General features: G+C 56.0%; 105 protein-coding genes and 2 pseudogenes (2 of these 107 running past the window's edge). 56 read left to right on the top strand and 51 right to left on the bottom strand.

Annotation, left to right across the window (positions count from 1 at the left end; translation table 11 throughout):
- Positions 1–538, top strand: partial view of a DNA adenine methylase gene (locus ACOTXR_RS03455; protein WP_059514137.1) — the 3' portion only. 233 nt of this gene lie to the left of the window's left edge; 538 of the gene's 771 nt are visible here — the last part of the coding sequence; its start codon lies off the left edge, out of view; it ends in the stop codon at positions 536–538.
- 50 nt (positions 539–588) lie between these two features.
- On the opposite strand, the gene ACOTXR_RS03450 is transcribed toward ACOTXR_RS03455, so the two are convergent.
- Both ACOTXR_RS03450 and ACOTXR_RS03445 read right to left on the bottom strand, forming a co-directional pair.
- Positions 589–1,116, bottom strand: a complete 528-nt coding sequence (locus tag ACOTXR_RS03450) for a hypothetical protein (protein WP_230201816.1) — start codon at positions 1,114–1,116, stop codon at positions 589–591.
- Positions 1,117–1,157: 41 nt separating this feature from the next.
- On the bottom strand, positions 1,158–1,568 hold the full coding sequence (locus ACOTXR_RS03445; RefSeq protein WP_021544473.1) for a helix-turn-helix domain-containing protein: 411 nt from the start codon (positions 1,566–1,568) through the stop codon (positions 1,158–1,160).
- An 88-nt stretch (positions 1,569–1,656) separates the two neighbouring features.
- Here ACOTXR_RS03445 and ACOTXR_RS03440 point away from each other — a divergent pair, with 88 nt between their 5' ends.
- The 15 genes from ACOTXR_RS03440 to ACOTXR_RS03370 all read left to right on the top strand — a co-directional run bounded on the left by ACOTXR_RS03440 (position 1,657) and on the right by ACOTXR_RS03370 (position 9,554).
- Positions 1,657–1,881 carry a hypothetical protein gene (locus ACOTXR_RS03440; protein WP_001041677.1) on the top strand — a complete coding sequence of 75 codons (225 nt, stop codon included), beginning with the start codon at positions 1,657–1,659 and terminating at the stop codon, positions 1,879–1,881.
- On the top strand, positions 1,878–2,183 hold the full coding sequence (locus ACOTXR_RS03435) for a helix-turn-helix domain-containing protein (protein WP_421766985.1): 306 nt from the start codon (positions 1,878–1,880) through the stop codon (positions 2,181–2,183). The genes ACOTXR_RS03440 and ACOTXR_RS03435 overlap by 4 nt, the downstream gene beginning before the upstream one ends.
- Before the next feature lie 9 nt (positions 2,184–2,192).
- Positions 2,193–3,101: a DUF3102 domain-containing protein gene (locus ACOTXR_RS03430; RefSeq protein WP_110915270.1), complete on the top strand. Its 909-nt coding sequence runs from the start codon at positions 2,193–2,195 to the stop codon at positions 3,099–3,101.
- 3 nt (positions 3,102–3,104) lie between these two features.
- Complete coding sequence (locus ACOTXR_RS03425; protein WP_421766984.1) at positions 3,105–4,874, top strand: integrase catalytic domain-containing protein; 1,770 nt, start codon at positions 3,105–3,107, stop codon at positions 4,872–4,874.
- Between the two features lie 10 nt (positions 4,875–4,884).
- On the top strand, positions 4,885–6,042 hold the full coding sequence (locus ACOTXR_RS03420) for an ExeA family protein (RefSeq protein ID WP_421766983.1): 1,158 nt from the start codon (positions 4,885–4,887) through the stop codon (positions 6,040–6,042).
- 2 nt (positions 6,043–6,044) lie between these two features.
- A complete protein-coding gene (locus ACOTXR_RS03415; protein ID WP_421766982.1) occupies positions 6,045–6,314 on the top strand; it encodes a hypothetical protein in 270 nt (89 codons plus the stop codon).
- Between the two features lie 17 nt (positions 6,315–6,331).
- Positions 6,332–6,943 carry a DUF3164 family protein gene (locus ACOTXR_RS03410; RefSeq protein ID WP_061494390.1) on the top strand — a complete coding sequence of 204 codons (612 nt, stop codon included), beginning with the start codon at positions 6,332–6,334 and terminating at the stop codon, positions 6,941–6,943.
- A gap of 78 nt (positions 6,944–7,021) precedes the next feature.
- Positions 7,022–7,210, top strand: coding sequence for a hypothetical protein (locus tag ACOTXR_RS03405; RefSeq protein WP_045621879.1), 189 nt, complete (start codon positions 7,022–7,024; stop codon positions 7,208–7,210).
- Positions 7,207–7,503: a hypothetical protein gene (locus ACOTXR_RS03400; RefSeq protein WP_032636367.1), complete on the top strand. Its 297-nt coding sequence runs from the start codon at positions 7,207–7,209 to the stop codon at positions 7,501–7,503. The genes ACOTXR_RS03405 and ACOTXR_RS03400 overlap by 4 nt, the downstream gene beginning before the upstream one ends.
- A complete protein-coding gene (locus tag ACOTXR_RS03395; protein ID WP_032636366.1) occupies positions 7,490–7,969 on the top strand; it encodes a hypothetical protein in 480 nt (159 codons plus the stop codon). Before ACOTXR_RS03400 ends, ACOTXR_RS03395 begins: the two co-directional genes overlap by 14 nt.
- Complete coding sequence (locus tag ACOTXR_RS03390; RefSeq protein WP_032636365.1) at positions 7,966–8,196, top strand: hypothetical protein; 231 nt, start codon at positions 7,966–7,968, stop codon at positions 8,194–8,196. Before ACOTXR_RS03395 ends, ACOTXR_RS03390 begins: the two co-directional genes overlap by 4 nt.
- Positions 8,186–8,401 (top strand): hypothetical protein, encoded by a 216-nt coding sequence (locus ACOTXR_RS03385; protein ID WP_057517839.1) that lies wholly within the window; start codon positions 8,186–8,188, stop codon positions 8,399–8,401. Before ACOTXR_RS03390 ends, ACOTXR_RS03385 begins: the two co-directional genes overlap by 11 nt.
- Positions 8,391–8,819 carry a gp16 family protein gene (locus tag ACOTXR_RS03380; protein ID WP_020803499.1) on the top strand — a complete coding sequence of 143 codons (429 nt, stop codon included), beginning with the start codon at positions 8,391–8,393 and terminating at the stop codon, positions 8,817–8,819. Before ACOTXR_RS03385 ends, ACOTXR_RS03380 begins: the two co-directional genes overlap by 11 nt.
- A complete protein-coding gene (locus tag ACOTXR_RS03375; protein ID WP_020803523.1) occupies positions 8,816–9,205 on the top strand; it encodes a Mor transcription activator family protein in 390 nt (129 codons plus the stop codon). The genes ACOTXR_RS03380 and ACOTXR_RS03375 overlap by 4 nt, the downstream gene beginning before the upstream one ends.
- Positions 9,206–9,224: 19 nt before the next feature.
- A complete protein-coding gene (locus tag ACOTXR_RS03370) occupies positions 9,225–9,554 on the top strand; it encodes a phage protein Gp27 family protein (protein WP_023304082.1) in 330 nt (109 codons plus the stop codon).
- 138 nt (positions 9,555–9,692) lie between these two features.
- Here ACOTXR_RS03370 and ACOTXR_RS03365 read toward each other — a convergent pair.
- Together ACOTXR_RS03365 and ACOTXR_RS03360 are read right to left on the bottom strand one after the other, a co-directional pair.
- Positions 9,693–9,971: pseudogene (locus tag ACOTXR_RS03365) on the bottom strand (glyoxalase); the annotation flags it as partial.
- An 82-nt stretch (positions 9,972–10,053) separates the two neighbouring features.
- Complete coding sequence (locus tag ACOTXR_RS03360; RefSeq protein WP_058689991.1) at positions 10,054–11,211, bottom strand: MFS transporter; 1,158 nt, start codon at positions 11,209–11,211, stop codon at positions 10,054–10,056.
- Between the two features lie 133 nt (positions 11,212–11,344).
- Between ACOTXR_RS03360 and ACOTXR_RS03355 the strand changes: the two genes are divergently transcribed.
- Both ACOTXR_RS03355 and ACOTXR_RS03350 read left to right on the top strand, forming a co-directional pair.
- Positions 11,345–11,848: a MarR family winged helix-turn-helix transcriptional regulator gene (locus ACOTXR_RS03355; protein WP_058689992.1), complete on the top strand. Its 504-nt coding sequence runs from the start codon at positions 11,345–11,347 to the stop codon at positions 11,846–11,848.
- A gap of 54 nt (positions 11,849–11,902) precedes the next feature.
- Positions 11,903–12,826, top strand: a complete 924-nt coding sequence (locus ACOTXR_RS03350) for a LysR substrate-binding domain-containing protein (protein ID WP_058689993.1) — start codon at positions 11,903–11,905, stop codon at positions 12,824–12,826.
- Between the two features lie 47 nt (positions 12,827–12,873).
- Here ACOTXR_RS03350 and ACOTXR_RS03345 read toward each other — a convergent pair whose 3' ends face one another.
- Positions 12,874–13,344 carry a hypothetical protein gene (locus ACOTXR_RS03345; RefSeq protein WP_014883726.1) on the bottom strand — a complete coding sequence of 157 codons (471 nt, stop codon included), beginning with the start codon at positions 13,342–13,344 and terminating at the stop codon, positions 12,874–12,876.
- Between the two features lie 267 nt (positions 13,345–13,611).
- Between ACOTXR_RS03345 and ACOTXR_RS03340 the strand changes: the two genes are divergently transcribed.
- Complete coding sequence (locus ACOTXR_RS03340; RefSeq protein ID WP_014883727.1) at positions 13,612–14,088, top strand: WbuC family cupin fold metalloprotein; 477 nt, start codon at positions 13,612–13,614, stop codon at positions 14,086–14,088.
- A 64-nt stretch (positions 14,089–14,152) separates the two neighbouring features.
- Here ACOTXR_RS03340 and ACOTXR_RS03335 read toward each other — a convergent pair whose 3' ends face one another.
- The 7 genes from ACOTXR_RS03335 to ACOTXR_RS03305 all read right to left on the bottom strand — a co-directional run bounded on the left by ACOTXR_RS03335 (position 14,153) and on the right by ACOTXR_RS03305 (position 22,205).
- Complete coding sequence (locus ACOTXR_RS03335; RefSeq protein ID WP_058689994.1) at positions 14,153–14,692, bottom strand: cysteine hydrolase family protein; 540 nt, start codon at positions 14,690–14,692, stop codon at positions 14,153–14,155.
- Positions 14,693–15,029: 337 nt separating this feature from the next.
- Positions 15,030–15,629 (bottom strand): NAD(P)H-dependent oxidoreductase, encoded by a 600-nt coding sequence (locus ACOTXR_RS03330; protein ID WP_058689995.1) that lies wholly within the window; start codon positions 15,627–15,629, stop codon positions 15,030–15,032.
- Positions 15,630–15,702: 73 nt separating this feature from the next.
- Entirely contained in the window at positions 15,703–16,296 is a 594-nt protein-coding gene (locus ACOTXR_RS03325) for a TetR/AcrR family transcriptional regulator (protein ID WP_032636662.1), read from the bottom strand.
- Between the two features lie 34 nt (positions 16,297–16,330).
- A complete protein-coding gene (locus ACOTXR_RS03320; RefSeq protein WP_421766981.1) occupies positions 16,331–19,420 on the bottom strand; it encodes an efflux RND transporter permease subunit in 3,090 nt (1,029 codons plus the stop codon).
- Positions 19,417–20,526 (bottom strand): efflux RND transporter periplasmic adaptor subunit, encoded by a 1,110-nt coding sequence (locus ACOTXR_RS03315; RefSeq protein ID WP_023337250.1) that lies wholly within the window; start codon positions 20,524–20,526, stop codon positions 19,417–19,419. Before ACOTXR_RS03315 ends, ACOTXR_RS03320 begins: the two co-directional genes overlap by 4 nt.
- Positions 20,527–20,601: 75 nt before the next feature.
- The gene (locus tag ACOTXR_RS03310; RefSeq protein WP_014883733.1) at positions 20,602–21,216 is read right to left on the bottom strand and encodes a TetR/AcrR family transcriptional regulator; all 615 of its coding nucleotides are present in this window, start codon (positions 21,214–21,216) and stop codon (positions 20,602–20,604) included.
- 194 nt (positions 21,217–21,410) lie between these two features.
- The gene (locus tag ACOTXR_RS03305; protein WP_045135147.1) at positions 21,411–22,205 is read right to left on the bottom strand and encodes an SDR family NAD(P)-dependent oxidoreductase; all 795 of its coding nucleotides are present in this window, start codon (positions 22,203–22,205) and stop codon (positions 21,411–21,413) included.
- Positions 22,206–22,301: 96 nt separating this feature from the next.
- Here ACOTXR_RS03305 and ACOTXR_RS03300 point away from each other — a divergent pair, with 96 nt between their 5' ends.
- Positions 22,302–22,670 (top strand): MerR family transcriptional regulator, encoded by a 369-nt coding sequence (locus ACOTXR_RS03300; protein ID WP_045135148.1) that lies wholly within the window; start codon positions 22,302–22,304, stop codon positions 22,668–22,670.
- Between the two features lie 22 nt (positions 22,671–22,692).
- Here the strand turns inward: ACOTXR_RS03300 and ACOTXR_RS03295 are convergent, their stop codons facing one another.
- A complete protein-coding gene (locus ACOTXR_RS03295; RefSeq protein WP_058689997.1) occupies positions 22,693–23,604 on the bottom strand; it encodes a LysR family transcriptional regulator in 912 nt (303 codons plus the stop codon).
- Between the two features lie 99 nt (positions 23,605–23,703).
- Here ACOTXR_RS03295 and ACOTXR_RS03290 point away from each other — a divergent pair, with 99 nt between their 5' ends.
- On the top strand, positions 23,704–24,807 hold the full coding sequence (locus ACOTXR_RS03290) for an alkene reductase (protein WP_014883737.1): 1,104 nt from the start codon (positions 23,704–23,706) through the stop codon (positions 24,805–24,807).
- 20 nt (positions 24,808–24,827) lie between these two features.
- Positions 24,828–25,367: an ester cyclase gene (locus ACOTXR_RS03285; RefSeq protein ID WP_200923914.1), complete on the top strand. Its 540-nt coding sequence runs from the start codon at positions 24,828–24,830 to the stop codon at positions 25,365–25,367.
- A 40-nt stretch (positions 25,368–25,407) separates the two neighbouring features.
- Here ACOTXR_RS03285 and ACOTXR_RS03280 read toward each other — a convergent pair whose 3' ends face one another.
- The gene (locus ACOTXR_RS03280) at positions 25,408–25,875 is read right to left on the bottom strand and encodes a DUF1348 family protein (protein WP_014883739.1); all 468 of its coding nucleotides are present in this window, start codon (positions 25,873–25,875) and stop codon (positions 25,408–25,410) included.
- Between the two features lie 104 nt (positions 25,876–25,979).
- On the opposite strand from ACOTXR_RS03280, the gene ACOTXR_RS03275 reads away from it, so the two are divergent.
- Positions 25,980–26,564 carry a TetR/AcrR family transcriptional regulator gene (locus ACOTXR_RS03275; RefSeq protein WP_014883740.1) on the top strand — a complete coding sequence of 195 codons (585 nt, stop codon included), beginning with the start codon at positions 25,980–25,982 and terminating at the stop codon, positions 26,562–26,564.
- Positions 26,565–26,666: 102 nt separating this feature from the next.
- On the opposite strand, the gene ACOTXR_RS03270 is transcribed toward ACOTXR_RS03275, so the two are convergent.
- Positions 26,667–27,437, bottom strand: coding sequence for a hypothetical protein (locus tag ACOTXR_RS03270; RefSeq protein ID WP_014883741.1), 771 nt, complete (start codon positions 27,435–27,437; stop codon positions 26,667–26,669).
- 1 nt (position 27,438) lies between these two features.
- The gene (locus tag ACOTXR_RS03265) at positions 27,439–27,636 is read right to left on the bottom strand and encodes a hypothetical protein (protein ID WP_200923526.1); all 198 of its coding nucleotides are present in this window, start codon (positions 27,634–27,636) and stop codon (positions 27,439–27,441) included.
- A 259-nt stretch (positions 27,637–27,895) separates the two neighbouring features.
- Here ACOTXR_RS03265 and ACOTXR_RS03260 point away from each other — a divergent pair, with 259 nt between their 5' ends.
- From ACOTXR_RS03260 to ACOTXR_RS03225, 8 genes are read left to right on the top strand one after another with little or no spacing between them, the layout of a single operon-like run.
- A complete protein-coding gene (locus ACOTXR_RS03260) occupies positions 27,896–28,330 on the top strand; it encodes a nuclear transport factor 2 family protein (protein ID WP_014883743.1) in 435 nt (144 codons plus the stop codon).
- Complete coding sequence (locus ACOTXR_RS03255) at positions 28,327–29,046, top strand: SDR family NAD(P)-dependent oxidoreductase (protein WP_058689998.1); 720 nt, start codon at positions 28,327–28,329, stop codon at positions 29,044–29,046. Before ACOTXR_RS03260 ends, ACOTXR_RS03255 begins: the two co-directional genes overlap by 4 nt.
- A complete protein-coding gene (locus ACOTXR_RS03250; protein WP_058689999.1) occupies positions 29,043–30,302 on the top strand; it encodes an NAD(P)/FAD-dependent oxidoreductase in 1,260 nt (419 codons plus the stop codon). The genes ACOTXR_RS03255 and ACOTXR_RS03250 overlap by 4 nt, the downstream gene beginning before the upstream one ends.
- A 1-nt stretch (position 30,303) precedes the next feature.
- Positions 30,304–31,026 carry a DUF1365 domain-containing protein gene (locus ACOTXR_RS03245; protein ID WP_058690000.1) on the top strand — a complete coding sequence of 241 codons (723 nt, stop codon included), beginning with the start codon at positions 30,304–30,306 and terminating at the stop codon, positions 31,024–31,026.
- Complete coding sequence (locus ACOTXR_RS03240; RefSeq protein ID WP_058690001.1) at positions 31,023–32,243, top strand: SAM-dependent methyltransferase; 1,221 nt, start codon at positions 31,023–31,025, stop codon at positions 32,241–32,243. The genes ACOTXR_RS03245 and ACOTXR_RS03240 overlap by 4 nt, the downstream gene beginning before the upstream one ends.
- Entirely contained in the window at positions 32,240–32,725 is a 486-nt protein-coding gene (locus ACOTXR_RS03235; RefSeq protein WP_014883748.1) for a DUF2878 domain-containing protein, read from the top strand. Before ACOTXR_RS03240 ends, ACOTXR_RS03235 begins: the two co-directional genes overlap by 4 nt.
- Positions 32,722–33,246 (top strand): hypothetical protein, encoded by a 525-nt coding sequence (locus tag ACOTXR_RS03230; RefSeq protein WP_058690002.1) that lies wholly within the window; start codon positions 32,722–32,724, stop codon positions 33,244–33,246. The genes ACOTXR_RS03235 and ACOTXR_RS03230 overlap by 4 nt, the downstream gene beginning before the upstream one ends.
- Complete coding sequence (locus ACOTXR_RS03225) at positions 33,243–33,770, top strand: DUF3833 domain-containing protein (protein ID WP_014883750.1); 528 nt, start codon at positions 33,243–33,245, stop codon at positions 33,768–33,770. The genes ACOTXR_RS03230 and ACOTXR_RS03225 overlap by 4 nt, the downstream gene beginning before the upstream one ends.
- Before the next feature lie 2 nt (positions 33,771–33,772).
- Here the strand turns inward: ACOTXR_RS03225 and ACOTXR_RS03220 are convergent, their stop codons facing one another.
- Both ACOTXR_RS03220 and ACOTXR_RS03215 read right to left on the bottom strand, forming a co-directional pair.
- Positions 33,773–34,231, bottom strand: a complete 459-nt coding sequence (locus ACOTXR_RS03220) for a DMT family transporter (protein WP_023330358.1) — start codon at positions 34,229–34,231, stop codon at positions 33,773–33,775.
- A 3-nt stretch (positions 34,232–34,234) separates the two neighbouring features.
- A complete protein-coding gene (locus tag ACOTXR_RS03215) occupies positions 34,235–34,669 on the bottom strand; it encodes a DMT family transporter (RefSeq protein WP_014883752.1) in 435 nt (144 codons plus the stop codon).
- Between the two features lie 95 nt (positions 34,670–34,764).
- Here ACOTXR_RS03215 and ACOTXR_RS03210 point away from each other — a divergent pair, with 95 nt between their 5' ends.
- Positions 34,765–35,697 carry a LysR family transcriptional regulator gene (locus tag ACOTXR_RS03210; protein WP_023330359.1) on the top strand — a complete coding sequence of 311 codons (933 nt, stop codon included), beginning with the start codon at positions 34,765–34,767 and terminating at the stop codon, positions 35,695–35,697.
- A gap of 4 nt (positions 35,698–35,701) precedes the next feature.
- Here the strand turns inward: ACOTXR_RS03210 and ACOTXR_RS03205 are convergent, their stop codons facing one another.
- Both ACOTXR_RS03205 and ACOTXR_RS03200 read right to left on the bottom strand, forming a co-directional pair.
- Positions 35,702–36,730 carry a methionine synthase gene (locus ACOTXR_RS03205; RefSeq protein WP_058690003.1) on the bottom strand — a complete coding sequence of 343 codons (1,029 nt, stop codon included), beginning with the start codon at positions 36,728–36,730 and terminating at the stop codon, positions 35,702–35,704.
- 23 nt (positions 36,731–36,753) lie between these two features.
- Positions 36,754–37,728, bottom strand: a complete 975-nt coding sequence (locus ACOTXR_RS03200; protein ID WP_058690004.1) for a DUF1852 domain-containing protein — start codon at positions 37,726–37,728, stop codon at positions 36,754–36,756.
- Positions 37,729–38,027: 299 nt separating this feature from the next.
- Between ACOTXR_RS03200 and ACOTXR_RS03195 the strand changes: the two genes are divergently transcribed.
- Positions 38,028–38,567: a DUF2058 domain-containing protein gene (locus ACOTXR_RS03195; RefSeq protein WP_023338302.1), complete on the top strand. Its 540-nt coding sequence runs from the start codon at positions 38,028–38,030 to the stop codon at positions 38,565–38,567.
- Between the two features lie 7 nt (positions 38,568–38,574).
- Here the strand turns inward: ACOTXR_RS03195 and ACOTXR_RS03190 are convergent, their stop codons facing one another.
- Positions 38,575–39,261, bottom strand: a complete 687-nt coding sequence (locus tag ACOTXR_RS03190; protein WP_058690005.1) for an RluA family pseudouridine synthase — start codon at positions 39,259–39,261, stop codon at positions 38,575–38,577.
- 89 nt (positions 39,262–39,350) lie between these two features.
- Entirely contained in the window at positions 39,351–39,956 is a 606-nt protein-coding gene (gene azoR, locus ACOTXR_RS03185; RefSeq protein WP_008502313.1) for an FMN-dependent NADH-azoreductase, read from the bottom strand.
- Between the two features lie 205 nt (positions 39,957–40,161).
- On the opposite strand from azoR, the gene hrpA reads away from it, so the two are divergent.
- Positions 40,162–44,064: an ATP-dependent RNA helicase HrpA gene (hrpA, locus tag ACOTXR_RS03180; RefSeq protein WP_023330363.1), complete on the top strand. Its 3,903-nt coding sequence runs from the start codon at positions 40,162–40,164 to the stop codon at positions 44,062–44,064.
- Between the two features lie 70 nt (positions 44,065–44,134).
- On the opposite strand, the gene ACOTXR_RS03175 is transcribed toward hrpA, so the two are convergent.
- From ACOTXR_RS03175 to ACOTXR_RS03160, 4 genes are all read right to left on the bottom strand, one after another.
- Positions 44,135–44,794: an O-methyltransferase gene (locus ACOTXR_RS03175; protein ID WP_058690006.1), complete on the bottom strand. Its 660-nt coding sequence runs from the start codon at positions 44,792–44,794 to the stop codon at positions 44,135–44,137.
- A gap of 102 nt (positions 44,795–44,896) precedes the next feature.
- Positions 44,897–46,276, bottom strand: coding sequence for an efflux transporter outer membrane subunit (locus ACOTXR_RS03170; protein WP_058690007.1), 1,380 nt, complete (start codon positions 46,274–46,276; stop codon positions 44,897–44,899).
- A complete protein-coding gene (locus ACOTXR_RS03165; RefSeq protein WP_058690008.1) occupies positions 46,273–47,355 on the bottom strand; it encodes an HlyD family secretion protein in 1,083 nt (360 codons plus the stop codon). The genes ACOTXR_RS03170 and ACOTXR_RS03165 overlap by 4 nt, the downstream gene beginning before the upstream one ends.
- 22 nt (positions 47,356–47,377) lie before the next feature.
- Positions 47,378–49,030, bottom strand: coding sequence for an MFS transporter (locus ACOTXR_RS03160; protein ID WP_047027374.1), 1,653 nt, complete (start codon positions 49,028–49,030; stop codon positions 47,378–47,380).
- A gap of 203 nt (positions 49,031–49,233) precedes the next feature.
- Here ACOTXR_RS03160 and ACOTXR_RS03155 point away from each other — a divergent pair, with 203 nt between their 5' ends.
- Positions 49,234–50,028, top strand: coding sequence for a YdcF family protein (locus ACOTXR_RS03155; RefSeq protein WP_058690009.1), 795 nt, complete (start codon positions 49,234–49,236; stop codon positions 50,026–50,028).
- 54 nt (positions 50,029–50,082) lie between these two features.
- Here ACOTXR_RS03155 and gap read toward each other — a convergent pair whose 3' ends face one another.
- Positions 50,083–51,084, bottom strand: a complete 1,002-nt coding sequence (gap, locus tag ACOTXR_RS03150) for a type I glyceraldehyde-3-phosphate dehydrogenase (protein WP_023330368.1) — start codon at positions 51,082–51,084, stop codon at positions 50,083–50,085.
- A 189-nt stretch (positions 51,085–51,273) separates the two neighbouring features.
- Here gap and cybB point away from each other — a divergent pair, with 189 nt between their 5' ends.
- Positions 51,274–51,804, top strand: coding sequence for a cytochrome b561 (cybB, locus tag ACOTXR_RS03145; protein ID WP_014883764.1), 531 nt, complete (start codon positions 51,274–51,276; stop codon positions 51,802–51,804).
- A gap of 90 nt (positions 51,805–51,894) precedes the next feature.
- Here the strand turns inward: cybB and ACOTXR_RS03140 are convergent, their stop codons facing one another.
- Both ACOTXR_RS03140 and ACOTXR_RS03135 read right to left on the bottom strand, forming a co-directional pair.
- A complete protein-coding gene (locus ACOTXR_RS03140) occupies positions 51,895–52,962 on the bottom strand; it encodes an oxidoreductase (protein ID WP_058690010.1) in 1,068 nt (355 codons plus the stop codon).
- A gap of 13 nt (positions 52,963–52,975) precedes the next feature.
- A complete protein-coding gene (locus tag ACOTXR_RS03135; protein ID WP_058690011.1) occupies positions 52,976–53,719 on the bottom strand; it encodes a DeoR/GlpR family DNA-binding transcription regulator in 744 nt (247 codons plus the stop codon).
- A 737-nt stretch (positions 53,720–54,456) separates the two neighbouring features.
- Between ACOTXR_RS03135 and ACOTXR_RS03130 the strand changes: the two are divergent.
- The 4 genes and pseudogenes from ACOTXR_RS03130 (at position 54,457) to ACOTXR_RS03115 (ending at position 77,345) form a co-directional block, all read left to right on the top strand.
- Positions 54,457–55,793, top strand: a pseudogene (locus ACOTXR_RS03130) (TolC family outer membrane protein).
- A gap of 121 nt (positions 55,794–55,914) precedes the next feature.
- Positions 55,915–73,920 (top strand): Ig-like domain-containing protein, encoded by an 18,006-nt coding sequence (locus tag ACOTXR_RS03125; RefSeq protein ID WP_421766980.1) that lies wholly within the window; start codon positions 55,915–55,917, stop codon positions 73,918–73,920.
- 72 nt (positions 73,921–73,992) lie between these two features.
- A complete protein-coding gene (locus ACOTXR_RS03120; RefSeq protein ID WP_014883769.1) occupies positions 73,993–76,173 on the top strand; it encodes a type I secretion system permease/ATPase in 2,181 nt (726 codons plus the stop codon).
- Positions 76,170–77,345, top strand: coding sequence for an HlyD family type I secretion periplasmic adaptor subunit (locus ACOTXR_RS03115; protein WP_058690014.1), 1,176 nt, complete (start codon positions 76,170–76,172; stop codon positions 77,343–77,345). The genes ACOTXR_RS03120 and ACOTXR_RS03115 overlap by 4 nt, the downstream gene beginning before the upstream one ends.
- A 35-nt stretch (positions 77,346–77,380) precedes the next feature.
- On the opposite strand, the gene ACOTXR_RS03110 is transcribed toward ACOTXR_RS03115, so the two are convergent.
- Positions 77,381–78,265 (bottom strand): hypothetical protein, encoded by an 885-nt coding sequence (locus tag ACOTXR_RS03110; protein ID WP_058690019.1) that lies wholly within the window; start codon positions 78,263–78,265, stop codon positions 77,381–77,383.
- Positions 78,266–78,552: 287 nt separating this feature from the next.
- On the opposite strand from ACOTXR_RS03110, the gene ACOTXR_RS03105 reads away from it, so the two are divergent.
- A complete protein-coding gene (locus tag ACOTXR_RS03105; RefSeq protein ID WP_058690015.1) occupies positions 78,553–80,016 on the top strand; it encodes an EAL domain-containing protein in 1,464 nt (487 codons plus the stop codon).
- Positions 80,017–80,040: 24 nt separating this feature from the next.
- On the opposite strand, the gene ACOTXR_RS03100 is transcribed toward ACOTXR_RS03105, so the two are convergent.
- Together ACOTXR_RS03100 and ACOTXR_RS03095 are read right to left on the bottom strand one after the other, a co-directional pair.
- Entirely contained in the window at positions 80,041–80,313 is a 273-nt protein-coding gene (locus tag ACOTXR_RS03100) for a DUF883 family protein (RefSeq protein ID WP_014883773.1), read from the bottom strand.
- 135 nt (positions 80,314–80,448) lie between these two features.
- Complete coding sequence (locus tag ACOTXR_RS03095) at positions 80,449–80,925, bottom strand: GNAT family N-acetyltransferase (protein ID WP_045268120.1); 477 nt, start codon at positions 80,923–80,925, stop codon at positions 80,449–80,451.
- A gap of 89 nt (positions 80,926–81,014) precedes the next feature.
- Between ACOTXR_RS03095 and ACOTXR_RS03090 the strand changes: the two genes are divergently transcribed.
- A complete protein-coding gene (locus ACOTXR_RS03090) occupies positions 81,015–81,971 on the top strand; it encodes a LysR family transcriptional regulator (protein ID WP_058690016.1) in 957 nt (318 codons plus the stop codon).
- 309 nt (positions 81,972–82,280) lie between these two features.
- Here the strand turns inward: ACOTXR_RS03090 and ACOTXR_RS03085 are convergent, their stop codons facing one another.
- The 5 genes from ACOTXR_RS03085 to ACOTXR_RS03065 are packed head-to-tail and all read right to left on the bottom strand — an operon-like array spanning position 82,281 to position 86,423.
- Complete coding sequence (locus ACOTXR_RS03085; protein WP_117581652.1) at positions 82,281–82,901, bottom strand: tetratricopeptide repeat protein; 621 nt, start codon at positions 82,899–82,901, stop codon at positions 82,281–82,283.
- Positions 82,898–83,704, bottom strand: a complete 807-nt coding sequence (locus tag ACOTXR_RS03080) for an SDR family oxidoreductase (protein WP_032636602.1) — start codon at positions 83,702–83,704, stop codon at positions 82,898–82,900. The genes ACOTXR_RS03085 and ACOTXR_RS03080 overlap by 4 nt, the downstream gene beginning before the upstream one ends.
- Complete coding sequence (locus tag ACOTXR_RS03075) at positions 83,691–84,356, bottom strand: TenA family transcriptional regulator (protein WP_058690017.1); 666 nt, start codon at positions 84,354–84,356, stop codon at positions 83,691–83,693. The genes ACOTXR_RS03080 and ACOTXR_RS03075 overlap by 14 nt, the downstream gene beginning before the upstream one ends.
- Positions 84,353–85,795, bottom strand: coding sequence for an AMP-binding protein (locus tag ACOTXR_RS03070; RefSeq protein ID WP_032636599.1), 1,443 nt, complete (start codon positions 85,793–85,795; stop codon positions 84,353–84,355). Before ACOTXR_RS03070 ends, ACOTXR_RS03075 begins: the two co-directional genes overlap by 4 nt.
- Positions 85,785–86,423 (bottom strand): thermostable hemolysin, encoded by a 639-nt coding sequence (locus ACOTXR_RS03065; protein WP_226856268.1) that lies wholly within the window; start codon positions 86,421–86,423, stop codon positions 85,785–85,787. Before ACOTXR_RS03065 ends, ACOTXR_RS03070 begins: the two co-directional genes overlap by 11 nt.
- A gap of 167 nt (positions 86,424–86,590) precedes the next feature.
- Between ACOTXR_RS03065 and ACOTXR_RS03060 the strand changes: the two genes are divergently transcribed.
- The 4 genes from ACOTXR_RS03060 (at position 86,591) to ACOTXR_RS03045 (ending at position 90,597) form a co-directional block, all read left to right on the top strand.
- Positions 86,591–87,133 carry a cytochrome b gene (locus ACOTXR_RS03060; RefSeq protein ID WP_222834845.1) on the top strand — a complete coding sequence of 181 codons (543 nt, stop codon included), beginning with the start codon at positions 86,591–86,593 and terminating at the stop codon, positions 87,131–87,133.
- Between the two features lie 187 nt (positions 87,134–87,320).
- On the top strand, positions 87,321–87,596 hold the full coding sequence (locus ACOTXR_RS03055; RefSeq protein ID WP_003857256.1) for a metal/formaldehyde-sensitive transcriptional repressor: 276 nt from the start codon (positions 87,321–87,323) through the stop codon (positions 87,594–87,596).
- 30 nt (positions 87,597–87,626) lie between these two features.
- Positions 87,627–88,745, top strand: coding sequence for an S-(hydroxymethyl)glutathione dehydrogenase/class III alcohol dehydrogenase (locus tag ACOTXR_RS03050; protein WP_058690691.1), 1,119 nt, complete (start codon positions 87,627–87,629; stop codon positions 88,743–88,745).
- Positions 88,746–88,905: 160 nt separating this feature from the next.
- The gene (locus ACOTXR_RS03045; protein ID WP_045134056.1) at positions 88,906–90,597 is read left to right on the top strand and encodes a methyl-accepting chemotaxis protein; all 1,692 of its coding nucleotides are present in this window, start codon (positions 88,906–88,908) and stop codon (positions 90,595–90,597) included.
- 123 nt (positions 90,598–90,720) lie between these two features.
- Here the strand turns inward: ACOTXR_RS03045 and ACOTXR_RS03040 are convergent, their stop codons facing one another.
- The 4 genes from ACOTXR_RS03040 to ACOTXR_RS03025 all read right to left on the bottom strand — a co-directional run bounded on the left by ACOTXR_RS03040 (position 90,721) and on the right by ACOTXR_RS03025 (position 95,797).
- The gene (locus ACOTXR_RS03040; RefSeq protein WP_078309641.1) at positions 90,721–93,102 is read right to left on the bottom strand and encodes a glucose/quinate/shikimate family membrane-bound PQQ-dependent dehydrogenase; all 2,382 of its coding nucleotides are present in this window, start codon (positions 93,100–93,102) and stop codon (positions 90,721–90,723) included.
- A gap of 250 nt (positions 93,103–93,352) precedes the next feature.
- The gene (locus tag ACOTXR_RS03035; protein ID WP_014883781.1) at positions 93,353–94,276 is read right to left on the bottom strand and encodes a LysR substrate-binding domain-containing protein; all 924 of its coding nucleotides are present in this window, start codon (positions 94,274–94,276) and stop codon (positions 93,353–93,355) included.
- Positions 94,277–94,458: 182 nt separating this feature from the next.
- Positions 94,459–95,343 (bottom strand): SDR family oxidoreductase, encoded by an 885-nt coding sequence (locus tag ACOTXR_RS03030; RefSeq protein ID WP_014883782.1) that lies wholly within the window; start codon positions 95,341–95,343, stop codon positions 94,459–94,461.
- A gap of 64 nt (positions 95,344–95,407) precedes the next feature.
- On the bottom strand, positions 95,408–95,797 hold the full coding sequence (locus tag ACOTXR_RS03025; protein ID WP_014883783.1) for a YdeI family stress tolerance OB fold protein: 390 nt from the start codon (positions 95,795–95,797) through the stop codon (positions 95,408–95,410).
- Between the two features lie 139 nt (positions 95,798–95,936).
- Between ACOTXR_RS03025 and ACOTXR_RS03020 the strand changes: the two genes are divergently transcribed.
- Genes ACOTXR_RS03020 through ACOTXR_RS03005 form a run of 4 tightly spaced genes read left to right on the top strand, consistent with a single transcriptional unit; the run spans position 95,937 to position 98,430 of the window.
- The gene (locus tag ACOTXR_RS03020; protein ID WP_014883784.1) at positions 95,937–96,440 is read left to right on the top strand and encodes a hypothetical protein; all 504 of its coding nucleotides are present in this window, start codon (positions 95,937–95,939) and stop codon (positions 96,438–96,440) included.
- A gap of 9 nt (positions 96,441–96,449) precedes the next feature.
- Positions 96,450–96,896, top strand: a complete 447-nt coding sequence (locus ACOTXR_RS03015; RefSeq protein WP_014883785.1) for a DUF421 domain-containing protein — start codon at positions 96,450–96,452, stop codon at positions 96,894–96,896.
- An 11-nt stretch (positions 96,897–96,907) separates the two neighbouring features.
- Complete coding sequence (locus tag ACOTXR_RS03010; protein ID WP_014883786.1) at positions 96,908–97,426, top strand: 2-oxo-tetronate isomerase; 519 nt, start codon at positions 96,908–96,910, stop codon at positions 97,424–97,426.
- Positions 97,427–97,443: 17 nt separating this feature from the next.
- Positions 97,444–98,430 carry an SDR family oxidoreductase gene (locus tag ACOTXR_RS03005; protein ID WP_058690693.1) on the top strand — a complete coding sequence of 329 codons (987 nt, stop codon included), beginning with the start codon at positions 97,444–97,446 and terminating at the stop codon, positions 98,428–98,430.
- Here ACOTXR_RS03005 and ACOTXR_RS03000 read toward each other — a convergent pair whose 3' ends face one another.
- From ACOTXR_RS03000 to ACOTXR_RS02965, 8 genes are all read right to left on the bottom strand, one after another.
- Positions 98,431–100,056: an alpha-amylase family protein gene (locus ACOTXR_RS03000; RefSeq protein WP_078309639.1), complete on the bottom strand. Its 1,626-nt coding sequence runs from the start codon at positions 100,054–100,056 to the stop codon at positions 98,431–98,433.
- A gap of 8 nt (positions 100,057–100,064) precedes the next feature.
- Positions 100,065–101,075 (bottom strand): cytochrome d ubiquinol oxidase subunit II, encoded by a 1,011-nt coding sequence (gene cydB, locus ACOTXR_RS02995; RefSeq protein WP_014883788.1) that lies wholly within the window; start codon positions 101,073–101,075, stop codon positions 100,065–100,067.
- The gene (locus ACOTXR_RS02990) at positions 101,075–102,478 is read right to left on the bottom strand and encodes a cytochrome ubiquinol oxidase subunit I (RefSeq protein ID WP_014883789.1); all 1,404 of its coding nucleotides are present in this window, start codon (positions 102,476–102,478) and stop codon (positions 101,075–101,077) included. The genes cydB and ACOTXR_RS02990 overlap by 1 nt, the downstream gene beginning before the upstream one ends.
- A gap of 68 nt (positions 102,479–102,546) precedes the next feature.
- Positions 102,547–103,419 (bottom strand): manganese catalase family protein, encoded by an 873-nt coding sequence (locus ACOTXR_RS02985; RefSeq protein ID WP_008502274.1) that lies wholly within the window; start codon positions 103,417–103,419, stop codon positions 102,547–102,549.
- Positions 103,420–103,434: 15 nt separating this feature from the next.
- Positions 103,435–103,941 (bottom strand): ferritin-like domain-containing protein, encoded by a 507-nt coding sequence (locus tag ACOTXR_RS02980; RefSeq protein ID WP_014883791.1) that lies wholly within the window; start codon positions 103,939–103,941, stop codon positions 103,435–103,437.
- Positions 103,942–103,966: 25 nt separating this feature from the next.
- Positions 103,967–104,170 carry a hypothetical protein gene (locus tag ACOTXR_RS02975; RefSeq protein WP_023335667.1) on the bottom strand — a complete coding sequence of 68 codons (204 nt, stop codon included), beginning with the start codon at positions 104,168–104,170 and terminating at the stop codon, positions 103,967–103,969.
- A 23-nt stretch (positions 104,171–104,193) separates the two neighbouring features.
- Positions 104,194–104,688, bottom strand: a complete 495-nt coding sequence (locus tag ACOTXR_RS02970) for a ferritin-like domain-containing protein (protein WP_421766979.1) — start codon at positions 104,686–104,688, stop codon at positions 104,194–104,196.
- Positions 104,689–104,787: 99 nt separating this feature from the next.
- A complete protein-coding gene (locus ACOTXR_RS02965; protein ID WP_014883792.1) occupies positions 104,788–104,973 on the bottom strand; it encodes a general stress protein in 186 nt (61 codons plus the stop codon).
- A 427-nt stretch (positions 104,974–105,400) separates the two neighbouring features.
- On the opposite strand from ACOTXR_RS02965, the gene hglS reads away from it, so the two are divergent.
- Together hglS and ACOTXR_RS02955 are read left to right on the top strand one after the other, a co-directional pair.
- Positions 105,401–106,744, top strand: coding sequence for a 2-oxoadipate dioxygenase/decarboxylase HglS (hglS, locus tag ACOTXR_RS02960; RefSeq protein WP_058690694.1), 1,344 nt, complete (start codon positions 105,401–105,403; stop codon positions 106,742–106,744).
- A 43-nt stretch (positions 106,745–106,787) separates the two neighbouring features.
- Entirely contained in the window at positions 106,788–108,293 is a 1,506-nt protein-coding gene (locus tag ACOTXR_RS02955; RefSeq protein ID WP_047344220.1) for a carboxylesterase/lipase family protein, read from the top strand.
- On the opposite strand, the gene ACOTXR_RS02950 is transcribed toward ACOTXR_RS02955, so the two are convergent.
- Positions 108,280–109,122 carry a LysR family transcriptional regulator gene (locus ACOTXR_RS02950; RefSeq protein ID WP_014883795.1) on the bottom strand — a complete coding sequence of 281 codons (843 nt, stop codon included), beginning with the start codon at positions 109,120–109,122 and terminating at the stop codon, positions 108,280–108,282. The two genes, ACOTXR_RS02955 and ACOTXR_RS02950, sit on opposite strands and share 14 nt — an antisense overlap.
- A gap of 114 nt (positions 109,123–109,236) precedes the next feature.
- Between ACOTXR_RS02950 and ACOTXR_RS02945 the strand changes: the two genes are divergently transcribed.
- From ACOTXR_RS02945 to rimL, 4 genes are all read left to right on the top strand, one after another.
- The gene (locus ACOTXR_RS02945) at positions 109,237–110,406 is read left to right on the top strand and encodes a pyridoxal phosphate-dependent aminotransferase (RefSeq protein ID WP_058690695.1); all 1,170 of its coding nucleotides are present in this window, start codon (positions 109,237–109,239) and stop codon (positions 110,404–110,406) included.
- A 10-nt stretch (positions 110,407–110,416) separates the two neighbouring features.
- On the top strand, positions 110,417–111,190 hold the full coding sequence (locus tag ACOTXR_RS02940; protein WP_023330389.1) for a transporter substrate-binding domain-containing protein: 774 nt from the start codon (positions 110,417–110,419) through the stop codon (positions 111,188–111,190).
- 242 nt (positions 111,191–111,432) lie between these two features.
- The gene (locus tag ACOTXR_RS02935; RefSeq protein WP_421766978.1) at positions 111,433–113,088 is read left to right on the top strand and encodes a glucan biosynthesis protein D; all 1,656 of its coding nucleotides are present in this window, start codon (positions 111,433–111,435) and stop codon (positions 113,086–113,088) included.
- Between the two features lie 105 nt (positions 113,089–113,193).
- On the top strand, positions 113,194–113,733 hold the full coding sequence (gene rimL, locus ACOTXR_RS02930; RefSeq protein WP_058690697.1) for a 50S ribosomal protein L7/L12-serine acetyltransferase: 540 nt from the start codon (positions 113,194–113,196) through the stop codon (positions 113,731–113,733).
- On the opposite strand, the gene ydcK is transcribed toward rimL, so the two are convergent.
- On the bottom strand, positions 113,728–114,473 hold the 3' portion of the coding sequence (ydcK, locus tag ACOTXR_RS02925) for a YdcK family protein (protein ID WP_047027945.1). It continues 235 nt past the right edge of the window; the window shows 746 of its 981 coding nt (coding positions 236–981); the start codon falls outside the window, past its right edge — the gene reads right to left on this strand; the stop codon is at positions 113,728–113,730. The two genes, rimL and ydcK, sit on opposite strands and share 6 nt — an antisense overlap.

Genomic DNA, 114,473 nt, shown 5'->3' with positions numbered 1-114,473 from the left:
GTTCAAATGGGCGCTGGTCAGCCGTCAGATTTACAAATGGTTGAAGGATACGCCGGAAGAAACGCTCACCGACATTCAGCGTGCGGCTAGGTTCTACTACCTGCAGAAACAAGCATTTGGAGGCAAGGTCGCGGATCACACATTCGGTACCTCTACAACCAGTGCGCCGCGCTTCAATTTGCTGCGTATTGAGGAAGAACTGTCGATGGCACACTTGCGCCTGTCGAGAACGCTGATAGAGCATCTGGACTGGCACCAGTGCATAGAACGATATGATCGCCCGCATACGCTATTCTACTGTGACCCACCGTACTGGGGAACGGAAGGCTACGGTGTGGAGTTCGGGCTGGAAAACTATGATCACATGGCAGATTTAGCGCGAAGGATCAAAGGGAAGATGATTATATCAGTGAACGATATCCCAGAAATGCGGCAGGCATTCAACGGTCTGAACATGCAGTCGGTTGATATCAGTTACAACCTTAAGGTAGCTGGCAAACCCAGCCCGAAGAAAGAGCTGGTAATTTGTAATTTTTGAAAGAGGTAGTTAAAGGTGGTGGTGGTGCATCTGCAGCACCACCTAAACATTTAATCCTGCCTTGGACAAGTCCAATAATCATTATCTGGCTCTGGTGAATAAGCTTTCAAACAGCCTGCACGCGGGGTCTTACCATCATCTGTCATAGGAACTTTTTCCTTATCAAGTTTCACGGTCAGGTCACCACCGGGAACATCCGTTTTATCGAAAAAAACAGCCTGACATGCTGATTTAGATATTTTCACTTCGTGGGCATTATTTGATATGAACAAATAACAATTATGACCAGAGGCTATGTAGTCACTTGGAATATTATTTTCGTCTTTAATATGAAACTGCACCGTTGTCACCGGGCGTTCGCTATCCTCGGATACTTCGATTTTTTCAAAACTGTCCGCGTACTTATCCAAGCCGGGGAGTTGTTGGCGAATAAAAGGTAATTCGCGATTTACAACCGGATTATCTGTTTCAACGCTAAAAACCGCGTGCTCCTTAGCTGTGGTTGACGTATCAGCAGGTTCGGTATTATCTCCACACCCAGATAAAACAAATATCAACGGTAAAAATAATTTGCGCATAGTCATGTCCTTATACCTCTAATGTTCTTAATAGGAACAGATTAACCCGTATTTTTTAATCTCTCGAACGCTGCGGACAGCTCCTTAAGCTGTTTTTCCATATCAATCATTCGCTGTTTTTCCTCAGCGCCTCGCAGCAACTCTTTTCGCACCTCTGGCTCCAGTTGGTTGAGCAGCTCCAATAACTTCAGATCAGACTGGTTGAAATGCTGCTCCTGATTAGCTGGCTGTGCTTTCTCTACCCCAACAGCTTCCCCTTTACCAGTAAGTAGCCAATCTATTGATATGTTCAAATGGGTGCTTAGCGCAACAAGAGCCTCTGCATTAGGTTCTCTTTCTCCACGCAGATAGTTTTGAAGTGAGCGATACGGAATTTTTGACAAGTCTGACAATGCCTTTATTGTCAAACCCTTAGCATCCATCGCTTCGCGCAATCTCTCTTTTATACTCATTTGAACATATCTCAATTTGACATACCCGTTTGGGTGCGTACAATAGACCCAATAGAGTACATCATAACCCAACAGGAACACGGTGCATATGAACAAACAACAAGTTCGGGCACGGCTGGTTGAAAGAGGCAGTAGCTTGCGCCAGTTCGCGCTTAACGCGGGCTATGAGCCACGAACAGTCACCCAGGCTGTCAGCCGCTGGGCAGGCAAAAGCGAACTTCCACGCGGTCGTTTGACTTATAGGATTTTACGAGACCTTTCGGTCGCAATAGGCAAAGAAGTTACCCCCGGCATCCTCAAGGAGGCGTCATGAGTAAACCAAATACATCAAGCTCAGGTACCCGTATTTTGCGTGTCCTTAAGGCTTTACGCGGTCACGCTCTGAACGGTGTTTCTAACGGTGAACTGGCATCGGCTCTGGGCGAGTCACCGGTGAATATCAATCGTGCGCTCAATACCCTTATCGAAGAAGGACTGGCCCTGAAACTGGATAACGGACGTTTTGCTCCTGGAGTCCAGCTCTTACAAATCGCCATGGCGCACAGTACCGAAATGGCGCGGGCACAGGATCGTATTAATGAAATCAACCAGCGCGTTATGGCTGGCAGTCGCTAAGGAGTTGAAATGGGACGCACAAAATCACAACCAGCTGAACTAATGGAAGACGCACCGCTGAGTGATGGCCTCAACGTTAGTCTTAATGCCATGACCGAACATCGCCTCGAAATCATGCAGCAGTTTGGTGATGGCCTGCCATATGAACGTGACCGCATCGTTCACGAGACACGCTTCTACATGGCTCAGAGTGCTGAAGCCATGCTGGAGGCTGGTAAGCGGCTGATTATCCTTAAAGAGAATGAGCCACATGGCGAGTTTGTTGAGATTGTCAGGGCGCATCTCGGCATTGAACCTCGCATTGCGCAAAAAATGGCGCAGGCCGCACTCAAATTTCTATCTCCAGAACTAGAGTCAAAAGCGAAAACGTTTTCGCTTTTAGGGCGCTCAAAGTTATACGAACTAATGCTGGAAGATGATGAAGAACTGGCTCAATTAGCAGATGGCGGCACAGTGGCAGGCCTGACGCTAGATGATGTTGATCGCATGTCGGTACGTGAGTTGCGCCAGTCTCTTCGCGAAGCCCGTGAAACCAACGCAGCACAACAGCGCGTGCTGGCCGACAAAAACGAAAAAATCGACTCGCTTTCCACAAAACTGGAGAAGAAATCCCGTATCCAGCCACCTAAGCCTGACGAAGAAGTGAAGAAGTTACGCGCGGAAGTGACGGCGTTAGCGGTTGAGGCGGAATCTGCCATCGCGGTTCGACTGTCCAGCGCCTTTGAGACCCTGTGCGCATACTGCGCTGAAAACATGATTGATACCCCCAGAGACTTTATGGCCGGTCTGGTCTGCCAGCTGGAAAGCACCGCGCGTAGCCTGCGCTCCACATTTGACCTGCCGGATGAGCCGACAGGTAACGCCGCCCCTTCATGGCTGACTGACCCGACGCCACAGATTAACGGGCAGGAGGCATAACCGATGAGTGCCGCCCTGACTGAACGACTGGTTTATGTTGCCCGTGCGGCACGTGACGCGGGGCATGGTAAGCGCGGTGCGATATACGACGCAGCCTGCGCTGAACTGGGCATGTCCCGCGCCACCCTGCTGCGCAAGCTGAAGGAGGTATCAGTGACTGACAAACGCAAAAAACGCGCCGATGCCGGGCGCAGCGCCCTGAGCCCCGACGAAGCCGCGCTGATATCCGCCACGCTACGCGAGGCCACCCGTAAGAACGGTAAGCGCCTGTATTCCATCGCGGATGCAGTGGAGACCCTGCGCTCAAACGGCTTTATCACTGCTGGCAGAATGGACGAGGCCACAGGCGAGTTTTTCCCGCTGTCCGAGGACACCATCAGCCGCGCCCTGCGGAACTATGGCCTGCACCCGGAACAGCTTGACGCACCGGCTCCGTCATCCGAGATGGCCAGCCTGCATCCCAATCACGTCTGGGAGATTGATGCCTCACTTTGTACGCTTTACTACCTGAGCAACGGGCATAAAGGGCTGCAGGTGATGGACAGCGCGAAGTTCTACAAGAACAAGCCTGCCAACATCGCCCGCATCGCCAGTGACCGCGTATGGAGTTATGAGATTACCGACCATACCAGCGGCTGGATTTACGTTGAGTACGTGATGGGCGCGGAGTCGGGTGAAAACCTTTGCTCTGTGCTTATCAACGCCATGCAGGAGCGCGGCGGCGCAGACGTACTGCACGGTGTGCCGAAAATACTCTATCTCGACCCCGGCTCGGCGAACACCGCTGGCATGACGAAAAACATGTGCCGCTCGCTTGGCATCGACCTGATAGCGCACAAGCCGCATAACGCACGCGCTACCGGGCAGGTGGAAAAGGCCCGTGACATTATCGAACGCAAGCTGGAGCCGGGTCTCAAGTTCCAGCCGGTTCACAGCCTGGAAGAACTGAACGCGCTGGCGGTGAAATGGCGCAGCCACTTTAACGCCACAGCAGTCCACAGCCGCCACGGTAAAACCCGCACGGATATCTGGCTGAAAATCACCGCAGAGCAGCTGAAGAAAGCGCCATCCGTTGAGGTATGCCGCGAACTGGCGGTGGCCGCGCCGGAAAGCCGCAAGGTCACATCAAAACTGCGTGTGCCGTTCCGGGGCACTGAGTTTGACGTATCAACGGTACCGGGCGTACTGGTTGGCGAAAAACTGATGATTACCCGTAACCCATGGCGCAGCGATGTGGCGCAGGTGGTACTGACCGGCGAGGACGGTCACGAGACGTTCTTCCTGGTTGAGGAGGTCAGAAAAAACGAGTTCGGCTTTGCCGAGAGCGCGGCGGTATTTGGCGAAAACTACAAAGCCCTGCCGGAGACCCCGGCGCAGACGGCAGCAAAAGAAATCGAAGAGCTGGTCACCGGCACGGATAACGCCGCCGATGCAGCTGCTGCACGCAAGGCGAAGGCGCTGCCGTTCGGCGGGCGACTTGACCCGTACAAACATATCGACGACACCACGCTTCCGGCCTATATGCCGAAGCGCGGTCAGGCTTCAGACGTGCGCGGGCCGCGTATTGAGCAGCGTCCGCTGACCCATGTGGAGGCCGCGAAAGCCCTGCGCGAGAAGTTCAGCGCTAACGGCCATACCTGGACGCCGGAACATTACCGCCAGTTAACGGCACAGTACCCGGACGGTGTACCTGAAACTGCGCTGGATGAAGTGATGGTCACCCTGACCACTCCTGCCCGTAGCAGCGTTATCAGCATCGTTAACGGTAACTGAGGAGGAAGGCATGCTGGTACTGAAGCAACAACTGAAAGAGGCCCGCATCCCGCAGGCGGTGGTGGCAAGAGCCGTCGCCGTCTCTGAGGCCACCCTGGCCCAGATTGTGAACCATAACGAATGGCCCCGAACCAGCCCGGAGGAGGTGCGCCAGCGTCTGGCGTCGTTTCTGGCAAGTAAGGGGATTGATACAGCGAAGAGTTTTGATGCTGCACAGGGCGCTGCCACGCCCCGTACAGCGGGTACTACCAACCTCAGTGAGGAAGAGAACATGTTACTTAAAAAGCAGGTGTTATTTCCAGCAACCAAAAAAGCGTTTGGCCTGTTCCGAGACCCGTTCGCCGATGAATCCATGCAGGGCGCGGACGATGTGTTCACCACGCCGGATATCCGCTACGTGCGTGAGGCGCTGTTCCAGACCGCCCGCCACGGTGGCTTTCTGGCGGTTATCGGTGAGTCCGGTGCGGGTAAATCCACGCTGCGCCGCGACCTGATTGAACGCGTCAACCGCGAGAATGCGCCGGTGATTGTTATTGAGCCATACATCATCGCCATGGAAGACAACGACGTAAAGGGCAAAACCCTGAAGGCGGCAGCTATCGCCGAGGCCATCATCAGCACCATCGCGCCACTGGAGAGCATCAAGCGCAGCCAGGATGCCCGCTTCCGCCAGTTGCACCGCGTCCTGAAGGACAGCAGCCAGGCGGGCTTCAGCCACGTTCTGGTGATTGAGGAAGCCCACAGTCTGCCCATTCCGACCCTGAAGCACCTCAAACGCTTCTTTGAGCTGGAATCGGGCTTCAAAAAACTGCTGTCCATCGTGCTGATTGGCCAGCCTGAGCTGGCGGACAAACTGTCCGAACGCAACATGGAAGTCCGTGAGGTCGTCCAGCGCTGCGAGGTGGTTGAACTACTGCCGCTGGACAACAGCCTGGAAGAGTTTCTGGCGTTCAAACTGCAACGCGCCGGTAAGCAGCTGGCCGACATCATGGACGCCAGCGCAGTGGAAGCCATCCGCGCCCGCCTGAGCAATCTGGGCAGTAACCGTAAAAGCATGGTCAGCCTGCTGTATCCGCTGGCCGTCAGTAACCTGGTGATAGCAGCCATGAATCTGGCCGCTGAAATCGGGGTTCCGCAGGTCAACGCCGACGTCGTCAAGGGGGTTTAATCATGAAATCCATCGCCGATATCAATCAACAGATGAGTAAGGTGCAGTCCGCCATTATGGCGCTCAACGCCATGAACACTACCGTGCAGAGCGTCATGATTGCGGGTAGTAAGCCGGTTATCCGTATCGCCCGCAACAGGCACTGTGCCCGCCTGCTGGAGCAGGGCAAAGCGAGTTATACCCATGTTGGCCATGACGGCTCAGGGCGCTTTCGTCAGGGCGTCTTTGAGTTGCATGGCTGCCGTATTACCTGGTCAGAGTCATTACATTAACCATAAGGTGAACAGAGATGAGCGAAGTAAATAAAGAAGACTACATGAAAGACCGCAAGGGGCGTCTGGTGCCGGTTGACCAGGTTTCTGACTATGACCTCGCGATGGATTCTTTCGTTAAAGAACAGGTTGCCGCCGCGAAAGTTAAACGCAATGAACTCAGCGACTTCAAGCGTCGTGCCTTTGACGAGTGCTATGCCTGGCTTGACCTTGTGGCCGAGAAGTACGGCAGAACGCGTGGCGGTGCCAAAGGCAACGTGACCTTCAGCAGCTTCGACGGTGCTCAGCAGATCACCATCCGCGTGCAGGAAACCCTGACCTTCGGGCCAGAGCTGCAGATTGCCAAAAACCTGATAGACGAGTGCGTCACCGAGTGGTCGGAAGGCGCGAACGCCAACCTGCGGGCCATCATCAGCGATGCTTTCCAGGTGGACAAAGAGGGCCAGCTTAATACCGGACGTATTCTTTCCCTGCGCCGCGTCAAGATTCAGGACGAGCGCTGGAACCGTGCTATGGAGGCCATATCGGAATCACTGCAAGTGGCAATGTCCAAAACCTATATTAATTTCCGGGAGAAAGATAAACACGGGAAGCTAATTAATATCCCGTTAGATATCGCTGCCATTTAATTTTAATTCAATTTCTTTTTATTTCGGCGTCAGCGCTGTGGGTTTCTGCACGCCGAAAACAGCATTAAGGAATAAAACATGTCCATCAAATGTACCAACTGCCAGAAAGGTATCACCACCCTGAAGTTCAGCGACGCCAGCGTCATTACCTCCGGTAAGTACCGTGTGCCAGCCGTCCTCATCACGCTGGTATGCCCTCACTGCAGCCAGCATTACTACGTGGAAGTCCCTGCCATGGAGTTCATCCCCTGCGAGGCGAAAAAATGAAAGGCATGAAATTATATAACCGCTCCACTATTTATAGCCTGGCCCTGAAAACCTTCGGCCCTGAAGCACAGGCGCTGAAGCTGATGGAAGAAGCCGCCGAACTGGCCGCTGCTGCCGCCCGCAACATGAATGGCCTGGGCAGTGAAGTTGACCTGGCTGGCGAACTGGCCGACGTTGAAATCATGATTGAACAGTTCCGCCTCAACGGGATGGGCCTGATGATTGACTATCATAAGCAGCAAAAGCTGGAACGCCTCGCCGAACGTCTGGGGGTGACTTATGCCACAGAATAATAAGCTAACTGAAGAACGTCTGCTCTTTATCTATCAAAGCCTGAAGCGCTGGGCCGATCATGATGCCGTATTAAACAGCTATATCAGCGGTCAAAAGATAGACCCAATATTTCATGACTGCGTTGTAGCACTGGCTGAGTTGTTAGATCACCGCAAATCAGGTACGTCTGAACCTGTTTCATTCGATGCGCTCAACGCAGCAGTAGCAGAGGTTACTGGCGGCAACCAGCACGCCTGGAATGGTAATATTTACAAGGGCCATCAGGAAGTTCCATTTATCAATTACAACTCACTATCGCGCATTGTTGAGAAATTCAGGGCTGCACAGCCGCCAGTGCCGGAAGAGATTATGCCAGACCACGATAACACCTATGACTATGTAAACGGCTGGAACAACTGTCGTGCTGCAATGCTTCGTCACCAGCCAGTGAACGAACAGGAACAGTGGAAGCTGGGGGCTAAATGATGAAGTTCTTACGCAAGAAGAAAGCATCAAAACCATGCCGTACTACTGCTAAATATCTTTTTGCTCGCGCCTTTTTTAAGAACGTAAGGCCTGGGATTCAAATTGGTGTTATTGCAGGACGCGAGCAAGTTAAAAATTACATGTCAGGTGCATGGTGGAATAACAACCCGATTATTACGGCCCGTAATATTCATATCAACTGGGGCGGGATTCATTATGATCGCTGAAACTATTGTTTGTGCCCTGTTCTGGTATGGTTTTGTGGGCTGGTGTACTGCTGAATTGCACCGGCGCTCTGGGTTTTATTCACGTTACACCGGAGCCAGTCATTGGATCAGTTGGGCCGTTATGTTCCTGTGCTGGCCTGTAGCGCTTCCTTTATATGTCGATTATATCGGTGGCGCAGGTAAAAGGAGCGACGATGATGACTAAGCAGCGTCTTATTCAACTCATCCATATTGCCCGCAATGACCTCCAGATGGATGAGGACACCTACCGCCAGATGCTACAGGGGCTGACCGGCAAAGCCTCAACCAAAGGGATGGATACCCCACAGCTAAACCGCGTGCTGGAATCCATGAAAAATAAAGGCTTTCGCATTAAGCCTGCCGGGAAAGCCAAGTCCGGCTTACCGCTGGATAGTCATCCGCAGTCAAAGAAAATCCGTGCGCTATGGCTTGAAATGGCTGCCGCAGGCATCGTCCGAGACAGTTCAGAGCAGGCGCTGGCGCTGTGGGTTAAACGGGAAACAGGCATCAGCGCGTTACGCTGGCTCAGCAATGAGCAGGCAAGTAGCGTGATTGAGAAACTGAAGAAGTGGCAGCGCAGAGCTGCGGGAGTGAAGCAATGAGCGACCTGAATCAGTTTCGTAGTAAAGGGCCGGAACTGTTGGTAGAACTGGCACAGCATACCTCTGAGACCGTCCGCGAGATTATTGATATCGAACCCGCAGTTGCCGACCAGATTGGTCAGGCCGTCGCGAACCGCATGATGCAGGTCTGGGGTGGGCAAAACGTCTATTTTCCGATGGGCATGGTCTGGAAGGTCAGTCAGCGCGACCGGGAAATCTTCCTGGAGTTTGACGGACGCAACCATCACGAACTGGCCCGCAAATTCGGTGTTTCACTACAGTGGGTTTACAGCGTGGTGAAGCGGGTCAGAAAAGAAGAATTGGATCGGATGCAGGGCAAACTGTTTGATGGTGACTCTGATTCAGAGAAGGTGGAAAATAGCTAAGCTATTTATAGGAGGACAGATGGCCAGACCAAGCAATATTGATAAACTGCCAGAGGATGTTCGTGCCGAGCTTCATAGCGAATTATCGCGCACAAACTTCACCGGTTATGAATGGCTCTCGCTCTGGTTAGCCGATAAAGGTTACAGCGTATCGAAGTCAGCCATTCAGCGTTATGCTGTCGCGAATAAAAATGAAATTCTGGGCCTACAGCAAGAGAGTCGATTCCATCAGGCACAGCTTCGACTTAATGCGCTTGGTGTAGCGGCAACAATTTCACCAGGAAAAGACCTTGGAAGTTTGAAGAATGATGCAGATGCACTACTAAAATGGGCGTTGTTTGGTTACTGAATGAGTGGGGGGCATCGTCCCCCTTAATTTTCATATACTGTAAATGAATTACATAACCTTTTGTTTGTTTCTTCCCATCACGTACCATAAAGTCCCATTTATCTTACGGTACCCCCTATATTTATCTCACGTCTAATCATCGTACTCAACCCATCCTTGCGGTATCGGGTGCTCAGCGGGCCATTGTTCTTCTCCAAAGCAGGACATTGCCGCCTGTGTAAGCGGCCAGACGGCGAAATGCTTCACGCCTTTCAACTGGCCCACTTCTGCGAGCAGATAATCACTGTTCCCCTCCATCGGCTTAAGCGGAAGGCCGAGTGTATGGATATAAAACGCGGCGCTGGACGCTGTATCCCGTGAAATGGGCCCGAACCCAGCGACAAATAAAACATCAATTCCCGGTAAAGCTTGCGGCATATCCCCTCCTGTATGACGTAACACTTACGCTGAATTTATCTTACGACCAGTTGAAATACGAGTCTCAATTCTGGCATCGCTTTCACCGTGTCCGCACGTTCTCGACGGGTTTAAACTTCAACGCGATAACGATCAGCAGCACCACTCCCGCACTCATCACCAGCCAGGCGCTGGTCAATGAAACCGCACTGTCGCGAACAATCCCCGCGATTAACGGCATCAGCGCGGCAATCATATATCCGCCCCCCTGAACTCTGGAGAGTAACTTCCCGGCCTCAGCGGGCGTGCGGGCGTGATCGAACGTGACGATGAGCGACAGTGGGAAAAGGGCGCCGATCCCTGTGCCAAGCAGCAATGTGGATACTACCGGCGTTGTACCCGGTGCAAAGACCAGACACAGTAATCCTGCCAGCAGTAGCGAGAGCACAGCGATCAGCGGCACACGGCGGTCAGGGCATTTACCAATCAGCGCGGAGACGGCAAACCCGGCGACCACTTCGGTCAATGTCAGCCAGGCCAGCATATAGCCACTGCTGCGTGCGGACCATCCCGCCTGGATATAGAGTGGGGGCAACCAGGCTAAAACCAGCGTGTAGGCGCCAGTTCCCACACCGAAAAAGAGCAACAGTAGTCCTGTCCGGGAGGAGGAGAGCGTCACGGTTTCGTGTCCCGTTTTTTCTTGCTGAGGGCGCTTAATGAGGGCCAGCCACAGCATCAGGGCAAGCAGCGCTAATACGCCTGCCATCGCCAGCGCGGGCTTCAGCGTGAGCCATGAAAACAACGGCTCGGCACTGGCGGCGGCTAATGCCGCGCCGGCCATAATGCCCGTGCTGAAGAGCGACATCACCGTGCTGGCCGTTTGCGTATAGTCCTTTTTTATCAGGGCAGGCATTAACGCCTGGATCACGCCTATGCTGGCCCCACCCAGTAACGCAGTACCCATAAGGCTCGCCAGTGTGGCACTAAAACCTCGTAATAAACAGGCCGCAAGCAGGATGAAGAGTCCGAACGCGATCCCCCGGACGGCGCCGATCCTGGCTAAAAGCCAGGGGCCGCATAAGGCGGCCAGGCCCATCATCGCGACCGGCAGGGTGGTCAGCAGGCTGAATTCCGTGGCCGACAGCCCAACTTCATGCTGCAGCACGGAGAACAAGGGGCCGACAGAAGCCAGGACAGGGCGCAGGTTCAACCCGACGATAAAAGCAATAACGGCGAAGAGTAAAGGTGACGTACGTTTCAACGTGGAATCCTTTTCGATTGTGTACGGCCAGGGCAAAATGCCACAAGCATTTATCTTAACGTTAAGATAAAATCCTTTTTTGTGTAAGATGTAGCGCACAACACGATAAATACCCACTCAACACGGGGGGAAAATGAAAGACCATGTAGATTTTGTTGTCGACCAGTGGCGTCGTGCCATGCCTGAGCTGGACGTCTCGTCGATGAAAATTTTTGGACGAATGCTCAGGCTGATAAAGCATCTGGCAAAAGCGCGCGCGCAGGCCATGGCGCAGTTTGGTTTTCGCGAGGGGGAGTTTGACGTCCTCGCCACGCTGCGTCGCGCCGGTGAGCCTTACTGCCTTTCGCCCACGCAGCTGTACAAAGCGTTGCTGATTACGTCCGGGGCGATGACGAACCGGCTCAGCCATCTTGAACAGCAGGGGCTTATCAGGCGAATCGCCGACCCGAAGGATAAGCGCAGCACGCTCGTGAGCCTGACGTCCAGCGGGAAGGATCATATTGAACAGGCGTTGCTCGTTCACACGGAAACGCAAAATGCAGTATTGAGACATTTATCTGGTATGCAACATGCGCAGCTTGAATCCCTGCTCAGGGAATTACTGCTGACGTTTCCGACTGAGGAACGGGGTGAATAGTCCCCGGGTGCCGATAAAAAAGCTACATGATTCAACCTCATCGAAAGGTAAAATATGTCATTACCGCCACTGTACGCGCTACGCGCGTTTGAAGTCGCCGCGCGGCTGAACTCCTTCAGCAAAGCCGCTGAAACCCTGAATATTACGCCGGGAGCGGTCAGCAGGCATGTCAGGACGCTTGAATTGTGGTTTGACTGCGAGCTTTTCAAACGGCAGGGGCCGAGAGTGGAGGTCAATGAAGCCGGACGTATTCTGGCCGGACAGCTTGGCGAAAGCTTCTCGAATATGGAGTGGGCATGCCGGGCATTCAAAAGTGAAAATCACCTTCTGCGCCTTAAAGCTCCCAGCCCCCTTACGATGAGATGGCTCCTGAATGTGCTTAAATCTTTCCGCGAAAACCATGCGAAGCCTAAAATCGAAATCGCCAGCGTCTGGATGGACTTCGATACCGTTGACTTCAGCCGTGAGCCATACGATTGCGCGATCCTCCTCGGTAATGGCTATTTCGGCGAGTCAACAGAAAGCCGGTTGCTCTTCAGTGAATGGCTCATTCCGGTTTGTCCCCCGTCTTTGCTTGAATCTGCCCGGCACCAGCTTGCTCAGTGCGATCTTATTCATCCCTCACCGGACAGACGGGACTGGAAACGCTGGTTGAAAAGGACAGGGTTATTCCCCGGGCTCGACATGAGCGGCGGGCTTGTGTTCGACACCCTGGAGCAGGGCAGCCTTGCGGCCATGCACGGTCACGGTGTGGCGATGGCTGACCTTCGACTCACGCTGGACGCGCTAAAAAGTGGCCTGCTCGCACTGCCCTTCAGGGAAGCGATAGCAACCGGGGATGGCTACTATCTTGTCTGGCCGAAAAATTCGCTCAGAAGACAGAGTATTGAACGTTTGCTGGCGTGGCTTAACCTTAACGCGCCTGTGGTGCCTTCTTTGAATATCGTCTGTCTTGATTACGATGATAATCAGGTTTAATAAATAGCGGAATATTAATTGTGGGATATTCCGCATCCTGAACGTATTTATGCGTAGGGAATATTCGCCATCTTTTTATATCTTTCCGGCAGGGCGCTGTTCAGGCTAAGTAATTTATCCAGAATATAAAGCGCAGGCGTCCCCTTTGCGCGCTCTGCGTCGATCAGCGCCGTGCGTAACAGATTGGCAGCCGAGGTCATGTCACGGAAATACTCCTCCGATTCACGCGTTTGATCTTCGCCCGACGCGGCGTTACGCACCTTTGGCCACTCCGCAAAGTCAAGCAGCGGAAGGATCCCATCTTCTTTTGGTAAATGCGCTGAGAGCAACTCTTCGGCGTTACCCGGATTGCTTTGGGCGAAAGCCAAAAGATGCAGTCGATGGATGAAAGGCGATAGCGCTTCTGAGCTTTCCTTTTCTGCTGAAAGTAACGTTATCAACTCATGCACATTTGCATTGAGGCTATATTTATGAGGCGAGATAATATTCAATACAGGGAATAAAGCATCGAGTGTCATAGCTGCTCCATACAGGCTTAATATTATTTATTTTTTCTATCCCAGGGATGAATGGATGGTATTGCAGGGCTATCGCTTTTGAAAAACGATAAATAGTGGGAATAAATGTGAGTTTTACTCAACGTTGCGCTTTGGAGTGCGATCACGCACATCCTCACGCTGCAGCGTTTTGTTTCACAAACGCCATCGCTCATCGACCGTCCAGAATGGTATAACGTCGTGCGGCTAAAGGGTGGCCGCCCGCTGACTCCATTCACAAAGGTGTATATGAAACAAATTACGTTCAGTGACCTGCAGCAACAAAGCGAGCAGGCTGCCAATTCTCCTCGCTTACGCGCGCACCGCAATTTACATCCCGAACTGAGCGACCCGGTACAACGCCTGGCTATCGCGATGGAGCCAGGTACCTATGTTCGCCCTCATCGCCACCCGCACACGTTTGAACTGCTGACGGCTCTGAGCGGTCGCTTTCTGGTGTTGAATTTTGATGACAGCGGTAACGTGACCCAGCGCGTGGTGTTAGGTGAAGACTGCAAAGTGCTGGAGATGGATGCCGGTACCTGGCATGCCGTGCTGTCGCTGGATAAAGGCGGCGTCATTTTTGAGGTGAAACACGGCGGCTATCAGCCTGTTCCGGAGCACGATACCGCTCCATGGTCACCGGCTGAGAACGCGCCCGGTAGTGCGGAGCTGATGAAATGGTACGCTCAGGCACAGGTGGGTGATGGAGGTTTTACCCTGTAATTTTCTCTACTTTTCCCGACGCGCGGAAAGGCACGCCGGGATAGAGAGAGACGCTCCCGCCAACTCAACTGACCGTATTAAAATGCCAGTCGCCGGCAGTCGACAGCATCACGAACGGGCCGGCCAGCGTGCTGTTGTGATGCGCAATGATGTCAGTGGCGGATAAATGTGCGTTATCCATTGTGGTATGCGCATCTGAAATCAATATCGTCCTGAAGCCCAGCTCCGGCGCGGCCCGGCAGGTGGTGTCGACACAAAATTCGGTTTTCATCCCGGCAATGACCAGCTGTTTGATGCCTCTCTGATTAAGTTCACGCAGCAATTCGGTAACCCGAAAACAGCTGGGATGGCGCTTGGTGAAAACAACATCCTGCTCCTTCACGTCCAGCTCGGGTATCAGCTGCGTCAACGGCCCCTGCGCTGAAAAGGGCGAGTCGTCTGGTCCAACATGGCGGGCAAAAAAGACGGGTACCTGAGCGTGGCGCGCGTTGGCTATTAACAAACGGATATTTGCCAGAACGGCATCGGCGGAACAGGGTGAGACCGGGCCCCGGAAGAGGCCCTGCTGCATGTCGATAATTAAGAGAGCATTGTCAGAAATCATTTTCTTTCTCCATTCAGAGGGCGGTGAACGGAGAGGTATTTCCCCGTCCAGTTAGGCGGGGATTGAGGTTCTGTTTGTCAGTCGTTTGCTACAGATACGCTCATGCCGCCGAAGGTGCCGGTGGTGGTGAGGGTAGTTGTTGGCTGAACTGACTGATACATGGAATGACCTTTGTTTATTCATTACGCTATATGCGGAATTATCACGTTAGTTATAGCGTTGCTTAACGCATTGCTTCAAGACACCAACTTGGGTAGGGGTATGATGCAGCGGCAGGAAGCTGTCAGCAAAGGCTCGTAACCTGCTGTGCACGCCTTTGCTGACTGAATAGCCGGGATTATTTAAGGCCCTCTAGCCCCTTCAGGAACTCCTCCAACTGCTCAGGCATCGCCGTGTCTGCCTGGTAAAGAATATCGAGTTTGACGTTCTTCAAACCGCAGAAGCCGAAAATGCCCTCGACTATTTGAGTCTGAATCGCCGTCGAATAACCATGTTTATCGAAACCGTTAAGATCGCTGCCAGCAGTCGCAATAAGGCGGACGGGAACGTCGCGCAAATTGCCCACAATCCGGCCGTCTTCTGCCACTTTATACGCCCAGTTCAGCGTCAGAACGCGATCAAACCAGCCTTTCAACAGACCGGGAACGGACCACCAGTACACCGGGAAAACGAATACCAGCATATCCGCCCGCTCGACCCGCTGCTGCTCGCGCAGAATAGCGTCAGGAAGGGCGCTCGGATCGCCGTGGTACAAATCAAGATCGGCGCGGGACATGGCCGGGTTAAACCCTTCGGCATGCAGATCGGCCATCTCCACCTGCGTACCCTGTTCACGCAGTTTCCCGGCAATGCGGGCGGCCAGCGAATGGGATAACGAATTGTCGACAGGGTGAGCCGTCACGATCAGTGCATTATTAATGGCATGTGTAGCAGACATAGCGACCTCGAATGGGTGAGAATTGACGTTTATATTACTATTGGTAACTTAGCTGTCAATCCGCACCCAACGATCATTTTGTGCTATTCACGTAGGTCTCCAGCACCCCGGTGATGGCGCCGCTGAGGGTATCTTCCGCAACATTTCGGGCGAGCACGCCGTTACACGCGGCGGTGCTGAGCGCGTCCGCCGCACCAATGATGGCCGTCAGTACCGCTTCTCCCTGAACGCCTTTCAGGACGACAAAAGGGGAAAGCGCGGTACGCAGGCAGTCGGCGCATTCGGCAACGCACGCCTCACGAAACGACTGCAACGCGCGAGAGCCGGACAGCGCCGCGGCGATGGGCCCGGTTTCGGGCCCGGCGGTCATGGCGCAATCAATATAGGCGGCGCTGAAAAAGCGGATCGTCTTGTCCAGCGTTTTGCTGTCTACCGCCAGCGTCTCACGGAATTTCGCCAACTGCCGATCGCTATAATCCTGATACAAGGCCATCAGCAACCCTTCACGATCGCCAAAATGGTCGTAGGGGATAGGCTTGGTCACGTTGGCCCGCTCCGCCAGGTAACCCAACGTCAGTGCCTCCGTGCCTTGCTGGCGGACAATTCCGCGCGCCACTTCCAGCAGCTGTACGCGGCGATCCTCTTTTCTTAAGCGCTTAACAACCATGCTTTCCTCGGAACAGTTATCTACTTAGGGTAGTTTACACGTTTTCTGCCGGGGACTGCACGCGCTGTTCCGCAGGGCGGATCCGGAACCAGATCGCATACATCGCAGGCAGGAACACCAGCGTAATGGCCGTACCGCCTAAGGTTCCGCCAATCAACGTGTAAGCCAGGGTTCCCCAGAATACCGAATGCGTCAGAGGAATAAACGCCAGCACGGCGGCAAGTGCCGTCAGCAGTACGGGCCGGGCTCGCTGAACCGTCGCCTCGACCACCGCGTGGAACGGATCGAGACCGTCCTTCTGGTTATGATCGATTTGCCCAATCAGGATTAGCGTATTGCGCATAAGAATGCCTGAAAGGGCGATCAACCCCACCAGCGCGTTGATGCCAAACGGCTGATTGAAAATCAACAGGGTCGGCACCACGCCAATCAGCCCCAGCGGCGCGGTAAGGAACACCATCACCATCGCCGAGAGCGAACGCACCTGCAGAATGATGATCAGCAGCGTCAGCGCAATCATGATCGGGAACAGCGGAATCATTGCCTGCGTGGCTTTGCCCGATTCCTCAATCGAACCGGCCATCTCAATGCGGTATCCGGCCGGCAATGTATCTACAATCGGCTGGAGCTGTTTCATGATGGCGACCGATACATCCGGTGGCTGAAGATTGTCGGCGATATCACCCCGCACGGTAATGGTCGGAGTGCGGTCGCGGCGGCGCAAAATCGGGTCTTCCATACCGATCTCAATCTTGCCAATTTGAGACAGCGGAACGCGCTGCCCCGCATTGCCGACGAGGGTAAAACCCTCAATTTTTGCCGGGTCGAGACGGATATCCCCCGCGGCGCGCCCCATGACCTCTACCGAGCGAATATCTTCTCGCACGGCGGTAATTGGCACGCCTGAGAGCAAGAACTGAAGCTGCTCAGCCACGGCACTGGACGTTAATCCGGTGGCCTGCAGACGGTTTTGATCGAGGGTGAAATGCAATACCGGAACGCGTGATCCCCAGTCGGTATTGACGGTACGCATCATTGGGCTTGCCTGTAGCACGCCTTTCACCTTGTCTGCAATATCGCGTAAAGTACCGACATCCGGCCCCGAAACGCGCCAGGCAACCGGGAAGGGCGAGTACGGGCCAAAGACCAACTGCGTCACCCGCACGCGGGCCTCAGGCGCCAGGCCGCTGGCGACAGCCTCCCTGAGCCTGAACTTGAGCGCTTCGCGTGACGTCTCGCTGTCCGTCAGGATCACGATTTTTGCAAAAGACGGGTCAGGTAATTCGGGGGCCATCGCCAGGTAAAAGCGGGGCGATCCCTGGCCAATATAGGCCGTCACGATGTTGGCCTCAGGCTGCTGGCTCAACCATGCTTCTATTTTTGCGGTTGCGGCACGGGTCTGTTCGATTGAGGTGCCATAGGGCATCTGCACTTCAACCAGCACTTCCGGGCGATCGGATGTCGGGAAAAATTGTTTTTTTACCAGTCCCATGCCGAATATGGCGAGGATGAAAATAGCGACCACGGCACCGGCCACCCGCCATTTTCCGGCGATAACGCGGCTCAGCATCCGGCGAAAACGGTTATAACGCGGCGTGTCATAGATGGCGGCATGGCCTCCTTCCACTTTGGGAATGGCCGGGAGGATCTTCACCCCAAGATAGGGGGTAAACACCACGGCGACAAACCACGATGCAATCAGGGCGAGGCCGACAATCCAGAACATATTGCTGGTGTATTCCCCGGCGGTTGACTGGGCAAAACCGTTTGGCATAAAGCCAATTGCCGTCACCAGCGTACCCGCCAGCATTGGCGCGGCGGTATGGCTCCAGGCGTAGGCGGAGGCTTTGACCCGGTCGTAACCTTCCTCCATTTTGACCACCATCATTTCGATGGCGATAATGGCATCGTCAACCAGTAAGCCGAGGGCAAGGATCAGGGAGCCCAGCGTGACGCGGTCAAAGTTTATCCCCGCGGCTTCCATCACCACGAAGACCACCGCCAGCGTCAACGGTACCGCCGCTGCAACCACCACCCCCACGCGCCAGCCCATGCTGACAAAACAGACCACCATCACCACCAGCAGGGCGACGAAGAATTTGATCATAAACTCATCCACCGCCGAGCTGATGTTCACTGACTGGTCGGTGACTTTGCTCAGGGTCATGCCCAGCGGCAGACTCGCGTTTATTTTTGCCGTTTCGGCATCCAGCGCTTTACCCAGTGCCAGACCATTCCAGCCCTCACGCATGACGATACCCAGCAGAAGGGCGGGTTCATGCTGGTTACGTATCAGCATCGTAGGGGGATCTTCATAGCCCCGTTCAACCGTCGCCACATCGGAGAGCCTGAGCGTTTTGCCCTGAGCCACAACGGGTGTATCGCGGATCTTCTGCAACTCATCAAACGCGCCGTCGAGGCGGATAAACATCTGGGCGCCCCGGGTCTCAATAGAGCCCGCTGCTTTTAACGCGTTCTGATTGTTAAGGGCGTTGAAAATATCCTGCGGCGAGAGACCCATCGTGGCCAGTCGGTCATGAGAGAAAGCGATGTATATCCGCTCCGCCTGTTCGCCGATAATGTTCACTTTCTTCACGCCGGGTACGTGCAAAAGTTGCTGGCGCATAGCTTCTGCATCACGTACCAGCTGCCGCTGGGGTTCACCTTTCGCTTTCAGGGCAAAAAGGGCAAAGGTGACATGGGCAAATTCGTCATTGATCATCGGGCCGATCGTCCCGGCAGGGAGATTCAGGGATTCGTCTCCCAGCTTTTTCCGCGCCTGATAGAACTCCTCTTGCACTTCTGCGGGGGGCGTTTTGTCTTGCAACGATAAGGTGATAAACGCCATGCCGGGGCGGGTATAAGTTTCCGTCCGGTCATACCATTTGAGCTCCTGCAGGCGTTTTTCCAGCGGTTCGGCGACCTGATCCTGCATCTCCTGCGCGGTTGCGCCGGGCCAGACGGATATCACCGTCATTTGCTTCACCGTAAAAGGGGGATCTTCCGCGCGGCCAAGCCCAAAAAAGGCGTAGATACCGGCAATCGTCACAAGGACGATCAGAAACAGGGTGATGGAGCGCTCGCGCACGGCAAGCGCTGACAGGTTGAAGCGACTTCCGCTCATGGCGTGTTCTCCGCCAGCGCGGCATTGCGTTGTTCTGCAAGCCTGACGATTTCACCCTCGTGCAAAAGGTGTGCGCCCAGCGCCACAATCTTCTCGCCTGGCTTCACGCTGCCCGTGACCTGCGCGGCATCTTCACCCACGCTCAGCACCTTCACCGGCGTCCAGGTAACCTTTGCCGGCCTGGCGGAAATGCGCCAGACACCGGGGCCTTTGCCAGCATCGTAGAGTGAGGCGAGCGGAACCTGCATGACCTGACGTTCCGCTTTTGGGTCCTGAACGTTCAGCGTGACGGTTGCCCCCAGCGGCGCGTTTGCCAGGTCACCATTCAGCACGTAGCGGGCTTCATAGGTGCGGGTTGTGGCATCGGCTGAATCAGACAGCAGGCGCAGCGTTGCGCTGACCGGGTGTTTTTCATTGCCATAAAGTGTGGCCAGTGCAGGGCTGCCAACGGCAGGGCGCAGGGTCTCCGGGAACTGCACGAGCGCTTCACGTTGTCCCGCCCTGGCGAGTCGGATCACCACTTGCCCGGCACTCACCACCTGACCCGGCTCGGCGAGGGTTTCCATCACTACCCCGTCTGAATCCGCCAGCAGTACGGCATAGCCCGTTGCGTTTTGCGCCACGTTAGCCTGCGCCCGGGCTGCGCTGAGTTCCGCTCTGGCGGAATCGGCGGCGGCTTTGATCTGATCATACTCCGAGGCGGACACGGCGCCGGACGCCACAAGACCGCGATAACGTGCCTCATCGCTGGACGCTTTTCTCGCACGCGCCTGGGCAGCATCCACCGTGCGCTGCTGTGCCTGGGCCTGTAATTTCAGGTCAGCCGGATCGAGGCGCAGTAACGGCTGACCCAGTCTGACGGTTTGCCCGGTATCGACGAGTCGCTCAAGGATTTTCCCCTGAACCCTGAAACCCAAATCACTTTGCGTTCTCGCCACCACCACGCCGGTAAAGGCGTGAGCAGTATTGTTCGCAAGCTCGATGGCGGCGGATCTGACAAGAGGTGGCTTTGTGCGCGGATCGTCACTCGCAGAATTATCGCCGCACGCCACGAGGACAAACGGCAGAAGGCTAACGGCAAGGCGGGCTGTATTGAGCCTGAGCATGGGAAACCCTTATAGAAGTAACAGGACAGTTTCCGCATTCTCAGTCTAGTGACCAATAAAGTCAATGGTCACCAATCAGGGGGCCAGGCTTCTTAATACCAGCGAAGAGAGAAGCACCGCCGCAGTGGGGGCCGTTTCGAGGTTGTATTGCAGCTGTATGGGATTGATATAAGGGCACATCACCATGTGGATAGCCTGCGTGACCTCATCCAGCGGCGTTTTTCTTTCGAATTCACCCGCCTGCCTGCCTTCAATAATGATGCTCTCAATCAGCTTCATCAGGCCGTCTGTATACCTTTCAGTAGACGGCCATTTGTCCCGAGCGGCGACGGCGGCAATGTCGTAAAGCTTCCGATCGTGGAAAAACAGCTCGCTTCCGGCCTCGGTAAGCGCTTTGAAAAGACGGCGTAATTTTTCGCTGGCTGACGGCGCATCCTCGATGGCAGAAAGCACCGCCGCCATGATCAGCTCCAGGCGGTTAGCGCAGATCACTTCGCCAATAGCCTGTTTGGAATCGAAAAACTTATAAATGTAGGACTTAGAGAAACCGATGGATTTCGCGAGTTCGGCGACGGTGGTTTTTTCATAGCCGTAATGCCCGAAGTGCTCAAAAGCCGCTTCGACGATTTGCTCTCTGACAGAATGGTCAAGTGGACCACGTATTGATGGGGCGTTCATATTTTTAGTCATTATTTAAGCTTAGCGTGACAGGCCAGGATTGACAACGAGTGACCATTTCGTAATTTGGTTACTGTTGATTCCTCATGAGTTCAAACGGGAAGACCCACCCGGTGGGGTAAGTGTATCACTGTTTTTCGCGCATTAAGGCATCTATCTGTCAGCGTTTCAGGGCAATCCTTTGCACTGAAACGACACGGTTTTGCTTAAGTCGATCGTGGACGCAATACTTTTTCAGCGATGAGTAACAGACGCTTACGCGTGACAAACCGGTATAACTGCCCCAGAAGCCAGTTACTGCATCCGGTGATCAGGTAGTTACGGTTGGTATCGACCGCCTTCAACGCCAGCGTAACCACCTTATCCGCTGGCATCCTTTTACCCACCGAGGCTTCTTCCGCATTCACCACATCAAAAAAAGCCGTATCCGTTGCCCCCGGGCAAAGCGCCAACACGCGAATGCCCTTTGCACGGTACTCTCCCCAAAGCGCATTTGAAAAGGAGAGCAGGAAGGCTTTGGTCGCGCCATAAATGGCCATATAGGGATCCGGTTGCATCGCGGCCGTTGAGGCCACATTAATTACCACTCCTGCGCCTTTGCGGAGCATTTCCGGTAGCAAAGCGTGAGTCAGTGCCACGGGGGCCACGCAGTTCACATATATCTCATCACGTTGCCTGTCGATCGACAGCGCTTCGAAGGGGCCATAGGTGGCGAACCCGGCGCAATTAATCAGAATGTCGGGGAAGCGCCTCAGGAGGCCCAGCCGTTCCGCGATGCGGGGAACGGCATCTGATTCCACTAAGTCCTGCACGATAATAGTGATTGATACGCCATGCTTTTTGGCCAGCTCTGCGGCAAGCGCCTGTAGCTTTGGCTCCGAGCGGGCAACCAGGATCAACGACACGCCGCGGGCAGCGAGTTGCCTGGCGAAATCACGACCTATTCCCGACGATGCCCCGGTAATCAACGCTATTTTTCCTGAATAATCAAAAATATTCATACCTCAAATCCCGTTTCCCTGATATGTGTATCACAGGATAAACCGTGCACTTAAGTACACGGTCAAGCGTGATTTTGAAAAGGGGAGGACGACGCGATGCGCATTGGCGAACTGTGTGTGAAAACGGGCTTATCGAAGGAGACGGTCCGTTACTACGAAAGGCAAGGGTTGCTGGAGAAAATCCCGCAACCGAATCGCAGCAACAACTACAAAGTCTACTCCGCCGTCGATTTACAGCGTTTGAAAATGATCAAGCATGCCAAAATGCTGGGCTTTACCCTGGCCGAAATTTCGGATGTTTTAGCTGTCTGGGTCGACGATAAATTTACCGCTGAGCAAAAACAAAGCGCGCTGCGCCGCAAGTTGCAACAGCTGGAAGAGAAGGAAGCCGCATTAACTGAACTCAGATCCAGGCTGGTCAACGCCCTGGATAAGGTGGGTCAGCCTTGTGTCGATGAATTTTAAGCGGGTCTAATCAACATTCACGCTACCGTTTTTTTAGCCAGTCGAGAAAAAACTGGCTAAAGGCCGTGACCTGAAGCGGCTGCAGTTTACGCTGCGGGTAAACAAACTGTAGCCCGACATCTTTGCGGTCGTATCGGCTAAAACCGGTAAAACTGTCAGCAAACAGGACGGTGAGTCTTCCGGCCTCAACATCGTCCTTCACATCCCACCAGGATTTCCCCGCAATGCCAGCGCCGCTGAGCGCCCACTGACGAAGCAATGCCCCGTCGTCGCACACCATGGCTGGCTCTACGCGAACGACACTTTCCTCGCCATCTTTTTCAAAGCGCCATTCGTTCATCACCACGCCCTGAGACTCAAGTGCCAGGCACCGGTGATGGGCTAACTCCGCAAATGTGGCGGGGACGCCGCGGTTGCTAAGATACGCCGCAGAGGCCACCAGCACCCGATGATTTGGGCGGAAGTTTCTGACGACCAGGCTGCTGTCCGGCAGGTTACCGAAACGCACGCTCATATCCAGCCGGTTAGCGACCAGATCTTCAACATGTTCTCTTAACGCGATGAAAAATTTCACGTCAGGATGGCGTCGGGAAAATTCCACCACGGCGGGGCTAAGATACTGTCTGCCAAAATCCGAGGGGGCAGAAAGGCGAATATTGCCACTGAGGACGCCCTCTTTTTGCGTCAGGAGCGACTCGGCATGGCGCATCTCTTCCAGCACGCGCAGCGCGGCATGATAAAACTCTTCTCCGGCACGGGTCAGCGTGATGGATCGCGTTGAACGGTGAAACAGGCGAGTCTGGTAACGTTCTTCAATTGCCTTCAGTCTGGCCGTCATGGTCGCAGGAGAGAGCGACAGCCGTCGTCCGGCGGCGGAAAGCCCCCCGGCCTCGGCCACTTCAACCAGCAATGCCATATCTTCAAGCTTGCCCATTATTCATATTTTCCGAAAAGTGCATCAGTTTTCAGTGTAATTATCAAAATGCAATACCGCCTGTAAAGTGATTTCATCCAAACCATAAGGGATGAAAACATGAACCGTTCCTCACTTTTTGACCGTTACCGGTTGGGTCAGCAGGACCTGAAAAATCGTATCGTTATGGCGCCAATGACCCGCGCGCGTTCCCTTCAGCCAGGCAATATTCCCTCGTCGCTGATGGCGGAATACTACCGGCAGCGGGCCTGCGCGGGATTAATCATCACCGAAGCCACCCAGATCTCCCCGCAGGGCCAGGGATACTCCTGGACTCCCGGCATCCATTCGCCGGAGCAGGTTTCAGGATGGCAACTCACGACGGGGGCCGTGCATCAGGCGGGCGGGGTGATTTTTTCTCAGCTCTGGCACGTCGGGCGAATGTCGCACGCCAGTTTTCATCAGGATGGTCTGCCCGTGGCCCCGTCAGCGCTGGCACCGGACGCGAAAGTGTGGGTGGTGAACGAAAAGGGCGAAGGCCAAATGGTTGACTGCCCGCAGCCAAGAACGCTGACGCGCAAAGACATTCACGGCATCATCGCGGACTATCGCCAGGCGGCACTGAATGCCGTCCAGGCCGGCTTTGATGGCGTGGAAGTTCACGGCGGAAACGGCTATTTGATTGACCAGTTCCTGCGTCAAACCTCCAATAAACGCACGGACGAGTATGGCGGCACGCTTGCTAACCGGATCCGCTTTGCCCAGGAGGTCTTGAACGCGATTGCGGAGGCCATTGGGCCCGAGCGTACGGGCATCCGCCTTTCGCCGTTTATTACCCAGCGGGGGATGAATGACCCGCAGGTGATCGATGGCATCCTCGCTCTGGCGGCCTGGTGCGAACAACACGGGATAGCATTCATCCACCTGGCGGAAGCCGACTGGGACGACGCGCCGCAGGTACCCGACACTTTCCGTCAATCCCTGCGCGAGACGTTTAGCGGAACCCTTATCGTCGCGGGCAACTATGATCTTAACAAAGCCGAACAAATACTTACGGCTGGCTATGCCGATTTGATTGCCTTCGGACGGCCATTTATTGCCAACCCGGATTTACCCCACCGGCTGGCGCACAAGTTGCCGCTGGCCCAGGTGCGCGATCCCGCCACGCTGTTTGGTGGCAGTGCGACGGGATATACCGATTATCCCACCTTGCCGTTATCCTGATAAATGATTGAGAGAAAATGATGAACTATTCAACCTCTTTTCGTTCTGTTTTATTGCCGCTTATTATTATCGGTCTGTCGGGCGCCGCTTATTCGGCGCAGGAGGAGTGGGTGAAACCACAGCAGCTGATTGTCGATAAAAGCCTGCCGCAGGCGCAATTAGCCGCGAATGAGGTTGCAGCCAGAAAATATGCAACGTTCTGGAATACGGGGACGCCGTCTCTGGCGCGTGAAGCGCTTGCGGTTAACTTTATTGATAAAACGCCGCCGGAAGGGCGTAAACAGGGACCCGAGGGCGCTATTTTAGCCTCCCGGGCATTTCGTACTGCCGTACCTGATTTACGCTGTAACGTTGAGCAGATGATTATTTCCGGTAATCGTGTGGTCTCCCATTTACATTTTCACGGCACGTTTACCGGAACATTTGGCGAGCTGAAAGGAAAGGGGCAGAAAATAGATTTTATCGCCACGGATATCTATGAAATTAATGACGGTAAAATTGTGGCTAACTGGCATATTGAGGACAACCTGACGCTGATGAAACAGCTGGGCGCACTGTAAATTCATCACTCCGGGGGCGCCCCGGAGTGATGCGAAAATCCTATAACCCCAGATCGCTCAGCGAGGGGTGATCGTCCGGGCGTCTGCCCTGCGGCCAGTGGAACAGTCGCTCAGATTCTTTTATTGGCATATCGTTCACGCAGGCAAAACGACGCTTCATCAACCCGTCCGCTTCAAACTCCCAGTTTTCATTGCCGTAGGAACGGTACCAGTTGCCGGAATCATCATGCCATTCATAAGCATAGCGCACCGCGATCCGGTTATCCGTAAATGCCCAGAGCTCCTTAATCAGGCGGTAACCCAGCTCTTTTTTCCACTTCCGTTCCAGAAACGCCTGCGCTTCTTCACGGTTGGTGGCGAATTCTGCGCGGTTGCGCCATTGGGTATCCAGCGAATAGGCCAGCGCGACTTTTGCCGGGTCGCGACTGTTCCAGCCGTCTTCGGCGAGTCTGACTTTTTCGATGGCGCTTTCACGGGTGAAGGGCGGTAAAGGAGGGCGTGTATTCATGGCGATTACCTCAGTGTGATATTATGTAGACAGATCTGTCTGCTTGCGTTAATCTATGCCTGAAAAATAACGTTGTCAACATCCCTTTTTGAGGCTGCCGAAAAATGAAAACAGAACCCGCAAGCAACGAGACAAAAATCAGCGTCAGGGATAAAATATTACGTACCGCTCACGACCTCTTTTATTCCACGGGCTTCAAGGCAACGGGCGTGGATACGTTGATTAAAGAGGCGAAAGTGACCAAGGTAACTTTCTATCGCCACTTTCCGAGTAAAAGTTTATTGATTCTCGCCTATTTGCACTATCGACATGAAATATGGATGAACTGGTTTGAAGCCTCATTGCGGCGTAATCTCAACGCAGGTCAGACATCGTCAGAGGCATTATCTGCCACGCTTTACGAATGGTTTGTTTCACCCGAGTTTCACGGCTGCGCGTTTATTAACGCCAGTACAGAGGCGAAGTCTGAAGATATTGAAAGTGAAATAAAGGCGATATGCCGTGACCATAAATCAGAAACCAGGAAAATCATTTTGCTGCTGACGGGGATAACTGATGAGCAGATCGTCAATCAAATAATGTTGCTCATTGACGGTGCCATTATTCATGCGCAAATGGGCATGGATACCGATGCAGTAATAAGCCCGTTAAAAGCGGGTATCCGATTGCTGACAACGCGGATGTTGTGAGTGCCGCCCGGCGGCGCTACGCTTGCACGGGCCTACAAACGGCTCAGAATGGTAGGCCGGGTAAGCACAGCGCCACCCGGCAGGAAGGGGCGGGTTTTGGCATCAATGGTCCTTCACATCCCGCTGCGCCAGAGACAGCGCGCTGGCGCTGGCGGGATCGAACAGTGAGAGGCTCTCTATCTGATTGAGTAAAATCACCTTTCGGAATGACATAGCGCTGCGGGGTTCGGAGTCGAGCGTAATGTCATGCTCCGCATACCACTTGCTGTAATTATTCTCGATGCGCAAATTCATTGTCTTCTCGTCTCTGTACCCGCTTAACATCGGTATCAGCACAATATTGGCCGTGTTTTCGTATTCCAGCGTCGCGGTGTGGATCATGCCGATATATATCCGCCGCGACCGAAGCGTCACCTGCGCCAGCTCGCCTTGCTCCATACACTGATAGAGCAGTTGTTCAATACCGCTCGACTGGGCAAGCCGTTTGTAGAGCTTTTTCCGGCTTTCACCGTCCAGCCTGGCGCTGCCTGCCCAGTTGGAGCGATAGAGGCAAAACAGGATGGCAAACGCCAGCATCACTACCACTGGCGCCTGAATGCCTAAAAAACTCCAGTTCATAAAGTCGATTTGCCAGTCGGTATATTTCGGTGAGGCAAAGTGAAAGGCGTTATTGGCGGCAGAAAGGGCGAGAAGCAGGAGCCAAAGCAGTCCCGTGGCAACCACGCCCTGCAGCACGAAAATACAGCCATAAAGCGCAACAAGGAAATAGACGTCCCAGCCGAAAGAGCGCTTGATTTTAAAGCGCGTCGACAGATCGCGACTGGTGTACCAGTACCCGCACACCATCAGCACCATAAATATCGCCGTTCCCATATCAGGCCCTCTTCAGCGCGTTGACGTGCCGCAGAAAATCCTGCCGTACCTCATTGCTTTTGTAGTTCACCGATGCATTCCCGTCCTGGTCGATGATGATGCGGTCACCATCCTCCACGGCTTCGATGATCTCCTGCTGACTCATCACCTGCAGCAAGGATTCAGGGCTTGAGAAAAAAGAAAGAAAGACGCGTTTCATGTCGGGCATCCTGATGAATTTAAAAGGATAAGCCTGGAAGAGGATGGGGGAATTTGCCTTAAGGTTAAACTGAAAAAACAAAGCCGGGTGGCGGCTACGCCTTACCCGGCCTACAAAAGACAGTTTTTGGTCTGACATTAACTTACTGATATATTTCAAATATTAAAAATAGATATGCACAAACTTGGACAAATAACGTTAATTGTGTAAGTTTTAATTATGCGATTACGCCACGTTGTTTACAGCCAGGATGTGACCCATGAGCACTTTGCCCTCTGTCGTGAGTCGGTTTGTTGAGTACTACAGCGCACTGGATAGCCAGCCGCCCTCCGCACTGGTCGGGCTTTATCATTCGGATGCCACGCTAATCGATCCGTTCGGCGAGCACGACGGTATCTTTGCGCTTCAGCGCTATTTCACCCATCTGCTGGCGAATGTCGAAAACTGCCGTTTTACCATTGATCCACCGCTGTGCAGTGAAAACCGCTTTGTTGTGACCTGGGTGATGCACTGGTCGCACCCGCGCATCGCCGGAGGGGACCCGCTCGAACTGCCGGGCTGTTCGGTGGTGGACACGGAAAAGGGGCTTATCACGCGTCAGCGCGACTACTACGATGCGGGAGAGATGATCTACGAACATCTTCCGCTGCTGGGCTGGGCGGTACGCGGCGTGAAGCGGAGGGTGAAATCATGAAAACGGTACTGATCACCGGCGCAAGCTCGGGTATTGGCGCCGGGCTGGCGACCTCCTTCGCTGCGGATGGGTACCACGTGATTGCCTGTGGGCGGGATCCTGCGCGCCTTGAAGCCTTGCATCAGACCTGCCCCAATCTCACAGTTCGCCTGTTCGATATGACAGACAGGGACGCCTGTCGCCAGGCGCTGAGCGGCGTTTACGCCGATCTGGTTATTCTCTGCGCCGGTACCTGCGAGTACCTCGATCGGGGCGTAGTGGACGCGGCGCTGGTGGAGCGGGTTATGAACACCAATTTCCTCGGCCCGGTGAACTGTCTTGCCGCGTTGCAGCCGCAGCTGGTTGCCGGCAACCGCGTGGTGCTGGTGAGTTCGATGGCCCATTGGCTTCCGTTCCCGCGGGCAGAAGCCTACGGCGCGTCTAAAGCCGCGCTGAGCTGGTTTGCGGACAGTCTGCGCCTGGACTGGGAGCCCAAAGGGATTGCCGTCACGGTGATCTCCCCAGGCTTTGTCGATACCCCCCTGACGCGCAAAAACGATTTTGCCATGCCGGGCAGGGTGAGCGTTGACGAGGCGGTCAAGGCGATCCGTTCCGGACTGGCGAAAGGGAAAATGCACATCGCGTTTCCCACCCGGTTCGGCTTCATTTTGCGGCTGCTCTCCAGGCTACCCGCGTTTTTGCAGCGCACACTGCTGCGCAGGATGGTACGTTCATGAAGATTGCGATTATCGGCAGCGGAATTGCCGGGCTGACCTGCGCCTGGCGGCTGGCCGGTCACCATCAGGTGACCCTGTTTGAAGCGGGCGCCACGCCTGGCGGCCATACCGCAACGGTAGATGTCTCGACGCCACAGGGCACCTGGGCGATTGATACCGGCTTTATCGTCTACAACGACCGGACCTATCCGCGCTTTATGGGCCTGCTCAGCGAGCTCGGCATCAGCGGGCAAAAAACGCAGATGAGCTTTTCGGTGCACAACCCCCAGACGGGGCTGGAGTACAACGGACACACCCTGACGTCGCTGTTTGCCCAGCGCCGAAACCTGGTGAATCCGGCATTCTGGCGTCTGCTCGGAGAGATCGTCCGCTTTAATCGGCTGGCAAAACAGGCGCTGGAAGGGGACGAGGATCCGCACGCCACGCTAGAGACGTTTCTGCAACAGCATGGCTTCACGCCGTTTTTTGCGCGCCACTACATTCTGCCGATGGGCGCCGCCATCTGGTCGTCGTCGTTGCAGGAGATGAAGCGTTTCCCTCTGCCGCTCTTCCTGCGCTTTTTTAATCATCATGGTCTGCTGGATATTACCCATCGTCCGCAGTGGTACGTGGTACCGGGCGGCTCGCGGGAGTACATCCGCGCCATGCTGGAAAAGCTGGGCGACCGCCTGACGTTACGCCTGAACGCGCCGGTGCAGCGTGTCAGCCGCCACAAAGACGGGGTCACGCTTCAGCTCGAAAACGCCAGCCATACCTTCGATCAGGTGATTTTTGCCTGCCACTCCGCCGAGGCGCTGGCCATGCTTGAGGCGCCGACGCCAGCAGAGCGCGAGGTGCTGGGGGATATCGGCTGGCAGCGCAACGAGGTAATTTTGCACAGCGATCCGCGCTGGCTGCCGGTACGCAAGCGCGCGTGGGCCAGCTGGAACTACCGCCTGAGCGAGCATGAGCAGGCCAGCGCCTGCGTCACCTACAACATGAACATTCTGCAAGGGCTGCCAGAGGGGAGCCCACTGTTCTGCGTCACCCTGAACCCGGAAACGCCGGTGGATGAACGCTTCGTGTTACAGCGCTTTGTTTATGAACATCCGCTGTTTAACCCGCAAAGCTGGCGGGCGCAGGCGCGTCGCGGTGAGATCAACGGTCACCAGCGAAGCTGGTTCTGCGGGGCTTACTGGTACAACGGTTTTCACGAGGATGGCGTGCGCAGCGCGCTGGACGTGGTCAATGCGATCGCGGCCGGAGAGGGGAACTGAGATGAACAGCTGCCTCTATCACGGCGTATTACGCCACCGCCGCCTCCAGCCGAAAACCCACGAATTTCGCTACAGCGTCTTTATGGCCTGGCTGGATCTGGATGAACTGCCGCTGCTGGCTGACGTCGGCGTACGGCGCAATCGCTTCGCCGCCGCCGCGTTTTATGACAGGGACTATCCGCTGGGTACGCCGCTCAAAGAGAACGTCCTGAACACGCTGGAGGGGCTCACCGGAGAACGTCCCGGCGGACGAGTCATGCTCCTGACGCAGCTGCGCTATTTCGGGTTTCATTTCAATCCGGTCAACTTCTACTACTGCTATGACGAGAAGGGGGCGCTGGGCTGGGTGCTGGCGGAGGTCCGCAACACGCCGTGGAACGAGCGGCATTACTATGCCGTCAACGGTCAGGACGCGCAGCCGACGGAAAAAGCGTTTCACGTTTCCCCCTTCAACCCAATGGACATGATCTACCACTGGCGCTTCAACAACCCGGATAACACGTTGCATATGCACATTGAAAATCATCAGGACGCGAAGGTGTTTGACGCCACGCTGGCGCTACGCCGGGAGCCTCTGACGCGTCCGGCACTGCGTGCGTTACTGCTGCGCATTCCACTGATGACCCTGAAAACCGTTTTCGCTATTTACTGGCAGGCACTGAGGCTGTGGCTCAAGCGCGTGCCGCTGCATAACCATCCCGTCAGCAGGAGTGAACGCTCATGACCAATCCCGTCTTTGCGCTAGAACCCGATATCCCGCGCAACGTCCGCATTGCGCGTTGGCTGCTTTTCCGTCTGTTAAGCGGTATTCATGGCGGCTCGCTCACGCTGCGTGAAGGGGCACAGACATTCCATTTTGGCGAGACATCCTCCGCGCTGCACGCCGACATTCAGATCCTCGCGCCCGGCGTCTACTGGCGCGTCTTAACAGGCGGGAGCCTTGCCGCCGCAGAAGCCTGGATGGATGGCGAATGGGAAACCACGCAACTCACGCCGCTTCTGGAAATCCTGGCCCTTAATGGCGAGGTGCTTGGCCGTCTGGAGAAAGGGTTCCGGCTGCTCGGTAGACCGCTGGAGCGGCTGCGCCACTGGACGCGGCGCAATTCCCGGGCCCAGGCGCGTGAAAATATTGCCGCGCATTACGACCTGGGCAATACCTTTTATTCACATTTTCTGGATAAGGAGCTGCTTTACTCCAGCGCGCTGTTTACTGCGGATGAGCAGGATCTCACGGCGGCGCAGCAGGCCAAAATGGCGCGTCTGTGCGAACAGCTGGCGCTGTGTGAGTCCGATCACCTGCTGGAGATCGGTACCGGCTGGGGGGCGATGGCGGAATACGCGGCACGTCACTACGGCTGTCGGGTAACCACCACCACGCTGTCGCAGGAGCAGTATATCTGGGCAACCGAGCGGATCGCCCGCGCCGGGTTGCAGGACCGCGTTGAGGTTCTGCTTTGTGATTATCGCGACCTCACCGGGCAGTACGACAAGCTGGTCTCGATAGAGATGATTGAAGCCGTCGGGCAACGCTATCTGCCCGTGTTCTTCCGTACCTGTCAGGCGCGGCTGCGCCCGGGTGGCCGGATGGCGATTCAGGCCATTACCATTCAGGACCAGCGCTACCGCGACTACAGCAAAAGCGTCGATTTTATCCAGCGCTACATTTTCCCCGGCGGCTTCCTGCCGAGCATCACAGCGATGAATGAGCTGATGACGCGCCATACCGATTTTGTGGTCCGTAACCTCTTTGACATGGGGCCAGACTATGCCCGCACGCTGGCCCACTGGCGGCAGCGCTTTGTTCATGCCTGGCAGGAGATTGAAAAGCTCGGCTTCGACGAACGGTTCCGTCGTATGTGGCTGTACTACTTTGGCTACTGCGAAGCCGGGTTTAACGCCCGCACCATCAGCGTGGTGCAACTGACCGCCGAACGCGTATGAGACGTTATCTTCAGGTCTTTCTGCTGGCCGTCGGGTTCGATCTTTACTGGGCGCTGGTGGTGATCTTTCGTGAGCAGGGCCTGATTATCTGGCTTGCGCTGGCGGTGCTCGCCTGCCTGTTTTTGCCGCCGGTATACCGCCTTTACGCCATCGGTCTGGCTGCAGCGGGCAGCGTACTGGATGCGCTCTGGGCGTTGACGGGGCTGATTGCCTTCACCGGCGAGTCCCTGATGCCGCTATGGATGGTGGCATTGTGGCTGATGTTCGCCACCGTCTGGACACAGCTAGCGCGCACGACCACGTTACCCGGCTGGCTGCTGACGCTGCTGGCCGCCGTGGGAGGGCCGGTGGCGTACCTGATTGGCGAGCGGCTGGGTGCTATCACCTTTCAGGAGCCGACTTTTATCGTCGTTAGCTGGATGGTGCCGGGCTGGCTGGTATTAATGTTGTTTTTCCACCTGCTGATGGGGAGACAAAAATGAGAGCAGCGGTTTTCCTCCTTGGGCTGACGATGGTGATCCCTGCGGCCCATGCCGCCGACTGGCTGGCCTGGCGTAAGGTGGGTGACGCCACGCTCACCTGGGGCCCGTTTACGGTTTATACCTCCCAGCTGCGCACGCCGGACGGTCGCTACCGCGCGGCGGATCAGGATCAGGCATTGATTATCACCTACGCGCGCGACATTGAACGTGATGAACTGGTGGAGGCCACGCGCGATCAGTGGCAGGCGCAGGGGATTTTGCAGCGGGAGCCGCAAAGCGAAGGCTGGTTACAGATGCTTCGTTCGCTGTGGCCGGATGTCCGGCCGGGCTCACAGCTGGCGTTTGTCCTCGATGATAAGCAGGGACAGTTCTGGTACCGCGCGTCAGCAACGCAGAAAAGCTTTATTCCACTTGGCCCGCGCCAGTCAGAAGCATTCAGCACGCGCTTTCTGGCCATCTGGCTCGATCCCCGCACGCAATATCCTGAACTGCGTCAGCAGTTACTTGGAGGACAAAAATGAAACGTTTCCTGATGATGGTGCTGGCATTGACCATGCTGCTGGCAGGCTGTAGCACAGAGGTGGCCGAGTATCGCCAGCAGCAGCCACGGCTTGATATCTTCGACTACTTCCAGGGGAAAACCGAAGCGTGGGGCATGGTGCAGGATCGCAGCGGTAAACAGATCCGCCGCTTTCACGTGGAGATTGCCGGGGATGTTATCGGCGATACGCTGACGCTCAATGAGCACTTCGTGTATGACGATGGCGAGAAGCAACAGCGGGTATGGCACATCCGCAGGCTGGGGAACGATCGCTACGAGGGAACGGCGGGGGATATCGAAGGGGTCGCTACGGGGCAGGCGGCAGGTAACGCCTTTAACTGGCATTACAGCATGAAGGTCAAAGCCAATGGCAGTAGCTGGCTATTGAAGTTTGACGACTGGATGTACCTGCAGGATGAGACCCATCTGTTTAATAAAACCGAGATGAAGAAATTTGGCGTCACCGTCGCCACGGTGACGCTGTTCTTTACCCGGAAGACATGAGTCTAGTCGCGGGCGCTGTAGATTTTGCTGCTCGAGTAGATGAAATACAGCGCAATCCCCAGGCAGATAACCGCGCCCAGACGGCTCGGCGAAAAGGGAATAGCGGGATTACCCAACCAGCCAAAGTTATCTATCAACATGCTCATGGTGAGCTGGCCGAATATCACCGCCACCGTGGCGACGGCGGTGCCGATGCGCTGTACGGCAAGCACCATAATCACGATATAGGGCACGCCAAACATCGCGCCGAGGAGCTGCCATTTGGGTACGTCCAGCAGCGTGACCGCATGCTTAGGCTCAAAGAAAAATATGAGCAGGGCGGTCACCAGTGCGCCGACGGAAAAGGTCAGAAACGCGCTTTTGAATACCCCCACGCTGCTGCCGAGCTGTCCGTTAATCGCGGCCTGAATGCTCAGCGTAGCGCCGCCGCAAACGGCGAGAAGAATCATAATCAGTGTCATATGTTACCCCTGTGCGACCAGAACCAGTGCCGCAATGATGAACCCCAGTGCAATAATGCGCTTCGCATTTATCTTTCTGTGCGGCGAGCCCAGCAGACCGTAGTGGTCAATGATCAGGCTTTTAAAGACCTGACCGGCCAAAATCCCAATCATGGTCATTGCGATGCCGATGGCGGGTGTCGCAACGGTCAGGATGACCACGTACACCGGGCCGAGCACGCCGCCGAGCAACTGCCAGCCGGGCTGGGCAAAAAACGAGGGGCTGTTACGCGGGCTAAAAAACAGCATCAGTAAAAACGTCAGCGCGGCACCGACCCCAAAAATGCTGAACGTGGCCCATAAGTCGCCCACTTCGCCCCCCAGTGGCCCCAGTAATCCCGCCTCGATGGAGAGACCCATCCCTCCGGCTATCACCAGTAAAATCAACACAAACTGCATAACGCTTCCTCCGTTTTAAGGCGAAGAAGATTACGTCGGTCGTCCAGTGAGAAAAATGCCATAATGCAGGAAACACCTTTGCAGGAAATGCATTAATGTTCGATGCCAGTAATATCAACGTCCGCGCGCTGCTGATCTTTATTGAGGTCTATGAAGCGCAGAATTTCTCCGTTGTCGCGCGGCGGCAGGGGATATCAGCCTCACAGATATCGCGCGTTATTCACCAGCTTGAGGATGCCCTCGGTCAGCAGCTGTTCTACCGCAATACGCGCGCGGTGATCCCCACAGAAAGTGGTCATCTGTTTATCCGCTATGCCCGGGCGATGGTCGAAAACGTCGAAGAGGCGCGGCGTGAGCTGGATGAACGTTCGTCGGAACCATCCGGCACAATTCGCATTAATGGGCCGGTATTTTTTGGGCAGAGGCATGTTGCGCCAGGCCTGGCGGAGCTGACCGAGCGTTATCCGCGGTTAAACATTGAGCTCACGCTGACCGATGACTTTATCGACCCGCACCGGGATGCGGCCGATCTTATCTTTCGCATTGGCATGTTGACGGACTCGACGTTCCACGCCCGCATTTTTGGTCAGCAGCGTTACCACCTTGCCGCGTCGCCCGCGTATCTGCGCAAACACGGTGTGCCGGACGATCCGGCCACGCTGAGCGATCATCAATGTCTGGTCTATCGCGGTTCGTCCGGGCCTAACCGCTGGCTGGTGCGTCGCGAGGGGGAGAACTGGATACACTATCCGGTGGTGGCGCGGATGACATCCAATAATGCGGAGTCGTTGCTCACTGCCGCGCTGGGCGGGATGGGGATCGTCCTGTTTCCGGACTGGCTGATTGGCGACAGGCTCCAGCGGGGAGAGCTTGTCGCACTTCTGCCGGAAATGGCGTGTGCGATCAACACGGAGCCGCTGAACATTGCGGCGATCTATCCACATGCACGTCATCCGCCCCTGAACGTCAGGGCGGTGATTGATTATTACGTCGAACGCTTTGGTACGCCGCCGTACTGGCAAACGTAAAGGATTACGCGCCGAGCTCTTTGCGGATAATCTCTGCGCCTGCGCTGAGGGCTCTCAGCTTACCGTTTGCGACGTGACGGGAAAGGGGGGCCATACCGCAGTTGGTCGAAGGGTAAAGCTTGTCGGCATCGACAAACTGCAGCGCTTTACGCAGGGTATCGGCGACTTCCTCCGGCGTTTCAACGGTGTTCGTTGCCACATCAATCGCGCCAACCATCACTTTTTTACCGCGGATCAGCGCCAGCAGATCCATCGGCACGCGGGAGTTGTGGCACTCCAGAGAGATAATGTCGATGTTCGAGGTCTGCAGCTTAGGGAAAGCCTCTTCGTACTGGCGCCACTCAGAGCCGAGCGTTTTTTTCCAGTCGGTATTGGCTTTGATGCCGTAGCCATAGCAGATATGGACCGCAGTTTCGCACTTCAGCCCTTCAATGGCGCGTTCCAGCGCGGCGATGCCCCAGTCGTTGACCTCGTCAAAAAAGACGTTAAATGCCGGTTCGTCGAACTGGATAATATCCACGCCTGCAGCCTCTAGCTCCCGCGCTTCCTGATTGAGGATTTTGGCGAATTCCCAGGCCAGCTTTTCGCGGCTTTTATAGTGCGCGTCGTAAAGGGTGTCGATCATGGTCATCGGTCCGGGGAGGGCCCATTTGATCGGCTTATCCGTGAGCTGGCGCAGGTACTTTGCATCGTCGACGAATACCGATTTCTGACGTGCCACAGCAGAAACCACGGTCGGCACGCTGGCGTCATAACGGTTACGAATGCGTACCGTCTGGCGGTTTTCAAAATCCACGCCGCTCAGGTGTTCGATAAAGGTGGTGACGAAGTGCTGGCGGGTCTGTTCGCCGTCGCTGACAATGTCGATTCCCGCACGGATCTGCTCATCCAGTGACAAACGCAGCGCATCCTGTTTTCCTGCCAGTAATTCCTGATCCTCTAATTTCCACGGAGACCACAGCGTTTCAGGTTGTGCAAGCCAGGTCGGCTTAGGCAGGCTGCCAGCCGTAGACGTCGGGAGCAATGTTTTCATAATAAAAGACCTATTTTGATGAATTAAAGCGTGTAGTTATCAGACCACTGCTCAATAATGTGTTTATAAGGCTTAATAAAGTATTCTTCGGTGAATCGACCCTGTTCAATCGCCAGACGGCTTCGTTCTTCGCGGTCATAAACAATTTTGGTGAATGAGTGATCCTGCTGGTTCAGATCCGGTCGGAAGCACAGTCCCGCCGACGAGTTGGCGTTATAAATTTCCGGGCGATAGATTTTCTGAAACGTTTCCATCGTGCTGATGGTGGCGATCAGTTCAAGATTGCTGTAATCGTTCAGCAAATCACCGGTATAAAAGAACGCAAAGGGTGCCACGCTGTTTTCTGGCATGAAATAGCGCACCTTCAGGCCCATTTTGGCAAAGTACAGTTCCGTTAATGACTCGCCATCCGGCTGATACTCAATGCCAAGTACAGGATGCTGGTTGCCGGTGCGGCGGTAGGTGTCTTTGCTGGAAACGCTGAGGCAGATCACCGGTCCTTTTCTGAAGTTCTCTTTGTATTCCGGCGAACTCACAAAATGGCGGAATATGTTGCCGTGCAATTCACCAAACTTTTCCGGAACGCTGAAGTGCTGTTGGTTCTTGTTATGTTCCAGCAGCAGAACGCTGAAATCATAATCCCGCACGTAAGACGAAAAGTTATTGCCGACAATTCCCGGGATACGCAGGTTGTTTTTCTTGTCGACGATGGTGGTTTGCAATATCTCAATGGCCGGGAACGGCTTATCCGCACCAATGTTCAGATCGACGGAGATAATTTCAAGCTCAACCGCGTAGCGATCGGCGTTGGGGTTATCCCAGCGCGCCAGTGCGTTGAAGCGGTTATTGATCATCACCAGGGTATTGCGCAGGTTTTCCTGACGCTTTTCTCCGCGCGCCAGGTTGGCAAAGTTGGTGGTGGTACGCGTATTTTCTGACGGGTTGTAATTCTCATCGAAGCAACTGCGCTTAAGGGTATAGGTGAAAGCTTTGCTCATTGTCGTTATGCATCCTAAGTTCATGTTGCTAAGAAGTTACCGATGCATAATTTATGCCTGACCCCGCGGCGCAGGGGAAGTGACTTAATTTCACTGCAACATGAGCGAAGTTCATGAAGCGTGATACTCGCGTGTCGCTGCCTTCTTGCCGGGTGGCGCTGCGCTTACCCGGCCTACGGTTCAGCGTCGTATATGTGCTTTGCCGTCGCCGTTAACCCGCTGTAGAGGATTGGCATTTTTTTATTTCTGTTCAATTCCCGCTATAATCCCCAAAATTTCCAACCGGTTTAGAAACGATCATGACAAAACTCACCTTACAAGAGCAGATGCTGAAAGCGGGCCTCGTTAGCAGCAAGAAAGCGGCGAAAGTGCAGCGTACGGCAAAGAAATCACGCGTTCAGGCTCGTGAGGCGCGCGAAGCAGTGGAAGAGAATAAAAAAGCGCAGATCGAGCGTGACAAGCAGCTCAGCGAACAGCAGAAGCAGGCCGTGCTGGCAAAAGAGTTTAAAGCACAGGTGAAGCAGCTGATTGAGATGAACCGCGTCACCGTGGCGAAAGGCAATATCACCTTTAACTTCACTGACGGTAATCTGATCAAAAAACTCGACGTCGACAAGCAAACCCAGACTCAGCTGATCAACGGCCGTCTGGCGATTGCCCGTCTGGTGATTAACGCCAACGGCGACTGTGAATACGCGATTATCCCGGCAGTCGTGGCCGATAAAATTGCCCAGCGTGATGCCGACTGCATTGTGTTAAACAGCGCGCTCAGTCAGGAAGAGCAGGATGAAGACGATCCCTACGCGGACTTCAAAATCCCTGACGATTTGATGTGGTAAACCGCCGTCAGAACGGGGCGGTGTGACGGGCAGTAACCGGCTCGCCGCTCACCGGATGAATAAAATTCAGCTCGCAGGCATGCAGCATCAGCCGGGGCGTGATTTCCGCCCCTGGCGCGTCAAGACCGCCATACAGATCGCAGCCCAGAATCGGGTGCCCCAGCTGCTGGCAATGAATACGCAGCTGATGGGTTCGCCCGGTTTCCGGGGTAAGCGTCACCCGCGTTAACGGCACTCCCGTTCCCTGATAAAAACGTTCCACCACCCGATAGCGGGAGCGGGCGGGTTTACCGTTAATGGCGCAGATTGACATCAGCGGGAACAGCGCCGGATCTTTGGCAATCGGGGCATCTATCACGCCCTCATCGTTTTCCAGATGTCCGCAAAGCAGGGCGCTGTAAACTTTCTCCACGCTGCGCTGGCTGAACTGCTGGCAGAGCGCCGCAATGATCGCTTTATTACGCGCAATCACCATCAGCCCTGACGTGCCGAAATCGAGACGATGTACCAGCGTGCAGCCCGGGAACGTCTGAACCAGACGATAATGGACAGAATCAAGGTTTTGCGGATTTTTCCCCGAGAGGCTGAGCAGACCGGAAGGCTTATTGATCAGCAGCAGATGTTCATCCTGCCAGAGGATCTCGATGTCGTCATGACACGGTGGGGCAATAAAAGAATCAATAATCGCAGACATCAGGCCGCCCGGCTGGAGAGTGGGAGCGGATGATAACGAAATGTGGAGAAAAGAAAAACCCTCCCACCGGGCGGTGAGAGGGGGAAATCTTAGGCGGCAACCAGGCTGTCGATCGCGGCTTTCGCGTCGGTCTGCGCTTTCGTTGCCACTTCAGGACCGTAAGCGATGCCTTCCGCGAACACGAAGTTCACGTCAGTGATGCCGATGAAGCCCAGGAACAGGCTCAGGTACGGCGCAACCAGGTCGGTTGGGGTGTCTTTATGGATACCGCCGCGGCTGGTCAGTACGATCGCACGCTTGCCTTTCACCAGACCTTCAGGGCCGTTTTCAGTGTAACGGAAGGTTACGCCAGCACGCGCCACCAGGTCGAAGTAGTTCTTCAGCTGAGTAGGGATGTTGAAGTTGTACATTGGGGCGTTAATCACGATAACGTCGTGCGCCTGCAGCTCAGCAATCAGTTCGTCGGACAGGGCCAGGGCTTCCTGCTGACGCGGGCTCAGCGGAGCATCGCTCGGACGCAGCGCGCCAACCAGTTCACCGTCCAGCACAGGAATAGGGTTTGCCGCCAGGTCGCGCACGGTGATTTCGTCAGCGGAATGCTGTTCACGCCACTGTTCAACGAAATAATCAGACAGCTGACCAGACTGAGAGTACCCTGCCAGAATACTGGATTTCAACACTAATACTTTGCTCATGGGTGATTCCTGTTTTTGCATTTGATTGAAGGGGGTTGCCCCGTTGCTTGTTGACACTCTATTCACAATCCTGCCACAGAGATAGCGCAATATATCGAAGTCTATGTTCGAATTTTTTGAATAAGGCGCAGAAAGCGTCAATGTGGTACTCTATAGCAATCATTAAAAAGAGATTTTACCCGGCAGAGCACTGCCCATTAACGCTATGACAGAACACCAAAAAATCACCTTCCCGATGCTCCTGCAAAGGCTTGATGCCCTGATGCTGCGCGATAAACAGCGGTTTGCGCGTCGTCTGCACGGTGTGAAGAAGGTTAAAAATCCTGATGCACAACAGGCCATTTATCAGGAGATGGCGAAAGAGATTGAACAGGCAGCAGGGAAAGTTGTGCTGCGCGAAGCTGCACGTCCGGCAATTACCTACCCGGAAAACCTGCCTGTCAGTCAGAAAAAACAGGACATCCTGGAAGCCGTGCGCGACCACCAGGTGGTAATTGTCGCAGGGGAAACCGGTTCGGGGAAAACCACCCAGTTGCCGAAAATCTGCATGGAGCTGGGACGCGGGGTGAAAGGTCTGATTGGCCACACCCAGCCGCGTCGTCTGGCGGCGCGTACCGTGGCGAACCGTATTGCCGAAGAGCTGCAAACCGAGCCGGGCGGCTGCATCGGTTACAAGGTGCGATTCAGCGACCACGTCAGCGATAACACCATGGTCAAGCTGATGACTGACGGTATCCTGCTGGCGGAAATCCAGCAGGATCGCCTGCTGATGCAGTACGACACCATCATCATCGACGAAGCACACGAGCGCAGCCTGAACATTGACTTCCTGCTCGGTTACCTGAAAGAACTGCTGCCGCGTCGTCCGGATCTGAAAATCATCATCACCTCCGCGACCATCGACCCGGAGCGCTTCTCGAAGCATTTCAACAATGCGCCGATAATTGAAGTGTCAGGACGCACGTACCCGGTGGAAGTGCGTTATCGCCCGATTGTCGAAGAGGCGGATGATACCGAGCGCGACCAGCTCCAGGCCATCTTCGACGCTGTCGACGAACTGGGCAACGAAAGTGCGGGCGACATTCTGATCTTTATGAGCGGCGAGCGCGAAATTCGCGATACCGCCGATGCGCTCAGCAAGCGCGATCTGCGTCATACGGAGATCCTGCCCCTGTACGCGCGCCTGTCGAACAGCGAGCAGAACCGCGTGTTCCAGCCGCACGGCGGACGCCGCATTGTGCTGGCGACCAACGTGGCGGAAACCTCGCTGACCGTACCGGGGATCAAATACGTGATCGACCCGGGCACGGCGCGTATCAGCCGCTACAGCTACCGCACCAAGGTGCAACGCCTGCCAATAGAGCCGGTTTCTCAGGCGTCGGCCAACCAGCGTAAAGGCCGCTGCGGTCGTGTGTCGGAAGGGATCTGTATTCGTCTCTATTCCGAAGACGATTTCCTGTCGCGCCCGGAGTTTACCGACCCGGAAATTCTGCGCACCAACCTGGCGTCCGTTATCCTGCAGATGACCGCCCTGGGGCTGGGCGACATCGCGGCGTTCCCGTTCGTGGAGGCGCCGGACAAACGCAACATTCAGGACGGTGTCCGCCTGCTGGAAGAGTTGGGGGCCATTACCACCGACGAGCAGGCTACGGTCTATAAACTGACGCCGTTGGGTCGTCAGCTCAGCCAGTTGCCGGTCGACCCGCGTCTGGCGCGCATGGTGCTGGAAGCCCAGAAGCACGGCTGCGTGCGCGAGGCGATGATTATCACCTCTGCGCTCTCCATTCAGGATCCGCGCGAGCGTCCGATGGATAAACAGCAGGCGTCAGATGAAAAACACCGTCGCTTCCACGACAAAGAGTCCGATTTCCTCGCCTTCGTGAACCTGTGGAACTATCTCGGCGAGCAGCAGAAAGCGCTCTCCTCGAACCAGTTCCGCCGCCAGTGCCGCGTGGACTTCCTCAACTACCTGCGCGTGCGCGAGTGGCAGGATATCTACACCCAGCTGCGCCAGGTGGTGAAAGAGCTGGGCATTCCGGTGAACAGTGAGCCGGCGGAGTACCGTGAAATTCATATCGCGCTGCTGACCGGCCTGCTGTCCCACATTGGGATGAAGGACGCAGAGAAGCAGGAGTATACCGGCGCGCGCAATGCCCGTTTCTCCATCTTCCCCGGTTCCGGCTTATTCAAGAAGCCGCCGAAGTGGACCATGGTGGCCGAGCTGGTGGAAACCAGCCGCCTGTGGGGACGCATTGCCGCGCGAATCGACCCGGAATGGGTTGAGCCAGTCGCGCAGCATCTGCTGAAACGCTCATACAGTGAACCACACTGGGAGCGTGCGCAGGGGGCAGTGATGGCAACCGAGAAGGTGACCGTTTATGGCCTGCCGGTGGTGGCCGCGCGTAAGGTCAACTACAGCCAGATTGACCCGGCGCTCAGCCGCGAGCTGTTTATCCGCCACGCGCTGGTGGAGGGCGACTGGCAGACGCGCCATGCGTTCTTCCGCGAAAACCTGAAGCTGCGCGCCGAGGTGGAAGAGCTTGAGCATAAATCCCGCCGTCGCGACATCCTGGTAGACGACGAGGCGCTGTTCGAATTTTACGATCAGCGCATCAGTCACGATGTGATTTCCGCCCGCCACTTTGACAGCTGGTGGAAGAAAGCCAGTAAAGAGACGCCGGACCTGCTCAATTTTGAAAAGAGCATGTTGATAAAAGAGGGGGCGGAGTCGGTCAGCAAGCTCGACTACCCGAACTTCTGGCATCAGGGCAATCTCAAGCTGCGTCTGACCTATCAGTTTGAACCGGGGGCCGATGCGGACGGCGTGACCGTCCACATTCCGCTGCCGCTGTTAAACCAGGTCGACGAGAGCGGATTTGAATGGCAGATCCCCGGCCTGCGCCGCGAGCTGGTCATTGCGCTGATTAAATCGCTGCCGAAACCGGTGCGGCGTAATTTTGTGCCTGCGCCGAACTACGCGGAAGCGTTTTTGGGCCGCGTCACGCCGCTGGAGCTGCCGCTGCTGGACGCGCTGGAGCGAGAATTCCGCCGCATGACAGGCACCACCATTGACCGCGAAGACTGGAACTGGGAACAGGTACCCGATCACCTGAAAATCAGCTTCCGCGTGGTGGATGATAAAAACAAAAAGCTGCTGGAAGGGCGTTCCCTGAGCGAGCTAAAAGAGGCGCTGAAGGGGAAAGTCCAGGAGACGCTCTCTGCGGTGGCGGACGACGGTATCGAGCAGAGCGGGCTGCATATCTGGAGTTTTGGTCAGCTTCCGGAAAGCTACGAGCAAAAACGCGGTAACTATAAGGTGAAAGCCTGGCCAGCGCTGGTGGACGAGCGCGACAGCGTGGCGATCAAGCTGTTTGATAACCCGCAGGAACAGCAGCAGATGATGTGGCGCGGGCTGCGTCGCCTGCTGCTGCTGAACATTCCGTCGCCGATTAAATATCTGCACGAGAAGTTGCCGAACAAGGCCAAGCTGGGTCTGTACTTTAACCCGTACGGCAAAGTGCTGGATCTAATTGACGACTGCATCTCCTGCGGCGTGGACAAACTGATCCACGAGGCGGGCGGTCCGGTCTGGACGGAAGAGGGCTTTGCTCAGCTTCATGAAAAGGTCCGCGCGGAGCTCAACGACACCGTGGTGGAGATTGCCAAACAGGTCGAGCAGATCCTCACCGCCGTGTTCAACATCAACAAGCGCCTGAAGGGGCGCGTGGATATGACCATGGCGCTGGGGCTGTCGGACGTGAAGGCGCAGATGGCGGGGCTGGTGTATCGTGGCTTTGTCACCGGCAACGGCTTCAACCGTCTCGGCGATACGCTGCGCTATCTGCAGGCAATTGAAAAACGTCTGGAGAAAATGGCCATCGACCCGCACCGCGATCGCGCGCAGATGTTGAAAGTGGAAAGCGTGCAGCAGGCGTGGCAGCAGTGGCTAAACAAGCTGCCGCCGGCGCGCCGCGACGATGAAGACGTGCAGGCGATCCGCTGGATGATCGAGGAGCTACGCGTCAGCTTCTTTGCCCAGCAGCTCGGTACGCCGTATCCGATTTCGGATAAGCGTATCCTGCAGGCGATGGAGCAGATCTCTGGCTAAAAGCCTTGCCCGATTTTCTCCCTTTCCCTGTGGGAGAGGGTCGGGGTGAGGGCATCAGCCCGCACAATTTTCACCCGTTCACAATCGCCAGCGTAAACCCATCCCATCCCTTAACCCCCACCGTTTGCAACGCGGTGGCGGTTAAGCGCGGGTTATCTCCAGTCATCTCGATAAAACGCCGCACGCCCTGCACGCGCGCGTCGTCGCTTTGCCCGTTAACGACTTCACCCTCGCGCACCACATTATCGCCGATAATTACCGTACCGGGACGGGAATAGTGCAACGCCCACTCCAGATAGCCGGGATTGTTCGGCTTATCGGCATCAATAAAGATCAGGTCGAACGGCGGAACGTCACCAAAATTTTCGAGCGAGCTCAGCGCCGGGCCTTCAATCAGTTCAATGCGATCGTTCAGCCCCGCGAGGTGAATATTCTGACGCGCAACGTCGGCATGACTCGGGTCGGCCTCGAGCGTAATCAGCTTTCCGTCCGGCGGCAGGGCGCGCGCCATCCAGATTGAGCTATAGGCACCCAGCGTCCCGATCTCGAGAATGCGTCTTGCCTGCGTCATGCGCACGAACAGCGCCAGCAGCTGCCCCTGGTTGGCCGCCACGTCGTGTTCGGGCAGCCCGGCGCGCTTGTTGTTTTCCAGTACCTGACTGAGTACGTCATCGTCAGGGATCAGCGAAGAAATCATGAAATTATCTACTGCAGACCACTGTTGTTGCATAGATTGACTCCTTGGGAAGGATTGCCGGGTGGCGGCTACGCCTTACCCGGCCTACGGGTGCGAAATCCAGGACCGGTAAGCGCAGCGCCACCGGGCAGGATTTCAGGCACTGCCCCAGCCGCCGCCCAGCGCCCTGTATAAATCAATCTGCGCCAGCAGCAGGTTATTTTTCACCTGCACGACGCTGGTCTGGACCGAGAACAGCGTGCGCTGCGCGTCCAGCACGTCCAGATAGGAAGAATAGCCGTTGCGATAGCGATTCTGCGCAATGCGCAGCGTCTCCTGCGCCACAGCCTGCTGGGCGAGTAGCTCCGTCAGCTGTTCCTGATAGCGCGTAATGGCATCAAGGCTGTTGTTCACTTCGGCAAACGCGTTACGCACGGTTTTTTCATAGGCGTACAGCGCCTGGTTACGCTGAGACTGGGAAATATCCACCTGCGCATTCAGCGCCTGGCGGTTCAGCAGCGGGGCAAGAATACTGCCCCCGGCGCTCCAGAGCTGAAGCGGATTGTCCAGCAGGCCAGAAAGGGTGCGATCCTGAATCGATCCGGTGGCGGTCAGGTTGATCGATGGCAGCAGGCTGGCGCGCGACGCGGCAAGGGAGGCATCTGCCGCCACCAGCTGGCGTTCAGCCTGAACGATATCCGGCCGACGGTTCAGAAGCGTGGAAGGCAGCTGCGACGGCAGCTTCAGCGGCGTCAGCGCCGCAAAGCTTTCGCTGCGCGCTACCGCGCCGGGATTGCTTCCCAGCAGCAGGCTAAGCGCATTTTCCTGCTGCGCAATCTGATGCTGTAACACGGGCACCTGCACCCGCGTTGAACGTAATTCGGAGTCAGACTGCATCAGCTCCAGGCGCGAACTGTAGCCGGTTTCAAACTGACGTTTCGCGAGGTTAAACGCCTCTTCGCGGGACTTCAGTGTGGCTTCAGTCACGCGCAGCTGTTCGTCAAGTGAGAGCAGGGTGACGTACCCGGAAGCCACGGACGAGGCGACGGTCAAATCCGCGGCGGCAGCGGCGGCTTTTTGCGCCTCCAGCGACGCCTGAGCGGCATTCGCCGTGCTGCGGTTGACGCCCCAGATATCAACGTCGTAGCTCGCCGTCAGGCTGCCTCTGTACACCGTACCGTAGACGGGCAACCCGGTCGCAGCGGATTGCGAACGGGCGCGCGTCCCCGTGACGCCCGCGTCAAGCGAGGGAAACAGGCTGCCGTCGGCCGCAAAGACCCGCGCCTGATACTCGTTTATCCGTTCGCGGGCGATCAACACGTCACTGTTATTCTTAAGCGCCTGGTCCACATAGCGGTTCAGGTGGTTGTCATGAAAATTACGCCACCAGAGCTGTTCCGTCGGGCTGGCTGGCCCCGAGGTGGCTCGCCATTGCGCAGGAATGTGCAGCGTGGGCTGCGCCGGTTTGACGTCGACGGACTGGCATCCGGCCAGCATCACCGCCACGACCAGTCCGGCTATCGGACGCAGGATCATGGTTTCGCCTCCCGCGTATCAATTGTTACCTGCACCGACATGCCCGGACGCAGCAGGGCGGATTCCTCTGGCTTACCGAGTACCTTAATGCGCACCGGAATTCGCTGGGCAATTTTGACAAAGTTACCGGTGGCGTTATCCGGCGTGATCGCGCTGAATTCCACGCCGGTTGCGGGAGAGATGCTCTCCACGCGGCCCTGATACGCTTTGTCGTTCAGGGCATCGACGGTGAATTTTACCGGCTGACCGACGCGCAGCTCCGCGAGCTGGGTCTCTTTGATATTGGCAATAACCCAGTGCTGGGGTGGCACAAGGGTGGTGAGATGGGTCCCGGCGGTCACATACGCCCCGAGACGCACGGCAATCTGCCCCAGCTGGCCATCACGCGGGGCCACAATGCGGGTGTTTTGCAGATCGATCTGCGCCAGCTCCAGCGCCGCTTTGGCGTTCTCAACGTCCGCCTCCAGCGCCCCGCGGTTCACAATCACCGTCTGCAGATCCTGACGCGACATCTCAAGCGTTGCTTTCGCCTGGTCGATATCGGCGCTGCCCTGAGCCGCGCTTGCCAGGGCGGCATCGCGTTCGCGAACGGAAAGTGACCCATCCGCCGTCAGATCCTTCACGCGCTTCAAATCCGCCTGGGTTTTCAGGCTCTGGGCGCGGGCATTTTTCAGCGCGGCTTCATTTTTGGCAATCGTCGCTTCGGCGCTTTTACGCTGCTGCAGGTTATTATTCAGGGCGGCAATTTTCATCGCCAGCTGCGCCTCGGCCTGATGCACCCGCTGACGGTAGATGCGGTCATCAATCTGCAGCAGCAGATCGCCTTTTTTGACCTGCACAAAGTCCTGAACCTTCACCTCTGTGATATAGCCATTCACCTGCGGGCTGATAAACGTCGTTTGTCCCCGCACGTAGGCGTTGTCGGTAAACTGCACGTGCCGGGTAAAGGGCGGTAACTGCCAGGCGTAAAGGATCACCAGCACGCCGACAAGACCGATGGCAGCGGCGGTGAAAACGGAAACAATGCGCACATTTTTGCGGGTGTTGGCCTGCTCTTTGGCGGCATCCTGCTGACTCATAAATTCTCCAGAACTCTTTCAATTACTTGTTGCCGGTGGCGTTCTTCAGTGCCATACGGGCAGTGATGCGCAGACGCAGCAAGCGCCATAAAATCCAGACCAGCGTGGCGGCAGCGATGCTTGCCGTCAGAAGATAAGTATCGTTGTAAGCCAGAATATTTGCCTCAAGGGCGGTGACGCTTTGTAGTTGGGTAATTGCCTGAGTCCCCAACAGCGAACTGTCACCGATCAGGCTTTTATACATCTGGGTATAAAGCTGAATGCGCTCGTTGACCAGCGGGTTGAGCGTGGTGAGCTGGTCTGCCAGCAGGCTGGAATGGTACTTCTCACGCCAGGTCTGGAAAGTACCGAGGATCGCCGACCCGAGCAGACCGCCGAGGTTCTGGCTCATGCCAAACATGACCGAGAAGCTGACCAGATTACGCGGGTCGGCGATCACTCCGCCAATGGCGGCCAGCATGGCCGGGGCGAGGAAGAAGGCGCTGCCAAAGCCCAGCAGGAACTGGCTGACCATCAGCTGGTCCGGGCGGGTCAGGTTATTGGACTGGCTGTCCAGCAGCGAGGCAATGATCATCAGTGCCAGGGATGTGATAATCGGCCACGCCAGTTTTGTGGGCTTGATGGTGAGACAGCTGGTGACGATCCCGCAGACGATCCCGGCGAAAATGGACCACGCCAGATGGGTCATCTGCTCATTCTGTAATCCCACATACTGTAACCAGCCAATCACCCCGGTATTTTGCTCCGCCAGCACGATGCGGATCAGCAGCATAATCAGTCCCAGACGGACGATGCTGCCGCTCGACAGCCAGCGGGTATTCAGCAGCGGGTTAATGCGGTTATGTTCAAAGACGATGGCGGACACAATCAGCACCAGCGATAACGCCAGCGACCAGCCGATCCACGGCGCTTCAAACCACCAGTCCAGACGTCCCAGCGACAGCACCGCGCACAGCAAGGCCATGCCCGGCGCCAGCAGAAAGAAGGTGACAAAGTCTTTCTTCTCAAAGACCTTGCGTCGGTCGCCCGGCGGCAGCTTCAGCGCGATCACGCAGGCCAGGGAGATCAGCGCCAGCCCCAGTTCAAAGAAATACAATCCGCGCCACTCGTCCAGCTGGAGCAGTTCAGTCGAAAACAGCCGCGCCAGCGGAATGGCGAGTGACGAGCCGGTAATGCCTATGGTCAGCGCCTTCAGGCGATGTTTCGCCGGCCAGGCCTGGATCTGGTAGTAAATCCCCAGCGAGCTGAGCGCGGCGGCCACCATCCCGTGCGCGGCGCGCACCATCAGCGCTGAGCTGAGATCGTTAACAAACAGATGGAAAAAGGTGACCAGCACATACAGCACCAGAAACCCTTCGGTGAAGGCGCGCAGACCGTACTGCTGGCGGAATTTGACCAGCAGCAGGTTGATGGAGATGTTGGTCATCACATAGACCGCGGGCAGCCAGGCGATTTCCGTTGACCAGGCGCCGAAGGTGCCCTGCAGGTTTTGCAGATTGGCGGTCACCACCGCATTACCCAGCGCCCCCGTCAGGCACACCAGCAGGCCCACGACGCCGTAGGCAATCCGTTTGGGCGTGCTGTGTTCAGGTGTGGAAGGCGACCCCAGCAGAGCGGGTTTCTCATGTGGCTGCCACTCGCGAGGAGCATAAGGATCGCGTTCGGGCAGGCGCATATCGTTGTTTACCTTAGAAATAATGGAAAAATGTGTCGACTGGCGATTCTACGTCTGCCGCAAATGATAATTCAAGTGAATATGATTTACGCATGTTAATCAAATGTTGAGAGGGCTTTTAAGGAAAAAGAGCGGCACAGCACCGCCGTTGTGTTGATAAGTCGAAGTCGCTACCCTGAGGTAACACTGAGGAGGAGTTCACCATGGTTCAGCCCCATTTCCCCGTCCTGCCGGACGCTACGCTTACGGCCATCAATACTGTGGGTGAATGGCTGGCGCAGGACGATCTCCGCGGCACGTCTCAAACCCCGGATGTTGATGGGGTGATTCTGGCAGGAAACGCGGTGATCACGACCATTGAAGCAGCCTGCCGAATTGCCGCAGAAAAGCAGGTTCCGCTGCTGATTAGCGGCGGTATCGGCCACTCGACAACGTTTTTGTATGATGCGATCCGTCACCACCCCCGTTATCACCCACTGCCGGTGTCCGGGCGGGCGGAAGCAAGCATTCTTGCCGACATTGCGCGGGAGTTCTGGCAGATCCCCGAGTCGCGCCTGTGGGTTGAAGATTGCTCCACTAACTGCGGAGAAAACGCCCGATTTAGCTGGAACATGCTGAAACAGCACCAGCGAACAAGCGGACGAATGCTGGTGGTTCAGGATCCGACGATGCAGCGCCGTACGATGGCGACATTCGCCCGCGTTTGCCGCGATGAGCCCGTTTCTCCGCAGTGGATTAGCCACCCGGGAATGACGCCAATACTGCAAAACGGCAAAAACGGCGTGGTATTTAGCGAGGGTAACGCAGGGCTGTGGGCCGTTGAGCGTTACCTTTCGCTGGTGATGGGGGAACTGCCGCGTCTGTATGACGATGAGAACGGCTACGGCCCGGCCGGGCGGGATTTTATCGCGCACGTCGAATTCCCTGAGGCTGTCACCGAAGCCTGGAAACAGCTTCAGCAGGATCCGGTCCTGAAGGTGGCGCGTAAAATCATCTGAGCACGGGGCAATCCCCTCGCCCCTTTGGGGAGAGGGTCAGGGTGAGGGGGAATTTCACAGCGCGGCGAATTTATCCAGCGTACGCACCAGCTGCGTCACGAAACCATACTCGTTGTCATACCACGCGACGGCCTTCACCAGTTGCAGGTCTCCCGCTTCCGACACCTCCGTCTGTGTGGCGTCGAATACCGAACCGTAGTGCGAACCAATCACGTCTGACGACACAATTTCATCATCGGTATACCCGAACGATTTATTCCCCTGGGTCGCCTTTTTCAGCGCAGCGTTGATCTCCTCAACGGTAACTTTCTTGCCCAGAATGGCGACCAGCTCGGTGACGGAGCCGGTTTTTACCGGCACGCGCTGCGCGTGGCCTTTCAGCTTGCCGCTGAGCGCAGGGATCACCAGGCCGATGGCTTTTGCAGCACCGGTCGTGTGCGGAATAATGTTCTCAGCTGCTGCCCGCGAGGCGCGTAGATCTTTCCCGCGCGGTCCATCGACCAGCGCCTGGGTGCCGGTGTAGGCATGGATGGTGGTCATGGTGCCCACTTTTATTTCAAACGCATCGTGCAGGGCTTTTGCCAGCGGGGCCAGGCAGTTGGTGGTGCAGGACGCGACGGAAATAATGGTGTCACTGGCGTTAATCGTGTCGTCATTCACGCTATAGACGATGGTTTTCATGTCACCTGCAGGTGCCGAAATCAGCACTTTTTTCGCACCTGCGTCCAGATGTGCCCGGGATTTCTCTTCAGAGGTGTAGAAGCCGGTGCACTCCACGACAATATCCACCCCCGCCGTTTTCCATGGAATATGCTTTGCCTCTTTCTCCGCGTATACCGCAATGGTTTTACCGTCGACGATCAGCGCATCTTCAGTGAAATCTACGCTCCACGGGAAGCCACCGTAGTTGGAATCATGTCTGAGCAGGTAAGCCAGCACTTTCGGGGAGGTGAGGTCGTTGATGGCGACGACAGTATTACTGTCCTGAGTTTCAAGAAGGCGGCGCAAAACAAGGCGTCCAATGCGTCCGAATCCGTTAATGCCAATTTTACTCATTGTGTTCTCCTGTGAACATGTCGATAAGACAGTTTGAACTCATCCAGGCTTAGACCATCACGGACAGGGCGGCAATTGAAGATACTTCATCCGCAGGGAAGTGACTGAAAAGTCATACAGAAAAGTTAATGAATTTTTAAGGAAAGGAGATTATGTTGGCGCAGTGACTGTTTTTTTTCAGGAAATCCCATGCGTACTAAATATTCAAGCCTGCAGATTGCGATTCACTGGCTGGTGTTTTTGTTAGTTGTCGTCGCCTACTGCGCGATGGAGTTTAGAGGCTTTTTCCCGCGTACCGATCGCCCGGTGATAAACATGATCCACGTCTCCTGCGGGATCTCGGTGCTGGTGCTGATGGTGGCGAGATTGCTCATCCGCCTTAAATATCCCGCACCGCCTATTCAGCCGAAACCCAAAGCGATGATCACCGGTATGTCGCACCTTGGGCATCTCATCGTCTATCTGCTGTTTATTGCGCTGCCGCTGATTGGCATTGTGATGATGTATAACCGCGGAAACGACTGGTTTGCCTTTGGCCTGCTGATGCCGCATGCGGCGGAAGGGAATTTTGATCTGGTGGATATGCTGAAGGAGTGGCACGAGACGCTCGCCAATCTCGGCTATTTCTTGATTGGTCTGCACGCGGCGGCGGCGCTAATGCATCACTATTTCTGGAAAGACAATACGCTGCTGCGCATGATGCCGAAAAAGCGTCAGTAGTCTTTTCGCCCGGCGGCGCTTCGCTTGCACGGGCCTACAAACGGCTCAAACTCGTAGGCCGGGTAAGCGCAGCGCCACCCGGCTTGTTTTTTAACGCAGCAGAGCACGCTCTTCAGCCGTTAACGCCAGCGTCTGCGTTGTCCCGGTCTCTGATGATTTCACCGCCGCTTCCAGCACAGCCATGACCGCTAACGCCTCGACAGGGTGAACAGGATGGGGGATTTCCCCGCGCAGCGCATCACGCATGTGGATGTAATACTGGCGCTGGTCGCCTTTCGGTGTGGCAACGGTCTGCGTTGCACCGTCTGCCCCGAAGAACACCATGCTGTCGCTGTCTTCTCCCCAGGTTTCGCTGCCGGGGATCACACCCGCAAGCAGTTGTGCTTCCTGCTGATCGATTCTGGCCTTCACCACGCTGCCTTTATCCCCGTGAACGGTAAAGCGCGCCGTCCCGCCAGCGACCAGCATGCTGGCGTGCAGAATAACCTTGTGCGCCGGGTAATTTAAAACCACATGCGCCCAGTCGTCGATCTCCGCACCCTCGCGCAGCGTCGCGATATTCCCCTGAACCGACTCAGGCAGGCCAAACAGCTGTAGCGTCTGGTCGATCAGGTGCGGCCCCAGGTCAAACCACAGACCGCTACCGGGAACGTTCTGCTCGCGCCAGCGCACGCGGACTTCCGGACGGAAGCGATCAATATGCGACTCCAGGTGCTTGACCTTGCCGAGCGTGCCTTGCGCAATAATCTGTTTAATGCCGAGGAAATCGCTGTCCCAGCGGCGGTTATGAAAAACAGAGAGCAGGAGCTGTTTTTCATCCGCCAGCGCGATCAGGTCGCGGGCTTCCTTCATGTCGAGGGTAAAAGGCTTATCCACGACGACATGTTTCCCGGCGTTGAGGGCCAGCGTAGCCAGCGGGGCGTGAGTGGCGTTAGGCGAGGCAATCACCACCACGTCGATATCAGGATGCTGAATAGCCTCTTCCGGTGTCGCGACCACAAGCACATCCGGAAGATCGCGTTTTACCTTCTCTTCATCACGGGAAGAGACCACCGCCAGCCTAAGCCCGTCCACGGACTGGATCAGCGGAGCATGGAAGGTTTTACCCACAAATCCATACCCGATCAGCGCAATGTTGATTGTTTGAACTTTACTCATGACCTTCTCCACGTTATTGCGCGCATACGGTGACCTGTAATGCGCCAGGGTCCCCAAGCTCAGGCCAGGGACGATCTAAAAAGAGTTGATGAATGTCGGATAACCCCGAAACCAGATACGGTTCACAGCGGTTAACTTTCAGATGGTCGGCCACGATCCAGTGTTCATGGCTTGCGGCGAGCATCGCACGTTTCACCTCAGCATCGGCCTCTTTACCGGCACTCAGACCGAGTTCGGCATGAATGGCGCACGCCCCAAGAATGGCGATATCTGCCCGATAGCGGGAGAGCAACGACAACGTGGCGCTTCCGGCAAACAGGCGCTGTTTCGGGTCCCATTTCCCGCCGAGCAGGATCAGATCAATGTTTTCCCGGTCGCTAAAATGCTGGGCGATGTCCAGCGAAGTGGTGATCACGGTGTGAGGCCCCTGAAGAAAGGTCGCGACGGCCATCACCGTGCTTCCGGCATCCAGAAAGAGGGTGGAACCGGCTGGAACCGCCTGCGCGACCTGTTTCCCCAGGCGTTGCTTGGTTTCAGGCAGCAGCGTGTTGCGGCCCTGACGATTCATGGCGGAAAGATTAAGGGCGATAGCGCCACCGTGGTTCTTCTGGGCCAGCCCCTGATTTTCCAGGTCGGTGAGATCCCGACGGATGGTATCTGCTGAAACCTGCAGCTTTTCTGCCAGCTCAGTAATGCTGGCCTGACCTTGATCGCTCAAAATATCAAGGACATAACGTTGACGTGCGGTCTTGTGCATGGCTGCACTCCTGCAAAATGTCGCAATAATTCGCATAATACAGCATTTTTGCGCAGAGGGAAGCAGGGGAATGGGTAAGCGGTCGGGAGGTGCAGTCATTCCGGTAGGTGATTATTACATTTGTATTAAGCAGATATCATTAAGCCGTTTTGAATGTTAACCACAGTGTTATTGTTATGTTTTATTTAATGATTTGGGTTATGTAACCATTATAATACCATTATATGGAATAAAGCTCTGTAAATAAGATTTATAATGGCGATTAATCTCTTACTTTAGTTTTTTAATGGATTTTTATTTTGGCGTGAGGTGGGTAATAACTTAAATTGACACTTCTTTGAAAATCTTTGTGTCTGACGCTCCTGGAAATTAACGCAAAAATGTACAGAGAGTAGATTAGGAATTTTCCTTAAATAACAGAGGGTTTATATGTTTCATTTGAAATGCCATTTTTGTGGTTTTGTCCAGAAACCCCATCTTTTTTCTTATTTGTAACACCACATTAACATTGTGGGTGTAGTGGCCTATACCACATTTTGTTATGCTGCAAATCAGTTTAAGAAATAAGTAAATTCTTAATTGAAATAAGACGACGGACTTTCTCACTTCCAATGGAAATGGGTATGGGGGAGTTTTACCTGAAATTCAGTGAGGACGCTAAAGAAGATATTTGTCTAATTATCTATACCTCTTTTTGGGTAATTGCCTGAGTTTGGCTCAGAGTCAGGGAGATAAAAATGACGATATTGCGAAAGCCTATGTTACGCCGATTTACAACAGCACTGGCATTAATTTCATTCGCCATAAATACGGCTTATGCCAATAGTCACCAGGCAGGGATTGCCGCAGTGGCAAAGACGACCTTAAAAGAAAGTATTCTTTTTGCTATCGATCGCGATCCCTTAATTAGTCAGCAGGCCGCGCAATTAGGTATTGGTCAGGCGCAAATAGATGAAGCGCGTAGCGGCTGGATGCCACAAATCGCGTTGAACGGGAGCACGGGGCATAGCCAGACCACCGATTCCAGCGGATCGCTGAAGAATTCTGCGGCCTGGGGGATTAGCCTGACCCAGCTGCTGTACGATTTCGGGAAAACCAATAACAGCATCAGCCAGTCTTCCGCCCAGCGCGATAGTTACCGCTACCAGCTGATGAGTACGCTCTCTGATGTGGCGGAGAAAACGGCACTCAGCTACGTGGAAGTTAAACGCTATTCCGATCTGCTCCAGGCGGCAAAGGACAACGTTCAGGCGCTTAAAAATGTTGAGCAACTGGCAAAACTGCGTGCGGATGCAGGGGTGAGCTCCACTTCCGATGAACTGCAGACCCGCACGCGTATTGCTGGCATGCAGGCAACGGTCGCGCAGTATAACGCCGCCTTAAACAGCGCCCGCGCAAGGCTTGCGGTCTTAACCGGGATGCAGGCTGACGCTTATTCGCCCGTGCCTGCGAACCTCGCCGTTGAGCCTGATTCGCTTAACCGTATTGATTATTCCTTGATACCCACTGTGTTAGCGGCGCAGAACCGGGAGCGTTCGGCCCAGTACGGCGTGGAAACGGCGAAGTCCCAGCACTGGCCGACCTTAAGCCTGAAGGGGGGCGTACCCGTTATGAGTCGGACAACCGTTCTTACTGGGACGACCAGATCCAGCTCAATATTGATGCACCGCTTTATCAGGGCGGCGCGGTCTCCGCACGTGTGCGTCAGGCAGAAGGCGCACGGGCTATGGCCTCTTCTATGGTTGATCAGGCGCGCTTCGATGTTCTGCAAAAAGCCTCCGTTGCGCAGGCTGACTGGACCGGTGCACGGGGAAGAATGGAAGCCGGTAAGCTGCAGCTGGAAAATGCACTGCGTGCCCGTGATGTTTATAAAAATGAATACACCCTGAGCAAGCGGAGTATTAATGATTTGCTCAGCGTTGAGCAGGATGTCTGGCAGGCCACGTCGGCAAAAATAATCGCTGAGTATGATGGGTGGAGTTCGGCAATTAATTATGCTTCCGCGGTTGATAATTTAATGTCGCTTATTGGAATAGAGAAAAACGCTGCCGCAAAATTACCCGATTTGAGTTAAAAACAGACGCGCATAGCTGCGCAAAATAAGACTGAAAATAATGGGTGTTTTTTCCCAGGGATAGCTACATCCATCTGGTGGACATATCCACAGGAATCCGCACACCTGCAAGGAGAAGAATATGAGTAACGTAAAGGTTGTTGATGTCATCATTCGCAAAACGGCAGAAAAAACGAAATTAACCGGAGACGGAAATCTCTCGGTATCCATTTCATCGCCGAGTGTGATTGAAATCCAGGGCTCAGCTCAGGATGTGGTGCGTTATGTCCGCCAGGGTAAAGACCTTCTCATTTATATGAAAGATGGCAGCGTTATTCGCTGTAATAACTATTTTGTCGAAGATCCTGAAACCCATCATCAGTCAGAACTGGTATTCAACGATCATCAGGAACTGACGCATATTTCTTTTGCCGATGCCGGGGAAGCGTCTGGCGCTGCTGTCACTGAGTTAACCGCCCAGGCCACACCCATTAGCAGCATTGAACCTTTCCTTGAGCAGGAAAGTGTCCTGAGCGATGCGCCGTGGGGCTGGATTGCGGGTGCTGCCCTGGGCGGTGGCGCCATCGGGGCGCTGCTGGCCAACGGCGGTGACGGCGAAACGAAAACGAAAGTCATTGATAACACCAAAGAAGTGGAAAGTGCCACGCCGACCTTTTTGCTGTCGGACAAGGTGGGTGACAAGCAGGGTGTGCTGAGCGCGAACGCGATCACTGACGATAACACCCCGACCTTTAGCGGTAGCGGCCAACCGGGCGCGACCATTCAGATCAAAGACAGCAGCGGAAGCACCATTGCCAGCGCGATGGTGGGTAAAGACGGCACCTGGACGGTAAAACTCCCGACCCAGTCTGACGGAGAGCATACGTGGTCGGTCGTGCAGATCGACGGCAGCAAAACCACCTCTGCAGGCAGCATCACGGTAACCGTCTCCACGACCGAGGCCTCCATTACGCTGGCGACAACGGCGGGTGACAACGTGATAAACGCCAGCGAGCAGTCTGCCGGTTTTACGCTGTCCGGCAGCAGCCAGCATCTGGCGAAGGGAACCGACGTTTCCGTGACGCTGAACGGTAAAACCTACACGGCGGAAGTGGGGGCCAACGGCGCGTGGAGCGTAAAAGTGCCAGCGGCAGACGCGCAGGCGCTGGGCGATGGCACCTGGACGGTCAACGTGAGCGGCAAAGACGCGGCGGGGAATACCGTGAGCGGAAGCCAGACGATTGGCGTGGAAACCGCTGCGCCAACGCTCTCTGTCGATACGCTCGCGCAGGACAATATCATCAATGCCGCCGAGCACAACCAGCCGCTGACGCTGACCGGTAAAACCAACGCGGAAGCCGGACAAATTGTGACGGTAACGCTGAACGGCAAAAACTATAACGCCACGGTGGGCAGCGATGGCACCTGGTCCGTCACACTTGCCGCCAGCGAGGTGCAGGCTCTCAGTGAGGGCAACCACACCCTGACGGTGAACGTCAGTGACAAAGCGGGTAACGGTACATCAGCGACGGCAGATTTCTCGGTTCATACTGCGGCGCCGGTCATTACCATTCACACCGTGGCGGGCGATGATATTCTCAATACCAGCGAGCAGGGCCAGGCACAGATTATCTCCGGCCAGGCGAGCGGTGCCGCCGCAGGCGATGTGGTGACCGTGACCGTGGGCGGTAAGACCTTCACCGGCGTGGTGCTGGCAGACGGCAGCTGGAGCGTAGGCGTCCCGGCGTCCGTTGTGGGTGCGCTGGGAGAAGGCCACCACACCCTTTCGGTGTCCGTGACCAATGCGGCAGGCAACACCAGCAGCGCCACGCACGGCATCACGCTGAGCGGCAACCCGCCGGAATTCACGATTGACGCCATCAGCCAGGATAACGTGCTGAATGCCCAGGAGGCGATGCAGCCGCTGAGCCTGTCCGGCACCAGCAATCTGCCTGACGGCAGCGCCATCACCGTCACGCTGAATAACGTGAATTATCCGGCCACCGTCGAAAACGGTATCTGGTCCATCCAGGTGCCGGTTTCCGACGTGTTGAATCTGGCGAACACGCTTTACACCGTTACCGTTAGCGGCACCGACAGCGTGGGCAACAGCGGTTCTGCCGAAGCGAATCTGCTGGTGGATACCGTGCTGCCGCAGGTCATTATCAACACCTTTGCAGGCGACAACCTGGTCAATAACGCCGAAGCGGGCGTGGATCAAACCCTCAGCGGTCGCGTTACCGGCGCGGCGGCAGGCGATACGGTGTCTGTTACCGTGGGCGGTAAGAGCTACAGCGCCACGGTAGGCAGCGATCTCACCTGGAGCGTCACCATTCCGTCGGCGGATCTTCAGGCGTTCGGCGATGGTGATTTAACCTTCACCGCATCGGTAACCAACGGGCACGGTAATACCGGCACCGGCGAGCGTGATATCAACATCAACGCTCAGCTGCCGGGTCTGCGCGTGAACACCATTTCCGGCGATGACGTGATCAACGCCATCGAACAGCAGCACGATCTGACCGTCACCGGTGCCAGCACCCATCTGGCTGCGGGCACACAGATTGTCGTTACCATCAATAACGTCGAGTACGTCACCGCGGTTAACGCCAGCGGCAACTGGCAGATTGGCGTTCCGGCGGCGGATCTTCAGGCCTGGACGGCGGGCGAGGTGACGGTCAACGTCAGCGCGAAAGATGCCTGGAACAACACCGTTTCGGCAGAACACCCGATTGAACTCGACCTCAACGCCGTGGCGGTCACCATTGATACCGTCTCCAGCGATGACATGCTCAACGCGACAGAAAAAGGCAGCGATTTAACCCTGTCCGGCCAGACGCAGGGCGTGGAAGCGGGGCAGACCGTGGTGGTGAAATTCGCCGACCAGACCTTCACCGCCCAGGTGCAGCAGGATGGCTCCTGGAGCCTGACCGTACCGGCCAGCGCGATGGACACGCTGATCGACGGTCGCGCACAGGTGAGCGTCAGCGTCACCAACATCAACGGTAACACTGCCGACGCGTCGCGCGTGGTCACGGTGGATACCCTGCCGCCAGCGATTACCCTCGATAACCTGACCGCAGATAACATCATTAATGCGGCCGAAGCGCAGCAGGATTTAGTCTTAAGCGGCAGCAGCACGGCAGAATCGGGCCAGACGGTCACCGTGACGCTGAACGGCAAAACGTACCAGACCACGGTCCAGACGGACGGTACCTGGCAGTTGAGCGTTCCGGCGGCTGACGTTGGCGCTCTGGCCGACGGTATCGTGACCGTGACGGCCAGCGTGAGCGACGTGGCGGGTAACACCAGCAGCGCCGATCGCGTCGGTCTGGTAGACGCAACCGTGCCGCAGGTGACCATCAACGACTTTGTCACCGCCACCAACACCATTAACCAGCTTGCCCATTCTCAGGCGCAGATCCTGAGCGGCTCCGTGACCGGCGCGGCAGCGGGCGACCGGGTGACCATCACCATCAACAATGTGGATTACACCACCGTGGTGGATGCGGCGGGCAACTGGAGCCTCGGTCTGCCAGCGTCCGTGGTGCAGGGGCTGGCCGACGGTACCTGGACCATCGACGTCTCCGTGACCGACAGGTCCGGTAATACCGGAAGCAGTTCGCTGGATGTGGTGGTGAATACCGTGACGCCGGTCATCGGTATTAATACCCTGGCAGCAGATGACGTGATCAATGCGACCGAGAAAGGTCAGGATCTGCAACTCTCTGGTACCAGCAACCAGCCGGAAGGAACCCGTATCACCGTCACCCTGAACGGCATCGACTACACGGCTATTGCCGATGCCAGCGGTAACTGGAGCGTCATCGTACCGGCGACGGCAGTAGGTGCGCTGGGCGAAGCGCATTACACCGTGACGGCGAACGTGACCGACAGCGTGGGCAACAGCGCCTCTGCAAGTCACGATGTGCTGGTGGACAGTTCGCTGCCGGTTGTGACGATCAATACCCTGGCGGGCGATAATATCGTTAACGCAGCGGAGGTTGCGGCAGGGCAAACCCTGACCGGTAAAGTGACTCACGCGGCGCCAGGTGACACTGTCACGATTATCCTTGGCGGCCAGACATACACGGCCACCGTGCAGGACGATCTCACCTGGAGCCTGCCGTTAAGCGAGAGCCAGTTAACCGCGCTCGGCAATGGCGATTTGACGCTGTCAGCCAGCGTCACCAACGCCCACGGTAATACCGGCTCATCCTCTCTGGACTTCACCATCGACGCCCAGCTTCCTGGACTGCGTATTGACACCGTGGCGGGCGATGACGTGATTAACATCATCGAACACGGTCAAAACCTGATTGTGTCCGGCTCCAGCACCGATCTGGTCGCGGGCAGCACCGTCACGGTAACCATTAACGGCAGCAACTATTTCGCCACCGTGCTGGCGGACGGCACCTGGAAGGCGGCGATCCTGGCCGCGGATGTGTCGCAGTGGGCGGAGGGTGCGCTCGATATCAAGGCAAGCGCACAGGATACCTCCGGCAACCCGGTGACTATTGGCACCGTTGTGGATGTCGATCTCGCGCCTGTCGCCATCACTATCAGCAGCGTGACCGACGATAACGTGCTCAACGCGGCGGAAAAAGGTCAGGATCTGCTGCTTTCCGGCACCACCTCCAATGTGGAAGCGGGTCAGACCGTGACCATTACCTTTGCGGGTAAAACCTGGACCACGACCGTGGATGCCAACGGCGACTGGACGTATACCGTACCGGCAGCCGATCTGAGCGGCCTGAAAGACGGCGACGCCAGCGTGCAGGTTAACGTCACCAACGCGAACGGCAACGCGGCATCGTCCGCGCAGGAATTCAGCGTCGATACCACTGCGCCAACGGTCAGCATCAACACCATCAGCAATGACAATATGCTCAACGCGGCTGAGGCGGGGCAGGATTTGACCCTGAGCGGCTCCACCACGGCCGAAGCCGGCCAGACGGTGACGGTCTCATTCAACGGCAAGCAGTACACCGCGCAGGTGCAGGCGGACGGCAGCTGGACACTCAACGTGCCGGCGGCGGATCTGGCAGGCATCAGCGACGGTAACGCCACGGTCACGGCATCGGTTTCCGATAAAGCCGGCAACCCGACAAGCGCGGATGCCTCCGTTCTGGTGGATACCACCGTGCCACAGATTAGCTTCAACATCGTCGCGGGCGATGACATCGTGAACATTGCTGAGCACGGTCAGGCGCTGATCGTCTCCGGTAAGGTGACGGGCGCGCAGGCGGGCGATGTCATCACGGTGACCCTGAACGGGAAAGACTACACCGCAATGCTGGATGCGTCCGGGAGCTGGAGCGTGGGCGTTCCGGCAACGGACGTGGGCGCGCTGGTGAACGGCAACCAGACGATTGCGGCGACACTCACCGATAAAGCGGGTAACAGCACCACCGCAACGCATGACGTTGAGGTCTCCCTGACCGCGCCGGTGATTGCCATCAATACCCTGGCGGTTGACGACGTGATCAACGCGGCCGAAAAAGGCCAGGATCTGCTGGTTTCCGGCAGCAGTAACCAGCCGGACGGCACCACCATTACGGTGACCCTGAACGGCATCAGTTACACCGCCATCACGGACGCCAGCGGCAACTGGAGCGTCACCGTACCGGCGGCAAACGTCTCGGCGCTGGGCGAAGCGAGCTACGCCGTGACGGCAAACGTGACCGACGCGGCAGGCAACAGCGCGAGTACCAGCCACAGCGTTGTGGTCGACAGCGCGCTCCCGGTGGTAACCATTAATCCTGTCGCCACGGATGATGTGATTAATGCGGCAGAGGTCGCCGCAGGCCAGATCCTGAGCGGGAAAGTGAGCGGGGCAGTGAGCGGTGACACTGTCACTATTTCCATCGGTGGCAACATCTACACCGCCACGGTACAGGACGACCTGAGCTGGTCGGTCAACGTGCCGTCCACGGTCTTAACCGCCATCGGTAACGGCGATCTGACGGTGTCCGCCAGCGTCACCAACGGCCACGGCAACACCGGCACCGGCGAGCGCGACATCACCATTGATGCCAGCCTGCCGGGCCTGCGCGTCGATACCGTCGCGGGCGACGATGTGATTAACAGCATCGAACATGCGCAAAACCTGATTATCACCGGGTCAAGCGATGGCCTGGCAGCCGGTTCGGCACTCACGGTAACCGTCAACGGAAAAACCTACGCGGCAACCGTGCTGGCAGACGGCACCTGGGCGGCGGCGATCCCGGCGGCAGACGTTAGCGCGCTGGGCGCAGGCACGGTCACCGTAACGGTTAACGGCCAGAGCACGGCGGGCACGCCGGTCACCATCAGCCACGACGTGAAGGTAGATTTGGCCGCAGTCGCCATCAGCATTAACCCGATTGCCACCGACGACGTGATTAACGCGACGGAAAAAGGCGCGGACCTGGTCCTGTCCGGTTCCACCACCAATGTGGAAGCTAACCAGACCGTCACCATCACCTTCGGCGGCAAGTCGTACACCGCGACGGTCGATGCCAGCGGCAACTGGACGACCACCGTACCGTCTGCCGATTTGGGCAGCCTGAAAGACGGCGACGCCAGCGTACAGGTGAGCGTGACCAACGTGAACGGCAACAGCGCGTCGGCTGGCCGTGAGTACAGCGTGGACGCGACGGCGCCGACGGTGTCTATTGAAATCATCAGCGACAACAACATCATCAATGCGGCCGAAGCGCAGCAGGATCTGGTCATTAATGGCGTGACCAACGCCGAAGCGGGCCAGACGGTGACGGTCACGCTGAACGGTAAAGACTACACCACCACCGTAGCGGCAAACGGCAGCTGGAGCGTAACCGTGCCGTCTGCGGATCTGGGCGCGATTGCTGACGGTAACTACACCGTCAGCGCCGCCGTCGCGGATAAAGCGGGCAACCCGGCCTCTGCCGATCGCGACGTGCTGGTTGATACCACCATTCCACAGCTGACCATCCACACCGTATCCGACGACGATGTGATCAACAGCGCCGAACATGCGCAGGCGCTGATTGTCACCGGTTCTGTGACCGGCGCGGCGGCGGGTGATGTGGTCACCGTGACGATCAACAACAAATCATACACAGCCACTCTGGATGCCTCCGGCAACTGGAGCGTGGGCGTCCCGGCGGCGGATGTGACCGCGTTGACCGCAGGAGATTACACCATCACCGCGGCGCTGACCGATAAAGCGGGCAACAGTAACAGCACCACACACAGCGTGGAGGTAAACCTGAGCGCGCCGGTGCTGACCATTGACACCGTTTCCGGTGACGATGTGATCAACAGTTCAGAGAAAACCCAGGATCTGACGATCTCCGGTACGGCTTCCGGCCTGGCGGCAGGCGCGGCGGTGACCGTGATGCTCAACGGCAAAGCGTACGGCGCAACGGTGGACGCTAACGGTAAATGGACGACCACGGTTCCGGCGGATCAGGTCGGTCAGCTGGGTGAAGCGCTTTACACCGTTACCGCGTCAGCAACGGACGGCGTTGGCAACAGCACCAGTACCTCTCATACCGTGAATGTCGAGTCCGTTCTGCCGGGTGTCATTATCAACACCGTGGCGGGCGATGACGTCATTAACGCGGCTGAACTGGCGGCAGGCCAGAGCATCAGCGGCTCGGTAGTCAATGCCGAAGCAGGCAACACGGTTACCGTGACTCTCGGAGGCAAAACGTATACCGCGACGGTCCAGAGCGATCTCACCTGGTCCGTTAACGTGACGCAAGCCGAACTGACAGCGCTGGGCAACGGCGAGTTGACCGTATCTGCCAGCGTAACCAACGGCGTGGGTAACAGCGGCTCCGCTGAGCGCGATATCACTATCGACGCTAACCTGCCTGGGCTGCGCGTCGATACCGTCGCGGGCGACGATGTGATTAACAGCATCGAACATAATCAAAACCTGATTATTACGGGTACAAGCGACGGGCTGACGGCGGGCACGGCGCTGACCGTCACCGTGAACAATAAAACCTACCCGGCGACTGTCCTGGCTGACGGCACCTGGAGTGCGGCGATCCCGGCGGCGGACGTGGGTGCCCTGGCGGCAGGCACGGTGACCGTTACCGTGGCAGGCCAGAACGGTGCGGGTAATCCGGTTTCCATTAATCACGATGTGACGGTGGATCTGGCGACCGTTGCCATCAGCATTGACGCCATCGCTTCAGACGATGTGATTAACGCGGCCGAGAAGGGCGCGGATCTGGAGCTCTCCGGCACCACCTCGAACGTGGAAGCAAACCAGACCGTCACCATTACCTTTGGCGGCAAGAATTATACCGCCACGGTGGATGCTGAGGGTAAATGGACCGCCACGGTGCCAGCGGGCGATCTGGCAGGTCTGAAAGACGGCGACGCCAGCGTACAGGTGAGCGTCACTAACGTGAACGGCAACAGCGCGTCGGCGGGCCGCGAGTACAGCGTGGACGCCACTGCGCCGTCCGTGACCATCAACACGATCGCGGGTGACGACATTCTCAATGCGGCCGAAGCGAAGAGTGACCTGATCGTGTCCGGCACCAGCACCGCCGAAGCGGGCCAGACGGTCACCGTGTCGCTGAACGGTAAAGACTATACCGCAACCGTCAGCGCGGACGGGAGCTGGACGCTGAACGTTCCGGCGGCGGATGTTGCGGCGCTCGGCGACGGCAGCGTGACCGTGACCGCGAGCGTGAGCGACAAAGCGGGTAACCCTGCTTCTGTTGATCATAACCTGACGGTAGATATCACCGTGCCAGCGGTCACCATCAACACCGTGGCGGGCGACGACGTGATTAACATCGCGGAGCACGCTCAGGCGCAGATTATCAGCGGTTCCGCCACCGGGGCGGCAGCGGGCGATAAGGTCACCGTTACCCTCGGCGGCCAGACGTACACCACCGTGCTGGACGCGGCGGGCAACTGGAGCGTGGGCGTACCGGCGAGCGTGATTTCCGGCCTCAGCGACGGCACCGTAACCGTCACGGCGTCAGTCACCGATGCCGCAGGCAATACCGGCACCGGCAGCCATAACGTGGCCGTCGATACCGGCCTGCCGTCGGTCGGCTTCAACACCCTCAGCGGCGACAACGTGCTGAACGCGGTGGAGAAAGGCCAGGACCTGAGCGTCGGCGGCACCAGCGCCAACCTGGCAGAAGGCACCGTGGTCACCGTGACCCTGAACGGCAAGCAGTACACCGCCACCACGGCGGCGGACGGCAGCTGGAGCCTGACCGTTCCGGCGGCAGATCTGGCGGGTCTCGGTCAGGCCAACTACACCCTGAGCGCGACGGCGACCAACGGCGTGGGCAACAGCGTCAGCAACACCGCGAACCTGCTGGTGGATACTGCGCTGCCGACCGTCACCATCAACACCGTGGCGGGCGATAACGTTATTAACGCGGCGGAAGTGGCGGCCGGGCAAACCCTGAGCGGTACCGTGGCGAATGCCGAAGCGGGTAACACCGTGACCATCACCCTTGGCGGCAATACCTACACCGCGACGGTACAGAACGATTTGAGCTGGTCCGTAAACGTACCGTCTGACGTGCTGACCGCGCTGGGCAACGGCAGCCTGAGCGTGACGGCGACCGTGACCAACGGCCACGGCAACACCGGTTCCGGCGAACGCGAAATCGTTATAGACGCTAACCTGCCGGGCCTGCGCGTCGATACCGTCGCGGGCGACGACGTGGTCAACAGCATCGAACATGCGCAAAACCTGATCGTCACTGGATCCAGCGACGGACTGGCGGCGGGCACGGCGCTGACCGTCACCGTTAACGGCAAAGATTATACGGCTACGGTGCTGGCGGACGGCACCTGGAGCGCGGCGATCCCGTCTGCCGACGTGAGCGCGTGGCCGGAAGGCAGCGTGAAAATCAGCGTCACCGGCGACAGCGCGGCGGGTAACACGATTAGCATCAGCCACGACGTGACGGTGGATCTGTCGACCGTTGCCATCAGCATCAACGCCATCGCCACCGACGACGTGATCAATGCGGCGGAGAAAGGGGCAGATCTGGTGCTGTCCGGTGCGACCACTAACGTGGAAGCCGGGCAGACCGTGACCATCAGCCTGAACGGCAAGATCTACACCACTACCGTTGATGACAGCGGTAACTGGACGTATACCATACCGTCCGCGGATCTGGCACACCTTAAGGACGGCGACGCCAGCGTGCAGGTGAGCGTCACTAACGTGAACGGCAACAGCGCCTCGGCGGGCCGCGAGTACAGCGTGGACGCCACCGCGCCGTCCGTGACCATCAACACGATCGCGGGTGACGACATTCTCAATGCGGCCGAAGCGAAGAGTGACCTGACCGTGTCCGGCACCAGCACCGCCGAAGCGGGCCAGACGGTCACCGTGTCGCTGAATGGTAAAGACTACACCGCAACCGTCAGCGCGGACGGGAGCTGGACGCTGAACGTTCCGGCGGCGGATGTTGCGGCGCTCGGCGACGGCAGCGTGACCGTGACCGCGTCCGTGAGCGACAAAGCGGGTAACCCTGCTTCCGTTGATCATAACCTGACGGTAGATATCACCGTGCCAGCGGTCACCATCAACACCGTGGCGGGCGACGACGTGATTAACATCGCGGAGCATTCTCAGGCGCAGATTATCAGCGGTTCCGCCACCGGGGCGGCTGCGGGCGATAAGGTCACCGTCACCCTCGGCGGCCAGACGTACACCACCGTGCTGGACGCGGCGGGCAACTGGAGCGTGGGCGTACCGGCGAGCGTGATTTCCGGCCTCAGCGACGGCACCGTAACCGTCACAGCGTCAGTCACCGATTCCGCAGGCAATACCGGCACCGGCAGCCATAACGTGGCCGTCGATACCGGCCTGCCGTCGGTCGGCTTCAACACCCTCAGCGGCGACAACGTGCTGAACGCGGTGGAGAAAGGCCAGGACCTGAGCGTCAGCGGCACCAGCGCCAACCTGGCAGAAGGCACCGTGGTCACCGTGACCCTGAACGGCAAGCAGTACACCGCCACCACGGCGGCGGACGGCAGCTGGAGCCTGACGGTTCCGGCGGCAGATCTGGCGGGTCTCGGTCAGGCCAATTACACCCTGAGCGCGACGGCGACCAACGGCGTGGGCAACAGCGTCAGCAACACCGCGAACCTGCTGGTGGATACCGCGCTGCCGACCGTCACCATCAACACCGTGGCGGGCGATAACGTCATTAACGCGGCGGAAGTGGCTTCAGGCCAGACCATCAGCGGCAGCGTGACGAACGCGGAGGCGGGTAATATCGTCACCGTGACCCTTGGCGGTAACAGCTACACCGCGACGGTGCAGAACGATCTGACCTGGTCCGTGAGCGTGCCGGAGTCTGTTCTGACGGCGCTGGGCAACGGCGATTTGACGGTGTCAGCGACCGTGACCAACGGCCACGGCAATACCGGGGCGGGCGAGCGCGAAATCGCTATAGACGCCAGTCTGCCGGGCCTGCGCGTTGATACCGTCGCGGGTGACGACGTGATCAACAGCATCGAACACGGTCAGAACCTGATCGTCACCGGTTCCAGCGACGGGCTGGCGGTGGGAACCACGCTTACCGTGACCGTCAACGGCAAAACGTATGCCGCCTCCGTGCTGGCAGACGGTACCTGGAGCGCGGCAATCCCGGCGGCAGACGTGGGTGCGCTGGCAGCAGGCACGGTCACCGTTAACGTGGCAGGCCAAAGCACCGCGGGTAACCCGGTCTCCATCAGCCACGATGTGAACGTGGATCTGGCCGCGGTCGCCATCAGCATTGATGCGATTGCTACCGACGACGTGATTAACGCGGCGGAGAAAGGCGCGGATCTGGTGCTTTCAGGTAGTACGTCGAACGTTGAGGAAAACCAGACCGTTACCATCACCTTCGCCGGGAAGACGTACACCGCGAAAGTGGATGCCGACGGCAACTGGACGGCTACCGTGCCTTCCGCAGATCTGGCGGGCCTCAAAGACGGCGATGCCAGCGTGCAGGTGAGCGTGACTAACGTGAACGGCAACAGCGCCTCTGCGGGCCGCGAGTACAGCGTGGATGCCACCGCGCCAGCCGTCACCATTGATACGGTCGCGGGCGATAACGTGATCAACGCCAGCGAAGCGTCCGCAGGCGTGGCCATCTCCGGTACCACCACCGCGGAAGCCGGGCAGACGGTTACCGTGACGTTGGGCGGTAAGAGCTACACCGCGCAGGTGCAGCAGGGCGGTATCTGGAGCGTCAACGTGCCGGGCACCGATCTCTCCGCACTGGCGGATAACGGCTATACCGTGCAGGTCAGCGTGAGCGACGCGGCGGGTAACCCGGGCAGCGCGGGTAAAGCGATTACGCTTGATACCACGCCACCGACCGTCAGCGTTAACGTTGTGGCGGGCGATGACGTGATCAACAGCGTGGAACACGGACAGGCGCAGATCGTCAGCGGCACGGCAACCGGCGCGAACGTCGGGGATAAAGTGGTCATTACGCTGGGTTCGAACCAGTACACCACCACCGTTGACGCCAGCGGCAACTGGAGCGTGGGCGTGCCGGCCAGCGTGATTTCCGCGCTGAGCGACGGCACAGTGACGCTGAGCGCAACCATTACCGACAGCGCGGGCAACAGCAGCACCCAGACGCACGACGTGGTGGTCAACACCGCCTCCGTGGCGTTGACGGTAAATACCCTCAGCGGCGATGACGTTATCAACGCGGCAGAAGCGGGTAACGCGCTGGTGATTAATGGCTCCAGCGCCCAGTTTGCCAGCGGTACGCAGGTGACCGTGACCCTGAACGGCAAGACCTACACCGCCACGATTCAGAGCGACGGCACCTGGACGACTACCGTCCCGGCCGCCGACGTAGGCGCACTGGCCGATGGCGCGCGCTATCAGGTGTCTGTTTCGGCGCAGGACAGCGCGGGTAACAGCGCCTCGGCAACGCACGACATCAGCGTAGATACCACCGCGCCGGTGGTAAGCATTGCGACGTTGTCGGGTGACGATGTGCTGAACGCGGCAGAAGCGCAGCAGCCGCTGACGGTTCACGGTGCCTCCAGCGCCGAGGCCGGCCAGACCGTTACCGTGACGCTGGGCGGCAAAACCTATACCGCTACCGTGGCCAACGACGGCACCTGGACGCTGGACGTACCCGCGGCGGATCTGGCCGCGCTGAGCCAGGGGGCGCTGACGGTGACCGCCTCGGTCAACGACAAAGCCGGGAACAGCGGTCAGACGACGCACACCTTAACGGTGGATACCGTCGCGCCGACCGTGACCATCAGCACCGTGGCCGATGACGACATCGTTAACAATGCCGAGCAGCTGGCGGGCCAGACCATCAGCGGTACCACCACGGCGGAACAGGGCCAGACGGTGACCGTCTCCTTCAACGGGCACAGCTATCAGGCCACCGTCGGGGCAGACGGATCGTGGTCGGTCTTCGTGCCGGGCCGTGACTTCCTCGGCCTGAGTGACGGGCAGTACGCGATTACCGCCACGGTGAGTGATAAAGCAGGTAACCCTGGCAGCGCAACGCACGACGTAACGCTGAACGGTGATGTCCCAACTATCACTATCAACACCTTTGCGGAAGATGACATTGTCAGCGCCGCCGAACACGGCACGCCGCTGGTCATCAGCGGCACCACCGACGCGCCTGCGGGCCAGACGGTGACCATCACGCTGAACGGTAAAACCTACACGGCGACCGTTCAGAATGACGGTACCTGGCGCTATACGGTCGGAAGCGCAGACGTGACCGCGCTGGCGGACGGCGGTTCGTACGTCATTAACGCGCAGGTCAGCAACACCATCGGCAACAGCGGCAGCGATAACCACAGCGTCACCGTGGATCTCACCGCGCCGTCGATGGGCATCAGCATTGATTCTCTGCAAAACGACACTGGCCTGAGCGCGAGTGATTTCATCACCAACGACGCTCAGGTCGTGGTCAACGGCTCGCTGACCGCGCAGCTCGGCAATAACGAGAAGGCGCAGATCAGCCTCGACGGTGGGGCAACCTGGATTGACCTGACCGTGACCGGCACCACATGGCGTTATACGGACGGCCGCACCCTGACCGACGGGACCTATCAGTATCAGGTGCGGGTGATTGATAACGCGGGCAACGTGGGGTCAACGGACAGCCAGGACGTGGTCATTGATCTGACGAAACCGGCGGCAACGACCATTACCGTGGATTCCGTTTCCCAGGATACCGGCCTGTCCGACAGTGACTTCATCACCAGCGACAACCAGATCAGCCTGAAAGGGACGCTCGGCGCGGCGCTGGGCAGCGGTGACCACGCGCAGATCAGCCTCGACGGCGGTCTGACCTGGACCGACGTCAGCGTCAGCGGGCTGAGCTGGACGTATGTCGATGGCCGTACGCTGGCCGACGGAGATTACAACTACAAGCTGCGCGTGATTGACGACGCGGGGAATATCAGCGCCACCACCAGCCAGGTAGTGACGATTGATACCGTCGCGCCGGACGCCAGCAAAACCATCGCCATCGACCGCATCAGCGACGATACCGGCCTGAGCAGCAGCGACTTTATCACCAACGATACGTCCCTGACGCTGCACGGCTCGCTCGGCGCGACGCTGGCTGACGGCGAGTATGCCCAGATCAGCATCGACGGCGGCGTCACCTGGCAGAACGTGATTGTGACCGGCAACAGCTGGTACTACGTCGACAGCCGCACGCTCGGGAACCAGACCTATGACTACTACGTTCGCGTGGTGGATGCGGCGGGCAACGTGGGGGCCAGCGCTCATCAGCAGGTGACCGTTGATACGGTCGCCCCGGATGCGGCGATTACGGTGACCGTGGATAACATTACCGTCGACACCGGGTTTGACAACAATGACTTCCTGACCAGTTCGACCTCGTACACGCTGCACGGCACGCTTGGCGCAGAGCTGGGGGCGGGTGAGTTCGTTCAGGTGAGCATGGATGGCGGCACCACCTGGGTGTATGCCACCGTGAGCGGGACCCAGTGGAGCTACAGCGATACGCGTACCCTGACCGACGGTAGCCATAACTACCAGGTGCGGGTGATTGACCAGGCGGGTAACGTCGGGGCAACCACCTCGCAGGCGGTGACGGTGGATACTCAGGCGCCGCAGTATGGCATCACCATCGACAGCATCAGCGAAGATACCGGTCAGTCCGGGAGTGATTTCATCACTATGGACACCACGCTGACCATTAACGGCTCGCTGGGCAACGCGCTGGCAAACGACGAGCGCGTGCAGATAAGCCTCGACGGCGGGAATACCTGGTCTGACGCCACGGTCACCAACCAGCGCTGGAGCTACACCGATACCCGCGATCTGGCGGACGGCGATTACACCTACCAGGTGCGGATCATCGACCAGGCGGGCAACGTGGGATCTACCGCGTCGCAGGTGGTGACGGTGGATACCACGTCGCCAGACACGGTGGGAACGGTCGTGAGCTATACCGACGTTGAAGGGGAACGTACGGGCACCTTTGGCAGCTCGGTCGCCACTGACGATAACTCACCGGTGATCAACGGGACGCTCAACCGCGCCCCGGACGACGGCGAGATCGTCCAGCTTTACCGCGATGGCGTCTTGCTCGGCCAGGTGACCATGAACGGCAGCGCAAGCTGGTCCTTCCAGGATAACGGCCTGAGCGATGGCAATCACACCTACATTGTGCGTGTCACCGACAAGGCCGGTAACTATACGGAATCGGACGGCTTTGTGCTGAGCGTGGATACCAGCATACCGACCACCACGGCAGCGATTACCGCGCAGACCACGTCGGATACCACGCCGATCGTCAGCGGGACCGTCTCTGCCGATCTGGTGAACGGTGAGTATCTGGTGGTGACGGTGAACGGGAAAATCTACACCTCCCAGACGGGCGGTGCGGTGGTGGTCGATCCGGATCACAACACCTGGTATCTGCAGATCCCGGACAGCGATGCACTGAACGTCGCGAGCTACAGCGTGACGGCGCAGGTGAAGAGCAGCGCGGGTAACGGCAATACCACCGGGACGACCACCGGCAGCCTGGTGATTGACACCACCACGGTGAATACCGACTGGGCAACCACGGCGGGGAACAGCAACAACTCCACCATGACCCTTGGCATGAACAGCAGCGGTCTGTGGAATATCATTGCGAACGGCCAGTCTTACTCCAGCAGCGATAGCTCGACCTATGCCGGAAATACGCTGACCAACACCCGTAATTACTACGTGGTGAGCCAGACCGCCGCTGACTTTGACCGTAACGGCACGCAGGACATTTTCGCCACGGAGAACACCTACGCGGGATCCACGCAGGTGATGTGGACCTACGATGGTAGCACCTATAACGCCAGCCAGCTGGGAATGGGCACCACCATCTGGTACGGCGGCGTGATTGCGTACGACAAAACCGGTGATGGTTATCTGGATCTGGCCTACGGCGATGCGGGTGCAGACTCCATTACGTACCTGATCAACAACAACGGGGTACTGTCGCCGGACGGCACCAACGGCGGCGCAGGTTTCTGGGGACAATTCACCACCATGCGTGAAATCTCCGGCGTTGACCTGAACAACGACGGTACGGTGGATATTGTTCAGCACACCAACCGCAGCGGCGCGTACTCGTTAACCGTAATCAACAACAACGGCAACGGCACGCTCTCTATCGGCCAGAACCTGACCAACGTGTTTGTGGTCAACGCCGCGAACACCACCACGGCGGCGTCCATGACGTGGGCAGACTTCAACGGCGATGGCTACATGGATCTGTACCTGGGCAGCAGCTACAACAACAACGGCGGGGTGATCTACTACAACGACGGCACCGGGAAGCTCTCAACCACCAAGAGCGCGGTGGAAGCCTCTAACGCGTCGGCGGGGTATCTGTCGGTGGCGGTGGACTGGAACGGCGACGGGCAGATGGACATCATCAAGCTCAGCACCTACGGCGCGTCACAAACGGCGACCCTGTTCACCAACAACGGGTACGGTTCCACCTGGACCTCCAGCCAGCTGGCGTCCGGTATCGCCTACGCTACCGGCGTGGCCGCGGTGGACTACAACTGGGACGGCGCGAAGGATCTGCTGGTGTCTCAGCAGAACGGCAAGGTGGTGCTGGTTCAGAACAGCAAAACCATTGCGGACGGCACCGCGATGCATCTGCACATTGTCGATAGCGAGGGTATCAACGCTTACTACGGCAACACGGTCAACCTGTATAACGCCGCTGGCGTGCTGGTGGCCTCGCAGATCATCAACGCCCAGTCCGGTATCGGGTCGAACGATACCTCTGCGCTGGTGAGCTTCTACGGTCTGGATCCGAATGAAACCTACTCGGCAGAGATTGTGAAGATCACCAACGGTGTGTCGGATAACGTCACGTGGAGCGGTCTGGACGCGGGCAACGGCAAAGAGGGCTACGTCCTGACGGCCGAAGCGGCGACCGGCGGCCACAGCGGGACAATCACCGGGACCGGGTATAACGACACCTTCATTGCAGAAGATGGCACCTATACCTACAACGGCTCCGGCGGCTGGAATACCCATTCCGACTACGACACCTGGAGCAACACCGGTGGGATGGACGTGGTGGATTACCGCAATGCGACCTCCGGCGTGACCGTTGACCTGCGCCTTTCAACCGCACAGGACACTGGCTTTGGTACCACACGGCTGTTGAATATTGAAGGCATTAACGGTTCGGACTTCGACGATGTTATCACCGGCAACAGCGCTGATAACCGGTTCGAAGGCCGCGGCGGGAATGACACCTTCAACATCGGCAGCGGCGGTCACGATACGTTGCTCTACAAGCTGATCAACGCGTCGGATGCCACGGGCGGTAACGGTCACGATGTGGTGAACGGCTTTACCGTGGGCACCTGGGAAGGGACGGCGGACACGGACCGTATTGACCTGCGCGATCTGCTCTCAGACAGCGGCTATACCGGCACGGGCTCAGCGAGCTATGTGAACGGCGTGGCGACGCTGGACAGTAGCGCGGGCAATATCACCGATTACATCCGCGTGGTGCAAAACGGCAGCAATACCGAGATCCAGGTTGACCTGGACGGTACCGGCGGCCAGTTCTCGCCAACCACTCTGGTGACGCTGAACGGCGTGCAGACGGATCTGGCGACGCTGCTGGCAAATCATCAACTGTTAATTGCGTAAAACCCTGCCGCGGGGAGCGATCCCCGCGGCCTTTTGGCATTTCTATACACGAATAGCGTTAACCCGGAGATTATGAAGACACATCCACAGTACGAACCCTGGCTGCAGGGCATGCTGATCATCGCGAAGCACTATCGGCTGGACTTTTCCGCGGAACATGTTCGGGTCACGATTAACCATGAAAGTCAGTCTCCGCGCCAGCTGGTGCTGGAGGAGATGGCGCGCCAGCTAGGGCTGGGGATGCGTGTAGTGGCGGCGGAAGCGGTCTCTCTCGATCCGTGGCGTTTACCGCTGCTGGCGGAATTCACCGGCGGACAAATCGCAGTGATTACCCGCATGGACAACGAAGGCAACGTCAGCCTGCAGTTTAGCGGAGACGGTGGCCTGGAGACGACGCTGACGCTGGAAGCGCTCGGGACACGGTTAAAAACCCTGCTGGTGCTGCGCCCGCTGGAGTCCACACCGGATGCCCGCGTGGACGATTACATTAAACCGTATGAGAAAAACTGGTTCTGGCAGCTGGCGCTGAAAGACTGGCGACGCTACAGCGACATTATGCTGGTGGCGCTGGTGGCTAACGTACTGGCTCTCTCTGGCATGGTCTTTTCCATGCAGGTGTACGACAGGGTAGTACCGTCGCAATCAGAAGCCACGCTGTGGGTGCTGTTTGGCGGCGTCATGATTGCCATTGTCTTCGAATTCGTCATGCGCATGCTGCGCGTGCATATATCTGACGTGGTGGGGAAACGCGCCGACCTGCGCATTTCAGAGCGTGTGTTTGCCCACGCGCTGCGGATTAAAAATGGCGCACGCTCCAAATCAACAGGTTCGTTTATTGCGCAGATCCGCGAGCTGGAGTCGGTGCGTGAACTCATCACCTCCACCACCATTGCGGCGATCTCCGATCTGCCGTTCTTCCTGCTGTTCGTCTTTATTCTGTGGATGATCGGCGGCCCGCTGGTGCTGGTGGTGCTGCTCGCCGTGCCGCTGTTGCTGATTCCGGGCCTGCTGGTGCAGCGTCCGCTGGGCAAACTCTCCAGCGAGGGGATGCGCGAATCCGCGATCCGTAACGCCACGCTGGTGGAGGCGGTGCAGGGCATTGAGGACATCAAGCTGATGCGCGCCGAACAGCGTTTCCAGAACCAGTGGAATAACACCAACGATGTCGCCGCCAGCGTCGGCATGAAGCAGCGCTGGCTGACGGGCCTGCTGCTGACCTGGACCCAGGAAGTGCAGTCTATCGTCTATGCGGTAGTCCTGCTGGTGGGCTGTTATCTGGTGATCAGCGGGGATATGACCACCGGTGCGCTGGTAGGAACCTCGATTCTGGCGTCGCGCACCATCGCGCCGCTGTCGCAGATCTCAGGCGTGCTCTCCCGCTGGCAGTCGGCAAAAGTGGCCCGTAAGGGGCTGGACGACCTGATGCAGCGACCGATTGACGATCCGCAGCACGGGAAGAAGGTGCATAAAGCCCATCTGCGCGGCGACTACGTGCTGGAGGACGTCGGGTTTTACTACGATGAAGAAGAGAAACTCAGCGTGCTTAACATCAGCAAGCTACAGATCCGTGCCGGGGAGCGCGTGGCGGTGCTTGGCCGAAATGGCTCCGGCAAAAGCACGCTGCTGCAACTTCTGGCGGGCATGCAGGAGCCGCAGCAGGGCAGCATCCTGCTGGACGATATCGCGCTTAACCATCTGGACCCGGCCGATCTGCGTCGCGACATGCAGTTGCTCAGCCAGCAGGCGCGGCTGTTCTTTGGCTCCGTGCGGGACAATATCCTGATGGGTAACCCACTGGCGACTGACGAAGAAATTCATCAGGCGCTGGTGAACAGCGGCGCGCTGGAGTTTGTGCGCAAGCAGAAAATGGGGCTGAACACCCTTATCAATGAAGGCGGCACGGGGCTGTCCGGCGGGCAGCGTCAGGCGCTGCTGCTGGCGCGCGCGCTGATCACTTCTCCGACGATTTTGCTGCTGGATGAGCCTACCGCCTGGCTGGATGAAGTGAGCGAGAAGCAGTTTATTCAGCATCTTCACCAGTGGCTGGGCAAGCGCCGGACGCTGGTGGTGGCCACCCACCGCCTGCCAATTCTGGACCTGGTTGACCGCATCATTGTGCTGGAAAACGGCAAGGTGGTGATGGATGGCCCACGCGACGCGATCCTGCATCAGCACGGTATGGCGACGCCAAAAGCCGCGCAGCGCACCGTGACCATGAAAGCGGCGGCGGTTGCTGAGGAGGGTGTGGCATGAATGATTTCACCCGTTTTAATAGCCGTCTGAAAGAGCCACGCCTGCCGAAGTCGTCGCTGGTGGCATGGGCGCTGTTCGCCCTGCTGGCGGTATTTCTCGCCTGGGCGAGCCTGTTCGAGCTTGATGAAGTCACCACCGGCAGCGGCAAGGTGATTCCGTCTTCGCATGAGCAGGTGATTCAGTCCCTGGAAGGGGGCATTATTCACAGCCTGATGGTGCGCGAAGGCGACATTGTCGAACGCGGTCAGCAGCTTGCGCAGTTAGACCGGACAAAAACCGAGTCCAGCGTGCTGGAGAGTGAGTCCCGTCTGAATGCCGCGCTGGCAACGGCGGCGCGCCTGAAGGCCGAGGTCAACGACACGGCGCTGATTTTTCCCGAAGAACTGGATGACGACGTTGAGCTGGTCAAACAAGAGACGGCGCTCTATCAGTCCCGTCGCGAAAGCCTGGAAAAAGGGCTGGCCGGCCTGCGTCAGGGGGCTGAACTGGTGCAGCGTGAACTGTCGTTAACCCGTCCGCTGGTGACCCAGGGGGCGGCCAGCAAGGTGGAGGTGTTACGTCTTGAGCGTCAAAAAAATGAGCTTGAGAATAAAATCACCGAGATGAAAAACCAGTATTACGTTCGCGCCCGTGAAGAACTGGCAAAAGCCAACGCGGAAATTGAAGCTCAGCGTTCGGTGATGAAAGGGCGTGAGGATTCCCTGACCCGGCTGACCTTCAATGCGCCGGTGCGTGGCATCGTGAAGGATATTGACGTGACGACCGTGGGAGGCGTTATTCCGCCGAATGGCAAACTGATGAGCCTGGTGCCGCTGGACGATCAGATGGTGGTTGAGGCAAAAATCTCCCCGCGCGACGTGGCATTTATCCATCCCGGCCAGAAAGCCCTGGTAAAAGTGACGGCCTATGACTATTCCATTTACGGTGGGCTGGAAGGGGAAGTGACCATGATTTCACCGGATACTTTGCAGGATGAGGTGAAAAGGGATGTCTACTACTACCGCGTTTATATCCGCACCGACAGTAACCATCTGACCAATAAGCAAGGTAAGGAATTTCCGGTCTTTCCGGGGATGATTGCGACGGTTGATATCAAAACCGGCAGTAAAACCATTCTTGATTATCTGTTGAAGCCGCTCAACAAAGCGAAAGAAGCGCTGCGGGAGAGATAAGGGCAGGGCGTTCGGGGAACCGAACGCCATTTTTATTATACCGTTAATGTGACGTTGTTGGGGTGGCGTCGTTCTTTCGGTACCACGTTAATGTAATGGGTGACATACGCGAAATAGAGTCCGGCATAGTTTTCGACCAGTTCGAGAAAAGCCGGATACACCGACAGGCGGCCGTCACCGCGATCTTTCAGATATCCTGCCTCTTGCGCTGTTTTGATAATCCGGTTGACGTGGATCCGCGAAACAAAGAATTCTTTCGCGAGCGTGCTGGCAGAATAATCAATAACTGCACCATGAGCAGATTTGTTTTTTATGGCCTGCAGATAAAGAGAAAGCATAATCATGCGTCCGCCATCTTTATCGATAAATAATCCTACCTCGGGTAACACTTTCCTGAAGGTTAATCCCCGGAAGAGATATTCCGCTGCGCGGCGGAAAAAATTATTTCTCAATGTGTCATTATCCAGCAGGTTTACATCAATATTAAACGTCGGATAAAGAATGCTGACGGGCAAAAATGCACCGGACATATAGCGTTTAAGTTCACTCAATCCTTTTTCGGTCGGGGCTATTCGTGTTTTTCGACGGTCATCCGTACAGCGCCAGGTCCTGATGCGCCCCGTGGTTCTGAGAAGAGTAATGATCGCAATCACACTATTAGGGCTGGCTATTTTATAGCGGGAGCATAGCTCTTTAATCTCAGATACTGACTCGGCCTGATTGCCAAATATAAAACAGCACATGGCGAGAATAATGTTGAATCGCGCTTCCTGAAGCATTGTCTTGTAGAACAAAGGTTGTTTTTTATAGATGGTGTCATTAATTGTGTAGTGCTCTAATATTGCCTCACCAAATCGTGGGTTGCTCTTTATAACATCCCGTCGATGTAGCAAGGCCCTGGATGAGATGTGATTATCCATAGCATTTTTCTCGTGTTTGATGAACCGATAGATGAAGTATCCAGTCTTCTTTTTCGGAATTTTCATTATACCTGAGAAACAGTGTTTTGCCGTCGTTATTTGAAAAGAAAGATATATTTACATTTGTCGACAGAAGAGAGAGTGATTAACGCAAAGATGTTCCGGTGCGGAACGTTGATAACAGTATCTTAACCTGATGGCGTACTGTAAAATTATTCTATACACCAGCTGTATTACATATTCCGTATTCATAATAAGAATGGCGATTTTGTGCCCAGGAGCAGGTTATGACCCACAAAATTTCTCACAGAAATGTTGCTCGCGACGATCTGCGGTTTGTCATCTCAACCTGCGGTTTTACCTTCCAGGGGTATGCTTTGCTCCTGAAAAAGTACGGCATAGACGCTTCGCATATCCACTTTGAGGGAGATGATGTCTGCCAACGGGATAGGGAAAATATCCTTAATAATCAACATGCTCATATTGTTGTGTTTCCGGGTAAAGGGATTGTCACTCTGCTGGAAAGTCTGACGCGGCTGGCATCCGTACTGAATGCATTGCCTGTTATCCGATGCGTGACCCTTTATAGTGATATACCTGACAGCTGGTTATATCGCACCCTGGGTAGCCTTTTACATAACAGCCATCAATTATCACTGATTCGGATCGCCAGCGTTTCTGATGTCATCAACTGCTTCCATACCCATAATAAGGGGTTTAAAGACCACTCGCGATTATTACGCGATCACTGTCTGGGGTATTCTCCGCAGGAAAATCTGAAATGGCTAACAAGAAGAGAAATTGACGTTTTATTGAATTTCTACCGCGGAATGTCCGTAAAAGATCTGTGCGAAAAGCTGGGGCTTTCAAATAAAACGGTTTATACCCATCGTAAGGAAGGTGTGCAGAAGTTACATTATATTAAACGATGGTTAAACGATCCGCATAACTTCAAAGCGGAAAGAAGTCACAAAAACAATCGTCTTAAAGCAGAATTGACGGATAAAGAAGCAGATATTTTTAATGCTCTGGTGAAAAGGGAGATCTTCCCGGCCTACCAGATCATTACCGATCGCGACAAAAAAGGGGTGGGCTTTGAGATACTGATCCGCTGGAATAAAAACGGCAAAATAGTCAAGCCAGCCTTTTTTCTTAATGACATTTCAAATCACGAGATATGGTTAAAAATAACGGCCCTGGTGATCCACGCTGCCGTGTCGGGGATTAATAAATATAATGGGAAATTCTATTTTTCAGTCAATATTCCGCCTCGTCTCGCTTCCGGGAAAGCGTTGCCGGAGATGGCCCGGAAAGCCATCGGCATGTTGCTCAAACCCCAGTGGGCGGAAAAGCTTGTCTTTGAATTTGCAGAAGATATCGATGTGACCAAAGACAAGAAGATCCCTGAAACCATGCGGCATCTGCGTAATACCGGGTGCAGACTGTTTCTGGATGACTGCTTCTCTAACCATCACACCATGTTTCCTGTCAGGCAGGTGCATTTTGACGGGTTGAAACTGGACCGCGACATCGTCGAGCATTTTGTGGCGAACGACAACGATTATAATCTGATTAAAGCGATTCAGATATACAGCGACATGACCGGAACGGACTGCATTGCTGAGGGGGTGGACAGTGAAGAGAAATTTGAAAAATTAGTCGAACTGGGCGTGAAAAACTTTCAGGGATATTATCTCTCACGGGCTGTGAAGGAGGAGGAATTAGATCGCATGGTAAGACAGTTTAGCTAAAAATAAAGCCCCGAAGGGCCTTGATTATTTACGACCCAGTAGCAGGCCGAGAACAATACCGACGGCACCGGCGGCGATAAGGCCGGTTAGCGGGTTATTTCTGACCGCTTCTGTTACATCAGAAACCGCATCGCTGGCCTGCGCGGCATATTTTTTAGCCGCGCCTTTTACCTGGTGCTTTGGTGAATCGACGAATTCACCAAACTGCTGCTGTGCAGAACCTGCAATTTCATCGAGCTTATTTTTTGCTTTATCTTCAGCAAACTGGGTGTTTTTATCAGTACCGAAATCAGACATCTTTGCCTCCTTGTGTTGATAATTAAAGGATAGCCGCTCTTTGCAGATATGAGAGACGAAAGGTTAATTTCGGCACCTGGCAGGGCTGTTTTCGGATATATCTCTGTGCGAAAGGACTCGCACAGAGAGACGCTGTTATTCGGCAAAACTCAGCAGCGCGTCGCCATCAAGGCGATAGCGCACCCATTCAGACTGCGGCAGCGCGCCAATGCTCAGGTAAAAATCAATGGCGGGCTGGTTCCAGTCCAGAACGCTCCATTCCAGGCGACCACACTGCCGCTTTACCGCGAGTTGCGCGATATGTTTCAGTAACGCTCTTCCCGCGCCTTTACCGCGATACTCCGGGGAAACGTAAAGGTCTTCCATATAGATACCGTTGCGTCCGAGCCAGGTTGAATAGCTGGTGAAGAACACGGCATAGCCGATGATGTTGCCTTCATACTCAGCGATCAACGCTTCGGTGTTACTTCCCGCGCCAAAGAGCGTTTCACGGATCTCCTCTGGCGTGGTAACCACTTCTTCCGGCGCTTTTTCATAGACTGCCAGCTCGTAGATCATGGCGTAAATGGTCGCGGCATCTTCGGGACGGGCCTGACGAAGGATAATGCTCATTGTTATTCCTGCTTTTTGTCTGTTTCGCGATTGATGGCGTTAAGCATACGGAGTATTGTCCGAAGAATTAAGTGCAATGAAATCAACAAATGATGAATATTATGCATCCGGCTTTACGACGTCTTGATTTAAACCTGTTGCCCGTTTTCGACGCGATTTACCGCCATCGTTCTGTTCGTCTGGCAGCCGATGAGCTGGCGATGAGCACATCGGCACTGAGCCATGCGCTTTCGCGTCTGCGCGCGACGCTGAACGATCCGCTCTTTTTTCGGGAAGGGCATCGTATGTCCCCCAGCGTGTATGCTGCTCAACTCGCACCTTCCATCGCTTCCGCACTGTCATTCCTGAATCATGAGCTGACCCCGCAGCCGGAGTTTGACGCCCCCAGCAGTACCGAGAGCTTACACATTGCGATTACGGATTTTACCGCGCTTTGCGTTTTTCCGACCCTGATGCACTCCTTGCAGCATGCTGCCCCTGGTTTGCGTTTTGAATTGCGTTATTTGCCCCACAGCCCGGCGCTGACGGAGCTATTAGCCGGGGAAGTGGATCTGGCGCTCGGGTTCAGTACCTCGGAGGATATTCGTCATCCGGAACTGGAGGAGATAGGCTGGTTCGAAGATGAGTATGTGGTCATCAGTAACGCCAGCCGGACACGGCTGACGCTGGAGGATTATCTCGCGGCCCGACATCTGGTGGTCACGCCCTGGAATGAGAAACAAGGGGTTCTGGATCTGCGGCTTGAACAGTTGGGCTATACCCGGCACATAGCGATCAAAACGCCGTCGATGCTCAGCGCCCCGTTTATCGTTGCACAAAGCGATCTGCTGATGGCGATCCCGCGGTTTGCGGCTGAGAAGCTGGTCGCGGCTGCGGATCTCAGGATATTTGCTTTACCATTTTCAATCCGCGCGTTTGAAGTGAAAATTTACTCGCATAAACGCAGCGGCCAGCGGGGGGCGACCCGCTGGCTTAAGGAGGAGCTGCATAAACTGGCGCAGGCGGTAAGACGTTCAGCTGATGGCGGGGGAAGTCATCCGTCTTAATTTAACGGCAGATAGATATCCGTTTGCAGCGCATGTTCCGGCACCTCGTGGACAAAATTGATGTTGGAGATCGTATCCAGCGAGCCTGTGTGACGCCCGACAGCGTATCGTCCTTGCCTGCGCGGTCGGGCAGGATCCTGACCGATCTTGCGATTTTTATTTGTAACAGGGTTTCGCAGGATTTAATTAGGAATGAGAGAGGCGTTCTTGATATTGATATGACCCTGTTTCGGAAAGAATGTTAGTCGCTGGTATGCCGTTCTGACGTCAATTATCGAACGGCATCCAGTAATTTTCTGCGAAAGTGTTTTATGGAATGCTTTGCAAATCCCTTTCAATATCACGACGGCGCCCGTTGTCAGCGATTTCGCGCCCTGGGCGAGCCGGTGCTTTCAGTGCTTTGGTTAGAAAACGCCTGGCCTCATCCGTTCTTTTCTCTTTTAGAAGGTAATCGCCGTAGAAATAGTTAGGGTCTATACCGTCAGGGTTGATGGCCAGCGCTTTTTTCAACATTTCATCAGCTTTGTCTTTATCACCAAAACCGATCGGCCAGCCGGGAACCTGATAATAAAGAGCCCCCAGGCTTGTCCAGGCTGATCCCTGAAGCGCGTTAGGTTCAATTTCAATCGCTTTCTCCAGGTTAGTGCGGGCTTGTTTAACAAGGCTCAATGCCCCCAGACCACCTTTTGCGCCAGCCCAGCTGCTATCAATGATTGCAGACCAAATTAACAGTGGTGCGCTTGAGTTGTTTTTCATCTGACTTGCCTGATGCGCTTTCTGACTAAGTGAACTAAAGCAGTTCTCTTTTTTGGCTTCCAGAGTTTGATACTGGCACACAGACCAATCGTGTTGTAATTCCTCGAGGGGGGTGTCCGCCAGTGCTACAGTCGGAACTGCTGCAACAAGAAATAGAGCATACAGTTTTCTCATTTGTGTTCTCCTTTCAACGATTTTCTGGCGAATTCCTGAATGACAGGTAATTTTTTTGCTAATGCTCCGTCGACGACGTGAGGAAACCAGGCATTAATTTTGACGAACAGACGCTCCATAATTCCAAAGCGATACCGTTTCTGCTCCGTTTCAAGAAGCCGTGCAAGCTGGGATGCGACATAAATCGGCGAATCGTTGTTATTACCGAGTTTTTGGTTAAGGGCGTAAACCTGTTCGCTGTTGAGCGTGGTTTTTGTTGCGCGTGGAGCGGCATACAAAACGGTAATACCGCTTCCCTGCAATTCCCGACCAAGTGCTTCGGAAAAACGGTGTGTCGCAGCCTTGGTTGCGCTGTATACACTCCACGCCGGATGCCCTATTTCCCCAAAAATTGAACCAATATTAAGCACGATGCCAGGTCTGTTCATTTTATCCAGCAAGGCCCGGGTCAGAAGGGCAGGAATCTCGATATTGGTTCGGATCTGTTCACGAATATCGTCGAATGATTGCTGTTCAAGCAATGCAAAGCGACTGCTTCCTGCGTTATTGATGAGAATGTCCAACCCACCATTCTGAGACAGACTGTTCGCCAGCCCTAATATCTCTTCGTCGGAATAGCTGCGCATTAGGGCGATATTGTGTCGCTCCGGGTGAGGAATGGCATTCTTTAAAAGCGACATTGCCTTTTCATTACGCCCTACGAGATAGAGTCTCGCGCCTTTATGCGCCAGCTCTCGCGCCAGCGCCTGACCGATTCCTCCGCTGGCACCGGTTAGCAGAACGGTTTTATTAAGCAGATTCATGGGCGTTATCTCCCAGTTGGTCAAGCATCTGTCCGTAGAGATGATAAATACGACGAGCCGTGTGGATGATGGCCTCCTGATCGCACTTGTCAGTGATTGAATCCATGAGGGACGCAAAGAATTGCAGATGGCCCTGATCGAGTTCTCCGTGAGAACGCAGGTAGGTGGTTGTCTGCTCAGGCAGCGCCAGAGTATTTTCCAGCTGAGCCGCAACAGCTGTTGCAATTGACACACTAGTGCCTTCCAGCACGAGCACCATGCCAAATATGCTCATCGGGTTTACCCGCTCAATTCGGTAGTAGAGGTAAGCGATCATCATTTCGATGGGCAGACCCGGCATACCATTTCTTACCGCCTCAGGATCCCCCCCACATGCACGAATATCATTGAGGATCCACTCCTGATGCCCATATTCCTCATCAATATATTCAGCGATTGCGCCACGTACGGCTTCGTGAGAGGCAGGAAGGCAGCTGCCAGCACACATTAGTAGCGGAACGGTATGACTGACGTGATAATAAGCCTGTGTCAAAAACGCGATATACATCTCCGCCGAGATATCGCCTGTCTGGCAACGCGCAATAACAGGTGAATTAAGTAAACGTTGACGTTCTACAGCGGTCTGATTCTGTAATTCCTGATAAAAGCTCATGCGTCTTCCTCCTGGCTGCAGGTGAGAATAATATGTTTCAGGGACTGCCAGATGGCGCTTCGTTTAGGGCGACCATTTGCGGTAATCATTTCGGGAGAAGATATTTCGGACGTAAACAGCAATCGGTGAAATTGCGCGTAGTCTGGAAGATGCGCGGAGATACGCATTAACTGTTGACGCGCCAGCTCCTTTTGTCCTTCAAAAGCATCAACAAGCGCAACGTTACGTGTTAAACCGTCACCAAAAATGACTACACGGCGCACAGCAGGGCATGCCATCGCTTCTGCTTCAGGCCATTCTGGAGAAAAATTGCGACCGTATGCGTTTATCTGAACGTTTTTTAAACGGCCAATAATATGAATAAATCCATCATCATCAACGCTTGCAAGGTCGCCAGTAGGAACCGTTGTATTTTGTGATTCCTCCCCGAGATACCCCAGGGCATTGGCTGGACTCGTTACGTGTAGTTGCTGTAAGGGATCAACGGTAACGTTTATACCTGGCAGAGGTTTGCCAACGCTGCTCTTTTTGGAAGAACCAGGCAAATTAAGAGCGACAACAGAACCGCACTCTGATAACCCATAGCCTTCAAAAACGGGTAAGCCTGCATTTGCTGCCAGTTCCATTAACGGCGTCGGAATTTTCCCGCCACCCACGGCCACAAAGCGCAGAGAACGTGTACTTTCAGGCGCCACCTGATGCAGATGGACTAACACCCGTAATATTTCAGGTACAAGAACCAGGCTTTCAGGTTGCCATGTCACTAAGGCCTGTAAAAAACGTTTGGGGTTAAATTGACTTGAACCTTCAAAGCCTGTCTGGGCCGTGGGTAATATCACTGTTTCTGCACCCATTAATAATGGGATATAGATTCCGCACAAATTCTCGAGCAGAATGCTGAGCGGCAGGCTGACAAGATGTTTCTCCGGTGCGATTGGACGCAGAGCGGTAGCGAGTGTTTGCGCGGTCCATAACATTCCCTTCTGACTGAGGCACACGCCTTTAGGTTCACCGGTGGTTCCCGAGGTAAAGGTAATCTTGGATGTCCCCACAGGCAACGACGTTGGGGCAGTTAACTGTCTAACCTGCAGCTTACCGAATGGGAAATCATGTCTGTGCCATCCAGACATACTCTCACCACCAATTTGCGCATCAATCGACGCTGAAGCACGCACCCATTCTTTTTGCGTTTCCGAGAAAAAGGGAGGAATGGGTACAATGACGATCCCGACAGATATACAGGCAAGATCGATAATGGCCCACTCCGGACTATTATCAAGCTCAAGCGCCAGCCTTCTAATCCCCAGGGCGTGGAGCAACGATGCGGCGTTTACGACTGCCTCTAAATATTGCTTCCAGCTCCATAACGTTGTTTCACCCCTAAGAGCAGTTTGATCAGGGTATTGAAGAGCTTGCTGTTTCAGTGCGTTAAGAAACATGATGTTCTCCCGACAGATTAGTCCATGGAGCCTCGGGTAAAGTGTTTATTAACTTCATCAATAGACTGCCCTGAGTTAGCGCAGAATGACCGCCAGCCAGTTCACCGGCCATAATTTGTGGGTCATATTGATAGTATTTTCCCCATTCATGTGCATCATTCCCAAGGCGAGCGGGATTGGCCGGCATGATGAGGATGGGATTCAAATTAAGTCGATGAAAGGTATTGCGAATTTTTTTCGTACCGGTAAACACGATCCATGAAAATTGATACTCAGTAAGGACCTGGCAGAGCGCTGCAAACATGATTCGTGCACTTGCACCATCCCTCGCTGCAAAATTTCCAATTTCGACAATTGCGGCGCGAGAAACAGATTGCGACAGCCGTGACGAAAGCGTTACCTCAATGGGGCTATCGAGATATTTTTCCAGATAAAGAGATCCCTGAGAGGCGATATGTACGCCACTGGCAGCCTTAAGTTCACCATTTGCATCGTAAAGGCCAATAAGCCATGGCATGCAACGGGAAATCGAAGCCTGATAAACCTGCTGATAGTTTTCACGGATTAACGCTGAAATATCATTCTTTTCGTGTTCACCGTGAAGCCATTTAAGAGTGTAGGGGGGCATTATTCGCATCATGAGACCTCTCATATGAGTCTCTTCAATATGAGCGATTAATATTATGACAACCTTAAGAAAGATTTTTTCTTATGTTGTAAGTCGTGAATTAAATTAAGGTATTCTTAAGAATAAACAACACATACTGGCGTATACTCGAAAAAAAGGATTGAGCAATGAACAGAAATTACGCCAGCAGTCAGATCGCATTGCACTGGCTTGTATTTGTAGCCATTATTATCGCCTATGCAGCTATGGAGTTAAAAGGGCTGGCGGTTAAGGGTAGCCCGTTCCGTGTAACTATGGCGATAGTGCACTATACTGCGGGCTTTAGCGTTATGTTACTAATGATTATCCGGGTTGTCCTGAAAATGACACATCGCGACCCTGAAATTATACCACCACCACCACGCTGGCAAATTGTGGCGTCAAAAATAATACACGGATTGTTGTATTTAATGTTTCTCCTGTTACCGTTGCTGGGGATTGCATCGCTTTACTTTGGGCAGATTGAATGGTCCTTTTTTGGAATAAAAATGCCTATAGCCACCTATCTTAATACAGATGCACAGCATACCCTCAAAGAAGTGCATGAGTTTATTGCAAATGCCGGGTATTTTCTTGTCGGTTTCCATGCTCTGGCCGCATTATTTCATTATTACTTCGTTCGTGATAACACGCTGGTGAGAATGTTGCCGATAATACATCGGCATAAATAAGTTTTAAGAACGCCTTGTTGTGGTGGTTATTTCGCATACCGAGGAGCACTCATCCTGATTCATCATTTGTCATAATATGGTCTTTTACCCATATCGCCTAAACCCATGCAATAACCCTATAAAACTTCATGTTTACAAAAAGTTGATTTCATTGATACCATACCCCCCTATAGTATCAGGAGGGCGTATGCCGCATTCACCCGAAGATAAAAAACGTATTCTTACTCGCGTCCGTCGCATTCGGGGCCAGGTCGATGCCCTTGAACGCGCACTGGAGTCGGGCGATCCCTGTCTGGCTATCCTGCAGCAAATTGCCGCCGTGCGCGGTGCTGCCAATGGCCTGATGGGCGAAATGGTAGAAATTCATCTCAAAGATGAGCTGGTGACGGGAGAGACAACGCCGGATCAGCGAGCCGTGCGCATGGCAGAAGTCGGCCATTTGCTGCGCTCTTATCTAAAATAAACCCACACACCTGACAAAAAGGGAAGACCTATGAAATCTCGCGCTGCTGTTGCATTTGGCCCCGGCCAGCCGCTGAAAATCGTTGAAATCGACGTCGCACCACCGAAAAAAGGCGAAGTGCTGATCAAAATTACCCATACCGGCGTTTGCCATACCGATGCGTTCACGCTGTCCGGCGACGATCCGGAAGGTGTTTTCCCGGCGGTACTGGGACACGAAGGCGGCGGGGTCGTTGTGGAGGTGGGCGAGGGCGTGACCAGCCTGAAGCCTGGCGATCACGTTATCCCGCTGTACACGGCGGAATGCGGCGAGTGTAAGTTCTGTAAATCCGGCAAGACCAACCTCTGCCAGGCCGTCCGCGCCACGCAGGGAAAAGGGCTGATGCCGGACGGGACGACCCGTTTCTCTTATAATGGCGAGCCGATTTACCACTACATGGGCACCAGCACCTTCAGCGAGTATACCGTTTGCGCGGAGATCTCTCTGGCGAAGGTGAACCCGCAGGCGCCGCTGGATAAAGTCTGCCTGCTGGGCTGCGGCGTGACGACCGGCATTGGCGCGGTCCATAACACGGCAAAAGTCAAAGAGGGCGATACCGTGGCGGTGTTCGGACTCGGCGGCATTGGTCTGGCGGTGATTCAGGGCGCGGTGCAGGCGAAGGCCGGGCGTATTATTGCGGTCGACACTAACCCGGAGAAATTCAAACTGGCGGGTGAAATGGGCGCGACCGATTTCGTTAACCCGAAAGATCACGAAAAACCGATTCAGGATGTCATTGTTGAGATGACCGACGGCGGCGTGGACTTCAGCTTTGAGTGTATCGGCAACGTTAACGTCATGCGTTCCGCGCTGGAATGCTGCCACAAAGGCTGGGGCGAGAGCATCATTATTGGTGTGGCAGGCGCGGGTCAGGAGATTAAAACCCGTCCATTCCAGCTGGTCACCGGACGCGTGTGGCGCGGCTCCGCGTTTGGCGGCGTGAAGGGCCGTACCCAGCTTCCGGGGATGGTTGAAGATGCTATGATCGGTAAGATTCAGCTCGATCCGTTCATTACTCACCGTTTGCCGCTGGAGCAGATCAACGAAGCGTTTGATCTGATGCACGACGGAAAATCTATCCGTACCGTTATTCATTTCGGCGACAAGTAACTCTTCTGCCAGCGGTTTTTAGCCGCTGGCATTTCTTTAATAATCTTCTCTAAAGTGTGACCAGTGCGGCGTTTTTAGCCGTAATCTAAATTCCTGCCGTGCCGATGACTACTTAACAGGCGTGTTTTTACGCATCTTACCTATAAGAGAGTCGACGGTCATGGACAACACTACTTCGATGCAGGCGCAGCGTAAGCTGGGCTTCTTGCATCACATCAGGCTGGTTCCGCTGTTTTCCTCCATTCTCGGTGGCATTATTTTGCTGTTTGCCTTGAGCTCGGGTCTGGCGGGATATTTCCTGCTGCAGGCCGATAACGATCTGCAGGATGTCACATCAGAGATTCAGGTGCGTATGGGGCTGTCGAACAGCTCAAACCATCTGCGCACCGCGCGTATCAATCTGATCCACGCCGGCGCGGCAAGCCGTATCGCAGAGATGGATGCGATGAAGCAGAACATCAGCGAGGCGGAAACGCGTATCAAGCAGTCCCAGGATAGCTTTAACGCGTATATGAATCGCTCCGTGCGTACCGCTGAAGACGAAGCGCTGGATGCTGACCTGAAAGCGCGCTACGACGCCTATATCGCGGGCATGCAGCCGATGGTCAAATTTGCCAAAAACGGCATGTTCGAAGCGATCATTAACCACGAAAATGAAACCGCGCGCCCGCTGGATGACGCTTACAATGCCGTGCTGCTGAAGGCGATTAAGATCCGCACCGACCGTGCCAATGCGCTAACGGCGCAGGCGCACAGCCGCACGCAGCTGGGGCTGATGTTTATGGTGGGCGCGTTTGTGCTGGCGCTGGTATTGACCGCGATGACCTTCGTTGTGCTGCGCCGCACGGTCATTCATCCGCTACAGCGTGCCGCGAAACGTATCGAGAATATTGCAAAAGGTGACCTGACGATGCCGGACGATGTGGCCGGACGCAGCGAAATTGGCCGTCTGACGCGCGATCTGCAAACCATGCAGCACTCCCTCGAAACAACGGTTGGCACCGTGCGTCAGGGCGCGGAGGAGATCTATCGCGGAACCAGCGAGATTTCTGCCGGTAATACTGACCTCTCTTCGCGCACCGAGCAGCAGGCCGCGGCCATTGAGCAGACCGCCGCGAGCATGGAACAGTTAACCGCCACGGTGAAACAGAACGCTGATAACGCGCATCATGCCAGCAAGCTGGCGGAAGATGCCTCCGGAAAAGCCAGCCGTGGCGGCCAGATGGTCTCCGGCGTGGTCAAAACGATGGGCAACATCTCCAGCAGTTCGAAGAAGATCTCTGAGATTACCGCCGTGATTAACAGCATTGCTTTCCAGACCAATATTCTGGCACTGAACGCGGCGGTAGAAGCGGCGCGCGCGGGTGAACAGGGGCGTGGATTTGCGGTGGTAGCCAGTGAAGTGCGTACGCTGGCAAGCCGTAGCGCCAACGCGGCAAAAGAGATCGAAAGCCTGATCAATGAGTCGGTTTCCCTTATCGATCAGGGGTCGGGTGAGGTGGTGGCTGCGGGTAACACCATGAATGAAATCGTCGACGCGGTTAAGCGCGTGACCGACATCATGCTGGAAATTGCCGCCGCATCGGATGAGCAGAGCCGCGGTATTGTGCAGGTCAGCCAGGCGATTTCGGAGATGGATAAAGTGACCCAGCAGAACGCCTCGCTGGTGGAAGAAGCATCCGCAGCCGCGGCATCCCTGGAAGAACAGGGCGCACGTCTGACCGAGGCTGTGGGGGCGTTTCGTTTAAGCGGCGCGAAGCCTGGCCGCGCGGTGACGTCTGTGCCAGTGGCGAAGAACGCGCCGTTGCGCCCGGCGGCGACGGTTTCCGGAGATAACTGGGAGACGTTCTGAGCCGTGGGGTGTGTCGGGTGGCGGCTACGCCTTACCCGACCTACAAAAACCAGGTCAGTAGGCCCGCGTAAGCGAAGCGCCACCGGGCAGAAAAAAGGGACCCTTCGGTCCCTTTTTCACAGCTTATTTCTTATCAGGTAACGCGTATGCGATAACGTAATCACCGCGATCCGGTGACTGGCGAGCGCCCCCGGCGTTAATGATGATGTACTGTTTACCGGTTTTCGGTGAGACGTAAGTCATCGGGCCGGACTGGCTGCCAACCGGCAGTCGGTCTTTCCAGATCTCTTTTCCGGTGGCGGTATCAAACGCACGCAGGTAGAAATCCTGAGTACCTGCGAAGAACAGCAGGCCGGACTGGGTTGAGAGCGACGCGCCCAGCGTTGGCATCCCGATTGGGATAGGCATGTGCATGCGAATGCCCAGAGGGCCGGTGTCTTCCACCGTACCGACAGGCACCTGCCACACCAGTTTGCCGGATTTCAGATCGACCGCGGACATGGTGCCGAACGGCGGTTTCTGGCACGGAATGCCGAGCGGTGACAGGAAACGTTCACGCATTGCGCCGAACGGCGTGCCGTCCATCGGGACGATGCCCATCTCAATGCCGCTGGCGTCTTTCGCCACGTTAGCGCGCGGCACCATGTAGTTTGCCAGTCCGAGGCGCATATCGTTGACGAACATCAGGCTGTTGTTCGGGTCAACCGAGACGCTGCCCCAGTTCATTCCGCCCAGCGAGCCAGGGAACTGCAGGGAACGGTCAAGACCCGGCGGGGTGAAGACACCCTGATGACGCATCTCTTTAAACTGAATACGGCACAGCAGCAGGTCGACAGGCGTCGCGCCCCACATGTCGGATTCAGTCAGCGTCTGGTTGCCAATCATCGGCATGCCGACGGAATACGGCTGGGTGGGTGAGTAGCGTTCACCTTCAACGTTACCAGCCGGTACCGGACGCTCTTCTACCTTCGCGACCGGCTTACCGGTTTCGCGGTTGAGCATAAAGATCATGCCCTGCTTGCTGGTCTGCACCAGTACAGGCGTGGTGCCGCCTTTGCCGTCAGGCAGGTCATACAGCAGCGGCTGGGAAGGCAGGTCGAAGTCCCACAGATCGTGGTGGGTGGTCTGGAAATGCCAGCGTACCTGGCCGGTGGTGGCATCAACGGCGACGATAGAAGAGCTGTATTTATCGTCCAGCGCGGTACGCTCACCCGCCCAGAAATCCGGGGTGGCGTTGCCGGTTGGCAGATAAATCAGGTTCAGTTTGGCGTCGTAAGACATGGCCGACCAGACATTTGGCGTACCGCGGGTGTAGGTCTGTCCTTCCGGCGGCAGGCCGGTCAGGTTCGGATTACCCGGATCCCACGCCCAGGCCAGCTTACCGGTGTGAACGTCATACGCACGTACCACGCCCGGGGGTTCGCCGGTGGAGAAGTTATCCGCGACGCGACCGCCGACGACGACCACGTTCCCGGCGACCAGCGGCGTGGAGGTCTGCTGATAATATCCCGGCTTGATCTCACCCATACCGATGCTCAGATCCACGGTGCCGTGGTCGCCAAAATCTTCGCAGACCTTGCCGTTATCCGCATTGATGGCAATCAGGCGGGCATCGGTGGTCGGCAGGAACAGACGGCGAGGGCATGCGGCAGGCTGCGCGGTTTCCTGTGACGTTGTCACGTTCTGGTGGTCTTCAAAATAGCCCAGACCGCGGCATCGCTGCCAGTTAGGCGCGGTGGCTTTAGAATCGTAGCGCCATTTTTCTTTCCCGGAGTCCACGTCCAGCGCCAGCACTTTACTGTACGGGGTACAAACGTACAGCGTATCGCCAATCTGTAAAGGCGTGTTCTGGTCTTCCGCGCCAGAGCCGTTGCTCTGTGGAATATCGCCGGTATGGGCAACCCAGGCGACTTTCAGTTCGCTGACGTTTTGCTTGTTAATTTGATCCAGTGCGGCGAAGCGGTCACCGTGTGTGGTGTTGCCCCAGTGCGCCCAGTTCTTTTGCTGCTCACCGGGTGCGACGGGTTTAACCGGAACGGGTTCATTCGCCGCCACGAGAGTCTGGGGCTTAAACATCCAGCCAAGGCTGACCAGCATCGCCACGGCCAGGACCGCCGCAACGCTAAAAGCAGGCGCCTTGTTGGGGTAATTGTGGTTTGCTCCACGCAGGTAAGGCCAGACGATGGCACAAAGGAAAGCCAGTACGGCGAAGGTAAACAGGCGGGAGAAGAGCGGCCAGAAATCCCAGCCCGCATCGCTTACCGCCCAGACCAGCGAGGCAATAAACGCGATGCTGTAAAGGACAATCCCGCTGGTGCGATTGAGGAAAATCAGGATCGCGGCAATCACCATTACCACGCCCATTATCAGGAAGTAACAACTTCCGCCCACGGTGGCGAGCTTAAACCCCAGCCCGCCGACGGCCAGACCGATGAGCAACATCAGTCCGGCAAGAAGCCACTGCAGGATACGCGGTATCCCACGTGGCGCGCTGCCAAATGCCATTTCTGTCTCCTTAGATCCCGCCGCTATGCCGGGTGTACCAGTTGGGTAATAAAATCGGCGGGAATAATGATTAACACGGGTGAATTCATCTTTATCAAAAGATTTACGAACCATTTGGTGAATTCGTGGCTATGATAAAACTGTTAAATTGTTTTACGCAATTGTTAATGAATCATTCCGCATTATTTGATTAGCGCACAGGACAGATCCCTCGCCCCGTTGGGGTGAGGGTTAGGGTGAAGGGAAGAATTCAAACCGGCATGGATTTACGGATGGCGCTCAGCAGCGTCTGCGCACCCGTTGAGAGCGGCGTGTCTACGCGGGTTAAAATGCCGATAGGTTCACCGGCACCCGGGGCGGTCACCGGCAGAGCGGTCAGGGTTCCCTGACGCAAATCATCTTTTACCGCACCGGAGGGAACGAACCAGACGTAGTCATAATCGAGGGTGAGCTGGCGTGACAGCGAGGCCGACAGCGTTTCGATACACCCTGATGGTAGTGTACATCCCTGCATTTGCAGCAAGTTTTCGGCGGCCTGGCGCGGGACGGTGCCTTTCGGGCAGACCACCACGGGCCATTCCATGACGCGGCTTAACGTCACGGTATCCTGCAGTAAAGGATGGTCGGGACGCACCACCAGCTTCAGGGATTCCAGAAACAGCAGTTCGTAATTGAGACCGCCCATCAGTTCAGGGTCAGACATACGACCGATACCCAGATCCAGTTCCCCCGATTTGAGCCCCGCGAGCAGCATGGTGTTATTCATGGTGGCAACCTGAATCGTGGTATGCCGTTGCTGCTTGTGGAATTGACCAATCACGGGCGGCAAAATGCCCAGCGCTGCGGTAGGCAAGGCACCCACACGTACCACGTCACTGGTGTGCTCTTCTTTTCTGTGCAGGGACTGGCCTGCGGTGTTGAGCGCATCCAGCACCTTAACGGCGTGCGTCAGGAACTGTTCGCCCACGAGGGTAAGCTGTGCGCCCAACCGACCGCGATCGAAAAGACGGGCGCCGGTGAGCTGTTCCAGCTCGTTAAGGGTTTTTGAGAGCGCAGGCTGGCTCAGATTAAGGGTTTCAGCCGCTCGCCCCAGCGTTCCCTGTTGAGCGACGGCCACAAATGTATGCAAATGGCGCAAGCGTATGCGCTGACTGAACAGACCATTTTTTTCCATAGGCGATGTTAAAAACAGAGCGATGCGGGTGACAAGTTAAGTTGTTTAATTTTGATAACCTGATAGCAAAATATTTTTAACATTTGATCTGTTTGAGTTACAACATGTTTTTCGGGAGGGGCTGCAGGCGAACGTCCTTGTTCATTTATTGCTCATTGCCGAGGGGTTACATCAGTATCCCATTAGATCACGCCATCCCCGCCGTCAGAACACCACACCTGACCGGACGTATAGGAACACGCATCCGAGGCCAGCGTGACATACAGCGGAGCAATTTCTACCGGCTGACCCGGACGCCCCAGTGGCGTATCGCCGCCAAACTCCTTCACTTTTTCCATTGGCTGACCGCCGCTTGACTGCAGCACCGTCCAGTACGGTCCAGGCGCCACCGCGTTGACGCGAATGCCTTTTGGACCCAGCTGTTTGGCTAAGGATTTCGTAAATACGGCCAGACAGGCTTTCGTCTGGGCGTAGTCCAGCAGCACGGGGCTGGGCTTCACTGCCTGAACCGAGGAGGTGTTAATGATAACGGACGACGCCTTCAGATGGCGCAGCGCCGCCTTGGTGATCCAGAAGGGGGCATAAACGTTGGTTTTAAACGTCGCGTCAAAGTCTTCTGTGGTGAGCTCTTCCAGGGATTCCCGGTACTGCTGACGACCCGCGTTATTGATCAGAATATCCAGGCCACCCAGCTTCGAGACGGCTTCCTCGACCAGATTCTGACAGAAGGTTTCATCCCGGATATCCCCCGGCAGCGCGATGGCTTTGCGTCCTTCCGCTTTGATCAGCGCGATCACCTCTGCGGCGTCTTTTTCCTCTTCAGGTAAATAGTTGATGGCAACGTCAGCCCCTTCACGGGCATAGGCGATAGCCACCGCGCGACCTATCCCGGAGTCACCCCCGGTGATCAGCGCTTTTTTGCCGGTAAGGCGGCCATGCCCTTTGTAGCTTTTTTCCCCATGATCGGGTACAGGTTGCATCTCTGATGCCAGTCCCGGCGGCGTTTGCGGCTGTTCCGGGAACGGGGGTTGCGGGTAAGCGTTCGTACGTTGTGTAGTATCACTCATAGCTGACTCCTTAAGCCAAGGGGTGAGATTTGATGGATAGTTGCAGCGTTAACGCTTCGCTGAATTATTTCTGCAAACGATCAACACGGACGACGGCAGGAGATGATTTTTTATCAAGCGAACCGTTGATACTGATCATCTGGTCGGGTTTTACCGTTCTGCCGTCGAAGACTGCCTGGGGAATAATAACGTCGATTTTTCCGGTTTTATCCTGGAATACAAACTTATCGCCGCTACCATCAATAAGATTACCACGTAATGAAATTGTCGCACCGTCATGCATTTGTTTTGCCTGATCGATGGTCATAATACGCGCATCATCCGTTCCACGATATCCGCTATCCAGCGCGTGAGGCGGGGGCGGCGCGTCACCTTTTTGTAACCCGCCGTTATTATCTGCCCATGCTGATGGAACCAAAAATATCAAAAAAGCGGAAATAAGTGATAATTTCATCTGATATCCTTCATTTTTGGGTGTCTTGACTTATTAAGTATTGTTGCTATTCCTTTATGTGGCAAATGTGATAAGTCTTAAAAACAATCTCTTTTGAAATCAAAACACTCATAAAATAAGCGAAACGGTGACGACAACCATGAAGCGTGAAAATGAAAAGTTACCCGGGATAGATGAGAGTTATCGCTTGCTCAGGTTTGAATATGCATTTCGCCAGGTGGGTTTTGTGCTGCTTTTAGGTATTATCATCGCAGCGATGGCCGGTCTGTTTTCCAGCGGCATGGTGAGCGACACGTCCAGGACCAATTCTGCTAAATCTCTGACCATTCACTATGAACGTTTTGGCCGTCGGGAGACCGAGTCAAGGATGCAATTTACGTTTCCGGTGAAAACGGCGGGTCACTTCACGCTCAGCATCACCAGCGAGCGCAGCGACGTTTACGAACCCGGCAGCGTCTGGCCGCAGCCGGACAGAATGTATAGCCGTGGGAAAACCCTTTATTTCGTCTATGACACGCTCCAGAAGTCAGACAGGTTCTCCGTGTTGTACTTCACGACCCCGACCCGGGCCGGTAAGTGGAATACTGTCATCCGCGCAAACAACGAGCCGGAGATCACCGTCTGGCAATTTATTTACCCGTAGGAGGCTGATATGGATATGGTCTTTCGTGCGCTGGCGATTTATCTGTTTCTCGTGGTGGTATTTAAAGTGGCGGGGCGACGCGCGCTGCTACAGATGACCAGCTTTGACCTTATTCTACTGTTAATTATTAGTGAAGCCACGCAGCAGGCGCTTCTGGGGCAGGACTTTTCTGTCACCGGGGCGATGATAACGATTACCACGCTGGTGGTAGTGGATATTCTCTTTGGGTTGATGAAGAAATATTTTTCCCCGGTGGAAAATATTCTGGATGGTAATCCCGTCATTCTGGTAGAGAATGGCGTGCCGTTAGCGGATAAACTCAAAAAAGTCGACGTATCCTGTGATGATATTCTGGTGTCAGCGCGTCAGAATAATGGCATTACAAAAATGAGTGAAATCAAATATGCCATATTCGAACGTAATGGGCATATTTCAATCATTCCTTTTGAGAAATAAGAGGCGGCAAAATGAGCAATCTTTTTCACGACGATCATTATACCGTAAGTGAATTAACGAAAAAGCTGGCGAGTAAATTAACCGATGCCGGGCTGCGCTTAACCACGGCGGAATCCTGTACGGGGGGAAAGCTCTCGGTCGCGTTGTGCGCAGAAGAGAACACCGCCGATTTTTATGATGTCGGGCTGGTGGTGTTCAGCGATGAAGCAAAAGCGCGGATCCTCGGCGTGCGTTCTGAAACGCTGGCGCGCTATACCGCCGTCAGCGAACCGACGGTGGGCGAGATGGCCGCCAGTATCCGCGATATGGCCCAGGCGGATATCAGCATTGCCATCAGCGGATACGCAGGCCCTGAAGGGGGCGACGATGGGACGGCGGCAGGGACGGTCTGCTTTGGCTGGAATATTTGCGGCGAGACGAAAACCCGCACCGTTCTTTTCTCCGGTGACTGTCAGGACGTGGTGGAAAAAGCGGTGCATTTTGCGCTGGCTGAACTGGTAACAACCTTGTCGGACGACAATATCGGGTAAATTCACGTGGAGGTTGTATGGCTGTCATAGTGATTACTGGCGGGACGGCGGGCGTGGGGAAAGCCACGGCACTGCACTTTGCAAAGGCGGGCTACGATGTGGGACTTATCGCCCGCGATGAAGCCAGCCTGCACTCCACTCAGGAGGAATTAAAGCGCTTTGGGGTCAATGCCCACGCGGTGCAGGCGGACGTCGCCGACAGTCAGGCGGTGGTGGATGCCGCTAACGAGATTGAGTATCGCCTTGGGGCGATTGACGTGTGGGTTAACAATGCCATGGGCGCCGTGCTGGCACCGTTTCGCACCCTTACGCCGGATGAGTTTCGTCGTGTGACTGACGTGACCTACCTCGGCTTTGTCAACGGCACTCGCGCCGCGCTGGAGCTGATGGTGCCCCGCGACAGAGGCGTGATTATCCAGGTGGGATCCGCGCTGGCCTACCGTTCCATTCCTTTACAGTCCGCTTACTGTGGCGCCAAAGCGGCGATCCGCGGCTTCACCGATGCGGTGCGTACCGAACTGATGCATGAAAACAGCCGGGTTCAGCTTTCGATGGTTCAGATGCCGGGGCTTAACACGCCGCAGTTCGAATGGGCGAGGAATAAGTTCGCCTGGGCGATGCGCCCGGTGCCACCGGTTTTTGAGCCCGAAGTCGCCGCCCGCGCCATCTTTAAGGTTGCACAAAAACCGGTACGGGAACTGTGGGTGGGAAGCTGCACGATTCAGTCGATCGTCGGGCAATTTCTTTTCCCGGGTTTACTTGACCGGCTAATGGTTAAAAAAGCCTGGGAAGGTCAGATGACCGACGATCTGAACGCACCGGATCGCCGGGACTATCTTGACCAGCCGGTTAATGATCTGCACAAAATTCATGGCCGTTTTACAGACGAGGCGAAGAACCGAGCCCCGTCCGTCACCTCCGGTATGCCTGGCAAGGTGGCGCTGGGCGCCCTCGCGGTGGCGGGGATTATGCTGACCCGCCTGATAATTCGAGGGAGAAGATAATCAGCGCAGCGCGCTACGGTGGGTCCAGAACCAGCGGTAACCGTAGCCGCCAAGAGTGAGCTCGACGGTTTTGCCGCACACCAGCGCGTCGTCGTAGCGTTTGTCCGCGAGACAGGCGGTCCAGGTGGCATTGCGGATCCCTTTTGCGGCGAACTTCACCGGATGGTCGCTGAAGTTGACGAAGGTCAGGATGCTGCGTTCATCGGTCTCGTAATACAGCCCCAGCACCGCGTCGTGATCGAGGGTAATGAGACGAAAGGGCGCAACGGCAATTTCGGGGAACTCTGAGCGGGTATTGGCAATATCCATGATTCGGTGCAGAAGCGAGTTGCGGTGAAGCAGCGAATCAGCGACGTTGATTTTCTGATAGCGATACGGGCCGCGATCGATGATGGGGGCAATAAATTTTTCCGGATTGGCCGCGGAAAAACCGCCCCCCGTCGATCCGGCCCACTGCATGGGCGTACGAACGGCGTAACGCTCTTCCAGTTCCAGGTCGTCGCCCATGCCGATCTCATCCCCGTAGCGCATCACCGGGACACCCGGCAGGGAAAAGAGCACGGCGTGACAGAACGCCAGCCGCTTGTGATCGCCATTCAGCATCGGCGCCAGGCGGCGGCGGATCCCGCGCTGATAGACGTTCATCTCTTCGTCAGGGGCGAAGGTATCAAGGACAAACTGCTTATCTTTCTGACTAATGCCCTCCAGATCCAGCTCGTCATGATTGCGCAGCCAGTTGGCAAAACAGCATGAGTCGGGCGGGACGATCATCTTTTTCACCGCATTACGCAGCGGACGGGCGCTTTTCCTCGCCAGGCTGACGTAGAAATACTTATTGAGCCAGAAATTGAGCACCAGATTCAGGCGATCGTTATTGCCGAAGTAGTCTTTATACGTCTTGACGTCGACGTCGACTTCACCCAGCAGGATCGCGTCTGGATTACGTTGCTCAATAAGACTGCGCATATGCTCCAGGATCCACAGCCCTTTTTTTTCGTCACCGTTTCCTGCCTGTCTGGTGAGGTGGGTGGCGGCATCCAGGCGAAAGCCCGACACCCCCAGCTTAAGCCAGAACAGAATGATGTTCTCAATCTCTTTAAGTACCGCAGGCGAGGTCAGGTTCAGATCCGGCTCATGGCGATAAAACATATGCCGGTAGTACTGTCCCGCCTCGTCGTCCCAGCTCCAGACGCTCTTTTCCACGCCGGGAAACATTGGGGGCGTGTCGTCATCGTCGTTGTCCGACCAGAGGTAGTAATCACGATAGGGGGATGCCGGGTTTCGGCGGGCCTGCTGGAACCACGGATGCGCGTCTGAGGTATGCTGGATCAGCAGCTCAATAATGACCTGCATGCCCAGCTCCCTGGCCTGTTCGATAAAGGCGATGATATCGGCCAGTTTACCGAAGCGCGGATCCACCTGCAGATGGTCGCTGACGTCGTAGCCTTCGTCCAGAAAGGGGGTGAGGTAAAATGGGGTGATCCAGATAACCGTCGCGCCCATGCGGCGGATATAACGCAGCTTGGCCGCAATTCCGGCGATGTCTCCACAACCATCGCCGTTCATATCATAAAACAGTGCGGTATCAATTTGATAAATAATGGCCCGTGTATGCCAGTCTGTCATAGCGTTCCTCAGTGATAGCCTTCAGTATCCGACACTTTGCCCCGGAAGACGTAGTAGCTCCAGGCGGTGTACACCAGAATCACCGGAATGATCAGCAGGGTGCCGACCAGCATAAACAGCTGGCTGGCGGGCGGTGCCGCGGCTTCCCACAGGGTGATATGGGGCGGAATAATGTTTGGCCACAGGCTGATACCCAGGCCGCTAAAACCGAGGAAGATCAGCCCCAGCGTGAGCAGGAAGGGACGCGAGTGGCTGGCCGGGTTGCGGGTCAACCGCCAGATCAGCACCGTAAACAGCCCAACCAGCAGGGGAACCGGCAGGAACCAGAAGAAGTTGGGCAAGGTAAACCAGCGGTCGGCCACGTACTGCCAGCCAAGCGGCGTCCAGACGCTGACTACCGCAATAACCACCACCAGTGCCAGCAGCACGTGGCGCGTCAGCTCGCGCATGCGGTTTTGCAGTGCGCCTTCACTTTTCATTATGAGCCAGGTGGTCCCCAGCAGCGTATAGGCAACGACCAGTCCGATGCCGCAGAAAAGATTGAAGGGCGTCAGCCAGTCAAGCGCAGAGCCGACAAAGCGCCGGCCTTCTACGTCAAAGCCATTAATCACCGCCCCTACGACGATCCCCTGGCTGAAGGTGGCGAGCAAGGACCCGCCTGCGAAGGAGTAGTCCCAGAATTTGCGGTGTGAGGGCGTCGCTTTAAAACGGAACTCAAAGGCGACGCCGCGAAAGATGAGGCCGATGAGCATGGCGGTGAGGGGGATGGTCAACGCATCAATAATCACCGCGTAGGCCAGCGGAAACGCGCCGAACAATCCCGCGCCGCCGAGTACCAGCCAGGTTTCGTTACCGTCCCACACCGGGGCCACGCTATTAACCATCACATCGCGTTCCCTGGCATCGCCCACGAAGTTGAACAGCAGACCGATGCCCAAATCAAAGCCATCCATAATGATGTACATCAGCGTGGCAAAGACGATGATGGCAAACCAGATAACAGCGATATCAACGCCCATCAGATTCTCTCCTGTTCTGAAACGGACTCCGCGGCAGACAGCGGACGGGCGGGAGTGCCCGACGTGTTTGACGTCAGCGTATCGACGGGCTGCGGACCTTTCTTAATCAACCTGATGAGGTAAACATACCCCACGCCGAACACCGACGAGTAGACAACGAAGAAGGCCAGCAAGCTGATGCTCATTTGCAGAGTACTGTGCAGGGAGACCGCATCAATCGTGCGTAGATAACCATAGACCACCCACGGTTGACGGCCCACTTCGGTGGTTACCCAGCCGGCGAGCAGCGCCAGCAGCCCCGCTGGCCCCATGCAGAGCGCAAACCAGTGGAACGGGCGCGAGTGGAAAAGCCGGTGACGGTAGCGTAGCCAGAGGCTGAGCAGACCGAGGGTAATCATCAGCAGCCCCATCCCGACCATGATGCGGAACGACCAGAAAACGATGGTCGAGTTTGGGCGATCTTCTTTCGGGAAATCTTTCAGGGCCGGAACCTGTTTATCCAGGCTATGCGTCAGGATCAGGCTTCCGAGCGCGGGGATCTCGAGGCCGTATTTGGTGCGTTCCTCCTCCATATCCGGCAGGCCAAACAGCAGCAGTGGGGTGGCCTCGCCGGGCGGATTTTCCCAGTGTCCCTCAATGGCGGCGATTTTGGCGGGCTGATGCTCAAGCGTGTTCAGGCCGTGCATATCGCCCACCACCGCCTGGATGGGGGCGACCAGCAGCGCCATCCACATGGCCATCGAGAACATGGTTCGGATGGCGGGCGTATCGTTACCGCGCAGCAGGTGCCAGGCACCCGACGCGCCGACAAACAGCGCGCTGCTCAGAAACGCGGCAATAGCCATATGAATCAGGCGATAAGGGAAGGAGGGGTTAAAGACGATTGCCAGCCAGTCTTGAGGAATGACCTGTCCGTTCTCGATGGTGAACCCCTGCGGCGTATGCATCCAGCTGTTGGAGGCGAGGATCCAGAAGGTCGACATTAAGGTGCCGAGCGCGACCATGCAGGTGGAAAAGAAGTGCAGGCCCGGGCCAACCTTATTCCAGCCGAACATCATTACCCCCAGGAAACCGGCTTCCAGGAAGAAAGCGGTTAAGACTTCATAGGTGAGGAGTGGACCGGTGATACTGCCCGCGAACTGTGAGAATCCGCTCCAGTTGGTGCCAAACTGGTACGCCATGACCAATCCGGAAACGACCCCCATACCGAAGTTAACGGCAAATATCTTTAGCCAGAAGTGATACAGCGATCGCCAGACGTCGTTTTTGGTGCGCAGCCACATGCCCTCCAGCACAACCAGATAGCTGGCGAGGCCGATGGTGATCGCAGGAAAAAGGATATGAAACGAGACGGTAAAAGCGAACTGAATTCTGGCCAGATGGAACGCGTCGAGTTCGAACATGGTCCGTACCTCTGAAACGATGGGGCACGAGAATTGCCGGGCAGTTTATGGCTGCCCGGCAAAACCGATTACGGTTTAGTCTTACCGGCACCCAGCTCGGCACCGGTCAGCGGGTCGGAATGTGGATCGGACTTCGTACGGGCAGACATCGCCTTGACCAGGGTTGCCTGTTCGGTTGTGAGCGTGACGCTTGCGCTGCCATCGCCGCCGTCAACCGCAGGCTGGGGGGACTCAACGTAATCGAAATGTTTATCGCTGTTCCAGCTTCCGCGAACCTCTCCACCTTCAGACATATTGTAGTACTTGTTGGTGAATTCCTCGATTGGCGGCAATTTTCCCGGCGGGAAATTATTACGGATAGACTGCAGCGCCTTCTCAAAGGAGAGCTGATGCGCCGCCTCGCGCGTCATCAGAAACGCCAGGGCATCCTTTACGCCGGGATCGTCGGTCACGTTGATCAGACGTTCATAGATGATTTTCGCTCTGGCCTCTGCTGCCACGTTTGAGCGCAGGTCCGCCGTTGGCTCGCCGATGGTGTCCACGTAGGCCGCCGTCCAGGGCACGCCCGCAGAGTTAGTGAGCGGGGTGCCACCACCGTAGAGCAGGGAGGTAATATGGCTGTCATTGCCGTTTTCGGTCATGGACCGATACAGCTCGGCCTCGTTTTCCACCCCTTCCGCCAGCGCGCCTTTCGCGCCTTTATTCAGCATGCCCACCAGGGTACCGATGATTTCGAGGTGGCTTAACTCCTCGGTCGCAATATCCATCAGCATATCTTTACGGCCCGGATCGTCATCGCTCAATCCTTGCGTAAAGTACCGGCAGGCGGCAGCCAGTTCGCCCTGCGGCCCACCGAACTGTTCCAGTAAAAGATTGGCGAGGCCTGGGTTCGGTTCAGCAACGCGAACCGTGTATTGCAGCTGTTTAACGTGTCGGAACATGGCGATTCTCCCTGATTATTTTTTTGCTTCGACGCCCGATGCGTCTGAACGCAGCAGGAACTGTTCCGTGGTCTGCGGAATATGACGAATCAACCAGTCGGCCATTTCGCGCTCTTCGGCGAGGATCGTTTCAATAGCGGGTATCGAGGCGGTATCGCCCGCTTTTTTCGCCGCCGCGAGCAGGGAGGTATAGCAGGCGATTTCAAACTGTTCGAAAACATAGCCGCTGATCGACCCCTTAACGATCTCATCAGACGGGAACATGCCGCCGATGGACTGCCCCAGCGCCGCCATTTTGCTCATCGAGTCTTTTAAAACTGAACGAGAAATATCATTCCGGTCGAGGATTTCTTCCAGCAAGGTAATTTGCCGTTTTGTCTCATTAATATGTTGCTCAATTCTGGCGCGAACATCAGGATAATTATCGATACGGCTGGCCATGGATTCCAGCATTGACTCAGCTTGCTTTTCCATCGCATGGGCATCGCGTAGCCAGTCATGGTAGTGTTCTACGTGATTCATCATTATATCCTCATTTGGGGTTCGCTTATTTGGTCTCACTTTCAGCAGCCTGATCGGCACGCGCGGCACTGTAGCCAGACAAATGGCCGACAATATTAGCGTAGATGCTGATGATAATGACCCATAGTACGCTGCTCTTCCACCATATTACGGAAGGGATAGCGAGAATGAACCATATTATAGCTGCCGTTAAATGGCACCGTTTAATTGTCCTGGGACTGATGCTCATTTTATTTAACCTGTGTTATAGCGTCATTTTTGCGCTTTTTGGTTAATATTTCCTACGGCCAGATCGGTGAGTTTAAGGTCGGTTTTTTTTTCTTCTTCCAGTGTTTCTGCAAGAAGCTTAACGGCTTTTTTATAGCCAAGCTGCTCTGCCAGGGTGGCAAGGGTACCGTAGCTGGCAATTTCGTAATGCTCCACTTTTTGGGCTGCGGCAATTAACGCGGCATCACGCACTTCATTTTTTTCCGTGCTTTCGATGACTTCGTTCGCCTCTTCAATTAAGCCTTCCATTGCCACGCATTTCATGCGCTTGAGCTTGATACCGTCTTCCTGCTCGATAATCTGATCGATGCGTTCGATCTGACCCTGCGTCTCCTCGAGGTGTGCGGTAAAGGCGGTGCTCAGTTTCTCACTGGACGCGGCACGCGCAAGCTTGCTTAATGCCCGGGTAAGTTGCTTTTCCGCACTGTAGGTATCAGAGAGAAGATGAATAAATACGTCCTCTATACTTTTCATATTCATAATTATTACGCTCCGGTAAAGGGTAAATAAAGAATGATTACTGCGAGCTTTTCAGCCCGCAGCATACTCTCAGATTTTATAAAAGAGTATTAAATTAAATCAGGAGTTATCAGATTTACGGCCTCCGCCGTGACTATTCTGTCCTCCTTTTTTACCCGCTTCTGATGCGCGTTGCGGATCGTTTTTAAAGTTCCCACCGCTATGCTGGCCACCTTTACGTCCAGCTTCTGATGCTTTTTCACGGTCTTGCGCGAAATTACCGGAACCACCACGATGCTCTGCCATATTAAACCTCATATTCATATATTGGTTATGTCAGTACGATACGAATATATTCCGTATCACTCGTCGTTCGAGTAATAACTCTAGTCGCTGTGCGCTATTCGTCAAATGCGCTTTGCTATTTGCGGTATCGTTATTTTGAAATAATGACGGCTTTACGCTTCGCTTACCTGGAAAATATGAAGGAGTGGGAAGGACTTGTAAACGAAGGGTGGGATTAGTCCTAAGTTTCCACTAAAAATTTGAAAGCTGAGGGTAAATAATAATGGCGCACCGAATGCGATTAATTTGTCGTCAGGAAGGGCTGTGCAGGCGACGGTAGCACACGGTTTGACCACTGTCGTCTTAAGATCACAAATCAGAAATTCTTCCCCCCGGAAGGAACGGGTTTCTCTACACTCCAGGTAATATTCACTGGAGGCATGACATCATGGCGAACACCATCACGGCTGATGATATTCGGGAACATTTTTCGCAGGCTATGTCGGCGATGTACCAGCAGGAAGTTCCGCAGTACGGCACGTTGCTCGAACTGGTCGCGGACGTAAACCTGGCGGTTCTGGAAAATAACCCGCTATTACATGAACAACTGGCGAACGCCGATGAACTTGCCCGTCTGAACGTGGAGCGCCACGGCGCGATCCGCGTCGGCACGGCGCAAGAGCTTTCCACCCTGCGTCGTATGTTTGCCATTATGGGCATGTATCCGGTCAGCTATTACGATCTCTCTCAGGCGGGGGTGCCGGTTCACTCAACGGCGTTTCGTCCGGTAGATGATGCGGCGCTGTGCCGGAATCCGTTTCGTATCTTTACCTCACTGCTGCGCCTTGAGCTGATAGAAAACGTCCCGCTACGCGAGCGCGCGGCGGAGATCCTTGCTCAGCGGAACATTTTTACCCCGCGCTGTCTGGCACTTCTCGATCTCTGGGAATCAGAAGGGCAGTTTACTGACGTCCAGGCGCGTGAGTTTGTTCAGGAAGCGCTGGAAACCTTCCGCTGGCACCGCCATGCGACGGTCGATCAGGAAACTTATCTGGCACTGCATAACGAACATCGCCTGATTGCGGATGTGGTCTGCTTCCCGGGGTGCCATATTAACCACCTCACGCCGCGCACGCTGGATATTGACCGGGTGCAGGAGCTGATGCCGAAGTATGGTATTGAGCCCAAAATTCTGATCGAAGGGCCGCCGCGTCGTGACGTGCCCGTGTTATTGCGTCAAACCAGCTTCAAGGCGCTCGAAGAGCCGGTGCTGTTTGCCGGTGAACATAAGGGCACCCACACCGCCCGCTTCGGTGAAATAGAACAGCGCGGCGTGGCGCTGACGCCGAAAGGCCGTGAACTGTACGATAGCCTGCTGGCTAAGGCCGGTACCGGCAAAGATAACCTGACGCACCAGCTTCATTTGCGTGAGATTTTCAGCGCCTTCCCGGACAGCGAGCTGTTAATGCGCCGCCAGGAACTGGCTTATTTCCGCTACCGTCTGACGCCCGCCGGGGAAGCCCATCGTCATGCGTTCCGTCCCGGCGACGATCCGCAGCCGCTGATTGAGCGCGGGTGGGTCGTTGCCCAGCCGATTACCTACGAAGATTTTCTTCCGGTCAGCGCCGCCGGGATTTTCCAGTCCAATCTCGGGAATGAAACTCAGGCGCGCAGTCACGGTAATGCCAGCCGCGACGCGTTTGAAGCCGCGCTCGGCTGCCCGGTGTATGACGAATTCACCCTCTATGAGGAGGCTGAAACGCGCAGCAAACAGCGTTGCGGTTTGCTCTGAAACCGTTACTCTGCAGGGGTGTGATGGAAAAAATAAGGTCGTTATGCAAAATCCTTCCGCCCCTGTGGTTGAAACGCGCCAGGGCGCACTGACTGGTTTAACCGATGAAAACGTCCACCGCTGGTGCGGTATTCCCTATGCTGCACCGCCAGTGGGTGACTGGCGCTGGCGCTCACCGCGTCCACCAGAACGCTGGGATGGCGTTCGCGATGCCACTGCCTTTTCGGCCTCAAGCTGGCAAAGCAGCGAGTATTGTCAGGAGCTGGGCGGGGGCGATCCCGGCCAGTTCTCTGAAGACTGTCTCTATCTGAATGTCTGGTCCCCCGTCGACCGCCCGGGATCGCTCCCGGTGATGGTCTGGCTGCACGGGGGCGGGTTTACGATTGGTGCCGGTGGCTTGCCACCGTATCACGGCAAATCCCTGGCCGCGCGCGGCGTGGTTGTGGTCACGATTAACTACCGTCTCGGCCATCTCGGCTTTTTCGCCCATCCCGCGCTGGAGGGGGAAGAAGAGCGGGTAGTGCATAATTTTGCTCTGCTTGATCAGATTGCCGCGCTTGAATGGGTGCGGGAGAATATCACCGCGTTTGGGGGCGACCCGCATAACGTGACCCTGTTTGGTGAGTCCGCTGGCGCCCGCAGCGTGCTGTCGTTGCTGGCCTCGCCGCTGGCGGAAGGGCTGTTCCACAAGGCGATAGTCCAGAGTGGATATACCTTGCCCGACACGCCGCGCCAGCAGGCGCTGCAAAAAGGGGAAGCACTGGCCGCCCATTTTGGGCTGGAAAACGCGACGGCAGAGCAGCTGCGCGCGATCCCGCCTGAGTCATTCTGGCCGCTGACCGCGCCACTCAACATCGCCCCGGCGCCGATCGTCGGGGATTGCGTCCTGCCGGAGGCCATGCTGGATGTCTTTTTCGCTGCCCGCCAGCACCCTGTGCCGGTGATGATAGGTTCTAACAGCGATGAAGCCAGCGTCATGGCGGTGTTTGGCATCGATCTCGCCGGGCAAATCCAGAAGCTTCGCCGGGAGCGTCGTTTTGGGCTGGGGCTCATCAAGCTGCTTTATCCGGGTGTGAAAGGCGACGAAGAGCTGGGCAGACAGGTGTGTCGCGATATGGCGTTTACCACCATGGGCTATGTCGTGATGCAGGCGCAGCAGCGTGTCGGCGGGCTTTGCTGGCGTTACTGGTTTGACTATGTCGCTGAAGCGGAGCATGCCACCTATATCAACGGCGCGTGGCATGGCAATGAAGTGCCCTACGTGTTCGATACCCTCGGCCAGGTGGAGCCTTCACGTCAGTATGTCAACGAACGGGATTTACAGTTTGCTGCCAGGGTAGCCGATTACTGGGTAAGCTTTGCGCGCGATGCCGGAACGCATGATAGCCTGTCGGGGCCGACGCACTGGCCCGCGTGCCGTAAAGGGCGGGACGTGCTGCTACGTATCGGTGTGAATAAACATGCAGGTTTCCGGCTTGAAAACCGCTTTATGCGCGCGCGCATGAGCCTCTTTAAACGGGTGATGAAGCACCACGTCAGCCTCGATTAAGTAAACAGGCGCGAAACGCCGCCAGACCATTTTCTTCGTCAGGCGTTTCGCGCAGCACCAGCCGGTAGCTCGCGCCGGTTTTTACGCTTGTCTCATAGGGCCGCATCAGCCTTCCGGCACCCACATCTTCTGCCACCAGCGTTTCGTCGGCAATGGCGACGCCCAGCCCCTGAATGGCGGCGGTAATGGCGAGATCCATCGTATCGAAGTGTTGATTTTTGTGCATAACAAACCCGGGACCTTCCTGCTTCGCCAGCCACAGTGACCAGTCGGTCTTATCCCGCGTTGGGTGAAGGAACGTCAGTGAACCCAGCGTTGTACCTGCCCGCACCGGGCTGATGACCGGCGTGAGCGCCTCTTCGAACAGCAGATCGCCTGCGCTCATATGCGTGCCAAACACAATGGCCGCGTCGTAAGATTCGGTTTTGAAATTGACGTTATGATCGGTGGTGGTCGTCAGCGCGATCTGCAGATCCGGATGCGCGTGCTCCACCTCCAGCAAGCGCGGTACCAGCCAGCGCATGGCGCAGGTGGGGGCCTTAAGCCGGATCACGGTATGCTGGCTACGGGCCTGGTCGGCCACGGTCAGCAGCTGTTCGAAAGTGGATTGCAGCTCCGGAAGCAGGGCGCTGCCCTGCGGTGATAGGCGCAGCCCGCGGGCGTGGCGCTCAAACAGCGGAAAGCCAAACCACGCCTCAAGGGAGGCGATCTTACGGCTCACGGCCCCCTGGGTCAGACACAGCTCTGCGGCGGCATGGGTAAGATTCAGATGACGCGCGGTGACTAAAAATGCGTCGATGGCGTTAAGGGGGAGCGAACGGCGAGACATTGAAACACCTCAGCTATGCATTTTTCTCATGGCTATTATGACAACAATTCGATTGTCCCGGCAACGCACTTGTTGTTTGAATAGTTATGCAATGTCCATGAGAAGGGAAAGAGGATGACTTTACGAACGCCGGTACAAACGCGCTCCAAACTGCCAGATGTGGGGACCACCATTTTTACCGTTATCGGCCAGCTTTCGGCACAGCATAACGCCATTAACCTTTCTCAGGGCGCACCGAATTTTTCCTGTGACCCGAAACTGATTGCAGGCGTCACCCGAGCGATGGCGTCAGGGCATAACCAGTACGCGGCGATGACCGGCCTGCAGCCGCTGAAAGAACGCATTGCCGATAAAATTGCCACGCTCTACGGCACGCAGTATGACCCTGCCAGCGAGGTGCTGGTGACCGCCAGCGCCAGCGAAGGGCTCTATTCAGCGATAAGCGGTCTCGTGCACCCCGGTGATGAGGTGATCTACTTAGAACCGTCCTTTGACAGCTACGCGCCGATTGTCCGTCTGCAGGGGGCTACCCCGATTGCTATCAAACTCACGGTGCCGGATTTTGCCGTCAACTGGGATGAGGTGCGTGCCGCGATCACCCCGCGCACGCGCATGATCATCATTAACACGCCGCACAACCCGAGCGGTCAGGTTTTCACGGCCAATGACCTGCAACAGCTGGCGGCGCTGACGCGCCAGACCGACATCATTATTTTGTCTGACGAAGTGTACGAACACGTGGTTTTTGACGGTGAACCGCATCATGGAATGGCCACGCACCCGCAGCTGGCGGAGCGCAGCGTGATTATTTCATCTTTCGGAAAAACCTATCACGTCACCGGCTGGCGCGTAGGGTATTGTGTCGCCCCGGCGGTACTGATGGATGAGATTTGTAAAGTCCATCAATTTTTAATGTTCTCTGCCGATACGCCAATGCAGTACGCCTTTGCGGAGCATATGGTCGATCCGCAAACCTGGCTCTCGCTGTCGGCGTTTTACCAGCGTAAGCGCGATCTGCTGCACGGTCTGCTGGCCGATTCGCCGTTTACCCTGCTACCGAGCGCCGGGTCGTTCTTCATGCTGGCGGATTACAGCGCGTTCAGCGATGAGCGCGACAGCGAGCTGGTGAAACGGCTGATCGTGGAGTACGGCGTTGCCACCATTCCGCTGTCGGCGTTTTATGCGGACGGTACGGATAATAAATTGATTCGTCTCTCTTTTGCGAAAGATGAGGCGACGTTACGGGCAGGTGCCCAGGCCCTGTGTCGGGTTAAATCACGCTGAGGAGTATAAGATGAAATTACGCGCGTTAGTCGTCGGCATGGGATTGCTGTGTACCTTTTCGTCCTTCGCGGCGACCGAGCTGCGTTATGGTCTGGAAGCGGAATATCCGCCGTTTGAAAGCCGTAATGCCTCAGGCGAACTGGAAGGGTTTGACGTTGAGCTGGGGAATGCCATTTGCAAAGCGGCAGCGCTGAAGTGCAGCTGGGTGGAAACCTCGTTTGACGCGCTGATCCCGGGCCTGGTGGCGAAGAAATTCGACGCCATTAATTCGGCGATGAATATCACCGAGCAGCGCCGCAAGAGCATTGATTTTACCCAGCCGATTTACCGCATTCCGTCGCAGCTGGTCGGCAAGGCCGGTACGGCGGTAGAAGCGACCCCAGAAGGGCTCAAGGGGAAAACCATTGGCGTGCTGCAGGGCTCAATTCAGGAAACCTATGCGAAAGAGCACTGGGAAAAGCAGGGTGTCACCGTGGTGTCTTATAAAGATCAGAATATGGCCTGGGGCGACCTGCTTAATGGCCGTATCGACGCCTCGCTGGTGATGTCCGCGGCCGGGCAGGCAGGTTTCCTCAGCAAGCCGCAGGGGAAAGGGTTTGGCTTCATCGGCAAACCGGTGTCTGACGACACTATCCTCGGGAGTGGGATCGGTTTTGGGTTGCGTAAAGGTGACGAGGCCACCAAAAAGCAGCTTGATGCCGCGATTGATAAAGTGCGTGCCGACGGCACGATCGCTAAACTCGCTGATAAGTACTTTCCGGGTATCGATGTCAGCGTAAAATAACCGCCTCATTAGCCCCGGTGACTGATGTCGCACCGGGGCATTTTTCTACACATTTTCCAGGCTTTCTTTACACCACTTTCGGGCCGTTCTGGTCGACAGAAAATATTTCTCACTTTGTTCATATAATCACCGGGCAACAATTGGATTCTTAACCATTTTTGTTTAGGCTGTGCGTTCTTTCTTGCCGTCATTTCGCCGAGCGCGAAACACATTCACACGACCATAAGGACGTTTTTCCAGGCATGAATCGCAGACGTTTTCTAAAAGGCTCGCTGGCAGTGGTAGCCCTGAGCGGCACCTCTGGCCTTGCTTCCCTGTTTTCCAAAGCGGCATACGCTGCTGACTCTGACATCGCTGACGGTCAGAGCCGTCGTTTTGACTTCTCCGTACTGCAATCCATGGCGCATGACCTGGCGAAAACCCCGTGGGGTGGTGCGCCACGTCCGCTGCCGGACACGCTGGCCACCATGACGCCGCAGGCGTACAACGCCATCCGCTACGATGAGAAGCAGTCTCTGTGGAACAACATTGAAGGGCGTCAGTTGGACGTGCAGTTCTTCCATATGGGAATGGGGTTCCGCCGCCGCGTGCGGATGTTCTCGCTGGACCAGTCGACCTCTATGGCGCGTGAGATCCACTTCCGACCGGAGTTGTTCAGCTACGGTGAAACCGGTGTGGATACCAAACAGCTGGAAGGGCAAAGCGATCTTGGCTTTGCAGGCTTCCGCGCCTTTAAGGCGCCGGAACTGGCGCGTCGCGATATCGTCTCTTTCCTCGGCGCAAGCTATTTCCGTGCGGTTGACGATACCTACCAGTACGGCCTTTCCGCGCGCGGTCTGGCGGTAGACACCTTTACTGACACGCCGGAAGAGTTCCCGGACTTCACCTCCTTCTGGTTTGAAACCGTTAAGCCAGGTGACACCACGTTTACCGTCTATACGCTGCTGGACAGCCCGAGCATTACCGGTGCCTATAAGTTCGTGATCCACTGCGAGAAGAGCCAGGTGATCATGGAGGTGGAAAACCACCTCTATGCGCGTAAAGACATTAAACAGCTCGGCATCGCGCCGATGACCAGTATGTTCAGCTGCGGCAATAACGAACGACGCATGTGCGACACCATTCACCCGCAAATCCATGACTCAGACCGTCTGGCGATATGGCGCGGCAACGGAGAGTGGATCTGCCGTCCGCTGAACAACCCGCAGAAGCTGCAGTTCAACGCCTATATGGACAAAAACCCAAAAGGGTTTGGTCTGCTGCAGCTGGATCGTGATTTCTCGCACTATCAGGACGTGATGGGCTGGTATAACAAGCGTCCAAGCCTGTGGGTAGAACCGCGCAACGACTGGGGTAAAGGCGCGGTTGGTCTGATGGAGATCCCGACCACCGGTGAAACGCTGGATAACGTGGTCTGCTTCTGGCAGCCGGAGAAAACGGTGAAAGCGGGCGACGAGCTGGACTTTAAATATCGCCTGTACTGGAGCGCAATGCCGCCGGTGCGTTCCCCGCTGGCTAATGTTTTCGCCACCCGCACCGGCATGGGCGGTTTCCCGGAAGGCTGGGCGCCAGGTGAAAATTACCCGAAAGTGTGGGCGCGCCGCTTTGCTATCGACTTTGTCGGTGGCGACCTGAAGGCCGCTGCGCCAAAAGGCATCGAGCCGGTGATTACTCTCTCCAGCGGTGAGGCGAAGCAGGTTGAGATCCTGTACGTAGAACCGTTTGACGGTTATCGCATTCTGTTTGACTGGTACCCAACCTCGGATTCGACCGAGCCGGTAGATATGCGCCTGTTCCTGCGCTGTCAGGGGGATGCCATCAGTGAAACCTGGCTGTATCAGTATTTCCCGCCAGCGCCGGATAAACGTCACTACGTTGATGATCGGATAATGCGTTAATCCTTGTGGGATTGTGCCGGGTGGCGCTAACGCTTACCCGGCCTACAAATGCGTCCAGAGTAGGCCGGGTAAGGCGCAGCCGCCACCCGGCAATTGAGGGGCACCATGTCTGCAGAAATTATCCCCGTTACCCAGAATATCGAGCTTCGCGCCGTCGAAGAGCGCTATACCGCCGATCTCCATCACCTCGTCGTCAAAAACAAAACCTGGCTGCAAACCGCCTTTGACTGGGCGCAGCACGTGGGCGCGGAAGAGGATACCCGCCGCAATGTGCTAAGTAACCAGATGCTGCACCAGCGCGGCTACGCCAAAATGTTTTTGATCTTCCGGGATGATGCGCTGGTCGGCGTGCTGTCGTTTAATTCGATAGAGCCTGCCAACAAAGCGGGTTATATCGGTTACTGGCTGGACGAGGCGCATCAGGGGAAGGGGATCCTCTCTCAGTCATTGCAGGCGTTTATGCGCTATTACGCTGAGCGCGGCGAGATCCGCCGTTTTGTGATTAAGTGTCGGGTGGCGAATCAGAGCAGCAACAACGTTGCCCGGCGCAACGGTTTTACGCAGGAAGGGTGCCTGCTGGAAGCGGAATACCTGAATGGCCGCTTTGACGATGTGAACATCTACGGGAAGATTTTTACCCTATAACGCCCCCAGCAGCGGTGTGCGGGTGATGCGCTGGTCGCCGTTAATCACCTTTTCGCCACGCAGGTGAATGCTCTCACCCGAAAAGGCTTCAATGACCGCATCGTCGGTGATTTCAACCCGATGCTCGATCAACACATCGCCGCTGATCCGGGCGCGTCCCTGAATCACCACTTTATCGTCAAGCATGATCGGCCCCCCGCGCAGCCATGCCTGACCGCCGATCAGGACGTGGTGCTTAATGACGCAGTTGCCTTCCACGACGGCATTTTCCGCCACCTGCGAACTGTAGCGCACGGTGGGGATGGCGTCGTCGTCGAAACCGGCAATCAGACGGGCGTTACCGTATACCTTTGCGCAGTCGCACACCCAGACGTTATTGAGATCGTTCCCTTCGAGGATCGCACTGTCGAATACCTCAGCGCGGTGTTCAATAAACGCATTGTTCACCATCGCTTCGCCGTAGATCTGTGCCTGATGCACAACGCGCGACCGGCTTACCGTCGCTTTGTCATAGATTTGCAGGATCTGGTCGTGGTCCGGCGTCAGTCCTTTGGCGGCGATGATGACGCTGTTATGCAGGATGCGCGCGTCGCCGAAGATGTGGCACTCGCCCCGCACGCAGGAGTGCTGAATGGTGACGTTGTCACTTATCCGCGCGCCGTGACTGACTTCGGCGCTGTCCAGCCAGCAGTGACCGCTGATGCGGGCGTCATGGCTGACGGTACAGGGCAGGGTCAGGC

The sequence above is a fragment of the Enterobacter cloacae complex sp. IR53030 genome (assembly GCF_049238365.1).
Lineage (GTDB): Bacteria > Pseudomonadota > Gammaproteobacteria > Enterobacterales > Enterobacteriaceae > Enterobacter > Enterobacter kobei.
This window is presented reverse-complemented; position numbering and strand designations above follow the sequence as displayed.

Bases quoted from the DNA above. Each gene is read 5' to 3' on its own strand.
- ACOTXR_RS03135 (WP_058690011.1), bottom strand. From the start codon at position 53,719: ATGCACAAGACCGCACGTCAACGTTATGTCCTTGATATTTTGAGCGAT.
- ACOTXR_RS03375 (WP_020803523.1), top strand. From the start codon at position 8,816: ATGAGCGACCTGAATCAGTTTCGTAGTAAAGGGCCGGAACTGTTGGTA.
- ACOTXR_RS03370 (WP_023304082.1), top strand. From the start codon at position 9,225: ATGGCCAGACCAAGCAATATTGATAAACTGCCAGAGGATGTTCGTGCC.
- ACOTXR_RS03045 (WP_045134056.1), top strand. From the start codon at position 88,906: ATGGACAACACTACTTCGATGCAGGCGCAGCGTAAGCTGGGCTTCTTG.
- ACOTXR_RS03030 (WP_014883782.1), bottom strand. From the start codon at position 95,343: ATGAGTGATACTACACAACGTACGAACGCTTACCCGCAACCCCCGTTC.
- ACOTXR_RS03295 (WP_058689997.1), bottom strand. From the start codon at position 23,604: ATGGGCAAGCTTGAAGATATGGCATTGCTGGTTGAAGTGGCCGAGGCC.
- ACOTXR_RS03160 (WP_047027374.1), bottom strand. From the start codon at position 49,030: ATGCGCCTGCCCGAACGCGATCCTTATGCTCCTCGCGAGTGGCAGCCA.
- ACOTXR_RS03100 (WP_014883773.1), bottom strand. From the start codon at position 80,313: ATGTCTGATTTCGGTACTGATAAAAACACCCAGTTTGCTGAAGATAAA.
- ACOTXR_RS03235 (WP_014883748.1), top strand. From the start codon at position 32,240: ATGAGACGTTATCTTCAGGTCTTTCTGCTGGCCGTCGGGTTCGATCTT.
- ACOTXR_RS03400 (WP_032636367.1), top strand. From the start codon at position 7,207: ATGAAAGGCATGAAATTATATAACCGCTCCACTATTTATAGCCTGGCC.
- gap (WP_023330368.1), bottom strand. From the start codon at position 51,084: ATGAGTAAAATTGGCATTAACGGATTCGGACGCATTGGACGCCTTGTT.
- ACOTXR_RS03050 (WP_058690691.1), top strand. From the start codon at position 87,627: ATGAAATCTCGCGCTGCTGTTGCATTTGGCCCCGGCCAGCCGCTGAAA.
- ACOTXR_RS03010 (WP_014883786.1), top strand. From the start codon at position 96,908: ATGAGCAATCTTTTTCACGACGATCATTATACCGTAAGTGAATTAACG.
- ACOTXR_RS02980 (WP_014883791.1), bottom strand. From the start codon at position 103,941: ATGAATCACGTAGAACACTACCATGACTGGCTACGCGATGCCCATGCG.
- ACOTXR_RS03250 (WP_058689999.1), top strand. From the start codon at position 29,043: ATGAAGATTGCGATTATCGGCAGCGGAATTGCCGGGCTGACCTGCGCC.
- ACOTXR_RS03430 (WP_110915270.1), top strand. From the start codon at position 2,193: ATGGGACGCACAAAATCACAACCAGCTGAACTAATGGAAGACGCACCG.
- ACOTXR_RS03060 (WP_222834845.1), top strand. From the start codon at position 86,591: ATGAACAGAAATTACGCCAGCAGTCAGATCGCATTGCACTGGCTTGTA.
- ACOTXR_RS03315 (WP_023337250.1), bottom strand. From the start codon at position 20,526: ATGCTCAGGCTCAATACAGCCCGCCTTGCCGTTAGCCTTCTGCCGTTT.
- ACOTXR_RS03440 (WP_001041677.1), top strand. From the start codon at position 1,657: ATGAACAAACAACAAGTTCGGGCACGGCTGGTTGAAAGAGGCAGTAGC.
- ACOTXR_RS03435 (WP_421766985.1), top strand. From the start codon at position 1,878: ATGAGTAAACCAAATACATCAAGCTCAGGTACCCGTATTTTGCGTGTC.
- ACOTXR_RS03225 (WP_014883750.1), top strand. From the start codon at position 33,243: ATGAAACGTTTCCTGATGATGGTGCTGGCATTGACCATGCTGCTGGCA.
- ACOTXR_RS02935 (WP_421766978.1), top strand. From the start codon at position 111,433: ATGAATCGCAGACGTTTTCTAAAAGGCTCGCTGGCAGTGGTAGCCCTG.
- azoR (WP_008502313.1), bottom strand. From the start codon at position 39,956: ATGAGCAAAGTATTAGTGTTGAAATCCAGTATTCTGGCAGGGTACTCT.
- ACOTXR_RS03320 (WP_421766981.1), bottom strand. From the start codon at position 19,420: ATGAGCGGAAGTCGCTTCAACCTGTCAGCGCTTGCCGTGCGCGAGCGC.
- ACOTXR_RS03335 (WP_058689994.1), bottom strand. From the start codon at position 14,692: ATGATTTCTGACAATGCTCTCTTAATTATCGACATGCAGCAGGGCCTC.
- ACOTXR_RS03450 (WP_230201816.1), bottom strand. From the start codon at position 1,116: ATGCGCAAATTATTTTTACCGTTGATATTTGTTTTATCTGGGTGTGGA.
- ACOTXR_RS03115 (WP_058690014.1), top strand. From the start codon at position 76,170: ATGAATGATTTCACCCGTTTTAATAGCCGTCTGAAAGAGCCACGCCTG.
- ACOTXR_RS03425 (WP_421766984.1), top strand. From the start codon at position 3,105: ATGAGTGCCGCCCTGACTGAACGACTGGTTTATGTTGCCCGTGCGGCA.
- ACOTXR_RS03070 (WP_032636599.1), bottom strand. From the start codon at position 85,795: ATGTTTCTTAACGCACTGAAACAGCAAGCTCTTCAATACCCTGATCAA.
- ACOTXR_RS03020 (WP_014883784.1), top strand. From the start codon at position 95,937: ATGAAGCGTGAAAATGAAAAGTTACCCGGGATAGATGAGAGTTATCGC.
- ACOTXR_RS03245 (WP_058690000.1), top strand. From the start codon at position 30,304: ATGAACAGCTGCCTCTATCACGGCGTATTACGCCACCGCCGCCTCCAG.
- ACOTXR_RS03390 (WP_032636365.1), top strand. From the start codon at position 7,966: ATGATGAAGTTCTTACGCAAGAAGAAAGCATCAAAACCATGCCGTACT.
- ACOTXR_RS03230 (WP_058690002.1), top strand. From the start codon at position 32,722: ATGAGAGCAGCGGTTTTCCTCCTTGGGCTGACGATGGTGATCCCTGCG.
- ACOTXR_RS02955 (WP_047344220.1), top strand. From the start codon at position 106,788: ATGCAAAATCCTTCCGCCCCTGTGGTTGAAACGCGCCAGGGCGCACTG.
- ACOTXR_RS03290 (WP_014883737.1), top strand. From the start codon at position 23,704: ATGAACCGTTCCTCACTTTTTGACCGTTACCGGTTGGGTCAGCAGGAC.
- ACOTXR_RS03255 (WP_058689998.1), top strand. From the start codon at position 28,327: ATGAAAACGGTACTGATCACCGGCGCAAGCTCGGGTATTGGCGCCGGG.
- ACOTXR_RS02940 (WP_023330389.1), top strand. From the start codon at position 110,417: ATGAAATTACGCGCGTTAGTCGTCGGCATGGGATTGCTGTGTACCTTT.
- ACOTXR_RS03165 (WP_058690008.1), bottom strand. From the start codon at position 47,355: ATGAGTCAGCAGGATGCCGCCAAAGAGCAGGCCAACACCCGCAAAAAT.
- ACOTXR_RS03270 (WP_014883741.1), bottom strand. From the start codon at position 27,437: ATGGGAACGGCGATATTTATGGTGCTGATGGTGTGCGGGTACTGGTAC.
- ACOTXR_RS03350 (WP_058689993.1), top strand. From the start codon at position 11,903: ATGTCATTACCGCCACTGTACGCGCTACGCGCGTTTGAAGTCGCCGCG.
- ACOTXR_RS03345 (WP_014883726.1), bottom strand. From the start codon at position 13,344: ATGACACTCGATGCTTTATTCCCTGTATTGAATATTATCTCGCCTCAT.
- ACOTXR_RS03015 (WP_014883785.1), top strand. From the start codon at position 96,450: ATGGATATGGTCTTTCGTGCGCTGGCGATTTATCTGTTTCTCGTGGTG.
- ACOTXR_RS03090 (WP_058690016.1), top strand. From the start codon at position 81,015: ATGATGAATATTATGCATCCGGCTTTACGACGTCTTGATTTAAACCTG.
- ACOTXR_RS02945 (WP_058690695.1), top strand. From the start codon at position 109,237: ATGACTTTACGAACGCCGGTACAAACGCGCTCCAAACTGCCAGATGTG.
- ACOTXR_RS03330 (WP_058689995.1), bottom strand. From the start codon at position 15,629: ATGTCTGCTACACATGCCATTAATAATGCACTGATCGTGACGGCTCAC.
- cybB (WP_014883764.1), top strand. From the start codon at position 51,274: ATGCGTACTAAATATTCAAGCCTGCAGATTGCGATTCACTGGCTGGTG.
- ACOTXR_RS03140 (WP_058690010.1), bottom strand. From the start codon at position 52,962: ATGAGTAAAGTTCAAACAATCAACATTGCGCTGATCGGGTATGGATTT.
- ACOTXR_RS03005 (WP_058690693.1), top strand. From the start codon at position 97,444: ATGGCTGTCATAGTGATTACTGGCGGGACGGCGGGCGTGGGGAAAGCC.
- ACOTXR_RS03415 (WP_421766982.1), top strand. From the start codon at position 6,045: ATGAAATCCATCGCCGATATCAATCAACAGATGAGTAAGGTGCAGTCC.
- ACOTXR_RS03000 (WP_078309639.1), bottom strand. From the start codon at position 100,056: ATGACAGACTGGCATACACGGGCCATTATTTATCAAATTGATACCGCA.
- ACOTXR_RS03285 (WP_200923914.1), top strand. From the start codon at position 24,828: ATGAACTATTCAACCTCTTTTCGTTCTGTTTTATTGCCGCTTATTATT.
- ACOTXR_RS03205 (WP_058690003.1), bottom strand. From the start codon at position 36,730: ATGAAAACATTGCTCCCGACGTCTACGGCTGGCAGCCTGCCTAAGCCG.
- hrpA (WP_023330363.1), top strand. From the start codon at position 40,162: ATGACAGAACACCAAAAAATCACCTTCCCGATGCTCCTGCAAAGGCTT.
- ACOTXR_RS03105 (WP_058690015.1), top strand. From the start codon at position 78,553: ATGACCCACAAAATTTCTCACAGAAATGTTGCTCGCGACGATCTGCGG.
- cydB (WP_014883788.1), bottom strand. From the start codon at position 101,075: ATGGGCGTTGATATCGCTGTTATCTGGTTTGCCATCATCGTCTTTGCC.
- ACOTXR_RS03170 (WP_058690007.1), bottom strand. From the start codon at position 46,276: ATGATCCTGCGTCCGATAGCCGGACTGGTCGTGGCGGTGATGCTGGCC.
- ACOTXR_RS03280 (WP_014883739.1), bottom strand. From the start codon at position 25,875: ATGAATACACGCCCTCCTTTACCGCCCTTCACCCGTGAAAGCGCCATC.
- ACOTXR_RS02970 (WP_421766979.1), bottom strand. From the start codon at position 104,688: ATGAATATGAAAAGTATAGAGGACGTATTTATTCATCTTCTCTCTGAT.
- ACOTXR_RS03340 (WP_014883727.1), top strand. From the start codon at position 13,612: ATGAAACAAATTACGTTCAGTGACCTGCAGCAACAAAGCGAGCAGGCT.
- ACOTXR_RS03275 (WP_014883740.1), top strand. From the start codon at position 25,980: ATGAAAACAGAACCCGCAAGCAACGAGACAAAAATCAGCGTCAGGGAT.
- ACOTXR_RS03215 (WP_014883752.1), bottom strand. From the start codon at position 34,669: ATGCAGTTTGTGTTGATTTTACTGGTGATAGCCGGAGGGATGGGTCTC.
- ACOTXR_RS03310 (WP_014883733.1), bottom strand. From the start codon at position 21,216: ATGACTAAAAATATGAACGCCCCATCAATACGTGGTCCACTTGACCAT.
- ACOTXR_RS03420 (WP_421766983.1), top strand. From the start codon at position 4,885: ATGCTGGTACTGAAGCAACAACTGAAAGAGGCCCGCATCCCGCAGGCG.
- ACOTXR_RS03410 (WP_061494390.1), top strand. From the start codon at position 6,332: ATGAGCGAAGTAAATAAAGAAGACTACATGAAAGACCGCAAGGGGCGT.
- ACOTXR_RS03265 (WP_200923526.1), bottom strand. From the start codon at position 27,636: ATGAAACGCGTCTTTCTTTCTTTTTTCTCAAGCCCTGAATCCTTGCTG.
- ACOTXR_RS03210 (WP_023330359.1), top strand. From the start codon at position 34,765: ATGTTCGATGCCAGTAATATCAACGTCCGCGCGCTGCTGATCTTTATT.
- ACOTXR_RS03035 (WP_014883781.1), bottom strand. From the start codon at position 94,276: ATGGAAAAAAATGGTCTGTTCAGTCAGCGCATACGCTTGCGCCATTTG.
- ACOTXR_RS02990 (WP_014883789.1), bottom strand. From the start codon at position 102,478: ATGTTCGAACTCGACGCGTTCCATCTGGCCAGAATTCAGTTCGCTTTT.
- ACOTXR_RS03305 (WP_045135147.1), bottom strand. From the start codon at position 22,205: ATGAATATTTTTGATTATTCAGGAAAAATAGCGTTGATTACCGGGGCA.
- ACOTXR_RS03095 (WP_045268120.1), bottom strand. From the start codon at position 80,925: ATGAGCATTATCCTTCGTCAGGCCCGTCCCGAAGATGCCGCGACCATT.
- ACOTXR_RS03110 (WP_058690019.1), bottom strand. From the start codon at position 78,265: ATGGATAATCACATCTCATCCAGGGCCTTGCTACATCGACGGGATGTT.
- ACOTXR_RS03200 (WP_058690004.1), bottom strand. From the start codon at position 37,728: ATGAGCAAAGCTTTCACCTATACCCTTAAGCGCAGTTGCTTCGATGAG.
- ACOTXR_RS03355 (WP_058689992.1), top strand. From the start codon at position 11,345: ATGAAAGACCATGTAGATTTTGTTGTCGACCAGTGGCGTCGTGCCATG.
- ACOTXR_RS03065 (WP_226856268.1), bottom strand. From the start codon at position 86,423: ATGCCCCCCTACACTCTTAAATGGCTTCACGGTGAACACGAAAAGAAT.
- ACOTXR_RS03395 (WP_032636366.1), top strand. From the start codon at position 7,490: ATGCCACAGAATAATAAGCTAACTGAAGAACGTCTGCTCTTTATCTAT.
- ACOTXR_RS03125 (WP_421766980.1), top strand. From the start codon at position 55,915: ATGAGTAACGTAAAGGTTGTTGATGTCATCATTCGCAAAACGGCAGAA.
- ACOTXR_RS03080 (WP_032636602.1), bottom strand. From the start codon at position 83,704: ATGAATCTGCTTAATAAAACCGTTCTGCTAACCGGTGCCAGCGGAGGA.
- ACOTXR_RS03190 (WP_058690005.1), bottom strand. From the start codon at position 39,261: ATGTCTGCGATTATTGATTCTTTTATTGCCCCACCGTGTCATGACGAC.
- ACOTXR_RS03120 (WP_014883769.1), top strand. From the start codon at position 73,993: ATGAAGACACATCCACAGTACGAACCCTGGCTGCAGGGCATGCTGATC.
- ACOTXR_RS03385 (WP_057517839.1), top strand. From the start codon at position 8,186: ATGATCGCTGAAACTATTGTTTGTGCCCTGTTCTGGTATGGTTTTGTG.
- ACOTXR_RS03075 (WP_058690017.1), bottom strand. From the start codon at position 84,356: ATGAGCTTTTATCAGGAATTACAGAATCAGACCGCTGTAGAACGTCAA.
- ACOTXR_RS03325 (WP_032636662.1), bottom strand. From the start codon at position 16,296: ATGGTTGTTAAGCGCTTAAGAAAAGAGGATCGCCGCGTACAGCTGCTG.
- ACOTXR_RS03380 (WP_020803499.1), top strand. From the start codon at position 8,391: ATGATGACTAAGCAGCGTCTTATTCAACTCATCCATATTGCCCGCAAT.
- ACOTXR_RS03220 (WP_023330358.1), bottom strand. From the start codon at position 34,231: ATGACACTGATTATGATTCTTCTCGCCGTTTGCGGCGGCGCTACGCTG.
- ACOTXR_RS03085 (WP_117581652.1), bottom strand. From the start codon at position 82,901: ATGAGAAAACTGTATGCTCTATTTCTTGTTGCAGCAGTTCCGACTGTA.
- ACOTXR_RS03175 (WP_058690006.1), bottom strand. From the start codon at position 44,794: ATGCAACAACAGTGGTCTGCAGTAGATAATTTCATGATTTCTTCGCTG.
- ACOTXR_RS02965 (WP_014883792.1), bottom strand. From the start codon at position 104,973: ATGGCAGAGCATCGTGGTGGTTCCGGTAATTTCGCGCAAGACCGTGAA.
- ACOTXR_RS03055 (WP_003857256.1), top strand. From the start codon at position 87,321: ATGCCGCATTCACCCGAAGATAAAAAACGTATTCTTACTCGCGTCCGT.
- ACOTXR_RS02950 (WP_014883795.1), bottom strand. From the start codon at position 109,122: ATGTCTCGCCGTTCGCTCCCCCTTAACGCCATCGACGCATTTTTAGTC.
- ACOTXR_RS03195 (WP_023338302.1), top strand. From the start codon at position 38,028: ATGACAAAACTCACCTTACAAGAGCAGATGCTGAAAGCGGGCCTCGTT.
- ACOTXR_RS02975 (WP_023335667.1), bottom strand. From the start codon at position 104,170: ATGAGCATCAGTCCCAGGACAATTAAACGGTGCCATTTAACGGCAGCT.
- ACOTXR_RS03240 (WP_058690001.1), top strand. From the start codon at position 31,023: ATGACCAATCCCGTCTTTGCGCTAGAACCCGATATCCCGCGCAACGTC.
- ACOTXR_RS03445 (WP_021544473.1), bottom strand. From the start codon at position 1,568: ATGAGTATAAAAGAGAGATTGCGCGAAGCGATGGATGCTAAGGGTTTG.
- hglS (WP_058690694.1), top strand. From the start codon at position 105,401: ATGGCGAACACCATCACGGCTGATGATATTCGGGAACATTTTTCGCAG.
- ACOTXR_RS03025 (WP_014883783.1), bottom strand. From the start codon at position 95,797: ATGAAATTATCACTTATTTCCGCTTTTTTGATATTTTTGGTTCCATCA.
- rimL (WP_058690697.1), top strand. From the start codon at position 113,194: ATGTCTGCAGAAATTATCCCCGTTACCCAGAATATCGAGCTTCGCGCC.
- ACOTXR_RS03260 (WP_014883743.1), top strand. From the start codon at position 27,896: ATGAGCACTTTGCCCTCTGTCGTGAGTCGGTTTGTTGAGTACTACAGC.
- ACOTXR_RS03405 (WP_045621879.1), top strand. From the start codon at position 7,022: ATGTCCATCAAATGTACCAACTGCCAGAAAGGTATCACCACCCTGAAG.
- ACOTXR_RS03300 (WP_045135148.1), top strand. From the start codon at position 22,302: ATGCGCATTGGCGAACTGTGTGTGAAAACGGGCTTATCGAAGGAGACG.
- ACOTXR_RS02985 (WP_008502274.1), bottom strand. From the start codon at position 103,419: ATGTTCCGACACGTTAAACAGCTGCAATACACGGTTCGCGTTGCTGAA.
- ACOTXR_RS03155 (WP_058690009.1), top strand. From the start codon at position 49,234: ATGGTTCAGCCCCATTTCCCCGTCCTGCCGGACGCTACGCTTACGGCC.
- ACOTXR_RS03040 (WP_078309641.1), bottom strand. From the start codon at position 93,102: ATGGCATTTGGCAGCGCGCCACGTGGGATACCGCGTATCCTGCAGTGG.